At 44.9% G+C, this 80,787-nt stretch carries 86 protein-coding genes (1 of these 86 cut by a window edge); 47 read left to right on the forward strand and 39 right to left on the reverse strand.

What is annotated here, in order from left to right; all coding sequences use genetic code 11:
• Nucleotides 1-48, forward strand: the 3' portion of a protein-coding gene (locus R7Z47_RS11905) for a sodium-dependent transporter (protein ID WP_005391763.1). The gene continues 1,317 nt to the left of window position 1, outside the view; the window shows 48 of its 1,365 coding nt (coding positions 1,318-1,365); the start codon falls outside the window, past its left edge; its stop codon occupies nt 46-48.
• A 104-nt stretch (nt 49-152) separates the two neighbouring features.
• Here the strand turns inward: R7Z47_RS11905 and R7Z47_RS11910 are convergent, their stop codons facing one another.
• The 5 genes from R7Z47_RS11910 to tsaA all read right to left on the reverse strand — a co-directional run bounded on the left by R7Z47_RS11910 (nt 153) and on the right by tsaA (nt 4,031).
• On the reverse strand, nt 153-344 hold the full coding sequence (locus tag R7Z47_RS11910; protein WP_005380289.1) for a DUF4250 domain-containing protein: 192 nt from the start codon (nt 342-344) through the stop codon (nt 153-155).
• Nucleotides 344-550 (reverse strand): YaeP family protein, encoded by a 207-nt coding sequence (locus R7Z47_RS11915; protein ID WP_005391765.1) that lies wholly within the window; start codon nt 548-550, stop codon nt 344-346. Before R7Z47_RS11915 ends, R7Z47_RS11910 begins: the two co-directional genes overlap by 1 nt.
• A 111-nt stretch (nt 551-661) precedes the next feature.
• Nucleotides 662-1,330 carry a tellurite resistance TerB family protein gene (locus R7Z47_RS11920; protein ID WP_017820764.1) on the reverse strand — a complete coding sequence of 223 codons (669 nt, stop codon included), beginning with the start codon at nt 1,328-1,330 and terminating at the stop codon, nt 662-664.
• 178 nt (nt 1,331-1,508) lie between these two features.
• A complete protein-coding gene (locus R7Z47_RS11925; protein WP_017820763.1) occupies nt 1,509-3,224 on the reverse strand; it encodes a proline--tRNA ligase in 1,716 nt (571 codons plus the stop codon).
• Nucleotides 3,225-3,335: 111 nt separating this feature from the next.
• Nucleotides 3,336-4,031, reverse strand: a complete 696-nt coding sequence (gene tsaA / locus R7Z47_RS11930; protein WP_005380294.1) for a tRNA (N6-threonylcarbamoyladenosine(37)-N6)-methyltransferase TrmO — start codon at nt 4,029-4,031, stop codon at nt 3,336-3,338.
• 123 nt (nt 4,032-4,154) lie between these two features.
• Here tsaA and R7Z47_RS11935 point away from each other — a divergent pair, with 123 nt between their 5' ends.
• From R7Z47_RS11935 to R7Z47_RS11945, 3 genes are all read left to right on the forward strand, one after another.
• Nucleotides 4,155-4,415: a type B 50S ribosomal protein L31 gene (locus R7Z47_RS11935; RefSeq protein WP_005380295.1), complete on the forward strand. Its 261-nt coding sequence runs from the start codon at nt 4,155-4,157 to the stop codon at nt 4,413-4,415.
• Nucleotides 4,416-4,418: 3 nt separating this feature from the next.
• A complete protein-coding gene (ykgO, locus tag R7Z47_RS11940; RefSeq protein ID WP_005380299.1) occupies nt 4,419-4,544 on the forward strand; it encodes a type B 50S ribosomal protein L36 in 126 nt (41 codons plus the stop codon).
• 229 nt (nt 4,545-4,773) lie between these two features.
• Nucleotides 4,774-6,360, forward strand: a complete 1,587-nt coding sequence (locus R7Z47_RS11945; RefSeq protein ID WP_005380301.1) for an AbgT family transporter — start codon at nt 4,774-4,776, stop codon at nt 6,358-6,360.
• Nucleotides 6,361-6,466: 106 nt separating this feature from the next.
• Here R7Z47_RS11945 and R7Z47_RS11950 read toward each other — a convergent pair whose 3' ends face one another.
• The 8 genes from R7Z47_RS11950 to R7Z47_RS11985 form a co-directional block, all read right to left on the reverse strand.
• A complete protein-coding gene (locus R7Z47_RS11950) occupies nt 6,467-7,540 on the reverse strand; it encodes a hypothetical protein (protein WP_167415394.1) in 1,074 nt (357 codons plus the stop codon).
• On the reverse strand, nt 7,537-8,649 hold the full coding sequence (locus R7Z47_RS11955; protein WP_262607094.1) for an ATP-grasp domain-containing protein: 1,113 nt from the start codon (nt 8,647-8,649) through the stop codon (nt 7,537-7,539). Before R7Z47_RS11955 ends, R7Z47_RS11950 begins: the two co-directional genes overlap by 4 nt.
• Nucleotides 8,637-9,905, reverse strand: a complete 1,269-nt coding sequence (locus tag R7Z47_RS11960) for a F390 synthetase-related protein (protein ID WP_174844521.1) — start codon at nt 9,903-9,905, stop codon at nt 8,637-8,639. The genes R7Z47_RS11955 and R7Z47_RS11960 overlap by 13 nt, the downstream gene beginning before the upstream one ends.
• Nucleotides 9,893-10,756 carry an MBL fold metallo-hydrolase gene (locus R7Z47_RS11965; protein WP_137282315.1) on the reverse strand — a complete coding sequence of 288 codons (864 nt, stop codon included), beginning with the start codon at nt 10,754-10,756 and terminating at the stop codon, nt 9,893-9,895. The genes R7Z47_RS11960 and R7Z47_RS11965 overlap by 13 nt, the downstream gene beginning before the upstream one ends.
• On the reverse strand, nt 10,725-11,711 hold the full coding sequence (locus tag R7Z47_RS11970) for an NAD-dependent epimerase/dehydratase family protein (protein ID WP_137282314.1): 987 nt from the start codon (nt 11,709-11,711) through the stop codon (nt 10,725-10,727). Before R7Z47_RS11970 ends, R7Z47_RS11965 begins: the two co-directional genes overlap by 32 nt.
• A complete protein-coding gene (locus R7Z47_RS11975) occupies nt 11,708-12,697 on the reverse strand; it encodes a ketoacyl-ACP synthase III (protein ID WP_017636033.1) in 990 nt (329 codons plus the stop codon). Before R7Z47_RS11975 ends, R7Z47_RS11970 begins: the two co-directional genes overlap by 4 nt.
• 194 nt (nt 12,698-12,891) lie before the next feature.
• Nucleotides 12,892-13,341, reverse strand: a complete 450-nt coding sequence (locus R7Z47_RS11980) for a YaiI/YqxD family protein (RefSeq protein WP_005380310.1) — start codon at nt 13,339-13,341, stop codon at nt 12,892-12,894.
• Nucleotides 13,338-13,631: a hypothetical protein gene (locus tag R7Z47_RS11985; RefSeq protein ID WP_005391777.1), complete on the reverse strand. Its 294-nt coding sequence runs from the start codon at nt 13,629-13,631 to the stop codon at nt 13,338-13,340. The genes R7Z47_RS11980 and R7Z47_RS11985 overlap by 4 nt, the downstream gene beginning before the upstream one ends.
• 932 nt (nt 13,632-14,563) lie before the next feature.
• On the opposite strand from R7Z47_RS11985, the gene R7Z47_RS11990 reads away from it, so the two are divergent.
• Nucleotides 14,564-15,049 carry a GNAT family N-acetyltransferase gene (locus R7Z47_RS11990; protein WP_025768243.1) on the forward strand — a complete coding sequence of 162 codons (486 nt, stop codon included), beginning with the start codon at nt 14,564-14,566 and terminating at the stop codon, nt 15,047-15,049.
• Here R7Z47_RS11990 and R7Z47_RS11995 read toward each other — a convergent pair.
• Together R7Z47_RS11995 and R7Z47_RS12000 are read right to left on the reverse strand one after the other, a co-directional pair.
• Nucleotides 15,009-15,308: a DUF3301 domain-containing protein gene (locus tag R7Z47_RS11995; RefSeq protein WP_005380315.1), complete on the reverse strand. Its 300-nt coding sequence runs from the start codon at nt 15,306-15,308 to the stop codon at nt 15,009-15,011. The genes R7Z47_RS11990 and R7Z47_RS11995 overlap by 41 nt on opposite strands.
• Nucleotides 15,309-15,321: 13 nt before the next feature.
• Complete coding sequence (locus tag R7Z47_RS12000) at nt 15,322-16,359, reverse strand: DUF3549 family protein (protein ID WP_262607095.1); 1,038 nt, start codon at nt 16,357-16,359, stop codon at nt 15,322-15,324.
• 76 nt (nt 16,360-16,435) lie between these two features.
• On the opposite strand from R7Z47_RS12000, the gene R7Z47_RS12005 reads away from it, so the two are divergent.
• On the forward strand, nt 16,436-16,750 hold the full coding sequence (locus R7Z47_RS12005) for a YqcC family protein (RefSeq protein ID WP_005380318.1): 315 nt from the start codon (nt 16,436-16,438) through the stop codon (nt 16,748-16,750).
• A 4-nt stretch (nt 16,751-16,754) separates the two neighbouring features.
• The gene (truC, locus tag R7Z47_RS12010; RefSeq protein WP_005380319.1) at nt 16,755-17,525 is read left to right on the forward strand and encodes a tRNA pseudouridine(65) synthase TruC; all 771 of its coding nucleotides are present in this window, start codon (nt 16,755-16,757) and stop codon (nt 17,523-17,525) included.
• A 90-nt stretch (nt 17,526-17,615) separates the two neighbouring features.
• Here truC and R7Z47_RS12015 read toward each other — a convergent pair whose 3' ends face one another.
• The 3 genes from R7Z47_RS12015 to map all read right to left on the reverse strand — a co-directional run bounded on the left by R7Z47_RS12015 (nt 17,616) and on the right by map (nt 21,753).
• Nucleotides 17,616-17,999, reverse strand: a complete 384-nt coding sequence (locus R7Z47_RS12015) for a DUF3461 family protein (RefSeq protein WP_005380322.1) — start codon at nt 17,997-17,999, stop codon at nt 17,616-17,618.
• 142 nt (nt 18,000-18,141) lie between these two features.
• On the reverse strand, nt 18,142-20,766 hold the full coding sequence (gene glnD / locus R7Z47_RS12020) for a bifunctional uridylyltransferase/uridylyl-removing protein GlnD (RefSeq protein WP_005380324.1): 2,625 nt from the start codon (nt 20,764-20,766) through the stop codon (nt 18,142-18,144).
• Between the two features lie 108 nt (nt 20,767-20,874).
• The gene (gene map, locus R7Z47_RS12025; protein ID WP_005380326.1) at nt 20,875-21,753 is read right to left on the reverse strand and encodes a type I methionyl aminopeptidase; all 879 of its coding nucleotides are present in this window, start codon (nt 21,751-21,753) and stop codon (nt 20,875-20,877) included.
• Nucleotides 21,754-22,137: 384 nt separating this feature from the next.
• Between map and rpsB the strand changes: the two genes are divergently transcribed.
• From rpsB to R7Z47_RS12130, 21 genes are all read left to right on the forward strand, one after another.
• Entirely contained in the window at nt 22,138-22,866 is a 729-nt protein-coding gene (gene rpsB / locus R7Z47_RS12030) for a 30S ribosomal protein S2 (protein ID WP_005380327.1), read from the forward strand.
• Nucleotides 22,867-22,998: 132 nt separating this feature from the next.
• On the forward strand, nt 22,999-23,844 hold the full coding sequence (tsf, locus tag R7Z47_RS12035; protein WP_005380328.1) for a translation elongation factor Ts: 846 nt from the start codon (nt 22,999-23,001) through the stop codon (nt 23,842-23,844).
• A 147-nt stretch (nt 23,845-23,991) separates the two neighbouring features.
• Nucleotides 23,992-24,717 carry a UMP kinase gene (pyrH, locus tag R7Z47_RS12040; protein ID WP_005380329.1) on the forward strand — a complete coding sequence of 242 codons (726 nt, stop codon included), beginning with the start codon at nt 23,992-23,994 and terminating at the stop codon, nt 24,715-24,717.
• A 100-nt stretch (nt 24,718-24,817) separates the two neighbouring features.
• Nucleotides 24,818-25,375 (forward strand): ribosome recycling factor, encoded by a 558-nt coding sequence (gene frr / locus R7Z47_RS12045; RefSeq protein ID WP_005380330.1) that lies wholly within the window; start codon nt 24,818-24,820, stop codon nt 25,373-25,375.
• 96 nt (nt 25,376-25,471) lie between these two features.
• Nucleotides 25,472-26,227: an isoprenyl transferase gene (locus tag R7Z47_RS12050; RefSeq protein ID WP_005380331.1), complete on the forward strand. Its 756-nt coding sequence runs from the start codon at nt 25,472-25,474 to the stop codon at nt 26,225-26,227.
• 12 nt (nt 26,228-26,239) lie between these two features.
• Complete coding sequence (locus R7Z47_RS12055) at nt 26,240-27,082, forward strand: phosphatidate cytidylyltransferase (RefSeq protein ID WP_005385351.1); 843 nt, start codon at nt 26,240-26,242, stop codon at nt 27,080-27,082.
• A gap of 50 nt (nt 27,083-27,132) precedes the next feature.
• On the forward strand, nt 27,133-28,338 hold the full coding sequence (gene ispC / locus R7Z47_RS12060) for a 1-deoxy-D-xylulose-5-phosphate reductoisomerase (protein WP_005385353.1): 1,206 nt from the start codon (nt 27,133-27,135) through the stop codon (nt 28,336-28,338).
• Nucleotides 28,338-29,696, forward strand: coding sequence for a sigma E protease regulator RseP (gene rseP / locus R7Z47_RS12065; protein WP_005380334.1), 1,359 nt, complete (start codon nt 28,338-28,340; stop codon nt 29,694-29,696). The genes ispC and rseP overlap by 1 nt, the downstream gene beginning before the upstream one ends.
• A gap of 44 nt (nt 29,697-29,740) precedes the next feature.
• Nucleotides 29,741-32,155, forward strand: coding sequence for an outer membrane protein assembly factor BamA (gene bamA / locus R7Z47_RS12070; protein ID WP_262607096.1), 2,415 nt, complete (start codon nt 29,741-29,743; stop codon nt 32,153-32,155).
• 13 nt (nt 32,156-32,168) lie between these two features.
• Nucleotides 32,169-32,678: an OmpH family outer membrane protein gene (locus tag R7Z47_RS12075; RefSeq protein WP_005391804.1), complete on the forward strand. Its 510-nt coding sequence runs from the start codon at nt 32,169-32,171 to the stop codon at nt 32,676-32,678.
• A gap of 6 nt (nt 32,679-32,684) precedes the next feature.
• Complete coding sequence (lpxD, locus tag R7Z47_RS12080) at nt 32,685-33,716, forward strand: UDP-3-O-(3-hydroxymyristoyl)glucosamine N-acyltransferase (RefSeq protein WP_262607097.1); 1,032 nt, start codon at nt 32,685-32,687, stop codon at nt 33,714-33,716.
• 232 nt (nt 33,717-33,948) lie between these two features.
• A complete protein-coding gene (gene fabZ / locus R7Z47_RS12085; protein ID WP_005380349.1) occupies nt 33,949-34,401 on the forward strand; it encodes a 3-hydroxyacyl-ACP dehydratase FabZ in 453 nt (150 codons plus the stop codon).
• A gap of 1 nt (nt 34,402) precedes the next feature.
• Nucleotides 34,403-35,191, forward strand: coding sequence for an acyl-ACP--UDP-N-acetylglucosamine O-acyltransferase (gene lpxA / locus R7Z47_RS12090; RefSeq protein ID WP_005380357.1), 789 nt, complete (start codon nt 34,403-34,405; stop codon nt 35,189-35,191).
• A gap of 119 nt (nt 35,192-35,310) precedes the next feature.
• Nucleotides 35,311-36,450, forward strand: coding sequence for a lipid-A-disaccharide synthase (gene lpxB / locus R7Z47_RS12095; RefSeq protein ID WP_017636041.1), 1,140 nt, complete (start codon nt 35,311-35,313; stop codon nt 36,448-36,450).
• Nucleotides 36,451-36,459: 9 nt separating this feature from the next.
• Complete coding sequence (rnhB, locus tag R7Z47_RS12100) at nt 36,460-37,095, forward strand: ribonuclease HII (RefSeq protein ID WP_262607098.1); 636 nt, start codon at nt 36,460-36,462, stop codon at nt 37,093-37,095.
• 81 nt (nt 37,096-37,176) lie between these two features.
• Complete coding sequence (dnaE, locus tag R7Z47_RS12105) at nt 37,177-40,656, forward strand: DNA polymerase III subunit alpha (RefSeq protein WP_005385364.1); 3,480 nt, start codon at nt 37,177-37,179, stop codon at nt 40,654-40,656.
• A gap of 46 nt (nt 40,657-40,702) precedes the next feature.
• Entirely contained in the window at nt 40,703-41,662 is a 960-nt protein-coding gene (gene accA, locus R7Z47_RS12110; protein ID WP_005380365.1) for an acetyl-CoA carboxylase carboxyl transferase subunit alpha, read from the forward strand.
• A 106-nt stretch (nt 41,663-41,768) separates the two neighbouring features.
• The gene (gene tilS, locus R7Z47_RS12115) at nt 41,769-43,079 is read left to right on the forward strand and encodes a tRNA lysidine(34) synthetase TilS (protein ID WP_262607099.1); all 1,311 of its coding nucleotides are present in this window, start codon (nt 41,769-41,771) and stop codon (nt 43,077-43,079) included.
• A 70-nt stretch (nt 43,080-43,149) separates the two neighbouring features.
• On the forward strand, nt 43,150-43,464 hold the full coding sequence (locus R7Z47_RS12120) for a c-type cytochrome (RefSeq protein WP_017636043.1): 315 nt from the start codon (nt 43,150-43,152) through the stop codon (nt 43,462-43,464).
• Nucleotides 43,465-43,652: 188 nt separating this feature from the next.
• Complete coding sequence (glnB, locus tag R7Z47_RS12125) at nt 43,653-43,991, forward strand: nitrogen regulatory protein P-II (protein ID WP_005380372.1); 339 nt, start codon at nt 43,653-43,655, stop codon at nt 43,989-43,991.
• A 140-nt stretch (nt 43,992-44,131) separates the two neighbouring features.
• Complete coding sequence (locus R7Z47_RS12130; RefSeq protein WP_025768251.1) at nt 44,132-44,977, forward strand: endonuclease/exonuclease/phosphatase family protein; 846 nt, start codon at nt 44,132-44,134, stop codon at nt 44,975-44,977.
• A gap of 1 nt (nt 44,978) precedes the next feature.
• Here the strand turns inward: R7Z47_RS12130 and R7Z47_RS12135 are convergent, their stop codons facing one another.
• From R7Z47_RS12135 to gloB, 3 genes are all read right to left on the reverse strand, one after another.
• A complete protein-coding gene (locus R7Z47_RS12135) occupies nt 44,979-45,665 on the reverse strand; it encodes a YIP1 family protein (protein WP_213876261.1) in 687 nt (228 codons plus the stop codon).
• Nucleotides 45,662-47,245 (reverse strand): LysM peptidoglycan-binding domain-containing protein, encoded by a 1,584-nt coding sequence (locus tag R7Z47_RS12140; RefSeq protein ID WP_054574850.1) that lies wholly within the window; start codon nt 47,243-47,245, stop codon nt 45,662-45,664. The genes R7Z47_RS12135 and R7Z47_RS12140 overlap by 4 nt, the downstream gene beginning before the upstream one ends.
• A gap of 254 nt (nt 47,246-47,499) precedes the next feature.
• A complete protein-coding gene (gloB, locus tag R7Z47_RS12145; RefSeq protein ID WP_005380380.1) occupies nt 47,500-48,258 on the reverse strand; it encodes a hydroxyacylglutathione hydrolase in 759 nt (252 codons plus the stop codon).
• Nucleotides 48,259-48,295: 37 nt separating this feature from the next.
• Between gloB and R7Z47_RS12150 the strand changes: the two genes are divergently transcribed.
• Nucleotides 48,296-49,042, forward strand: a complete 747-nt coding sequence (locus tag R7Z47_RS12150; RefSeq protein ID WP_017636046.1) for a class I SAM-dependent methyltransferase — start codon at nt 48,296-48,298, stop codon at nt 49,040-49,042.
• Here R7Z47_RS12150 and rnhA read toward each other — a convergent pair.
• Nucleotides 49,039-49,503 (reverse strand): ribonuclease HI, encoded by a 465-nt coding sequence (gene rnhA / locus R7Z47_RS12155; protein WP_005380384.1) that lies wholly within the window; start codon nt 49,501-49,503, stop codon nt 49,039-49,041. The genes R7Z47_RS12150 and rnhA overlap by 4 nt on opposite strands.
• Before the next feature lie 59 nt (nt 49,504-49,562).
• Here rnhA and dnaQ point away from each other — a divergent pair, with 59 nt between their 5' ends.
• The 5 genes from dnaQ to R7Z47_RS12180 all read left to right on the forward strand — a co-directional run bounded on the left by dnaQ (nt 49,563) and on the right by R7Z47_RS12180 (nt 53,376).
• Complete coding sequence (gene dnaQ / locus R7Z47_RS12160) at nt 49,563-50,285, forward strand: DNA polymerase III subunit epsilon (RefSeq protein WP_005380385.1); 723 nt, start codon at nt 49,563-49,565, stop codon at nt 50,283-50,285.
• 8 nt (nt 50,286-50,293) lie between these two features.
• Nucleotides 50,294-51,544: a TIGR03503 family protein gene (locus tag R7Z47_RS12165; RefSeq protein WP_031779044.1), complete on the forward strand. Its 1,251-nt coding sequence runs from the start codon at nt 50,294-50,296 to the stop codon at nt 51,542-51,544.
• A 180-nt stretch (nt 51,545-51,724) separates the two neighbouring features.
• Nucleotides 51,725-52,297, forward strand: coding sequence for a hypothetical protein (locus tag R7Z47_RS12170; RefSeq protein WP_137282305.1), 573 nt, complete (start codon nt 51,725-51,727; stop codon nt 52,295-52,297).
• A gap of 191 nt (nt 52,298-52,488) precedes the next feature.
• The gene (locus R7Z47_RS12175; protein WP_137282304.1) at nt 52,489-52,881 is read left to right on the forward strand and encodes a DUF1353 domain-containing protein; all 393 of its coding nucleotides are present in this window, start codon (nt 52,489-52,491) and stop codon (nt 52,879-52,881) included.
• Between the two features lie 84 nt (nt 52,882-52,965).
• Complete coding sequence (locus R7Z47_RS12180) at nt 52,966-53,376, forward strand: GNAT family N-acetyltransferase (RefSeq protein ID WP_005391824.1); 411 nt, start codon at nt 52,966-52,968, stop codon at nt 53,374-53,376.
• Between the two features lie 73 nt (nt 53,377-53,449).
• On the opposite strand, the gene R7Z47_RS12185 is transcribed toward R7Z47_RS12180, so the two are convergent.
• Both R7Z47_RS12185 and fadE read right to left on the reverse strand, forming a co-directional pair.
• Entirely contained in the window at nt 53,450-55,225 is a 1,776-nt protein-coding gene (locus R7Z47_RS12185; protein WP_005380390.1) for a SulP family inorganic anion transporter, read from the reverse strand.
• A 204-nt stretch (nt 55,226-55,429) separates the two neighbouring features.
• Nucleotides 55,430-57,874 carry an acyl-CoA dehydrogenase FadE gene (gene fadE, locus R7Z47_RS12190; RefSeq protein ID WP_258480736.1) on the reverse strand — a complete coding sequence of 815 codons (2,445 nt, stop codon included), beginning with the start codon at nt 57,872-57,874 and terminating at the stop codon, nt 55,430-55,432.
• A gap of 376 nt (nt 57,875-58,250) precedes the next feature.
• Here fadE and lpcA point away from each other — a divergent pair, with 376 nt between their 5' ends.
• A complete protein-coding gene (lpcA, locus tag R7Z47_RS12195) occupies nt 58,251-58,826 on the forward strand; it encodes a D-sedoheptulose 7-phosphate isomerase (RefSeq protein WP_033905501.1) in 576 nt (191 codons plus the stop codon).
• 51 nt (nt 58,827-58,877) lie between these two features.
• On the forward strand, nt 58,878-59,723 hold the full coding sequence (locus tag R7Z47_RS12200) for a class II glutamine amidotransferase (RefSeq protein ID WP_005385395.1): 846 nt from the start codon (nt 58,878-58,880) through the stop codon (nt 59,721-59,723).
• A 389-nt stretch (nt 59,724-60,112) separates the two neighbouring features.
• Here R7Z47_RS12200 and purN read toward each other — a convergent pair whose 3' ends face one another.
• Both purN and purM read right to left on the reverse strand, forming a co-directional pair.
• Nucleotides 60,113-60,769 carry a phosphoribosylglycinamide formyltransferase gene (purN, locus tag R7Z47_RS12205; RefSeq protein ID WP_258480734.1) on the reverse strand — a complete coding sequence of 219 codons (657 nt, stop codon included), beginning with the start codon at nt 60,767-60,769 and terminating at the stop codon, nt 60,113-60,115.
• A 151-nt stretch (nt 60,770-60,920) separates the two neighbouring features.
• Nucleotides 60,921-61,961 (reverse strand): phosphoribosylformylglycinamidine cyclo-ligase, encoded by a 1,041-nt coding sequence (gene purM / locus R7Z47_RS12210; RefSeq protein WP_053349811.1) that lies wholly within the window; start codon nt 61,959-61,961, stop codon nt 60,921-60,923.
• A 179-nt stretch (nt 61,962-62,140) separates the two neighbouring features.
• On the opposite strand from purM, the gene upp reads away from it, so the two are divergent.
• Nucleotides 62,141-62,767, forward strand: a complete 627-nt coding sequence (gene upp, locus R7Z47_RS12215) for a uracil phosphoribosyltransferase (protein WP_005380401.1) — start codon at nt 62,141-62,143, stop codon at nt 62,765-62,767.
• 116 nt (nt 62,768-62,883) lie between these two features.
• On the opposite strand, the gene R7Z47_RS12220 is transcribed toward upp, so the two are convergent.
• Nucleotides 62,884-64,137 (reverse strand): uracil-xanthine permease family protein, encoded by a 1,254-nt coding sequence (locus R7Z47_RS12220; protein ID WP_005389855.1) that lies wholly within the window; start codon nt 64,135-64,137, stop codon nt 62,884-62,886.
• A gap of 365 nt (nt 64,138-64,502) precedes the next feature.
• Between R7Z47_RS12220 and R7Z47_RS12225 the strand changes: the two genes are divergently transcribed.
• Nucleotides 64,503-65,711, forward strand: coding sequence for a DUF2066 domain-containing protein (locus tag R7Z47_RS12225; protein ID WP_213868594.1), 1,209 nt, complete (start codon nt 64,503-64,505; stop codon nt 65,709-65,711).
• A 140-nt stretch (nt 65,712-65,851) separates the two neighbouring features.
• On the opposite strand, the gene R7Z47_RS12230 is transcribed toward R7Z47_RS12225, so the two are convergent.
• From R7Z47_RS12230 to R7Z47_RS12245, 4 genes are read right to left on the reverse strand one after another with little or no spacing between them, the layout of a single operon-like run.
• A complete protein-coding gene (locus R7Z47_RS12230; RefSeq protein WP_005380407.1) occupies nt 65,852-66,292 on the reverse strand; it encodes a DUF2069 domain-containing protein in 441 nt (146 codons plus the stop codon).
• Nucleotides 66,293-66,314: 22 nt separating this feature from the next.
• Complete coding sequence (gene wrbA, locus R7Z47_RS12235) at nt 66,315-66,884, reverse strand: NAD(P)H:quinone oxidoreductase (protein WP_114323535.1); 570 nt, start codon at nt 66,882-66,884, stop codon at nt 66,315-66,317.
• Entirely contained in the window at nt 66,885-67,235 is a 351-nt protein-coding gene (gene arsC, locus R7Z47_RS12240; protein ID WP_005380410.1) for an arsenate reductase (glutaredoxin), read from the reverse strand.
• A 16-nt stretch (nt 67,236-67,251) separates the two neighbouring features.
• Complete coding sequence (locus R7Z47_RS12245) at nt 67,252-68,703, reverse strand: M48 family metallopeptidase (RefSeq protein ID WP_262607100.1); 1,452 nt, start codon at nt 68,701-68,703, stop codon at nt 67,252-67,254.
• A 257-nt stretch (nt 68,704-68,960) separates the two neighbouring features.
• Here R7Z47_RS12245 and R7Z47_RS12250 point away from each other — a divergent pair, with 257 nt between their 5' ends.
• A complete protein-coding gene (locus R7Z47_RS12250; RefSeq protein ID WP_005380414.1) occupies nt 68,961-69,197 on the forward strand; it encodes a sulfurtransferase TusA family protein in 237 nt (78 codons plus the stop codon).
• A gap of 1 nt (nt 69,198) precedes the next feature.
• Nucleotides 69,199-70,272 (forward strand): AI-2E family transporter, encoded by a 1,074-nt coding sequence (locus R7Z47_RS12255; protein WP_005389843.1) that lies wholly within the window; start codon nt 69,199-69,201, stop codon nt 70,270-70,272.
• 77 nt (nt 70,273-70,349) lie between these two features.
• Here the strand turns inward: R7Z47_RS12255 and bcp are convergent, their stop codons facing one another.
• Nucleotides 70,350-70,820, reverse strand: coding sequence for a thioredoxin-dependent thiol peroxidase (bcp, locus tag R7Z47_RS12260; protein WP_005380418.1), 471 nt, complete (start codon nt 70,818-70,820; stop codon nt 70,350-70,352).
• A 16-nt stretch (nt 70,821-70,836) separates the two neighbouring features.
• Nucleotides 70,837-71,379 carry a glycine cleavage system protein R gene (locus R7Z47_RS12265; protein ID WP_005380420.1) on the reverse strand — a complete coding sequence of 181 codons (543 nt, stop codon included), beginning with the start codon at nt 71,377-71,379 and terminating at the stop codon, nt 70,837-70,839.
• A gap of 476 nt (nt 71,380-71,855) precedes the next feature.
• Between R7Z47_RS12265 and dapA the strand changes: the two genes are divergently transcribed.
• Complete coding sequence (gene dapA, locus R7Z47_RS12270; protein WP_005380422.1) at nt 71,856-72,734, forward strand: 4-hydroxy-tetrahydrodipicolinate synthase; 879 nt, start codon at nt 71,856-71,858, stop codon at nt 72,732-72,734.
• A gap of 80 nt (nt 72,735-72,814) precedes the next feature.
• A complete protein-coding gene (bamC, locus tag R7Z47_RS12275) occupies nt 72,815-73,834 on the forward strand; it encodes an outer membrane protein assembly factor BamC (RefSeq protein ID WP_005380424.1) in 1,020 nt (339 codons plus the stop codon).
• A 106-nt stretch (nt 73,835-73,940) separates the two neighbouring features.
• Here bamC and R7Z47_RS12280 read toward each other — a convergent pair whose 3' ends face one another.
• From R7Z47_RS12280 to R7Z47_RS12295, 4 genes are read right to left on the reverse strand one after another with little or no spacing between them, the layout of a single operon-like run.
• A complete protein-coding gene (locus tag R7Z47_RS12280) occupies nt 73,941-74,144 on the reverse strand; it encodes a DUF2897 family protein (RefSeq protein ID WP_005380425.1) in 204 nt (67 codons plus the stop codon).
• Nucleotides 74,141-74,839, reverse strand: coding sequence for a M15 family metallopeptidase (locus tag R7Z47_RS12285; RefSeq protein WP_262607101.1), 699 nt, complete (start codon nt 74,837-74,839; stop codon nt 74,141-74,143). The genes R7Z47_RS12280 and R7Z47_RS12285 overlap by 4 nt, the downstream gene beginning before the upstream one ends.
• Nucleotides 74,840-74,853: 14 nt before the next feature.
• A complete protein-coding gene (gene dapE / locus R7Z47_RS12290; protein ID WP_262607102.1) occupies nt 74,854-75,990 on the reverse strand; it encodes a succinyl-diaminopimelate desuccinylase in 1,137 nt (378 codons plus the stop codon).
• An 18-nt stretch (nt 75,991-76,008) separates the two neighbouring features.
• Entirely contained in the window at nt 76,009-76,359 is a 351-nt protein-coding gene (locus tag R7Z47_RS12295) for an ArsC family reductase (RefSeq protein ID WP_048625863.1), read from the reverse strand.
• A 292-nt stretch (nt 76,360-76,651) separates the two neighbouring features.
• Between R7Z47_RS12295 and R7Z47_RS12300 the strand changes: the two genes are divergently transcribed.
• Nucleotides 76,652-76,939 (forward strand): helix-turn-helix domain-containing protein, encoded by a 288-nt coding sequence (locus R7Z47_RS12300; RefSeq protein WP_005380433.1) that lies wholly within the window; start codon nt 76,652-76,654, stop codon nt 76,937-76,939.
• Between the two features lie 34 nt (nt 76,940-76,973).
• On the opposite strand, the gene R7Z47_RS12305 is transcribed toward R7Z47_RS12300, so the two are convergent.
• On the reverse strand, nt 76,974-77,306 hold the full coding sequence (locus R7Z47_RS12305) for a DUF4156 domain-containing protein (protein ID WP_081441201.1): 333 nt from the start codon (nt 77,304-77,306) through the stop codon (nt 76,974-76,976).
• A 3-nt stretch (nt 77,307-77,309) separates the two neighbouring features.
• Complete coding sequence (locus R7Z47_RS12310; protein ID WP_182034634.1) at nt 77,310-77,663, reverse strand: DUF2956 domain-containing protein; 354 nt, start codon at nt 77,661-77,663, stop codon at nt 77,310-77,312.
• Between the two features lie 143 nt (nt 77,664-77,806).
• Between R7Z47_RS12310 and R7Z47_RS12315 the strand changes: the two genes are divergently transcribed.
• From R7Z47_RS12315 to R7Z47_RS12330, 4 genes are all read left to right on the forward strand, one after another.
• Nucleotides 77,807-78,292: a DUF2919 domain-containing protein gene (locus tag R7Z47_RS12315; protein WP_012841521.1), complete on the forward strand. Its 486-nt coding sequence runs from the start codon at nt 77,807-77,809 to the stop codon at nt 78,290-78,292.
• A gap of 45 nt (nt 78,293-78,337) precedes the next feature.
• Complete coding sequence (locus R7Z47_RS12320) at nt 78,338-79,240, forward strand: Dyp-type peroxidase (protein WP_048625862.1); 903 nt, start codon at nt 78,338-78,340, stop codon at nt 79,238-79,240.
• 143 nt (nt 79,241-79,383) lie between these two features.
• A complete protein-coding gene (locus tag R7Z47_RS12325; RefSeq protein WP_042521439.1) occupies nt 79,384-80,523 on the forward strand; it encodes a flagellin in 1,140 nt (379 codons plus the stop codon).
• Nucleotides 80,516-80,787, forward strand: a 272-nt coding sequence (locus R7Z47_RS12330; RefSeq protein ID WP_225474167.1) for a hypothetical protein, incomplete at its 3' end; no start/stop codon positions are given. The genes R7Z47_RS12325 and R7Z47_RS12330, both read left to right, overlap by 8 nt.

The raw sequence follows: 80,787 nt of genomic DNA on the forward strand, positions 1-80,787 counted from the left end.
GTATGTCCAATTCTTGTGGCGACAGTCATCTGGGCTTCATTTGGCTAACCGAGACGCCTATCGAATAAAAGAAAAGGGCTTGATGGTAACTCATCAAGCCCTTTTTGATATTGGTTATTCTCGTTTCGGTTATCCGCCAAGAATGGTGTTGATTAACGGAATTGTCCTGCTTCTGGAAGAAAGTCAAAACCAGCAGAAGCCAGTTTTGTCTCCAGTGCTGTGCGTTCGATATCGAAGAAAGCCACCAGTTTATCTAAGTCACCACCGAAGTCGTCGCGTAGCTTCATATTCACAATGCTCATCAGCATGACAGGATCCATGGATTCAAAGTTCGCTAGATTCATTACTTATCCTCAAAATCTGAAATCAGTAGGTTTGCCGCAGCAAATGCCGCTTTTTCACGCACTTCTTTTGGTAGCGATTCATCCGCTGCAACATCGTTCAGTGCTTTAACTGCACATGAAATTGCTTGGGGAATATAAGCTTGATCGCCACTACCAATCTGAGCATAAAGCTCACGAACCAGTTCACAACAGCCGTATACTTGCATGTTTTCTTTCCACTAAATGATAACTTATCTCAATATACACACAGCGGATTTGAAACTCAAAGTACAGAGTTGTTTTGGCTCAAGTTAAAGGTTTGCTTGAGCGAGATTTAATCACTGCATTTGTGCTTCTAACTGCTGAGTGACTTCTGGTGAAAGTTGAAGTTGTTTTGCTAGTTCTTGCAGATACGCTTTTTCCATAAAGTTTTGTTCATCAGCGACGATCAAAGACGCTAGGTAAATTTCTGACGCTTGTTGAGGAGAGGTCGCCTGATTAGCAATTTCAGCAGGATCAAGCGGTTTGTTTAACTCTTGCTGAACGAGGTGACGAACGTGCTCATCTGCGCCCATATCCGCGAGAGCTTGTTCAATGCGCGCCATTTCCTCTTCATCAACGTGACCATCAGCTTTTGCAGCTCCAATCATTGCTTTTAAAATTAAGACACTGTGTTTACTGTCATCGGGGTCAAAGGTTTCTTGAACACCTTGACCGGATTGCTTGGCTTGCCAGTCGTTATACACTTTGTAGGCCAAGGCTCCAAGCGCAGCTGCGCCACCGACTTTTAATGCGCTTGACCCTACTTTTTTAGTCATTTTTTTACTTTTCTTTGAGCCCATCAGCATACCGATGAGGCCTCCGCCTACAGCACCTGCTCCTAGCGTTTTTAGGCTACTTGAATTTGATGAGGATTTGATGTTGTTGGTTTGTTTGCCCAATGCATCTGCACCTTGCTTAAGTAAGTCTGATTTGAGTGCTTGGTTTAGAAGACTTTTTAAATCCATAACTGACCTCCTTTAGATGATGAAATCAGTCTAATAGCAAGAAGCTGAACCAAAGATTAACAAAGTGAATAGTTCGAAAAAGGTGGAGGGAGGATGTTGAGCTGTAATAAAAAGGGCTGACCGAAGCCAACCCTTTTTAACTATTTGAAACTACTTCAAATGCGAACTCGTCGAGTGCTTACTTTAGTTGAGCTTTTACGTGCTCAACAATGTCAGTCATTGCGACTGCTGTTTTCTCACCAGTAGCACGGTTCTTGTATTCGAAGTTGCCTTCTTTCATTGAGCGGTCACCGATAATAATTGTATGCGGTACACCAATAAGCTCCATGTCAGAGAACATTACGCCTGGGCGTTCTTTACGGTCGTCAAATAGCACTTCGATGCCCATTGCCGTTAGCTCAGCGTACAATTTCTCAGCGGCTTCTTTTACTTCTTCTGACTTGTGCATGTTCATTGGAACGATCGCAACCTGGAATGGTGCGATTGCATCTGGCCAGATGATGCCGTATTTGTCATGGTTTTGCTCAATAGCAGCCGCTACTACGCGAGTGATACCGATACCGTAACAACCCATTTCTAGGATGACGTTCTTACCATCAGGACCCAGTACACCACAGTTCATCGCTGCGGAGTAAGCGTTACCTAGTTGGAAGATATGGCCAACTTCGATACCACGCTTAAGCTGGATAATGCCCTTGCCACATGGGCTTGGGTCACCTTCCACAACGTTACGTAGGTCTTCAACTTGACCAAGCTCTACATCACGACCCCAGTTAATACCGAAGTAGTGTTTGCCATCGATGTTCGCGCCCGCACCGAAGTCGCTCATTACCGCAACGCTGCGGTCAACAATGAACGGCAGTTTAAGGCCAACAGGGCCTAGTGAACCAGGGCCTGCACCGATAAGCTCACGAATTTCTTCTTCAGATGCCATTTCCAATGGAGCTGCAACCTGAGGAAGGTTTTCTGCTTTCACTTCGTTCAGTTCATGATCACCACGAATAATAAGCGCGATGATTGGCGTATCAACTTCGTCAGATGCTTTCACAAACAGTGTTTTCACTGTTTTTTCAATTGGTAGTTCGAACTGCTCAACCAATTCAGCGATTGTTTTCGCGTTTGGCGTATCAACCAACGTCATTTCTTGTGTTGGTGCCGCAGCCTCAGAGGCTGGAGCTAGTGCTTCTGCTTTTTCAATGTTTGCCGCGTAATCTGACTCGCTAGAAAATGCGATGATATCTTCGCCGCTTTCAGCCAGTACGTGGAACTCTTGAGAGCCGCTACCACCGATAGCACCGCTATCTGCAAGTACAGGACGGTAATCCAGACCCATGCGATCGAATGCTTTACAGTAAGCATCGTGCATTGCGTCGTATGACTTTTGTAGTCCGTCTTTATCAATGTCAAAGCTGTACGCATCCATCATTGAGAATTCACGTGAACGCATTACGCCAAAACGTGGGCGTCGTTCGTCACGAAATTTAGTTTGGATTTGGTACAGGTTTAGCGGAAGCTGTTTGTAAGAGCTCACTTCATTGCGAACAAGGCTAGTGATCACTTCTTCAGCGGTTGGGCTAAGTACAAACGGACGAACATGACGGTCAGTAAAGCGAAGTAGCTCAGGGCCCATCTTTTCGCTGCGGCCTGTCTCTTCCCATAGTTCAAACGGCTGAACAACGGGCATCAAAGTTTCGACTGCGCCTGCATTGTCGATTTCTTGACGAACGATGTTTTCGACTTTACGCAGTACACGTAGACCAGTAGGTAGCCAGGTGTATAAACCTGAAGCCAGCTTACGGATCATACCTGCACGTAGCATGAGCTGGTGGCTCACTACTTCTGCGTCGTTTGGAGTCTCCTTCAGAGTAGAAAGAAGATAATTACTGGTACGCATTAAATTTATCCGTTTATTTAAGTTAGATACTCAAGCTTGAATAAGCAGGAGTATGGGAGTTCCCGAAAGGGAAATTTGTTAGCCGTCTATAATATCAGCCAATTGCGTTTGTCAAAAGCTTTCAATAGCGGTAACCGTTATTAAGTTGCTTGTTGCTGTGAACTTTACGTTCAAGTCGAACAAATTTACCGCATATTCTTTGTCGTCCGGCTTGTTTTTCTTATATGCAGGGCGAGGATCTTGTGCCAGAACTTGTTCAATGACTGATCTTACATAGTCAGTATCGGATCGATTTTCTATCGTTGCTAATGCTTGAGCAGAAAAGGTGACTTGTGACTTTTCTGGCTCTTGGTCTGCGTATCCGCCTTGTGCTTCCGAAATAGAATCCGAATAGGGGATATAAGGCTTAATATCCACAATCGGTGTCCCATCCACGAGATCTACACTGCCTAAATCAAGATAGATTTGATCGCCTTGCTTAGTGACTCCTTTCACTTCAACGGCTGACATTCCGATTCCGTTTGGACGGAAAGTCGAGCGCGAGGCAAAGACACCAATTCGTTCATTGCCGCCTAATCGTGGCGGGCGTACAGTTGGTTTCCAACCAGCTTCCAGGTTCTGATCAAATAGAAACAACAACCAAACGTGAGAGAACTGTTCTAGCCCACGCACTGCTTCAGGGCTATTTGCTGCACCTAACAGTTTTACGCGTGCTTTAGCCTCTGGTACTAAGCGTGGTTGGCGCGGAACTGCAAACTTTTCTTTGTACGGTGTCTCAATGACGCCGATGGGTTCGATGGAATACATGGTGGACATCTTTAAGAATTCATTGAGATGAAAAGTATCACAAATTTCTCTTGCTTTTATTGTTGATAATGATTATTAATTAAAATGTTATAACATAACAATTTAATTGAAAGGAAAAGTATTATGAAACCAGGAATCCACCCTGAATATCGTCCTGTGGTGTTCCACGACACCAGTGTAGATAAGTACTTTGTCGTTGGTTCTACATTGAAAACGGAGAGAACCATCGAATGGAAAGATGGCAAAACTTACCCTTACTTTACGTTAGATGTGTCGTCAGCTTCTCACCCGTATTACACCGGTAAACAGCGCGTTGTACAAACCGAAGGTCGAATTGCGAACTTCAACCGTCGTTTTGGTCAATTTAAGAGCGAAAAGGAATAAATCATGAAGGTAGTAAAATCATTAAAAAGTGCAAAAAGTCGTCATCCGGATTGTCAGATTGTAAAACGGAGAGGGCGTCTTTATGTCATTTGTAAAACGAACCCGAGATTCAAAGCTGTGCAAAAGTAATCAGCCAGCATATATCTAACTTATGGTTTTGTTTAATTGATAATGTTGAGTTAATTATCTTACATGGATGAAATATCTACATTTTTATTCAATGTTGGTTATAAATGCCTCTGTTCGTCACAGTTTGTAACATTTAGGGCTTTTATTTGACCTTCTACTCAAGTACCCTTCGCACGCTTTTTGACATTTTTGTCACATTTGCATAGGAATAAAAACAAGGAGGGAACAGATGAGTTCATCTGATTCAATTAAACAAAACTCGCCTAAGAAGCCGCTGTTTACGCGCTTTTTGGATACTGTCGAATATTTGGGGAACTTATTACCCCACCCGATCACACTATTTGCCATTTTCTGTTTAGCCATTCTGGTGATGTCGGGTATTGCAGGATACTTCGAAGTTTCCGTAGTTGATCCTCGTCCTGAGGGTGCAAAAGGTCGTGCCGCGGATGGCATGATTCATGTCGTTAGCTTGCTTAACGCTGATGGCCTTGAACTAATCGTTACCAATCTAGTGAAAAACTTTGTCGGCTTTGCACCTTTGGGTACGGTATTGGTTGCGATGTTGGGTGTTGCTATTGCTGAATACTCAGGCTTGCTATCTGCAGCAATGCGTGGCTTAGTCATGGGTGCATCTCAACGCATGGTAACAGTGACGGTCGTTTTCGCGGGTATCATTTCAAATACGGCATCAGAGCTTGGCTATGTGGTACTTATTCCACTGGCTGCAATGCTGTTCCATTCTTTAGGTCGTCATCCACTTGCCGGTCTTGCTGCGGCGTTCGCTGGTGTATCTGGTGGTTACTCAGCAAACCTACTTATTGGTACGGTTGACCCGCTGTTGTCAGGCATTACTGAAACGGCGGCGCAAATGATTGACCCAACTTACACTGTTGGTCCAGAAGTTAACTGGTACTTCATGTTTGTGTCGACATTCTTCATTGCAATCACAGGTGCGTTTGTTACTGAAAAAATTGTTGAGCCAAAGCTTGGCAAATACAGTGAAGAAGAAGCATCAGAAGATTTGTCGAACGACAAAATGGGTGGCTTAACAGACATTGAGAAGAAAGGCCTAAAACTAGCAGGTGTTGCTGTACTGGTTGTTTCAGCGCTGCTTGCTTGGACGGTTGTTCCAGAAGACGGCATTCTACGTTCTGATGCAGGTACAATTGCAGGTTCACCATTCCTGAAAAGTATCGTGGCATTCATCTTTGTGTTCTTTGCTATTCCAGGCTTTGTGTTTGGTAAAGTTGTTGGCACGATGAAGACGGATCGCGATGTAATTGATGCAATGGCGAAATCTATGTCTTCTATGGGCATGTACATTGTATTAGTTTTCTTTGCGGCTCAGTTCGTTGCTTTCTTTAAATGGACTAACTTCGGTCAGGTATTCGCGGTTGCTGGCGCTAGCTTCCTGCAAGAAATTGGCTTAACTGGTCCAATGTTGTTCTTTGCCTTCATCCTGATGTGTGGCTTTATCAACCTAATGATTGGTTCGGCATCGGCACAGTGGGCAGTAACGGCTCCGATTTTTGTTCCTATGTTGATGCTTGTTGGTTATGCACCGGAAACGATTCAGGCTGCTTACCGAATTGGTGACTCGACGACAAACATCATTACTCCAATGATGAGCTACTTTGGTTTGATTCTTGCCGTAGCGACTCGTTACATGAAGAACTTAGGTATCGGTACGCTGATCGCGACCATGCTACCTTACTCAATCTGCTTCATTGTAGGTTGGAGTGTGCTGTTCTACCTATGGGTATTCGTATTTGGTTTACCAGTAGGCCCTGGCGCAGCAACATACTACACACCGTAGAAAACGGTTACCTCACACAGCTCCATTATAAAAAGCCTGCGAACGTCGCAGGCTTTTTTATCGATTGAGACTGTGTACGCAGGCTTACCTGATTATAGATGTCGGTTTATAGCTGAAAACGTATCAACAAAGGGCGATAAAAGTGCTGAGTGAGCCAGCACAAGCTTTTCCAAATTATGCGTTTGTACCAAGGTAAGTGCGCAATATAAACATAGCTAAATTCAATTTCTGGCCGGGCTTTTCTGTTGCGTTTAAAAGCCGGAGCGCCTGAGCTCATATTAAAGCGACGCTGGTATATCATTGCATGGCGGATGGTATAGGCCGATATTCGACGATACAATGCGAGGCGTTGTGGCTTATTGGTATCGTAGCCAAAAACTGGGCAAGTCATATCATAATCAATTTCTACAATGCCTAACGTAGCCAGCATCTCTTCTTGATAAAACAGTCCCACTAACTGTACTAATTTGTTCTGGCTCGCCTGTTTTAAATATTGGGTTGAAAACTGGATGTTATTGAGGCTGTATTTATCAAGGTAAAGCATGTCATATAACTCTTTGGCACGCTGAAACTCTTCATCAGTGGTCAGTGGCCTAAACTGCCAATCTTTATCATTAAGCAGTTTGAAGTCTTTCGTTAAATCTCGGTTGAAGCTGAACGCTTGCCAATCATCAAGTAAATACACTTGTCGTGTTACCAAGCTTTGCCATTTTGGCTGCTTCAATCGCTGAATTAAGTGTGAATGCTGACGCTGGTTGAGGGAGCGAAGCACCAAGGGAAAGGTGGGGTATTGATCGAGTGCGACGCGACGCAGTTCATCGAGATTTAAGGCTGCCCATTGTTCGCTATACATATTGGTGGACAAGCACTGATTGTTGAGCGTTTGGACTTGATCCAATCCAGCCAATGATAAGATTGGTTTAGTCATATTAATAAGTAACTTACATACCCATCGAACAGCCACATTTTTTACTTTGTGAAGCTCTTCTTCGGCGTAGCCACTAAGCAGTGTCATAGGGGAGACTGCATAACAGTTGTTTGGTATTTTTGGTGTTACGGAGTAAGGAATGGCAACATCATCGATATAGTAGCAACCAAAGCTTGCTGTGCATTCATCAATAGGATTTGACTGCATAAGAGTGATAAAGGTTTGATGCCATTCTTGAGAGGAAAGTGTCATGAGTTCAATGCCTCTCCATTCCACTCAATATCAACGGTAGAAGCGTCGCTCCACTTCGTCTTGTTCTGCCTAGCTAACCGGAGTAATTCAAACATACTCCGGATTTGGCTCCCGACCGGTAAGTTATGCTGTTGCATCACATTCACTCCAGACCACCAATCTTGCCAAGTTCGAGCCTTGAACAGGGATAACCCACCTTCAGCGATGAGTGTTATTGGCCCTAAATGATGCAGTCGCTGTTTGGAAGGGGCAGTAAATGCCATATTAGGGAGCAGTTGACTGCATCTAGACGAGAGTAGGTGCAAACCACTGGTGGCTCTTGGGTTACATTCAATCACGTAGAGTTCATCTTGTGATTTGATGAAGTCAAACGACACTTGCCCATGATAAGTATGACGTTTACCAAAAGCTGCGATAAATGTATCTAGTCGTTTGCATGAGATCGGCTGAAAAGCACTGGCGGCCGAGCCGTTTACACAGTATTTCGGCACATAAGCTTGGTGTGCTTTAAGGTCACCATGTTCAAAAATGGCATAGTTACACACCGGAGTCCCATGGATTTTTTGTTGCTGAACCCAAGGGTAAAGGGGCGATATCGTGGCGGCAGAAATAGACTGAGTCGTCACATCTCTTATGACTTGCCCGCCAAACCGAGAGTAAACGGGCTTTAGAACGGTTCTCTTATTAATTTCAATCTCACTTTTATCAGCGACCAAACGAGTTTTTGGAAGTGTGATTTCTGGCAAACCTTGAAGCTGTTCAAAGACGGTCAACTTGTTGTGCAGGGCATTGAGTAGTCCTACATTGGGCAGAAAAAAATCTACTTCTGGGCATTGTTTGGCAACATGAGCCAAGTAATACACTTCTTCACAAGTGGGTATCACTATATCAATACGCATCTGAGTAATGATTTTTAGGATCTGCTGTTGATAGGTGGGAAACGCAAATCGAGGTGAAGCGGTGGGTATATAAGACTCGATACCTCGCAAAAACGATCCCAGAGGCTTTTTTAGCGAATCGGTGAGAATTACTTCATGCCCATGATGCATACACATGGTTGCCCACTCTAGTGCAACTGGTGCTCGGGCTCCGGTGATTAAGACCCGCATATGTTCACCACACGTCGTTGTTTATTCATTGGCGTCCAAATAGGCGCAGGGCGGTAACTAAATCTGACAGGATCAAGCCGCAATTGGTCAAACAACTTTATCAAGGCTTGGTGTATAACCCGATGGTGGTGAACATCCGCTTCAATTTGAATGGCTTGTGACCCTGTTTGGGTGATTCGGTAATCCACGCGACCTTTGGCAGATAGTGTTATAGCGCGGTAGATGAGATCTGGTAACACCGTAACTGGGACGTGGTTTGCGTTTAGCGTGAGGCGATCACCACATCGTCCGGCAATCGTGCCAAGAGGTTCAAATACGCCATTATCCTGTTTATTCTCAATAATATCGTCGAGCTGATAACGAATAATGGGCTGAGTTTTACGACGAAAATCGGTGATAATTGGGCTGTAATGAGTACGTTCGGTATTCAGCCAATGTTTTTCGATGTAAACAACATCTTGATTCCAGCGCATTTGTCCATGCTGATCAGTACATGCAAGAAAACCTTCGGTACATTGATAGACTTCATGGAGTTCGCTGTCGAACCGTTGAGAAATAAAGTGACGGTCACTCTCAGTTAGGACTTCTGCACCAGAAATGATCCGCTGTGGTTGAATTTCGGGTTGACCAAATTGACCGCTGAACTGGGCGCAGAGCTGAAGAGCTTGCGCACTACCAACCAAAAGCGTGGGTTGGAACTCATCTAGCTCTTTTATCCATTCTTGGTAAGGTTTAGTTAAATCTGCATAAAAGAATGTGACAGGGCCTTTCGCGACGGATTTATACAGTGGGCTGTTGGCGCGCAAGGCTAGCGCAATTCGGTGCTTTTGCCATAGGTTGGGCAACAGGCGAGCCAATATATTGCCAGCCCACAGTTGCGTTTCCTGTTTGTCAGCAAGAAACAACCCGCGCATGCCTGATGTGCCCGAAGAAAGCCCAACAGTAACATCGCCAACTTTCGAAGCGGCGAAGTTGCGTGACTGTTCTGCTTCGAGTGCTTGTTGCATTAGGTGTTCAGCATCTAAGCCTTTCGTATTCAACTCCGAGAGGTTCTCCATCATGGTTTGCTTATTCATGATAGGGAAATCACTGAGTGGTGCACCTTGAAGTGAGCGGTAATACGGTGAATGACGGCATACCCAATCCAAGTGTTGCGTTAAGTGTTGTTGCTGCCATGTTTCGACTTGTTCCCTTGAGCCGAAGGGGCGGTAGCGGGTTCGCCAGAATTCTGAGATAAGCGTTCTCACTTCATCCATCCTTCTTTGATTAGCTGCTGGATAGTTTCCTGACAATGTGAAGGCACGAAGCGAACAAAGTGGTGGGTTTGTTGGTAGCAACTTCTCAACTCGGAGAGGGTGTTTTTATAGGCTTTTGTATCATCGCAAAGCATGTTCGCCAGCCAATGTTGATCGATATTTTCACTCAAGCTCTCGATTAACCAGCATGCATCGGCGAGTAAGAACAGCCAACTTTGGTCTCTTTTAACTAGCAAGCCCACTTGGCCAGCTGCATGGCCTGGCAAGCTAACCATATAAATAAATCCATCGTCGAACATGTCTTTACAGAGCAAATTAACACCTTGGCACTGAGGAAGAATTTGGCTGATTGGTACAGAAAAATCACTATGAATGAATAAGTTAGGTTCAAGCTGTGGAGGAAGTAGAGCTTTTAGGTATCCTTTTCTTACGCCTACAATTCGACCACTTTTAGTAATTGCATCTACCCCTTTTTGTTGGCAATGCAATTGAGAGTGGGAAAACTCAGACACGGCAGCAATGTGATCAGCATGGAAGTGGGAGAGTACTAAGTGTTCAATATCATGAGGTTTGAGACTTTCTTTTGCTAACTGCGCAACAATTCCGTGTTCTTTTTTATAGCGACAAGGTGTTGTCCAAGCATAAAAACGTTCAGGGAAGGGGCGAGTCGCGCTAAAAAAATGCTCGTGATATCCCGTGTCAAACAGGATGTTGCCTTGTGTTGGGTGCTGAATTAACGCAACGGCTGCCGGAAATGCTCTAGGCTTGATACCAGAACCTGGTTTGACAACAAAGCCTGGGTGTACGCAGTGTCCAGCCTCAAAGATTTTTATTTTTAGACCAGTTTGCATACTGCTGTATTCCTTCTTGAATTGAAAAAAGCGGTTGGTAATTCAGTGTTTGTTTCGCCTTGCTGATATCCAGAGTTTGATGGTAGTTAAACAATCCTGCGCTGTATGAGGTGAGCCTTGGTTCTGGCTGATGTGGTAAGTGCCTTCGTATTTGCTCACTGAGCTTTAATAATGGTGATACAACGCCGTATGGTAATGATTGTAACGTTACTTTTAGGTTTAACCCCTCACATAAAGCTTGCAGAACAGTCTCAATTGGCATTGGTTCGTTGTTGGAAATGTTGAACACATCACCATGCTGAAGTTGGTCTGCCTGAGTGCAAGCGAGCATCGCTGCATGGGCAACGTTGTCGACATAGGTCAGATCAACCACAGGATTTCTACCCGATGGCAGAAGCAGAGTGTTGTTTTTTATCGCCTTAAGCACTCTTGGGATAATCGCGCGATCATTGGGTCCAAAAATGCCACGTGGTCTTAAAATGATCGCTTTGCTTTGGCCTTTTACGGCTTCAATTTCCGATAGGTATTTTGTGTGTGCGTAATCATTACACCAGTATGAAGCTATGGCGTCGGTTTCTCGAATATTCCAACGGTCTTGATGGTCAAAGTAGACGCTGGTGGAGGAAATATGGATAAAACGCGAGATTTGATAGGTATTAGCCGCATTGACGAGGTTTTTGGTGGCATCTACATTGGCTTGATAAAACGCCTGCCACTTTCCCCATGGGCTTGAGAGAGCGGCACAATGGATGATTGCATCCATACCTTGGCATACCGCATGAACTGCTGAGTGGTCTCTTAAATCGACTATATGTGGGATAACATCGAATTGCTCGGCGAGTTGTTTAGCGATGACTGTATTTCGTGCTATAAAATGCAGTTCATGCTGCTGGTGAAACATTCTCAGAATTGCGCTACCCAACATCCCGCTGCCACCAGTGACCAATATCTTCATAGTTTTAGCACTCCCATCCCTAGCGACAACCCTGCGGCGGTGCCAGCTAATAACACATGTTTTCCTGCGGTTTCTGGCTGATTACGCAGCCAGTGTAAGTTAATTGGGAGTGAGGCGGCGACTTGGTTTCCCAAAGTCGAAAAGTGATTAACGGTTTTCTCTGTTGGTAGCCCGGTGAGTGAAGGCAGTTTTTTTAATCCATGCGCGCTGGCTTGATGAGGAAGAAAATAATCAATATCGCCGAGTGTTACCGGAGAGGCGTCAAACCCTTTTTTTAGAAACGCTGGTAAGGCTTTACGCACATGTTTAAAGAGTGCTTTGCCCTCCATCTCAAACTGGCAACTTTTTAAATAGGCTTGATGCTCGGAGGTATGCGGATTGATATGACTACCTCCGCCCTTAATTTGACAAAATGAATACCCGGTATGATGCGTTTCAAAGTGACTGGTGAGCAATCCATCATCGTCGTGTTCTTCGAGCAAAAATGCGGCGGCACCGTCCGCGAATAAGGTTGCAACTTCTGGTTTGAGCGTAAAATTTCGATTCAGTGTGATGCCAGTGGCGAGTTCGCTGGTGACAATAAGAATCCGACGGTACCGTTTTGCTAAGAATAGACTCTGAGCAAGATCAAGCGCAGAGAGAAAGGATAAACAGGTGCTGTTCAAATCAAAGCTTTCTAGCCATGTTGGAGCGTCTAACGCGGCGAGAACCGCTGAGGCGTCGTAGGGTAGAGACTGGTGGTGTGTGCCGCTAGCGTAGATAAGAAGATCAACGGAGCTTAAGGTATGTGTGTTTCCTAAACACTGCTCTATTGCCTGCATTGCCATGTAAATAGCGGTCTCTTTTGTATTGGCTACATGACGATATTCAACGTCGAATTTATTTCGGCAGGTCCCTGGCGCTAATTTTAGGAAGCGATCCATCTCTCGATCAGACCATTGATTCGTTGGCAGGTAGCTTCCACTGGAAACGATGTTAAAGCCCATTATTCTCTATACACTTATTAAAAACGTCGTTCAAAATAAACCACGTTGCATATTGAAGCTATGGCGAGCAAGATGAAAAATAAACAGAACAAAACAAATGGGAGTAAGAGCACGCTTTGGGTGCAATGCTGAGAATGAATTTTCAGGAATGAGCCAGGCTTTTATTTGCTGGCTCAATTTGAATAGAGTGAGGGTTACTTCTTAAATTTCGCCAAAATACGATCCAAATGGTTTGCAAATTCGCGTCGATCGGTTTGAGAAAGCGCGGCGGGCCCACCTGTCTGAATTCCGCTTGAACGCATGGTTTCCATAAAGTCGCGGATATTTAGGCGAGCTTTGATGGTGTCTTTTGTATAGAGCTCGCCACGAGAACTGAGGGCTTGAGCGCCTTTAGAGATAACCTCATCTGCAAGCGGAATATCTGACGTGATCACCAAATCGTTGGCTTCCACACGCTTGACGATTTCGTTGTCTGCGATGTCAAATCCCGCAGGGACTTGTAGCGAGTGGATGTTGTCTCTTTTCGGCACAGGGACAACGTGGTTAGCGACAAACGTACATTCAATCCCCGTACGCTCGGCGGCACGCACAATGGTTTCGCGAATAACTTTCGGACACGCGTCTGCATCTACCCATAACTTCATGATGATTTCTCACTGAGTTTCGCTTCTAACTCTTCAATACGAATGGCTAGCATTTTTACGGTGCGTTCTAGGGCTTCAAGACGATCATTATCGGTGTGGTGCTGTGCTGCGATTTCAACCTTGGGTACGCGTTGAGCACTCTTCCAACTTTTTATTGCGGTGATTAACGCTGGCATTGGAACTGGCGTTTTCAATCGTGCTTTCACTAACGCTACGGTTGGCTCTTTTCCTTGTTGTTGCAACTGTTCCATTGCCGCTTCTAATTCTTTAGTAACGTCTTGAGTTAACATTTTTAATCCTTAACAACGATATATCTATCATCATACGTTGAGTGCGCTGATTTGGCGAATGGCATTTTGGAGAGTGTAGTGTGAGAGATCTCTTACATAGGTTGTGAGAGAAAACGATTTCGTAAGCGGAAAAAGAGAAGATAAAGAGCTTAAGTTTATGATAAATAATGATTTAACAACTTGTTAACCAATGTGAGGGCCAAATATTTATCTTGGATAGATTGTCTATTTTTGGAAAAGGCGTAAATTAAGAGTTGTCAGCAGGAAGCAGACATGGAACAGGAAAGCACCAAGGATTTGGTTATCGTCAGGAAGACGATTTGGTTGGTCAGGATGATTAATCAAGCATGGAGCGTAGGACATTGTAAGGATACGATCATCAATAGGATGTTGATGACTAAGGATAGACAATGGACCCCTCTAGGATTGAGGTTACGGACAGCATCAGGAAGATGCAAGGGACACCGCTCAAGGAACAAGTGACGTGTGCTAACGAGGAATGTTAGCAGTCAGGATGATAAGGACACCGCTAGGACGGCGACGTAAGGAATAAGCTGACGGAATCAGCCACTATTATGGATGATGCATGGAGCACTTTTAGTAGCCGGACTGCTGCGAGTAAGACCATGACCCCGATACTTATGTGTCGGGGTCTTTCTTATATAAAAACGATATCCAGTGCTCTCATTGAATTAAGCATCTCGATGTTACTTGGGGATATCAATATCACAAAATATATAAATTCCTAATAACACTTAATAAAAAACAACTCAGATCAATATCCTTTCCAACCAGTTGGTTTAACTTTCGGCTTCTCTACAAGGTGTTATGCCCGCAATCATTGAGCATGTTCAGCTCATCGAGTTTGTGATCTGCGGATAGATTAAGTTTGTTGTAATCAAGGAACAGATGTGGCCATAGTAACCAGAAGAATGCTTCTTCTACCCTACAATGAGTCGTTGCAACTAGAATTCGTCATGCTGAATTGCTGTGCGAAAAACCGTGCTGAATTGAATGGTCCGTATACAGTTGCGTCTGCCAAACAGATGTTTGAGAAAATACTGGATGATGAGAACATTTATAGTATGGCAGTGCTAGAGAGCACCAGTCGTGACTATATGGGGCACGTGTTCATTGCTAATCTCGATTCCGAACCTGAATTAGGGTTTATTTTTGATAAATCATATTGGGGTAAAGGGTTAGCAACAGAAGCACTAAAAGCATTTTTCCCCAAAGCGTGCCGTGAGTTGGGCTTGAATAAGGTGAAAGCTAACGTGAATAGCAATCATCAAGCTTCTATGGCGGTACTGAAAAAGCTGGGATTTGTTAAAACAAAAGAAAGTAAGGATGTATATGGTCCTTACTTTGAAATGGAATTTACAAGCGATGCGGTGGTAGGTGAAAGTTCTGCGGCCTGAAACCGACCATGGTTAACTCTCCTTGGTAGCAATCGTCACCAAGAGATGAAAACTCAAATTGATACACCGTATGCCAACGCCAGACTCCGTCTGGCGTTTTTAGTTTATGGGCACCAAAGGCGATGCTGATTAATTGGAGATCCAATTGCTCACATTTACGCGTGATGGCCGCTTTTGCGAGTTCGGCTTGGCGACGCTGTTGCCAAAACAGGTAACAGAAAAAGCAGAGCCCTAAAATTGCTAAAAGATCACCAATCATTCCTGAACCTTTCTTAGCTTTTTGTTGCTTGTTGTAAGCTTACTAGCGCATTTGCTAGTTCCTCTGATGGGTTTGAATGCAGCAAAGGCAATAACACCATTCTTAACTCTGGCAGCATCACTAAATCGGCAAATAACTGATTAAATAGGGATTGATTACCGGTTTGAGCTAAACGCAGCAAAAACTGTTCCGCTACCTTTTCATTGGCGAGTAAGTGCCAAGCGCGGCCCGCCACACCAATCAATACCTCCTGATGGCTTAAACGAGGGCTATGCAATATCGCATCTAATACTGGAGAGGCGACTTCTGTTGGTGCACCAGCAAGGGCTCGGATAAGTGCTGAAAGTAGGAAGAGATCAGGTTCGCTACTTGCGATTTCTTGCTGTGCCTTTTCTGCGATACGTTCTGCTAAACGCTCTTGTAGCTCTACATGCTCAAGCGCACCTAATAGGGCATAAAGTGGCTCATTTGGTAGGTGGTTCAACGCTTTGCGTATCATTACTCCGTTTTGCTCTTTGTTCAGGCGAGCGGCTATGTCTGTGATACCTTGCAGACCTACAGTTTGCCAATTATCCCAGCCTAAACCTCCAGAGAAGTAATGCTGGGTATGCTCGTAATATTGGCTGGTAGGAAGATTGAGGTTTGCGCGGACCTGGCTATGAAACACGGCCATTTTATCTTCGGAAGGTTTGAAAGTGTATGGGTTGTTAGACAGCTTTTGCTGTTGCTCTTCAGTGATATCATCATTGAGGCGTGTTCCCATAGCCTCCACTACGTATTTAATGAAATTGCCGATATCCGCTTGCTTTAACAAACCGCGCTCGTCCAATTCAAACTTTAGAAGCCAAATCCAAGGTTGCTTTTGTTCATTCCAGTACGCGATGGCAAGGTGTGCTTTACGTTGCATTGGAAATGGGTAAGGTGCTTGACCTTTTTCTACATCGGTAAACTCTTTCTTAGCGATGGTTTTGATACGGCGACCAAGATCGAAGATTTGATAATCACAGTGGCTGTTGTTCAACAGTTGAGTGAGGGTTTGAATGTTTTCCATTAAATACGACGTCCTAACGTTCTTTTCACAAGAAATGGTATCATTCTCGGCTAATTCAAGGTTCGAGATAGAATTAATGGTAACAAATACTCAATTGGTCGACTTACTTCACCAACTTGAAGCGCAGCTTAGAGAGCATAACTTATGGCAATATACTATGCCTTCAGAGCAAGCCTTACAAAGTACAGAGCCATTTGCGATTGATACATTGCACCCTCATGAGTGGTTGCAGTGGATCTTTATAGCCAGAATGCACTCACTAGTGAAAAACAATCAACCACTGCCAAGAGGGTTTTCTCTCGAGCCCTATTTTTCAGAAGCGTGGAAGCAGGAACCGCAGTTCGCCGAGCTGCTTGTTACAATCCGAACCATTGACGAACTGTGTAAGTAAACGAATGCTAGAACAAGAACTAACGCGATCTTCAGAACCAGTTGAGCTGGAGATCGTTTATCAGGATGAATATTTTGTAGCGGTCAATAAGCCTGCAGGCATGTTAGTGCATCGCAGTTGGTTAGATAAACACGAAACTCAGTTTGTCATGCAAACTTTGCGCGACCAAATTGGTCAGCATGTGTTCCCATTGCATCGTCTGGATCGTCCAACATCTGGTGTGCTTGTGTTTGCGTTGTCGAGTGAAGTCGCATCACAAGTCATGCCGATGTTTGCTGAACATAAAATGGAAAAGACATACCACGCAATAGTACGCGGTTGGATTGAGGAAGAGGGCGTCTTGGATTACGCGCTCAAAGTCGAGTTAGACAAGATTGCGGATAAGTTCGCTTCACAAGAAAAAGAAGCGCAAGAAGCGGTGACGGAATATAAACCGTTGGCTAAAGTGGAAGTTCCCTATTCGACGGGTAAATTTCCTACAACGCGTTATTGCTTAGTTGAGATGAAACCTAAAACGGGGCGTAAGCACCAACTTCGTCGTCATATGGCACATCTACGCCATCCGATCGTGGGTGATACAACGCACGGGGATGGAAAGCACAACAAGCTGTATCGCACAGAGTTTGAATCTCATCGTCTGCTACTGCATGCTTCAGAGTTACGGTTCGTCCATCCATTTACCGATCAAGAGATTGTCATGACGGCCAATCTTGATGAAACTTGGCAGCAATTGTTCACTCGATTTGAGTGGGATGAATCGATGATTAACCGATAATCGGTGCAGTTAGATCTAGATAATGATTGGGTACAAATAAAAAGGGTTAGCATCAATGCTAACCCTTTTTAATATTTAAGACTTAACGTTTTACTTTAGTTTTTCAAGATCCGCTTCGATCTCTGCGATTTTACTCGAAACGACTTTTTCTAAATGACGAAGGTCTGAAAGAATTTTCTCTTTTACATCAACCTCAGGTTGTTTCGTTGGCTTAGTGATTTTATTCAGTTCATCAATGACTAATGTGAGGTTTCGGTTGATTTCCGTTACTTCTTTATATTTGTGACTGCCACTATCAACAAGAACATTTTTGATTTGGCGTGGATATTTGAATTTAACGCTTTTAGCGAATAGTTCGCCTTTTTGCTTGTGGAAATATATCTTGAGCACATCTTTGTGTGCTTCTTGGCGTAGGGAATAACGTTCAATCTGCTTAGGGTCGTGAATACCCAAACCAGTGAGGTGGGGATACATAGGCTACCTCTATTACATCTAATTGATATTGATATAACTGTAGCAGCCTATGTATGAGCTAGATAGCTGATATTTAGCCAAAATGCTTAACTTGTGGGCAAGATCGCTCTCGCCCTGAACCGAAAAGATTGGCAGGTTTGATCTAAGCTGCGACCTCATCAGATAACTTTTCGATCAATCTCTCTCTTAGCTCATCTTGCTGTTCTTCACTTAATCTTCCTCCTGCATCACTGGTTAAAATAAACAAGTCTTCTGCTCGCTCACCAATGGTGGTGATTTTGGCACCGTGAAGGTTGATATTTAAATCAGCAAACGTACGGCCTACTTTGGCCAACAGCCCTGGTGTGTCTAGCGCGACAAACTCCATTAAAGTGTGTTTTTTACCTTTGGTTGGTAAGAAGTCGACTTTGGTTTTCACATTAAAGTGCTGAAGTTTGTTCGGAGTACGGCGCGTTTTAATCTTGGTTGGTCGGCCCGCCTCCAGTACATGGGTGAGGTGTTTAATCACCGCCGCGTGACGAGACTCATCGATCGCTTCGCCATGTTGATCGAGTACCATAAAGGTATCAATCACGTGCCCATCTTTGCTGGTCATGATTTGCGCGTCGTGTACATTAAAATTACGCCTATCTAACTCCGCCACGACCGTCGCAAATAAAGCAGGCTGGTCTTTCGTATATACAAACACCTCAGTGCCGCCACGAGTGGCTTTTTTACTGATCAATACCAAAGGCTTAGTCGGATCTTCCATGCGAAGTAAGTGTTCGCAGTGCCACGCGATTTGCGTATGAGTATGACGAAGGAAGTAGTCAGCTTTGAAGCGTTGCCACAATACTTCAATTTCGCGCGCGGCAAACCCCTCTTTGCGCAGCATTGCGGAGGCCATTTGTTGATTGTGGCGAATTCGCTCACGCACATCGACAGGGTTCTCTAGGCCTCTACGTAAAGCACGTTGTGTGGAGTAATACAGCTCCGCAAGTAAAGTTCGTTTCCAAGCATTCCAAAGTTCTGGGTTGGTTGCACAAATATCTGCAACTGTCAGGCATACAAGATAATCGAGAGATTCTTCGTCTCTGACTTTTTTGGCAAACTCGGTAATGACATCAGGATCATAAATATCTCGGCGCTGTGCGGTGACAGACATTAATAGATGATGTCTTACCAACCAAGCGACAAGTTTCGCTTCGGGCTTCGATAAACCATGCTCAATGCAGAAGTCGTACGCTTCTCCTTCACCGATAATCGAGTGATCGCCGCCACGACCTTTCCCGATATCATGGAAAATAGCGGCAATAATCAGCAGCTCTTTCTTTTGCATCCGAGGGTAGACGTCACAGCAAATAGGGTGCTTCGCATGATTTTCTGGGTCACTAAAAGTGTTGATGTGTTTAAGTAAGCGAATACTGTGTTCATCAACGGTGTAGGCATGGAATAAGTCAAACTGCATTTGACCAACAATCTGACTCCATTGCGGTAAATAGGCCGCCATAACCCCTAATCGGTGCATGAGACTGAATGCTTTGTGCAGAGCATTAGGGTGACGACATAACGCCATGAACTTTTCACGCGCAGCAGGAATGGTGTGCAAAAACTTGTTGAGCCGACGGCGAGCGGTGCGCAGTTGACGCAGCGTTGGTGGGCTCACCCCTTCAATAGTCGAGTCGTTAGCAATATGTAAGAACATATCCAGAATAGTTTCTGGGCGAGCTTGGAACAATGCGGGTTTCCGCGCTTCAATTAAAGAACCGCGACGTTGAAAGTCTGTATCGAGAATCTCGGCACTTTCTGTTGCCCCACCATTAATGATCGCTTGGTCAAAGAGTTTGAGTAGCATTTTATTGAGCTCTGCCACACGACGAAGCGTGCGGTAGAACTCTTTCATCATCATTTCTACGCCTCGATTGCCTTCTCCGACGTAGCCTAGATTTTCCGCAACTTGTGCTTGATGAGCAAAGGTCAAGCGGTTGTCATAGCGGCGAAGCTCCATGTGCAGAGCGAAACGTACTCGCCAAAGGAAGTCCTGACATTCAACCAATTCTCGGTATTCTGCGTCAGTTAAAAATCCGTATCGGCTCATTTCCAACAATGAAGTCGCACCAAAGTGACGTCGAGCGACCCAGCTTAATGTATGAATATCGCGTAGCCCGCCAGGGGTTGATTTAATGTCCGGTTCTAAGTTGTAGGTCGTGTCGTGGTAACGTGCATGGCGTTCGCGCTGCTCTTGAATTTTAGCGCGGTAAAACGTCTCACTTGGCCAGAAGGAGTCTGATAACACGACTTTCTTCAGTGCCTGAAAGGTGTCCTCGCTTCCACACAGCAGTCGCGCTTCTTGCAGGTTTGTCGCGACCGTTAGATCGGCTTTACCAATTTCAGCACATTCAGTAACGGTGCGAACAGCGTGTCCGACCTCGAGTTTTAAATCCCACAACAGCGTAATGAATTCGCTGATTTTTGCTTCTAACGCGGTTGGCAGTTTATTGTTCGACAGAATCAAAATATCGATATCGGAGAGTGGATGCAGCTCACCGCGTCCGTAGCCACCAACGGCAACCAGGGAAATGTTGTAAATATCCTTGAAACCAAAATGTTGCCACAAACGATTGAGAAGCAGATCCATATATTCAGCTCTGGCTAAAACCAAGCTTGTTACCGGATGATGATTGAGAAACTCTTGGTTTTGATTAGAGCTAAACTTCTCTAATTCTCGTTTGAGTTCACCGATATTGATTTGTTCATCGGAAAAGGAAAGAGGGGACTGAAGTGTCATATTTGCCATCCGTGCAAGCTAATCTAATAACAATCTAACAAATTTGCGGCAGATAAAAAATATCCCCGCCGAAGCAGGGATATAGTAAACAACGAGTGGTCGTCAGCTTTACGCGTTTTTCATTAGGCGAGGAATCGTATCGTCGCTACGAAGCGTTAGTACTTCACAACCTTCTTTTGTTACTACAATGGTATGTTCCCATTGCGCAGAGTTCTTGCCGTCGCCCGTGTAAACAGTCCAGTCATCTTGTGCATCAACAGAGCAACCAAATTTACCAGCGTTAATCATCGGCTCAATAGTAAAGCACATGCCTTCTTTTAATACGCGGCGGTCTTTGTTCTTGTAATGAACCACTTGTGGTTCTTCATGGAACTCATCGCCGATACCGTGACCACAGAAGTCTTTCACAATAGAAAACTTGTTGCGAGGATTGTTCTTGTTGTTCTCTTTGATGTACTTCTCGATAGCTGTACCGATGTCACCAACCGTTGAACCTGGCTTAACGGTACGCATACCAACATACAGTGCTTCTTGAGCTACCATGCACAGACGTTTGTTTGCAGGCGAAACATCACCGACTAGGAACATCTTAGAAGTGTCACCATGGTACCCCTGAGGACGCACGCTCAGATCGGCATTCTCATCATTTGGAACGATTACGGTAATATCAACGTTCAAGATGTCACCATCTTTTAGTACCGCCGGCTTCATTTGGCCGTTGCTACCGATTTCGTCTTTTTCCGCTGGAATACCGTGGCATACGATATGGTTGATTGAAGTACAGATCGACTTAGGGAAACCATGGTAATCAAGTGGAGCAGAGTATGCACCTTTTTCTAGAGCGTACTCATGACAGATTTTGTTTAACTCTTCTGTCGTCACACCAACTTTGATGTGTGGTTCGATCATTTCTAGAATCTCTGCGGCTAGCTTGCCCGCAATGCGCATGCGTTCTATTTCTTCAGCAGTTTTAATCTTGATTGACATTGGCTTTCTCTACTTATTCCTAAGCACGTAAACGTGCGAATGGCCGCATTCTATCAGACATCGGGGCGTTAACCCAAGTTAGATAGGAATATGCATCATTCTTAATTCGATCATATGTTTAAAGTTTTGCTTATAAATAGGAGAAAGTGGCTCGGTGAAGAAATAATTTTTACTAGCCACAGTGAGCTAAAATATGGTATAAAGCGCGCCGGAATAGAGGACTGTTCTCTTCGTTTAGCAAAGTTAAGCGGCGAAGCAAGCTTCATCCGAATAACCTTTTATCTTTAAATCACACACATTCCGTCACATATTCCGGGGTGCTGAGCAGAAGCTTGGTCGGAGTTATGGGGAATGTGGAGGCCTAACCCCATAGAGGATTTTAAAATGGCAACTGTATCAATGCGCGATATGCTAAAAGCTGGTGTTCACTTCGGTCACCAGACTCGTTACTGGAACCCAAAAATGAAGCCATTCATCTTTGGCGCTCGTAACAAAGTTCATATCATCAACCTAGAAAAAACTGTACCAATGTTCAACGACGCTCTAGCTGAACTAGCTAAAGTTGGCGAGAAGAAAGGTAAGGTTCTATTCGTAGGTACTAAGCGCGCTGCATCTGAAGCTGTTAAAGAAGCTGCAATCGCAAGCAACCAGTTTTACGTAAACAACCGCTGGTTAGGCGGTATGCTTACAAACTACAAAACAGTTCGTCAGTCTATCAAGCGTCTAAAAGAACTAGAGACTCAATCTCAAGACGGTACTTTTGACAAACTAACTAAGAAAGAAGCTCTAATGCGTACTCGCGAAATGGAGAAGCTAGAGAAATCTCTTGGTGGTATCAAAGACATGGGCGGCCTACCAGACGCTCTATTCGTAATCGACGCTGATCACGAACACATTGCAATTAAAGAAGCTAACAACCTAGGTATTCCAGTATACGCTGTGGTAGATACTAACTCTAACCCAGACGGCGTTGACTACGTAATCCCAGGTAACGACGACGCGATCCGCGCTGTACAGCTATACCTGAACGCTGCTGCTTCAGCAGTATCTGAAGGTCGTAACAAAGACGTAGCTGCAGTTGCTGAAAAAGACGGTTTCGTAGAAGCTGAATAATAGCGGCTCTGTGTCACACTTGGTCTATGTGAAACCTTTGTGTAGCATAAACTAAGTTATAGTTAGCAATGGGGGCCGACAATGTTAGGCCCCTGTTTTTTACCTTATTTCGAATCAAACGAGGAAGACAGAATGGCAACTGTAACTGCTGCTCTAGTTAAAGAACTTCGCGAGCGTACTGGCGCTGGCATGATGGAATGTAAGAAAGCGCTTGTAGAAGCAAACGCTGACATCGAACTAGCAATTGAAAACATGCGTAAATCTGGCGCAGCGAAAGCAGCTAAGAAAGCTGGTAACGTTGCAGCTGAAGGCGCAATCATCATCAAAGAAGAAAACGGCGTTGCTGTTCTTCTTGAAGTTAACTGCCAAACTGACTTCGTTGCTAAAGACGGTAACTTCACTGCATTCGCAGAAGAAGTTGCAGCTGCAGCTCTAGCTTCAAAAGCTTCTGTTGAAGAACTACAAGCACAATTCGAAGACGCACGTGTAGCTCTAGTAGCTAAAATCGGTGAAAACATCACTATCCGTCGCGTAGAATACGTTCAAGGCACTGCAATCGCTTCTTACCGTCACGGTGAGAAAATCGGTGTTGTTGTTGCTGGTGAAGGCGACGCAGAAACTCTTAAGCACGTTGCAATGCACGTTGCTGCTTCTAAGCCTGAGTTCGTTAACCCAGAAGACGTACCAGCTGACGTAGTAGAAAAAGAGAAAGCGGTTCAAGTTGAAATCGCAATGAACGAAGGCAAGCCTGCTGAAATCGCTGAGAAGATGGTTGTTGGCCGCATGAAGAAATTCACTGGCGAGATCTCTCTAACAGGTCAAGCTTTCATCATGGAGCCTAAGAAAACTGTAGGCGAAATGCTGAAAGAAAAAGGCGCTTCAGTTTCTACGTTCGTTCGCCTAGAAGTAGGTGAAGGTATCGAGAAGAAAGAAGAAATGAGCTTCGCTGAAGAAGTTGCAGCAGCTCAAAAAGGTTAATCCTTAGAGACTGTATAAAGATTAGACCGTAGCCAAGGCTGCGGTCTTTTTATGAGCAGTGAACGATTAGCCGTGATGAATAGCCATAACTGAAGTTGTGTCTATTCATGACTGTTAATCAACAACTCTCTTTGGAAGGTAAACTCCATGACTACGAACCCTAAACCAGCGTATCAACGTATTCTATTAAAACTGAGTGGTGAAGCTCTTCAAGGTGAAGACGGTTTTGGTATTGATCCTGCGGTCCTTGATCGTATGGCACAAGAAGTTAAAGAACTGGTTGAACTGGGTGTTCAGGTTGGTGTAGTTATCGGTGGCGGTAACTTGTTCCGTGGTGCAGGCCTAGCTGAAGCTGGTATGAACCGCGTAGTTGGTGACCACATGGGTATGCTTGCTACAGTAATGAATGGCCTAGCGATGCGCGATGCTCTTCACCGTGCATACGTGAATGCGCGCGTTATGTCTGCCATTCCTCTAAAAGGCGTATGTGACGACTATAATTGGGCTGATGCGATCCGTGAGCTTCGCCAAGGCCGTGTTGTCATCTTCTCTGCTGGTACGGGTAACCCGTTCTTTACAACGGATTCTGCTGCTTGTTTACGTGGTATCGAAATTGAAGCGGATGTCGTACTAAAAGCGACGAAAGTTGATGGTGTATTTACTGCTGACCCTGTAGCAAACCCAGACGCAGAGCTGTATGATAAGCTATCTTATGCAGAAGTTCTGGATAAAGAGCTGAAAGTTATGGACTTGGCGGCGTTTACGCTAGCTCGTGACCACAAAATGCCAATCCGCGTATTTAATATGAACAAGCCAGGCGCACTACGTCGCGTGGTAATGGGCGAAGCAGAAGGCACGCTCATCAACGAATAAGCTTGGCTTAAGGTGCCACTCCAAAGTGTTAGGGTGGTGCTTGCTTTGCTCAACCGTTTTAGGCTTTCTTCAGGAAAGATGACATTTTTAAGGTGAAACTGTGATTAACGAAATCAAAAAAGACGCGCAAGAGCGCATGGATAAAAGCGTTGAAGCGCTTAAGAACAACCTTTCTAAAATTCGTACAGGTCGTGCACACCCAAGCCTACTATCTGGTATTTCTGTAGAATACTACGGTGCAGCAACACCTCTAAACCAAGTAGCAAACGTTATTGCTGAAGATGCACGTACACTTGCAATCACGGTTTTTGATAAAGAGCTGACGCCGAAAGTAGAAAAAGCGATCATGACGTCTGACCTTGGTCTAAACCCTATGTCAGCTGGCACTATCATCCGCGTTCCACTTCCACCGCTAACGGAAGAACGTCGTAAAGACCTAGTTAAGATCGTCCGTGGTGAAGCTGAAGGTGGTCGTGTTGCTGTTCGTAACATCCGTCGTGACGCAAACAACGATCTTAAAGCGCTTCTAAAAGATAAAGAAATCTCTGAAGATGAAGACCGTAAAGCACAAGACGAAATTCAAAAGCTAACTGACGTTGCAGTTAAGAAGATCGATGAAGTTCTTGCTGCAAAAGAAAAAGAGTTGATGGAAGTTTAATACTCCCACACACATCACTGTTGGAAAACGCTGTGCTCACAGCTCAGCGTTTTTTTATGTTAGTCTATCCAACTGATGGAACTCAATTAACTCCCTATGCAAAATTCTCAAGCCTTCTCTGATTCCCTTCCTAAGCATATTGCCATCATTATGGACGGTAATGGCCGTTGGGCTAAGTCCAAAGGAAAACCTCGCGTATTTGGTCATAAAAAAGGCGTTAGTGCCGTTCGTAAGACCGTGGCTGCTGCTTCAAAACTAGGCATTAGAGCCATGACGCTGTTTGCTTTTAGTAGTGAAAACTGGCGTCGTCCGGAGGAAGAAGTGGGTCTTTTGATGGAACTGTTTATCACGGTCCTGTCTAGTGAAGTAAAAAAACTACACAAAAATAACTTACGGTTGCGCGTGATCGGTGATACCAGTCGATTTAGTGAGCGTCTACAAAAGAAAATTGTAGAAGCAGAAAACCTAACGGCAGATAACACGGGTATGGTGATCAACATTGCAGCCAACTATGGTGGTAAATGGGACATCACAGAAGCTGCTAAAACGTTAGCGCTAAAAGCACGTAACGGTGAAATTCGTGTAGAGGATATCAATGAGCAGCTAATCACTGAGCATTTGACCATGGCAGACCTACCGGAAGTGGATCTTTTAATTCGCACCAGTGGAGAGTGCCGCATCAGCAACTTTATGTTGTGGCAAATGGCTTATGCAGAAATGTACTTTACACCAGAGTACTGGCCAGAATTCGATGAAGACAGTTTGGTAGAAGCTGTAACTTGGTTTATCAACCGAGAACGTCGTTTTGGCTGTACAGGTGAACAAATAAAGGCATTGATGGCAGCTCAATAAGGACTAGTTAGTTTGAAACAGAGAATAATAACAGCACTAATTTTAGCTCCCCTGGTTATTTTAGGCATTTTTAAATTACCGCTAATGGGCTTTATTGCCGCTTTAACTGCAATAACGCTATTAGGTTTTTGGGAGTGGACTCAGTTTACAGGAAGCAACTCTCGCATTGCTGCCCTTGTGCCGGCAATCATTATTACCGGACTTAGTTTTCTATACATCTCGCCTGATGCATATAGCCTCAATCACTTAACGACACCTCATTATGTCGTCTTGGGTATTGGTTTTGTTTGGTGGATTATTGCTAGCTTAATGGCGATTACTTACCCCAAAACGACGAAATCTTGGCAAAGTAATTTTGTTTTACGTCATGTATTTGGTTTTCTGACATTAATCCCATTCCTTTGGAGTGTGATTATTCTCAGAGCGTATGACATCACTGTAGATCCATACCACGGCGCAAAGCTTGTGTTGTACGTTTGTTTCTTGGTATGGGCTGCAGATAGCGGCGCCTACTTTGCAGGCAAAAGCTTAGGCAAACGTAAGATGGCTCCTCATGTAAGCCCCAATAAAACCATTGAAGGGCTAATTGGTGGCATTATCACGGCATTAATCGTAGCGTGGGCATTTGCTGATTGGTTCGATATCCAGTTCACTAGCCCTGTCCATATGGTGCTGATTACGCTGGTTACTGTCGTTATTTCAGTGCTTGGTGATCTGGTTGAAAGTATGTTCAAACGTGTCTCAGGCATTAAAGACAGCAGTAACATTATCCCAGGGCACGGTGGTGTGCTAGATCGTATCGACAGCCTAACCGCAGCATTCCCAGTTTTTGCTCTTCTTTACTACGTATTCTAATTTATCAGGAGCGGCGTCGTCGCTCCTGAGCTTTCTAACGGTCTTACAACATGCAAAAGTTAACGATTCTTGGTGCTACTGGATCAATTGGTGCAAGCACGCTTAAAGTGGTCGAACAAAACCCAGATCTGTTTTCTGTCGTTGCCTTAGCGGCAAGCACTAACGTTGAAAAGATGATCGGTCTATGTCGTCAGTGGCAACCTAAGTATGCGGTCATGGCAGATAAAGCTGCGGCGTCTCAACTTCAAGCTGAGCTACACTCGGTTTCGCCAGGTACCGAAGTGCTAGGTGGTGTTGATGCGCTATGCCATATTGCTTCGCTGGACGAGGTCGACAGTGTAATGGCTGCTATTGTAGGAGCAGCTGGCTTATTGCCTACCATGGCTGCCGTGAAAGCAGGTAAGCGAGTCTTGTTGGCAAATAAAGAAGCACTTGTAATGTCAGGCCAGCTATTTATTGATGCTGTAGAAGAATTTGGCGCAGAGCTACTTCCCGTCGACAGTGAACACAACGCCATTTTCCAATGTTTACCACAGCAAGTACAAACCAATCTAGGTCGTTGCAATTTACAAGAACATGGCATTTCTCATATTTTGTTGACTGGATCTGGTGGTCCTTTCCGTTACACTGACATCGCAGAACTGGAACAGGTGACACCCGCTCAGGCGATTGCTCATCCAAACTGGTCGATGGGGCCAAAAATTTCTGTTGACTCTGCCACGATGATGAATAAAGGCCTTGAGTATATCGAAGCTAAGTGGCTATTTAATGCTGCTCGCGAACAACTGAAGGTGGTTATTCATCCTCAATCGGTAATTCATTCTATGGTTCAGTATCGTGATGGTTCGGTCTTGGCACAAATGGGAGAAGCGGATATGGCGACGCCAATTGCGCTCACCATGTCATACCCGTCAAGAGTGGAAGCTGGGGTTAAGCCGCTAGACTTCACGAAAGTTGGTGAGCTGACGTTTTTGCAGCCTGATTTTGCTCGTTACCCATGTTTAAAACTCGCAATTGATGCCTGTTATGAAGGTCAACACGCAACAACAGCATTGAACGCAGCTAATGAAGTCGCTGTTGATGCATTTTTAAATAACAGACTAGGTTTTACCGATATTGCTCGCATCAATGAGTCTGTGTTGAATAAAATCAACGCAAGCTGCAAAGCTGAGAATGCGAATAGCTTGGAAAGCTTGCTCGAGCTAGATAGAATGGCACGAACTATTGCCCTAGAAACCATACGCGAGCGTAGCTGATGACTGGTATATTGTGGAATCTCATTTCTTTTATCGTCGCACTGGGCATTCTTGTTGCCGTGCACGAATTTGGGCATTTTTGGGTTGCTCGCCGTTGCGGCGTTAAAGTTGAAAAGTTTTCAATCGGTTTCGGCAAGTCTATTTGGAGTAAAGTAGGCAAAGACGGAACGGAGTACAGCATCTCAATGATCCCTCTCGGCGGCTATGTGAAAATGGTTGATAGCCGTGTCGATGAGGTGCCAGAACATGAGAAGCACCTAGCGTTTGATAAGAAGCCGTTATGGAAGCGAACCTCTATTGTTGCGGCTGGCCCCATCTTTAATTTTCTTTTCGCAATTTTTGCCTATTGGCTGGTATTTCTAATTGGTATCCCGGCTGTTAAGCCTGTAATTGGTGAAGTTACGCCCAATTCGATTGTTGCGGAAGCTGGAATTGAATCTGGAATGGAACTTAAATCGATATCTGGTATCAAAACTCCGGATTGGGAATCAGTAAATATGGGATTGATTTCTCATATTGGCGATGATTTGATGACGGTAACACTAACGTCAGCGAATGAAGTTGGTTCAGAAGTAACGAAAACGCTCGATTTACGTGAGTGGAAGTTCGACCCAGAAACTCAGTCAGCGATGCAGTCGTTAGGTTTTGCTCCGTATACACCGGAGGTGTATCGAGTTATCGAGCAGGTCTCGCAAGGTGGAGCGGCGGAAAAAGCCGGTGTGCTTCCAGGTGATGAGGTTGTCGCAATTGGTCAACAACGCGTAACCGAATGGAAGCAAGTGGTTGAAGCGGTTCGTTCTAATCCTGATACACCGCTTGAATTGACGGTGTTACGTCAGGGTTATGAGCAAACATTGACGCTGACGCCCGGTAGCCGTGAGCTAGCTAACAAAGAAGTCGTTGGTTTTGCAGGTATTGCACCTAAAGTCGCAGAATGGCCAGAAAGTTATCGCTTCGATCTTCAGTTTGGTGTATTCGAGTCAATAGGTAAAGCAGTAGACAAAACTGGCCAAGTCATTGGTTTGACAATCAGCATGCTTAAGAAGCTGATTGTTGGAGACGTTGGTCTGAATAATCTGAGTGGACCAATATCAATAGCCAAAGGCGCAGGCGCGACAGCAGATTATGGTTTGGTCTACTTTTTAGGTTTTCTCGCTCTAATTAGTGTTAACCTAGGTATTATTAACCTCGTTCCTTTACCAATGTTGGATGGCGGTCATTTGTTGTTTTTTGCAATTGAAGCAGTCATTCGACGTCCTGTTCCTGAGAAAGTGCAGGAAATGGGCTTTAGAATTGGTGGTGCGATCATCTTCTCGCTCATGGCGTTAGCGCTATTTAATGATTTTACTCGTCTGTGATAGTTCAGAGACAAAAGCAGTAGCAAGGAATAATTAGAACAAGTATGGCGATTAAGCGAATTCTATTTGCAAGTTTACTGGCGACCAGTGTATCTGCAAATGGAGCAGAGAACTTCGTAGTTCAAGATATTGAAATCGATGGATTGCAGCGTGTAGCACTGGGTGCTGCATTGTTGAAAATGCCTGTACGTGTCGGTGATACCATTGGCCAAGGCGATGTTGCAGAAATTATCCGCGCCCTGTATGCATCTGGTAACTTTGAAGATGTGAAAGTGTTGCGTGACGGTGGTGTTCTGATGGTTCAAGTCAAAGAACGTCCTACCATTGCAAGCATCTCTTTTTCAGGTAACAAAGCAATCAAGGACGAGCAGCTACAAGAAAACCTGAACGCGTCTGGCGTTCGTGAAGGTGAAGCGCTTGACCGCACCACGCTAAGCAACATTGAAAAAGGCTTAGAAGACTTTTACTACAGCGTAGGTAAATACAACGCAACAGTAAAAGCGGTGGTTACTCCACTACCACGTAATCGTTCTGACCTTAAGTTTGTCTTTACTGAAGGTGTGTCGGCAAAAATTCAGCAAATCAACTTTATCGGTAATGAAGTGTTCAGTGATGAAGAACTGCTTTCGCGCTTTAACTTAAATGTTGATGTGCCGTGGTGGAATTTCCTTTCTGATGAAAAGTATCAAAAGCAAGTCCTTGCAGGTGATATTGAAGCACTCAAATCATTCTACCTGGATCGTGGTTACTTAAAATTTAACGTTGATTCGACACAAGTTGCAATCTCTCCTGACAAGAAAGGGGTATACATTACTCTTGGTCTAGAAGAGGGCGAGGTTTACACCGTTAAGGACGTGAAGTTCCGTGGTGATTTGATTGGTGAGGAAGCGACGTTCGAAAGACTTGTGCCATTTGAAGACAATGAGATATACAACGGCTCGTTGGTGACTTCAATGGAAGAAGGGATTAAGCGTGTGCTTGGTGAGTCCGGTTATGCTTATCCTCAAGTGAATACCATTCCAGAGTTTGACGACGAGAATCAAGAAGTTTCTTTGGTCGTTAACGTAGACCCGGGTAACCGAATTTATGTTCGTGATATTCGCTTCACGGGTAATAACTCAACCAAAGATGAAGTCCTTCGTCGTGAAATGCGTCAGATGGAAGGCAGTTGGTTGAACTCGAAATCGATTGAAACGGGTAAAACTCGTCTAAATCGTTTGGGCTACTTTGAAAATGTTGAAGTACAGACGGTTCGAGTTCCTGGTAGTGATGATCAAGTTGACCTAGTTTATTCTGTCAAAGAAGCGAACTCTGGTAGCGTTAACTTCGGTGTTGGCTACGGTACAGAATCGGGTGTGAGCTTCCAGGTTGGCCTGCAACAAGATAACTTTATTGGTAGCGGTAACCGTGTTGGTATCAACGCGATGATGAATGACTACCAGAAAAACATCAGTCTTGATTACCGTGATCCGTACTGGAACTTAGACGGTGTAAGCTTGGGTGGTAAGGTTTTCTATAACGAATTTGAAGCGAAAGAAGCCAATATCGTTGACTATACCAACGAAAGCTATGGCGCGAGCTTAACGTGGGGCTTCCCATTCGATGAGTTGAACCGTTTTGAATTCGGTGTCGGTTATACGCACAACAAGATCGGTAACTTATCGCCTTACTTGCAGGTAGAGCAGTTCTTACGAGCACAAGCAGACAACATTGATTCTAGTGGAGCGTTGAACACAAACGACTTCGACTTCAATATCTCTTGGACACGTAATAACTTAAACCGTGGCTACTTCCCTACGGCAGGTAACCATCAGCGTGCATTCTATAAAATGACCGTACCTGGCTCTGACGTTCAATACTTCAAAATGCAGTACGATGTTCGTCAGTATGTGCCATTGACTAAAAAGCATGAGTTTACCCTCTTGTTCCGTGGCCGCTTAGGTTACGGTAATGGTTACGGTCAAACGGATGGCAACGATAACTTGTTCCCATTCTACGAAAACTACTACGCAGGTGGCTTTACATCGCTTCGTGGCTTTGGCTCAAACTCTGTTGGTCCTAAAGCGGTTTACCGTGATACATCTGGTTCAAACAATGGCGCAGATACAGCAACAGATGACTCTGTTGGTGGTAACGCCGTAGCGCTAGCAAGTGTTGAGTTGATTGTCCCAACACCATTTGCATCAGAAGAAGTACAAAACCAAATTCGTACCAGTATCTTCTTTGATATGGCAAGTGTTTGGGATACGGAGTTTGACTACCGCGATTCAGGTGCGGAATATGGTGACCGTTACTACTACGATTACTCAGATCCAACCAACTACCGCTCTTCTTACGGTGCGGCGTTGCAGTGGATGTCTCCAATGGGGCCACTAGTCTTCTCACTAGCGAAACCAATTAAGAAATTTGATGGCGATGATGAAGAGTTCTTCACATTCACTATCGGTAGAACTTTCTAAAGAGGAAAATATTTTGAATAAAATGATCAAAGCGGCTGGGATTGGCCTTCTTGTACTGAGCTCTTCAATGTTTGCAAATGCGGCAGAAGCTGCACAGAAAATTGCTTACGTAAATACAGCTCAAGTTTTTCAAGCTCTTCCTCAACGTGAAGTTGTACTACAAAAAATGCAGAAAGACTTCAAAAGCAAAGCTGATGAACTGAAGTCAATCCAAGCACAAGCTAAAACAAAGATTGAGAAGCTACAACGTGACGGCGAGCTTTTGGGTCAAGACGAAGTTGAAAAGCTACGTATCGATATCGCGAAGCTAGACAGCGAGTACAAAGTGAAAGCACAAGCACTTGAAAAAGCAAGTGCGCGTCGTGAAGCTGAAGAAAAAGCGAAGCTTTTCAAAACGATTCAAGATGCAGTTAAGAAAGTCGCAGACAAAAATGGTTACGATCTTGTGATTGATATCTCTGCTTTGCAGTACGGCAAGCCAGAATACAATATCTCTGAAGACGTAATTAAAGCTCTAAAATAAGAAGTTATGAAGACATTAACATTAGCCGAATTGGCGACAATTACCGGGGGTGAGCTGTTTGGTGACGAGTCTCTCGTTGTAAGCCGTGTTGCCCCAATGGATAAAGCACAAGAAGGTGACGTAACCTTCTTGTCTAACCCAAAATACGCAAAACACCTTTCTGAGTGCCAAGCTACCGTTGTTATGGTAAAGGCTGAGCATAAAGATCAATGCGTTGGAAGTGCGCTAGTGGTTTCAGACCCTTATGTCGCATTTGCTCGTGTGGTCCAAGCGATGGATACCACACCAACACCGGCAGACGATATTGCAACAAGTGCTGTGATTGCCGGCGACGTTAAGATGGGTGAGAACGTTACAATCGGCGCTAACGCTGTGATTGAAACGGGCGTAGAACTCGGCGATAACGTAAGCGTTGGCGCTGGTTGTTTTATCGGTAAGAACGCCAAGCTAGGGAATAACACTAAGCTTTGGGCTAATGTCACTATCTATCATGAAGTGTCATTGGGTGATGACTGTCTCGTTCAATCGGGTACCGTCATTGGCTCTGATGGCTTCGGTTATGCGAATGACAAAGGCGAGTGGATCAAAATTCCTCAGCTTGGTTCAGTGCGTATCGGTAACCGCGTTGAGATTGGTGCTTGTACTACGATTGACCGCGGTGCACTCGAAGATACTATCATTGAAGACAATGTCATTCTGGATAACCAACTTCAAATCGCGCACAACGTGCAGATCGGATATGGTACCGTGATGCCTGGTGGTACTATTGTCGCAGGCAGTACAAAAATTGGTAAGTACTGCCAGATTGGCGGCGCGTCTGTTCTGAATGGCCATATCACTATCGCAGATGGTGTGGCGATTACAGGTATGGGCATGGTAATGCGCAGTATCGAAGAAAAAGGCCTTTACTCATCAGGTATTCCACTACAAACGAACAGAGAGTGGCGTAAAACTGCAACTCGAGTTCACCGTATTGATGAGATGAATAAGCGCCTAAAAGCGGTTGAAAAACAGCTGGAACAGAAAGAAGAAATTTAGAACAAGTTATCTTTCGCTCTGTATTTAACGTGAAAGCTAACAGGCTCTAGTTCCATATTCTGTACGAAGACTCGCGAAATGCGGGTCTTTTTCTTCTATAATGACGCGCTCTAAGTAGATTTAACTCCAAGATGGTGCGTATTTTGCTAGTATATTGCAAAGCGATTCGGCTTTACGACCTGTTGCCACGTTTGCCATCTTGGCGGCAAAAAATTGATATAGGAAGACGACTTTGACTACTGAAAAGAAAACGATGAACATCTCTGAAATTCAAGAGCTACTACCTCATCGCTACCCATTCTTATTGATCGACCGAGTGATAGACTTCCAAGAAGAGAAGTACCTTCACGCGATTAAAAACGTGTCGGTTAACGAACCTCAGTTCACAGGTCACTTTCCTCAACTACCAGTATTCCCAGGTGTTTTGATTTTAGAAGCAATGGCTCAGGCAACAGGCTTACTTGCATTTAAATCATTTGGTGCACCAACAGAAAATGAACTGTACTACTTTGCAAGCGTAGACGGCGCGAAATTCCGTAAACCAGTGGTTCCGGGCGACCAATTGGTTATTGAGGTAGAATTTCTGAAAGAACGTCGCGGCATTGCTGCATTTAGCGGTGTAGCAAAAGTTGACGGCGAAGTGGTATGTTCTGCAGAACTGAAGTGTGCTCGTCGAGAGTTTTAATATGATTCATGAAACCGCTAAAATCCACCCGGCAGCGGTGGTAGAAGAGGGCGCCAAAATTGGTGCTAACGTAACAGTAGGTCCTTTTACGTACATCACCTCTACGGTTGAAATTGGTGAAGGCACAGAAGTGATGTCTCACGTTGTGATCAAAGGTCACACGACTATTGGCAAAGATAACCGTATTTTCCCACATGCTGTCATCGGCGAAGAAAACCAAGACAAAAAATACGGTGGTGAAGACACAACTGTGGTTATCGGTGACCGTAACGTCATTCGTGAAGCGGTCCAAGTTCACCGCGGCACAGTGCAGGACAAAGCAACCACGATCATTGGTGATGACAACTTATTGTGTGTGAATGCACACGTTGCGCATGATGTTGTTATTGGTAACCACACTCATATCGGTAATAACTCGATTCTTGGTGGTCACGTTACTGTTGATGATTATGCTGGTGTGATGGCACTGTCTGCGATTCACCCGTTTTGTACAGTGGGCGCTTACGCGTACATTGGCGGCTGCTCAGCAGTGGTGCAAGATGTCCCAGCTTACGTACTCGCGCAAGGTAACCACGCCACACCTTTCGGCTTGAACCTTGTTGGCTTGAAGCGTAATGGCTTTGAGAAACCAGAGATTCGTGCGCTACAAAAAGCGTATAAAGAAATCTACCGTTCAGGTAAGACGCTAGAAGAAGTGAAGCCTATTCTAGCTGAAATGGCTCAAGAGTGGCCAGCAGTGAAGCGTTTCTCAGATATTCTGGAAACGACGGAACGTGGCATTATTCGTTAATTGGCGAATGAACCAATAAATAAAAAGATCGTGACCGAATTTGAGGTTACGATCTTTTTGTGTTTTATGGATAAGGCAAACCGTTATCCATAGCGCACAGGAAAAATAGCGAAGTAGATATGGAAAGACCATTACGTATTGGCATCATTGCCGGAGAATTGTCTGGCGATACGCTAGGTGAAGGCTTTATCAAAGCAGTAAAGCAACAATATCCAGACGCAGAGTTCGTAGGCATTGGTGGTCCGAAAATGATAGCCCAAGGTTGCGAGTCTCTGTTTGATATGGAAGAGCTTGCGGTGATGGGATTAGTCGAGGTTTTAGGCCGCTTACCGAGACTTCTTAAAGTGAAAGCTGAGCTCGTTCAGTATTTTACTCAGAATCCGCCTGATGTTTTCATCGGGATCGATGCTCCTGACTTCAACTTACGCCTGGAGCTTGACCTCAAGCAAGCGGGCATTAAAACCGTTCATTACGTGAGTCCGTCTGTTTGGGCTTGGCGTCAGAAGCGCATCTTTAAAATAGAAGCGGCAACGAACTTGGTGCTAGCATTTCTTCCGTTTGAGAAAGCGTTCTACGACAAATTTAATGTACCTTGCGAGTTCATTGGTCATACCTTGGCTGATGCCATCCCACTAGAATCAGAACAAGCGCCTGCACGTGAGTTGCTTGGTTTAGAACAAGATAAAAAGTGGCTTGCTGTCCTGCCAGGCAGTCGTGGTAGCGAGTTAAAAATGCTCTCAGAGCCGTTTATTGAAACCTGCAAGTTACTCCATAAAAAATTTCCAGAACTGGGGTTTGTTGTCGCGCTTGTTAATCAAAAACGCCGTGAGCAGTTTGAACAAGCATGGAAAGAGCTAGCGCCAGAGTTGGACTTCAAGTTAGTTGATGACACCGCACGCAACGTCATCACCGCATCCGATGCTGTGATGTTGGCCTCCGGTACCGTAGCGTTGGAGTGTATGCTTCTCAAGCGTCCAATGGTGGTGGGTTATCGTGTGAATGCATTTACTGCTTTCTTAGCTAAACGTCTATTGAAAACGAAGTATGTGTCATTGCCGAATATCTTGGCGGATGATGAGCTCGTCAAAGAATATCTACAAGATGAGTGCACACCAGACAATTTGTTTACTGAGGTTTCTCGCTTATTGGAAAGCGACAATAAACCGATGTTAGATAAGTTTACGGAAATGCATCATTGGATCCGTAAAGATGCGGATCAACAAGCCGCAAACGCGGTTCTAAAACTGATTGAAAAATAGAGATTTATCATGGCTGTTAAACCAAAAGCGACCAAAACCAAAGTTGAACTCCCTCCGTTTGAATATCCGCAAGGTTATCAGCTTGTGGCCGGAGTCGACGAGGTCGGACGTGGCCCTTTGGTGGGAGACGTCGTCACCGCTGCGGTTATCCTTGATCCTAACAATCCTATTGAAGGGTTGAACGATTCGAAAAAATTGACCGAAAAGAAACGCATGGCGTTGCTTCCTGAAATCAAAGAAAAAGCATTGGTGTGGGCGGTCGGGCGTTGTTCTCCTGAAGAAATCGATCAACTGAATATTTTGCAGGCGACTATGGTTGCGATGCAGCGTGCAGTGGCGGGGTTACAGGTTCAACCTGATTTGGTGTTGATTGATGGTAACCGTTGTCCGGAGCTGCCAATGGATGCTCAAGCTGTAGTAAAAGGCGATCTACGTGTTGCCGAAATCAGTGCGGCTTCAATTATTGCCAAAGTCGTGCGTGACCAAGAGATGGAAGAGTTGGATAAACTTCATCCACAATTTGGCTTCGCGAAGCACAAAGGTTACCCAACTAAAGCGCACTTTGAAGCGATTGAGCAACACGGAGTGATCAGTGAACACCGCAAGAGTTTCAAGCCAGTAAAAAAAGCGTTAGGCATAGAATAATCAAACGATCTAATTGGTGTTATAAACCCAACCTCTTTAGGTTAGAATCCCCAACAAAATAGAGTTACACGGTACCTGTTAATGTCAGATCCCAAATTCATCCACCTGCGTGTTCATAGTGACTTCTCGATGGTGGATGGCCTCAACAAAGTTCCGCCAATCGTAAAGAAAGTTGCTGAGCTCGGTATGCCCGCAATGGCGTTGACCGACTTTACCAACCTATGTGGTTTGGTGAAGTTTTACGGTACGGCGCATGGCAGCGGTGTTAAACCGATCATTGGTGCTGACTTTAAAATGCAGTCGGACGAGTTTGGTGAAGAGCTGACACAAGTGACTTTGCTTGCGGCGGATAATGTAGGTTATAAGAACCTGACGTTATTGATATCAAAAGCGTACTTACGTGGACATGTTCAACACCACCCAGTGATTGACAAAGCCTGGTTGGCTGAAATGTCTGAAGGCCTGATTGTATTATCCGGCGGTAAAAGCGGGGAAATTGGTCGCGGCCTTTTGAAAGGCAACCGTCAAATAGTGCAAGGGTGTGTTGATTTCTATAAACAGCATTTTCCAGATCGCTTTTATCTTGAGCTACTTCGTACCGGTCGTCCAGATGAAGAAACTTATCTTCACTTTGCGGTTGAATTGGCAGAGCAGCAGGACTTGCCAGTAGTGGCGACCAATGAAGTTGTATTCCTGAGTCCAGACCTATTTGATGCTCATGAAATACGCGTAGCGATTCACGATGGTTACACATTAGAAGATCCGCGTAGGCCAAAAAACTACAGTCCGCAGCAATATCTTCGTACAGAAGAAGAAATGTGTGAGCTGTTTGCTGATATTCCTGAAGCGTTAGAAAACAGTGTCGAGATAGCGAAGCGTTGTAACGTGACTGTGCGCTTAGGTGAGTACTTCCTACCTGCTTTCCCAACCGAAGGGATGAAAGAGACTGAGTTCCTAGTCATGAAATCCCGAGAGGGGTTGGAAGAGCGTTTAGAGTTCCTATTTCCAGATGAGGAAGAGAGAAAACGTCGCCGCCCTGAATATGATGAACGTCTTCAGATAGAGCTAGATGTTATCAACCAAATGGGATTTCCTGGTTACTTCTTGATCGTAATGGAGTTCATCCAGTGGTCAAAAGATAATGGAATTCCTGTCGGTCCTGGACGTGGTTCCGGTGCTGGTTCTTTGGTGGCTTACGCACTAAAAATCACCGATCTGGATCCACTAGAATATGACTTGCTGTTCGAACGTTTCTTGAACCCAGAACGTGTTTCGATGCCCGATTTCGACGTCGATTTCTGTATGGATAAACGTGACCAGGTTATTGACCACGTTGCGGAAATGTACGGTCGCGACGCGGTATCTCAGATCATCACGTTTGGTACCATGGCGGCAAAAGCGGTAATCCGTGACGTTGGCCGCGTATTGGGCCACCCATTTGGTTTTGTTGATCGTATTTCAAAGCTGATCCCGCCCGATCCAGGCATGACGCTAGATAAAGCGTTTAAAGCTGAACCTGCACTACCTGAATTGTATGAGGCCGATGAGGAAGTTAAAGAACTCATCGACATGTGTCATATTTTGGAAGGCTGTACGCGAAACGCCGGTAAACACGCTGGTGGTGTTGTAATTTCACCTACAACAATTACCGATTTTGCGCCAATTTATGCAGACGCTGAAGGTCACTTTCCGGTTACTCAATTTGATAAAAACGATGTTGAGACCGCTGGCCTAGTTAAGTTTGACTTCTTGGGTTTACGTACCTTAACCATTATTGACTGGGCGTTAGGGCTGATTAACCCACGCCTAGAGCGAGAAGGGAAAGAACCGGTTCAAATTGAATCCATACCGTTAGAAGACCCTGCCTCTTTCCGTTTGTTGCAAAACTCTGAAACGACAGCAGTATTCCAGCTTGAATCTCGAGGCATGAAAGAGCTGATCAAACGACTTCAGCCAGACTGTTTCGAAGACATTATCGCATTGGTAGCACTCTTCCGTCCGGGTCCTTTGCAATCGGGCATGGTAGATAACTTTATCGACCGTAAACATGGTCGAGAAGCGATCTCTTATCCAGATGAAAAGTGGCAACACGAGTCGCTAAAAGAGACGCTTGATCCAACCTACGGCATCATCCTGTACCAAGAGCAGGTAATGCAGATTGCGCAGATCTTAGCAGGTTACACGCTAGGTGGTGCGGACATGCTTCGTCGTGCAATGGGTAAGAAAAAGCCAGAAGAGATGGCAAAACAACGTGCTATCTTTGAAGAAGGTGCGATAAAGAACGGTATCGATGGCGAGTTGGCGATGAAAATCTTCGACTTGGTAGAGAAGTTCGCCGGTTATGGTTTTAACAAATCGCACTCTGCTGCTTATGCATTGGTTTCTTATCAGACTCTTTGGCTGAAAACACATTACCCTGCCGAATTTATGGCTGCGGTAATGACAGCCGATATGGATAACACGGAAAAAGTCGTTGGCTTGGTCGATGAGTGTTTCCGTATGAAGCTCACCGTGCTGCCACCAGACATCAACTCTGGCTTATATCGCTTTAATGTTGATGAAAATGGCGCAATTGTTTACGGTATTGGTGCGATAAAAGGGGTAGGTGAGGGTCCTATCGATGCGATTCTTGAGGCGAGAAATAAAGGTGGTCACTTTAAAGACCTATTTGATTTCTGTGCTCGAGTTGATCTAAAACGCGTCAATAAACGAGTGATAGAGAAGCTGATTTACGCGGGCGCGTTGGATCGACTAGGCCCACACCGCGCGGCGATGATGGCGTCACTCAATGACGCGGTAAAAGCAGCAAGTCAACATCACCAAGCTGAGGCGTTTGGTCAAACAGATATGTTTGGTGTGTTAACGGATGCACCTGAAGAAGTAGAGCATAAGTATACGCAGGTTCCGCCTTGGCCAGAAAAAGTGTGGTTAGAGGGCGAGCGTGATACCCTAGGTCTATATTTGACAGGGCACCCAATTAACGCCTACGTAAAGGAACTAAACAAATACACCAGTTGTCGACTAAAAGACGCAACGCCCACTCGCCGCGATCAATCTGTCACGGTAGCCGGCCTGGTTATTGCCGCTCGTGTAATGACGACCAAGCGTGGTACACGAATTGGTATTATGACACTGGATGACCGAAGTGGTCGCATGGAAGTGATGTTGTTCTCAGATGCGCTGGATCGATACGCTGAACTTCTCGAAAAAGACAGAATTTTGGTCGTTTCTGGACAGGTCAGCTTTGATGACTTCAACGGTGGCCTTAAAATGTCGGCGCGTGAAGTTATGGATCTCGGCAGTGCGCGCGAGAAATACGCTCGTGGTTTGTCGGTATCGATAGATGCAAATCAGATCAACGATCAGTTTTTTGAGCAGTTCAGCCGTATTTTAGAACCGCACAAAGCCGGAACCGTACCCGTCAATGTATACTACCAGCGTGCCGACGCCAGAGCGCGGTTAACATTGGGCACCGAGTGGCGAGTAACGCCAAGTGATACATTACTCGACGATTTAAAACAGTTGCTTGGCAAAAGCCAGGTAGAACTCGAATTTAACTAAAAATTCAGCGCAATATGTTAGACGCTGAGTAAACAAGGATTCATAGATGAGCCTAAACTTTCTTGAATTTGAAAAGCCAATTGCAGAACTAGAAGCGAAAATTGAAGCATTACGTGATGTCTCTCGTCACGGTGGTGATTCTGCGATTGACCTAGATAAAGAAATCGAACAGCTTGAGAAGAAAAGCTTAGAGCTGAAGAAAAAAACCTTCAGCGACCTAGGCGCATGGGAAACAGCTCAACTGGCTCGTCACCCACTACGTCCTTACACGCTGGATTACATCCAACACGCTTTTGAGGAGTTTGATGAATTAGCGGGTGACCGCGCGTTTGCAGACGACAAAGCGATTGTGGGTGGCATGGCTCGCCTTGAAGGCCGCCCTGTGATGATCATTGGTCACCAAAAAGGTCGTGAAACCAAAGAGAAAGTGAAACGTAACTTTGGTATGCCAAAACCAGAAGGTTACCGTAAAGCGCTACGTTTGATGGAAATGGCAGAGCGTTTCAACATGCCGATCATCACATTTATTGACACGGCTGGCGCATACCCAGGTGTGGGCGCAGAAGAGCGTGGTCAATCTGAAGCTATCGCGAAAAACCTAAAAGTGATGTCTGGTCTTAAAGTGCCAGTAATCTGTAACGTTGTTGGTGAAGGCGGTTCTGGTGGTGCACTAGCAATCGGTGTAGGCGACTACGTGAACATGCTTCAGTACTCTACGTACTCAGTAATTTCTCCTGAGGGTTGTGCTTCAATCTTATGGCGTGATTCAGACAAAGCGCCACAAGCGGCAGAGGCAATGGGCCTAACTGCTCCGCGTCTTAAAGAGCTTGAACTGATCGACGAAATCATCGAAGAGCCACTAGGCGGCGCTCATCGCGATCATGTTCAAATGGCAGCGAATATGAAAGCGACACTACTTCGTCAGCTAGAAGATCTAGAACAATTGGATGAAGAGACGCTACGTGAACGTCGTTACCAGCGCCTAATGAGCTACGGTTACTGTTAATTTCGGTGATTGCTATTAAGCGTTAGCTGATATCTCAATTGATAACAGTTAAAATAGAAAGGGTTGGATGAGAGTCCAGCCCTTTTTTGCACCTATCGGATCGTTTATGGAATCGCTTTACCTGCATTTTGCTCAAGTTCTCGGCCGCTACTATCAATCAGGCACTAAGGTTGTCTTGGCGTTTAGCGGAGGAGTGGATTCACGTCTTTTACTCGAATTACTCAGTCGCTACCAACAAGCGCACTCTGTAGAGTGTCACGCTGTGTATGTGCACCATGGTTTAAGCTCGAATGCCGATAATTGGGCCGATAAATGCTTACTTTGGGCACAACAAGTGGGGATATCGTGCTCGACCGAGCGAGTGAGCTTAGACATCAGCAATGGTGAAAGTATTGAACTTCTTGCTCGTGAAGCTCGCTACCAAGCCTTAACTAAGTACATTCAAGAAGGCGATATACTGTTGACTGGTCAACATGCCGACGATCAAATAGAGACTTTTCTCCTTGCGCTTAAGCGCGGCAGCGGGCCTAAAGGGTTATCTTCGATGGCGGAGAGTATGCCGTTTTCTTGCGGATCTCTAGTTCGACCATTGCTTACTATCAAGCGGAATACCATCGAAGAAGCCGCTACTAAATTAGGCTTGGAGTGGGTGGAAGACGAAAGCAATCAAGATACCCGTTATGATCGTAACTTTCTTCGTCATTGTGTTATTCCTGAATTGTCTGGTCGCTGGCCGAGTATCCATCAAGCGGTTCAGCGCAGTGCAAGTTTATGTGCTCAACAAGAAGCGCTATTGGATGAACTATTGAGCGCGGTGTTTGAACGCGCTTTACAAACGGATCTAAGTTTGAGTATTGAAGAACTGGCTAAGCACAGTGGATTAGCGCGTGCGCGCTTGATTCGTATGTGGCTGGCTAAGCTTAATACTAGTATGCCGACTCAGGTACAACTCAATCTTATCTGGAATGAAGTCGCATTAGCTCAGCAAGATGCCAACCCCAAACTACAACTTAAACAAGGTGAAGTGCGCCGTTTTCGAAATCGTCTCTATTGGGTAACGGAAATCGCTGACGTCACTGAGTGGCAAAGTACGATTCAAGTCGATACCGTTTTATTGCTTCCAGAGCGGCTAGGGGAGCTGACCTTAACGACGAGTTCTAGCAACGCAACGATTGCGCTTCCGAGTCAGCCAGAATTGCTTCGCGTGACCTTTAATCCGGAAGGCTTATCAGCGCATCCAACCACGCGTAATCACAGTCGAAAACTGAAGAAGTTGTTCCAAGAATACAATGTGCCAAGCTGGCTGCGTCGTCAAATTCCGATTTTGATGTATCAAGACCGAGTCGTTGCTGTGGCAGATCTGTTCGTTGATCAGGCGTTTAATGGTCAAGATTGTGAACTTATTTGGCGCAGGTAATGAAAATTCATGCCACAATGTCGATTATAAAATATAAAAATCCTTAAATAATAATTGATTAGGTGAAGCAATGAAGAAAACAATCATGGGCGCAATGGTGGCGCTAACCATGTTCAGTGGGCAAGCTCTAGCTGCGGGAGATGCTGCAGCAGGTCAAGCAAAGTCGGGAGTATGCGCGGCGTGTCATGGCGCTGATGGTATTGCTGTCATTCCGGGTTACCCAAATCTGAAAGGGCAAAATGAGCAATATATTATCAGTTCAATTAAAGCTTATAAAAATAAAGAGCGAACAGGTGGACTTGCTGCTGTGATGCAAGCTCAAGCTTCATTGTTGTCTGATGAAGACATCGCTAACCTAGCGGCTTACTACGCAAGTTTGAAGTAAACGTGAGTCTGAAGTAAAGCTTGGACGATCGGGCATTGAGCTGTCCTCATTGGGTTTTATCAACTTATGATATTCGCCATGTTAATTTGCTCAGCCTGGATTTTCGCTGGTGGATCAGAGACAAACATTGAATGTTGTGAAACGCTAAACGATAATAAGCGCAATCGATTGAAGCTTAAGGGATGAACATGAAAAAAATTGAAGCGATTATCAAGCCATTTAAACTGGATGATGTTCGAGAAGCGCTAGCTGAAGTTGGCATTACAGGGATGACTGTCTCTGAAGTGAAAGGCTTTGGTCGCCAAAAAGGTCACACCGAGCTTTACCGTGGTGCAGAGTACATGGTGGACTTTCTACCTAAAGTGAAGCTCGAAATCGTTGTAACGGAAGATGTGGCTGATAAATGCGTAGAGACAATCATTGAAACCGCGCAAACTGGTAAGATTGGTGATGGTAAAATATTCGTCACTGATATTGAGCGTGTGGTTCGTATTCGTACTGGTGAAGAAGACGAAGACGCGATCTAAGGTTTCTTGTCACTTGTTTCGTATTTATTATGCTAAAAGGGAGCCAAATGGCTCCTTTTTTGTTGTTTGCTTATTAGTGAAATCATTTAACCCGAGATTTGTTGTTCTAGATTTCGGGTGCCTACATTCAGGTTTGTCGTATGTTTAAGCGTTTTTTTCTGGCGTTAGCTTTTCTCGTAATGGCGGTATTGGTTGGCTTCCAGGTTATTTTCACCGTACCAGATCAGCCGCAAATTATTACTCAAACAGGTACCGAGCTGACACAAGATATCAGGTGCATCGAATTTAGCGATTCAAAAGCTCTCGATCATGACGGCAAAATCAATGTGCTTGTCTGGAATATCTACAAACAGAACCGGGCTAACTGGCAACGTGCACTCGATGAGTTTTCTGCTGATAAGCAGTTACTGTTATTGCAAGAAGCCAGCATGACACCATCATTTAAACAGTGGTTGGTGGATGGTCGCTGGGTTAGTAATCAAGTGAGTGCTTTTAAGGCGCTGGGTAGCGGTGCCGGTGTAATTAGTATTGCTCAAGGGCAACCAGAAAAAGCCTGCGCTTACACCTCTAAAGAGCCGTGGCTTCGCTTACCTAAGTCTGCATTATATAGCCAGTATCACTTGAGTAATGGCGAGAAACTCGCAGTGGTGAATGTACATGCGATTAACTTCACCGTAGGTACAAAAGAGTATGTATCGCAGTTAACGGCGCTTGAAATGCTTTTAAAGCATCATGTGGGGCCAATTCTATTTGCTGGAGACTTCAATAGCTGGAGTGAATCTCGCGTTAATGCGATGAGGCAGGCCTTAAAGGCTGCGGACTTACAAGAGGTGACGTTCTTGCCGGATCATCGAGTCCAATTTATAACAGGGTTACCACTGGACCATGTGTTTTACCGAGGTCTGACGCTTAAGTACGCAAAAGCGCCGCAGAGCGACGCTTCCGATCATAACCCATTGTTATTGTCATTTACGTTAAATAACTAGCTTAGGTTACCACAATATAAAGTGCCCAAATAACGTAGAAGAATACCCATGGCAGGCTTGCAATCACCAAAGCTTGGCCACGTTCAAACTCCGTCCACGTCAGTACAACGCCGTAGCCGAGCACAATGTACCAAGGCAGAAGCAAAGGTAACGAGCTAGCGAAATGAGACCATTCGTTAGTAAGAGGCAGCTTTAATAGACCATTGAGGCTATTTAAATCGGCAGCGTAAGTCATTACCTGACCATGCTTGAGTAGCAAGCTCGCGTAGCTTGCTACATCGCCCAATACTGCTGGGAATAAGATAGAACACGATGCGGCAAACCATTTCCAGTAACCGTATTGTTGTTTGCTTGCCTTTGTTGCAAGAAAGAACCAAAGCGCGAGCAATAGTAAGGTGGCAAAGCGGTTGAATACATCATTGATGATCGCGCTTGCCATTAGCGTGTTTGGTTCTAATAGCTCAATCTGCTTCGGGTCGATTTGCTGAAATTGCGCAGCAAGTTGGTCACTGAGCCACGTGAAATCGACATTCGAAAAGTAAGCACCCCAGAATAAAAACGGACTAAGCATCAGGAAGATGAACGGTTGCCATCCCCATCCACCGCGTTGATAAAGCGCAAGAAAACAAGATGTTGGAGAACGAAAAATGTCCAACAGCATCACAAGTGGATTGCTTGATGGGTTCATACACTTACCTTCGTTACGTCAACGTACAACTTAAGCTTTTGACCTGGTTGTAAGTATTTTTTCTTGTGTAGCGAGTTCCATTTCACGATGTCGTTCGTTTTTACTTTGAACTTGCTTGCAATGCCGCTAATGGTGTCGCCAGAGCGAACGTTGTAGAAAACGGTACGGATCACAGAACCTTTGTCTGAGTCTTTCCAAATCACTAGCTTTTGACCCACACGCAATGGATCTTTAGGGCCCATACCATTCCATTTAGCTAACGATTTATACGACACTTTATTGTTACGTGCGATTGACCACAAACTTTCTCCAGACTGAACGACATGGGTGAGTTTGAGTTGACCACGAGCACGAGATTGAGTCTTGCTTAATCGGTTTTGTGCCGTTAATGCGTATTTTGCATCGTCTTTTGTTGATGTCGGAATCAACAGGTATTGACCAATACGAATGTTGTTGTTCGATAGGCCGTTGGCACGTCGAATGACTTTCGTGGTTGTGCCGTATTTATTAGCTAGCACGCTTAAAGAGTCACCAGATTTCACCTTGTAGCGAGCGACCTTCATCCCTTTACCGCGATTTTTCTCCACCTTGGTGAGAAAAGTCTCTTTTTTCTCTACGGGAATCAAAAGTTGGTGCGGCCCCTCAGGCGCTGTCGACCACTGGTTGTATGCAGGGTTGTAACTCTGCAACTCTTTTACGCTAATGCCGGCATAATCTGCGGCAATAGCCAGATCTAACTGCTCTTCTGGATCAACAAGCGTTAGAACAGGCTTGTTTGGAATTGCAGGAATATTAAGTCCGTACTTGTCTTGGTTTGCGATAACGTCAGCCAAGGCCAATAGCTTAGGAACGTAACTGCTGGTCTCTTTTGGTAAGTCTAATGAGAAGAAATCGATAGGTTTACCGAGCTTTTTATTCTTACGAATTGCGCTAGAAACACGGCCACCACCGCTGTTATAAGCGGCGATTGCATGTTCCCAGTTACCATCAAAACGCTCGTTTAGTTGTACTAGGTAGTCCAGCGCTGCATCCGTTGCTGCTGCCACATCTCTGCGACCGTCATACCAGTAGTTTTGCTCTAGTCCCATCATTTTTCCGGTGCCAGGGACAAATTGCCACAACCCAGCCGCACTACCGTGTGAGTATGCAAAGGCATCGAATGAACTTTCCACTACAGGAAGTAAAGCAAGCTCCATTGGGAGTCCGCGCTCTTCGATACGTTTTGTGATCATGTATAGAAAAGGAGTCGCACGCTTAGATACCGTGTAAAGGTGATTTGGGTGCTTTAAATACCACGTACGGTAGTAGTCCACTTTCTTGTGGTTTGGGATATCCATGTCCAGCTGCATGGCGATACGTTGCCACACATCTTCTTGTTCTTGGGGGGAGAGAACTTTAGGCGCGTCGTTAGCGGATTTTTTTGCTAGTGACGATTTATTGCCCGGTTGAGCTTTTACTGCATTTTGCTTTGCAGTCTGCTCAGATTTATTGGTTTCTGGTGTAGAAGACGTTGAATCTGACTGAGTCAATTGACAGCCAGATAATAACAACGCCAACGCCCAAGTATACTTCAAACGCATGGATTCAGCCTATTTAGGGCCTGTTTATCTTCACCTGCCTGTCGCGCAACGTAATGTGCGTGGCAGTCGCAAGATAATAGACATCTTTTAAACACTAACTAATTTATAGAGGCAAAGAGCTTCTAATTATGCAATGGGGAGAAATTCAAATAGATTTATATCAACCCCAAACGTAAGAGAAGCGCCAGTGGCGCTTCTCGAAAAATCAGTCCCTGATAATACTGGGGTCTTGCAAACTTACAAGCAGAAAATGGTTAAAATTCGTTCTTCCACTCGCGTAAAGCAGTAAAAACCGAGCATGGATCGCTATTTTTAATGCGACTAGCAACAGATTGAACCACGTCAGGGTTAGAGGTTCGCAAGAACGGATTAATCCACTTTTCTTTGCGTATTGTTGTTGGAAGTGTCGGAATGTTGAGTGCTCGCAGTCGGTTTACATCGTCGCGATATTGGCGAAGTTGCTCATTGTCAGGTTCAACCGCTAGAGCAAACGCCACGTTACTCGCCGTGTATTCATGTGCGCAGAAGACTTGAGTTTCTTCTGGTAGAGACGTTAGTTTGCTCAGTGATTCAAACATTTGCTCAGGCGTACCTTCAAAAATACGACCGCAGCCAGCAGAAAAGAGCACATCACCGCAAAACAGTTTTCCGTCCCCAACGTAACCGATATGGCCCAAAGTATGACCGGGTAACCCAAGTACTAAGAAAATCTCACCAAACAACTCTAGCTTGTCGCCTTCTTCCATTGGTGTCGTTAGGGTTGGAATTGGTTCTGATTTTGGGCCCACAACGGCGACGTTAGGAAATGCACGCACTAAGTCTGGAACGCCACCAATGTGATCGTTGTGGTGGTGCGTAATTAAAATCGCTTCTAAAGTTAATTCGTTAGCCTGCAGAAATTCTAATACTGGCTTCGCATCGCCCGGATCAACGACTGCGCAGCGCTTATCGCTATTTTGTATCAGCCAGATGTAATTATCATTAAATGCGGGTATGCTTTTGATCTCTAACACGATTCGTTCTCCGTCACCCATTTTAGTCAGGTGGTTAATGAAACCAGCACTCAGCAACAAAACTATACCACACCCGTCGACTTGGTCAGCAATGAACAACGGTCCGTGGGTGCTTGAGTCAATCCAGACCCGACTTGATGAATGGTGCCCGAAACTCTTCGGCTACCATATGCTCAAACTGGGCGGGTTGAGCTGTGAGCTAACCAGCTGTAATTGTAACATTCAACACCAAGTCAACGTAGATATCCAGAACCCGTTGCATAATGTGATTGCGGATGGTTACGAATTACCCTTTTTGGAAAAAAGCTTTGATGTTGTGATACTCGCTCATCAGCTCGACTATGCAAGCGATCCACACCGTTTGTTGCGTGAAGTCGATAGAGTGATGATGGATGATGGCTATGTAATTATTACTGGATTCAACCCATTAAGCTTGACTGGATTAGCGAGTTTGCTTCCATGGCGTAAACATAATTTGCCTTGGAGTGGACGAATGTTTACGTCGAACCGCATCAAAGATTGGTTAGGGTTACTTAATTATCAAGTGATTCATTGTGATCGTTATGCGCTGTTTCCGATGAAACGTTACCGTACGATGTGGACATGGTTGGAAAATAGTCTTGGTGATTGGGCATCACCCGCTGGGAGTTTGTATTACATAGTCGCGCGGAAACGGACATACCCTCTCAAGCCTATCAAACCGCATTGGCGCTTGAAGAAAAAGCTCACACCACTTGGGGTGATGAATCGAGAGGGTAACACTATGAGGAAAGAATCTCGCTAAGAGGGTTGGTAACCTGTATCTTCCTCAGTTGGGTTTTCTGCAGCAGTCCGGGCTAGCTCGTCACACATTTCGTTCTCACGATGGCCCGCGTGGCCTTTTACCCAATGCCATTCAACTTGATGGCGTGCGGTTTCTTTGTCTAGAGCTTGCCATAAATCGGCATTCTTCACGGGTTTTTTATCCGCTGTTTTCCAACCACGCTTCTTCCAGTTATGGATCCACTGAGTAATACCTTGGCGCACATATTGGCTGTCAGTCGTTAAAGTGACTTTGCAAGGTTGTTTTAGCGTCTGCAGCGCGACGACAGCCGCCAACATTTCCATGCGGTTGTTGGTAGTTAACGTATAGCCTTTGGAAAGTGTCTTTTCTACGTCTTTGTAACGCAATACTATGCCGTAACCACCTGGTCCTGGGTTACCTAAACAAGAACCGTCAGTGAAAATCTCAACGTGTTTGGTCATATTTTTTGGTACTATTAGCCGAAACATTTAATAAAGCATAGTCTGACATACATAACCTTATGAATACCAGCAGCAATTCTGAATATAACCGCATTGTCGTTCTCGATACCGAAACCACAGGTATGAACCGCGAGGGTGGTCCTCACTACATGGGACACCGCATTATTGAAATCGGTGCCGTGGAGATCATCAACCGTAAGCTGACTGGTCGTCACTTCCACGTTTATTTAAAACCCGATCGTGAAATCCAACCAGAAGCGGTGGAAGTTCACGGTATTACGGATGAATTCTTGGTTGATAAACCGGAATACGCGAGCGTGCACCAAGAGTTTCTTGAGTTTATTAAAGGCGCAGAACTTGTTGCCCACAACGCGCCCTTCGATACCGGCTTTATGGATTACGAGTTTGGCATGCTCGATCCTAACATCGGCAAAACGGACGACTACTGCAAGGTGACCGATACCCTTGCTATGGCGAAGAAAATCTTCCCTGGTAAGCGAAACAACCTTGATATCTTATGTGAACGTTACGGTATTGATAACTCGCACCGTACACTCCACGGAGCTTTGCTCGATGCGGAGATTCTAGCCGACGTTTACCTCTTTATGACGGGTGGTCAAACGAGTCTAGAATTTAACGCGAATAAACAAGAGGGTGGGGTAGAAACCATTCGTCGTATTGAAGGAAGAAAAGCGCTAAAGGTTTTGCGCGCAAGTGCCGATGAACTAGAAGCTCACCAAAAAAGATTAGAGTTGGTGAACGACTGTATTTGGCATCAATAGGAGAAGCTATGTTGAGGGCTTTGTTGGTCGCGTTTTTAGCGATATGGAGTAGTCTCTCGAGTGCTGCGAGTGAATCTACAATGTCTTTGTTAGACAATCGCTTTCGAGTTGATCCAACCATCGAGCAGATCACGTTTTTGGTTTATCGTGAGCAAAGTTCTCAGCCAGTTGTTTTAGTCCGTCCTGACGGTAAAAAATACTATGCTTGGGGCTCTTACGACAATGTACGTTGGTATCAAGAAGCCTCACTCGATATTATTTCCGTTGATAACCCGATGCCAGGTCCATGGCAGGCTGTGGGGAAAGTTACGCCTAAAAATAACATCCGCTTAATTTCTCACCTAAAGCTCAGTACGGATCTGTTCCCAAACCGATTATATAATGGGGAAGCGCTTAAGTTTACAGCTCGTCTGACCTCCGACGGCAAACCTCTTGTATTGCGCGACTTCCTTGATCGCGTGAATCTGCGCGTGACATTTACCAAGTTTGTCGAAAATGAAGATGAGCTGATCAAAGAAGCTCGTCCAGTGCCGATGGTTGTGGGTGAGTTTTCTGATGACGGCCGCGGCTTGGATGAAAAAGCAGGGGATGGTGTGTTTACGGTTCAGCTCCCGATAGACGTTGAGCCTGGTAAGTACCGCGCGCGCATCACGTCTGGCAATGGCGTATTCTTACGAGCGCAAGAACAAGTCATCTTGGTTTATCCGAACCCAATCTCTCGTACTTTTATTCAGGCTCGTAATTCCGATAAGCCACACCAATTAGTGGTGAGTGGCGAGCAAGGTATGATTGCACCAGGCTCTATAGCAGTCACAGTGAAAAAGGACGCACCCGATGGTTTCATTAGTTACAGCCAAGGACAGGTCTCTAAAGATGGAATGAGAGTTACGTTGAACCTCAATAACGATGCTGAGCTTGGTAAGTACGCATGGCGCGGCGAGATCTTTGCCACTGATTTTGCAACCCAGCGCTCGTTGGTGTTTCCTATCCCAGAGCAAACCTTCAGTGTTGTTGATGAAGTTGATCTAGAAGCTGCTCGAATTGCAAAAGAAGCTGAATTAGCCGAACAGCGCCGTATTGAAATGGAAAAGCAAATTATCGCTGAGCGAGAGGCTGAGCGTAAGCGCAGCATGATTATTATCGCGGTGGGTAATTTGATAATGCTGCTGATTGTGATCATTGCATGGATAGTCTGGCGCAAAATTAAAGCGAAGCGCGATGCCATGCCAGAGATGCAATTAGAAGTACCAAAGAAATAGTAGTAACACATAAAGCGAGAAACGGAGCCAATCGGCTCCGTTTTTTTATCAAGTTACCAAGTTGGAAGAAGAAAAATGGATAAATTATGAATATTTAAGTTTACTGTATTCAAATATATGTTTGGGATTTTATATAAATAATATATCATTTTTACTTTCTAAATTGGTTGCATTTTTAATGTGACTAACTTTCAAAACAATCAATTAAAGATAAAAGAAATAATGAATAAAATTTTAGCTTTTTTTTGTGCAGTGATAATTGTAGGTTGTTCTTCTATTGATAATGGTGTTAATAATCCAGATTCGGGAAGTAATAATTTAAAATCACTTGATACCTTCACTTTCGATCCCTTAAGTAAAATCCAAAAAGTAGAAATACCAACTTATTATGATGGCTTGTTTGATACAGCAAGACCCTATTTAGATGAAAAGTACCCTTACACTTATGTCAGTAAACCTCAAGCATACATAATTGATGACGAGATTATTTCTTTTGCTCCCTGGTTTCCTGTCGAAGGAAGGTTTACGGTTTTTCCAACCGCTCACTATATAGTTATAACTCAAGAAACCGAGAGTGGCTTAGTCTCCGCACGATTTAATCATGAACAAGTAATTAAGCTGTTAAGTGAAGAGTATAAAATTACTGAGCATACAAGTCCGTTTTTTCATTATGTTCTAGAGGTTTCTCCAAGTGAACAAGCCAATTTTGTAGAAGATATCCATAAAAAATTGAGTAGACTTCCTTCAGAATAAGGGTTTCTGGTTGAATTTTGATCAATAAAGTCAGGGGTTCTGGCTTTATTGATTGCATGGAGTTCTATTCATATTGATTTGGGCTTTGTAATAGGTAGTACGCCATAATAACAAGAGCCGATCTTGTAGGGTTTCTGGATAAATATTCAGCTGTGCGTGATAAATAAGAATAAGTAAACGCGAGGTCTCTGATGAAATACAAAAAGCGTCAGAAGTACAAATACACTCTCCATTCTGAAGAAAAGATTGAGACTCACATTTCAGTGAGTCAGGCGTATGACAGCCCTTTTCTTAGTTTGTCCAAACAAGGCGTGTTAACGATTAAAAAGGGCTATGCATGGGATGGAGCGAGTGGGCCAGCGTTAGACACAAAAAACATTATGAAAGCTTCTTTAGTGCATGATGCTCTTTACCAACTCATGAGGGAAGAGGTGTTGCCTCAAAGTGCTCGAAAGCATGCGGATACGTTGTTGAGAGAAACATGTTTAGAAAAAGGAATGTCTAGCTTCAGAGCAACTTATATCTATTATGGCGTCAGAGTTGTCGGCGGGTTCTTTTCTAGACCCGATACTTTGTGTGCTTAATGGGAACATCTTTCCAACGTTTAACTGTTTATTTATACAGTTTAGTTATGTAAGCTCCAAGGTGATACAAAGGAGTAGTACATAATGACAATAAGATATGAAGAGCATGTGCCAAGCCCGAAAGAATACTGTGATATGCGTATCAAAGCCGGGCTATCACCCAAATCGTTGAAAGCTGCTGAAATTGGTCTACCCAATTCGTTATATGGCGTATCTGTTCGGGATGAAGGAAAGCTCATTGCAATGGGTCGGGTTGTTGGTGACGGGGCGTGTAACTTCGAAATTGTCGACGTTGCCGTTGATTCTGATTATCAAGGCAACGGTTTAGGTAGAAAAGTCATGGAATACATCGACGGTTATCTTTCTTCTGTTGCACTTGAAGGCTCTTACGTTTCTATGATTGCTGATGAACCGGTCTTTTACGAAAAGCTTGGTTATAGGCTGGTGGCTCCTAAAAGCCAAGGGATGACAAAAAAGTTTAAGCCAAAGGCGTAACACGTATTCAGCTGTGAAGATAAGCACTAGAAAACAGGAGTTTAATTTCCTGTTTTCTATATTAAATTTGTATTTAAGCCACTTCTGGAATAGGTTTGGGTGGCTGCTCTAAATCAGGCTCTTTTTGAACAGTAGGAATTTGTCCCTCACCCACAGCACTGATGTAACAGCCACTAAGTTTAATGGCAAGGTACATATCAGCTCGCAGTAAGATGCCTCCTTCACTGGTGCTGATACCAGTAAGCTCACACCATTGACGAAGACGTCGTTTCCTTCCTGCGAGGATTAAGCGTACACCTCTCTTTTTCAAAGTATTGTGAATATCTGCCAGTGTTGCCATCACACTGAGATCCAAGTGAGTAAAGCTCGATACGGCGTCGATGACAACGCAACTTGCGTCTTTGTGATGCTCTGCCTGCTCTAACACTCTACGTTTAAAGTAAGGAGCATTGAAGTAAGTTAGCGGTGAGTTAAAGCGGTAAATCACCATTCCAGGAATAGGCGAAGCTTTTCCTGAGTCGTCGATGGTCCGAATGGTACCTTTTTCATCCAAGCCAAGTAGCTGATCACTCGGTCGCATGACAATCCGTAAAAATTGAAACAGCCCTAACAGTACCGCCAAAGTGATCCCCGGTATTACACCCACGATCAACACAGAAATAAAAGTAATGATGGCCAGATAAAATGCATCTTTGTCACGAGATTTTAATTTCCAAATTGCTTTAAGATCGAGCAGCGATAGGGACGCAATGATCAATACAACACCAAGTGAAGCGATAGGGATGAACTGTAAAGGCTCGTAAATAAATACCGCAATAATGGCAATGGTGATTGCGGCGACAATCGAAACTAATTGAGATTTACCGCCATTTGCATCATTGACGGCTGTGCGTGAGTCAGCGCCGCTTATCGCGAAACCTTGCGAAAACGCTGAGGCAATGTTGGCAAAACCCAACGCCTGAAACTCTTTATTAGCATCAATATCATAACCGTTTTTAGCAGCGAAACTGCGGGCGGTGAGCATCATGCTAACAAAACTGACAATCGCAAGGTTGAGCGCCGGGACCACTAGTTCACGGACTTCACCTAGCTCAAACTCCGGTGTTTGAAACTGAGGGAAGCCACCTTGAGTGAGTCCGACAACCGATACGCCCATCTCTTGTAAATGGAAAAACCAAACTGACGCAGTAGTTACGAGGATCGCCAGCATGGCAGCAGGCCAAGTTGGTCGGTAGCGTTTGGTGAGCAAATAAACGACAACTGTCACGATACTCAGAGTTACAGTAGGCCAATGAAGATCGGTTAATCGTTGTGGAGCTTCCCATAAACGTTCCAGTAAATAACGTTGCTCGTATTTCAAACCGACTACTTTCGCAAACTGACCAACGATAATTGTGAGAGCAACACCGTTGAGTAGACCCAAAAGAATCGGACGAGAAAGGAAATCTGCAAATACCCCTAGCTTGAAACGACTTGCCAGTACACACCAAATTCCCGTCATCGCTGTCATGGTCATAACCAACTGCCAATGTTTTGTGGGGTCACCTGCGGCAAGTGGTGTCACAACAGCAGCAATCACTGCACAGGTTGCTGCATCGGGTCCGACAATGAGTTGCCGAGATGTGCCCATCATGGCGTAAACCAACATTGGCAGTACACACGAATACAGACCGACAATTGCGGATACACCAGTTAATTGTGCGTAAGCTATGGCAACTGGCAGTGCAACCGCGACAACAGAAAAGGCGGCTCTAAAGTCGTTAACAAACCATTCTTTTTGATAATGCTTAAGCTGAACAAGCCCTGGGAACCACTGTGCGAGTAATATTTTAGCCAACGGATTTACCATATATGTAAGTGAGTTACTTAAAGTATACACCGCTTAGTTGGAACGTCTGTGAGTTAGTTATCACTGGAAATCGGGGGAAAGATTGGAGTGCGAGGATTTTATTGCGCAGGGGGGAGCTTTGTAGTGTGAGGTGTTATGAATCCGATTCTGGAAGCAATAAAAAACGGGAGCTGATACTCCCGTTTGTGGTCTCAGATTCTAGAGTTACGCGACACTATCCATCTGAGGGTATAGCGGCTTTGCGGCAAGCAGTTCCGGCTCAAAATCGTCAACGTTGATTGTATCTAGACGATGCTGTTCCGCTTCTCTGAGTAGATCGGCTTCTTCTTGCGTGATAAAGCCTTGCTCTAGCCCTTCCTGAGCAATCATATCCAAACGTAAGAATGGGCGACGCTTACCTTGCGCTTTACATACTTTGTCAAACACAGGTTCAGCTTGAAGAATGACTGACAGCGCAAGCTCAATCTTACCTGCTGCGTTGTGCTCGGTTGGTTCAAGGTATTGACCGCGACCAATGCGTGAGCGCGTTGCACTTGGCGTTTGTAGAATGCGCGCCACTTTACTGTCTAGTTTATCGCTTGGCGCTTTGCGTACACGACCGAATGGCATGATTAACACGCGCAGTGCACGACCAATCACTTTGTTCGGGAAGTTTGCTAAGAATTCGTCTACCGCCACTTCCGCTTGTTTCAAACTGTCTTGTAGACCCCAGTGTACTAATGGTAAATCTTCGACTGGGCGGCCATCTTGCTCAAAACGTTTCAACGTCGCAGAGCTCAAATATAGCTGGCTTAGAATGTCACCAAGACGTGCTGATAGACGCTCTTTACGCTTCAAAGAGCCACCTAGCACTGCCATCGAGATATCCGATAGTAAGGCAAGGTTTGCACTGTAGCGGTTCAATTGTTGGTAGTAACGCTTGGTTGCATCTTTGGTTGGCGATGAAGAGCCCAGACCGTCGCTCAAACCAAACCAGATACTGCGCACTAGGTTACTCATTGTAAAGCTCACGTGACCAGCAAGCGCTTTATCAAATTTCTCGACAGCATTACTTGCTTCAGAATACGCCGCGTTCATTTCTTCAAGAACGTACGGATGGCAACGGATTGCGCCTTGGCCAAAGATGATCATTGAGCGTGTTAGAATGTTAGCACCCTCAACCGTTACTGCGATTGGCGCACCTTGGTAACCACGAGCTAGGAAGTTAGAAGGTCCCATACAGATACCTTTACCGCCTACGATGTCCATTGCATCGATGATGCTTTGCTGGCCGCGGTGCGTACAGTGATACTTCACGATAGCTGAGATAACTGAAGGTTTTTCACCTAAGTCGATACCCGCAACGGTTAAGTTGCTTGCTGCATCCATCACGTAAGCATTACCACCCAAGCGTGCTAATGGTTCTTCAACTCCTTCCATATGGCCGATCGGCTGTTTGAACTGACGGCGAATACGTGAGTAAGCACCGGTTGCCATTGCCGCAGTTTTGATGCCACCTGTTGAGTTTGAAGGTAGCGTGATACCACGTCCAACCGACAGACACTCAACCAGCATACGCCAACCTTGGCCCGCCATTTTTTCACCACCGATAATGAAATCGATAGGAACAAAGATGTCTTTACCGCGCGTTGGACCATTTTGGAATGGTACATTGAGCGGGAAGTGTCGGTTACCAATCTCAACACCTTTGACATCAGTTGGGATAAGCGCACAAGTGATGCCAAGATCTTCTTTGTCGCCTAGCAAACCTTCAGGATCGCGAAGTTTAAATGCTAAGCCTAGTACCGTTGCGACTGGCGCTAGGGTGATGTAGCGCTTGTTCCAAGTCAGGCGCATACCCAGTACTTCTTTTCCTTCCCATTCGCCTTTACAGACCACACCGTAATCTGGAATAGATCCAGCGTCAGAACCCGCTTCTGGACTTGTTAGGGCGAAACAAGGGATTTCCTTACCTTCAGCTAGACGCGGTAAGTAATGATTTTTTTGATCTTCAGTACCGTAGTGTTGCAGTAGCTCACCTGGGCCCAAAGAGTTAGGAACACCAACGGTAGACGATAGAACGCCAGAAACACCCGTTAATTTTTGTAGCACCAAAGATTGCGCGTATGCTGAGAATTCCAGACCACCGTACTTTTTCTTAATGATCATGGCGAAGAACTTATGATCTTTCAGGTATTGCCAAACTTCTGGCGGTAAGTCCGCGAGTTCATGGGTCACTTGGAAATCACTCACCATGGCGCACACTTCATTCACAGGGCCGTCTAAAAAGGCTTGTTCTTCCGCACTTAACTTAGGTGCTTGAATTGCGTGTAGCTTTTGCCACTCTGGTTTGCCTTTAAATAGTTCGGCTTCCCACCAGACGGTACCTGCGTCTAACGCTTCTTTTTCGGTTTGAGACATAGCTGGCAGCACTTTCTTGAAAAGCACTAACGCTTTGCGGCTAATTAAAGACTGACGTACGCCAGGAACCGCGAGCACAGCTGCGGCGAGAACGTAAATAACCCAACCAATAACGCCGACAGTACCAGCTACTGTAAGAGCCAGCATGGCTGCGGTGAGTAAGCTAATAGATTTCACGAGAGACATGCGGTGGTAGAGCGTAATGCCTAGCACGATCGCCATCGTGATGATTGAGAGCAAGATGTCCATATGTATTTTCCTTTTCAGACTTTATAAGTTTTGTACGTCTGTATGTTAGGTAAGAGGTCTAACCAGTTGGTTTAAGTGTAATCAAAATATTAAGGAAATGTAAAACATAAGATTGGATAAAAAGTGATCTAAGTAGAGTTAAAATTCTAAAGTTGAGATTTGAGTGATGGTTTCATGAGCAAGTTGACAAGTTTATTACCATCACTAATCTAAATCTGTTGGTTCACTATCGACACTAATTCTCGTTTGTGGGTAAACTCAGAGTAATCAAACCCGAGTTCAGGTTTATGAAATGTCCGATACCAAATTGGTATCAGAACAATTTGCTCAGTGAGTCAAGAGCTGACTGAAGCCGAAATAATAAAGAGAACGTCTTATGTACCATGATCTGATTAGAAGTGAATTAAACGAAGCTGCTGAAGTGCTCAACAAATTTTTAAGCGATGACCATAACATTGCGCAAATCGAAGCAGCGGCGAAAATGATTGCTGACTCATTCAAGCAAGATGGTAAAGTATTGTCATGTGGTAACGGTGGTTCTCACTGTGATTCAATGCACTTTGCCGAAGAGCTAACAGGCCGTTACCGAGAAAATCGTCCTGGCTATGCTGGTATTGCTATTTCAGATCCAAGCCACCTTTCTTGTGTGAGTAATGACTTTGGTTATGACTTCGTGTTTTCACGTTATGTAGAAGCGGTTGGTCGAAAAGGTGACGTACTGTTTGGTCTGTCGACGTCAGGTAACTCAGGTAACATCCTGAAAGCGATTGAGGCAGCGCAAGCTAAAGGCATGAAGACGATTGCGCTAACAGGCAAAGATGGCGGCAAAATGGCAGGCCTTGCAGATATTGAAATCCGCGTGCCACACTTTGGTTATGCAGACCGCATTCAGGAAGTTCATATTAAGATTATTCATATCATCATCCAGTTGATTGAAAAAGAGATGGAATAACCGTTTTACGGCCACCGTTTCGAGCTGTGTTGTTAGGGAGTTTTTTAAGCCATGTGTGAATTGCTCGGTATGAGCGCTAATGTTCCAACGGATATTTGTTTCAGTTTTACTGGGCTCATGCAGCGTGGAGGTCGAACCGGCCCACACCGTGACGGATGGGGGATCACCTTCTACGAAGGGAAGGGCTTTCGAACCTTCAAAGATCCCAAGCCAAGTTGTGAGTCTAAAATAGCAGAGTTGGTACAAAATTATCCCATCAAAAGTCGTGCGGTCGTTAGTCATATCCGACAGGCGAATCGTGGTGGTGTTAATTTAGAAAATACTCATCCCTTTACACGTGAGCTGTGGGGTAGGTATTGGACGTTTGCGCATAACGGTCAGCTCTCTGGCTATCAAGACTTGCATACAGGTCGACATCGACCTGTCGGTGAGACAGATAGTGAACTGGCATTTTGCTGGTTGTTGAAGCAAATGGAAGATCGATATCCTGAGCCACCAAAGGATATGGAGTCGGTATTCTTATATGTTGCTAAATGTTGTGATGAGCTAAAAGAGAAGGGTGTATTTAACATGCTTCTGAGTGATGGTGAGTATGTAATGACGTATTGCACCAATCATTTGTATTGGATCACAAGACGCGCACCGTTTGGAAAAGCCGCGTTGCTTGATGAAGATGTGGAAATTAACTTCCAAGAAGAAACAACGCCACACGACATCGTTTCTGTGATCGCAACTCAACCTTTGACGGGCAACGAAGCTTGGCAGCGTATGAAACCTGGCGAATACGGCTTGTTTCACCTAGGTGAACTAGTCAAAAATAATGCCTCTGAACTGGTAAATGTGCCGTTTGCGGCGGCTAAGCCAGGCAATCAAGCGCCAACCGAACCGTTAGAGTGATGGTCTCTTACTCTGAATATAAAAATAAAGCTCGCTCAATCGCGAGCTTTATTTTTATGCGTTTTAAACCGAGGGCGGATACGGATGAGCATTCTTACTTTCTAGAGTGCTGGTAGTAGAGTCCTAGTCTCGCTAAGGCTTGCTGTAAAGACGTAACTGATAGAAATTTCTCATAAAACACCTCGTCAGTCTGAACGGTGAAGAACGAACCAGATTCAGAATCTACTTTCCGAGTGTTATGTTACTCAAGTGGTTATGGGATTTTTTAGAATGTTGGGTTTTAGGTTTCTAGTCTCACTACGGCTTTTTTGAATCAAGTTTATAAGTATTAAAACAACCAAGAGCAGCCCTCAGGCTGCTCTTTTGTGCTTGGAGTTTATTATTCAGGGCTACTCATCTGAGGCGTACCCATGTACGCCAAGCTCTGCGCCATCTAAATAGGCTTTACCATCCTTCATGCTCAACCGCTCGTCTACCAGCCACTTAGCCACCATAGGGTAGATTCGGTGCTCCTGCGCCTGAACACGTGCCGCAAGTACACTAGCATCATCGTCTTCGAACACAGGAACTTTTGCTTGCAGTATGACAGGGCCACCATCAAGCTCTTCCGTTACAAAGTGCACACTCGTACCATGTTCTTTGTCGCTAGCATCAATTGCTCTCTGGTGTGTGTGTAGCCCAGGATATTTTGGTAGAAGAGAAGGGTGGATATTGATCATCTTACCCATGTAATGAGAAACAAATGCGCTGCTCAGAATGCGCATGTAACCAGCAAGAATAATCACGTCTGGTTGGTATTCATCTATTTGACTCATTAGCTCTGCATCAAAGCTTTCACGCGATCTGAATGCTTTAGGGTCGACAAAGTGACCGTCCACATCAAACTTTTTTGCACGTTCTAAACCAAAAGCATCTGCTTTGTTAGAGAACACGGCTGCCACTCGTGCGTTTGGCATGCTGTCTTCGCAAGCTTCCAAGATAGCTTGCAGGTTACTTCCGTTACCCGAGATGAGGACCACAATGTTTTTTAGGGTATGGTTTTTCATGATGTCGAGAGCGCCTTGGTATTGTAGGTTGGAGTTATGTAGCTTCTAAACTACCTACTAATAGAATGGTTTTTAGTGTTCTAGATAGCAAAATGAGGACCTAGTCATCTAGTGTCCTCATTCTTCTTATCTTTTGAGCTCGATTTGCAAATTATTGGATTTCAACTTGCTCTTCGTTCGCGTTTGCTTGTGCGATTTGACCAATCACCCACGCGTTTTCGCCTTCTTCTTTAAGAAGAGCAACTGCTGCATCTGCCTGGTCTTTCGGTAGTGCGACGATTAGACCTACACCACAGTTGAATGTGCGGTACATTTCGTGTGTGTCGACGTTGCCTTTCTCTTGTAGCCACTTGAAGATAACTGGCCATTCCCAACTGTTACCATCGATAACTGCTTTCGTGCCTTCAGGCAGTACGCGTGGGATGTTTTCCCAGAAACCACCACCAGTGATATGAGAAATCGCATGGATGTCGTGTTTCTCAATCATCTTAAGTGCTGACTTGATGTAAATTTTTGTTGGTTCCAGTAGGTGCTCACCAATAGTGCGTCCTGCTAGCTCTTCGCTCTTATCTGCACCAGATACTTCTAGAATCTTACGGATAAGGGAGTAACCATTTGAGTGTGGGCCGCTTGAACCAACAGCGATAAGTGCATCACCAGCAGCGACTTTCGTGCCATCAATCACGTCTTCTTTTTCTACTACGCCAACACAGAAACCAGCTACGTCGTAGTCTTCGCCTTCATACATGCCCGGCATCTCCGCAGTTTCGCCACCAATTAGGGCACAACCTGCTTGAACACACCCTTCTGCGATACCTGAAACAACATCCGCTGCGGTATCAACGTCTAGTTTGCCTGTTGCATAGTAATCTAGGAAAAACAGTGGCTCTGCCCCTTGCACGATAAGATCATTTACACACATTGCCACTAGGTCGATGCCGATCGTGTCGTGCTTATTCATATCCAGTGCTAGGCGAAGTTTGGTGCCAACGCCATCAGTACCAGAAACCAGTACAGGTTGTTTGTATTTAGTTGGCAATTCGCATAGCGCGCCAAAACCACCGATACCACCCATAACTTCAGGGCGACGAGTACGTTTTACCGCACCCTTAATACGATCCACAAGCGCGTTGCCTGCATCAATATCTACACCAGCGTCTTTATAGCTAAGAGAAGAGTTGTTACCACTCACAGGGAAGTCCTCGGTATTAAGTTGGATATGAAAACGGCGCTATTCTAACAGTGCTTAAACATAGATAGCAAACGTTTGCGTCTGTTTTTTTCTTTAGTGATTTATCCTGATATCCCTGTGAAAATCATGTATAATCTGAAGGTTTGTTTAAATATTGCCAACTATAGCCGGAGATGGACATGAAAGTTGTTGAAGTAAAGCACCCTCTAGTAAAACATAAAATTGGTCTAATGAGAGAAGGTGACATCAGCACAAAACGTTTTCGTGAGTTAGCGACTGAGGTCGGTAGCCTACTTACTTACGAAGCAACGTCAGACTTTGAAACAGAAAAAGTGACCATTGATGGTTGGAACGGTCCGGTAGAAGTAGACCAGATTAAAGGTAAAAAAGTAACCGTAGTGCCAATCCTACGTGCAGGTCTAGGCATGATGGATGGAGTTCTTGAGCACATGCCAAGCGCACGTATCAGTGTTGTGGGTATTTATCGTGATGAAGAAACGCTTGAGCCAGTTCCTTACTTCAACAAGCTTGCTTCAAACATCGAGGAGCGTATTGCGCTTGTTGTTGACCCAATGCTTGCAACAGGTGGTTCTATGATTGCTACGATCGATCTCCTAAAAGAGAAAGGTTGTAACCAAATCAAAGTGCTGGTACTTGTTGCTGCACCAGAAGGTATTGAAGCGCTAGAAAAAGCACACCCAGATGTTGAGCTATACACTGCGGCAATCGATGAGAAGCTTAATGACAAAGGCTACATCGTTCCGGGTCTAGGCGATGCAGGTGATAAGATCTTCGGTACTAAGTAATTCTTTGATGTATTACTATGACTGAACAGAAAAAGGCTTGGTGAAAACCAAGCCTTTTTTGTATCTACAAGAGGAGAAGAGTAAGACACGCCAACTAATAAAGCGGCGCAAACGAACTATTTCGCGCTTTCTTCTTCCATTTGTGCGTTATCCACAACGTGGTTTTCACCTAAATCGTTTGGTAGCACAAGGTTAAGAATAATTGCCACGATACCGCATAGGCTCACACCTTGTAGACTGAACTCACCAATACCGAAAGCCATACCACCAATGCCAAACACAAGTGTTACGGCAACAATCACTAGGTTACGAGACTTATGTAAATCAACGTTATTCTTGATCAGTGTGTTGAGGCCTACCGTTGCGATGGAGCCGAACAGCAGAATCATGATGCCGCCCATAACAGGAACTGGAATCGTTTGAAGAACCGCACCTAGCTTACCTACCAATGCAAGTACGATTGCGGTGATTGCTGCCCAAGTCATGATCACAGGGTTAAATGCTTTGGTTAGCATTACCGCTCCTGTTACTTCACTGTAAGTGGTGTTTGGTGGAGCACCCACCATCGAAGCTGCGATAGTTGCCACCCCGTCACCTGCGATTGTGCGGTGAAGGCCTGGTTTTTTCAGGTAGTTTTTACCTGTAACGTTTGAGATAGCAAGCATGTCACCTACGTGCTCAACCGCAGGTGCGATAGCGACAGGAATCATGAACAAAATTGCGTTGATATTGAACTCTGGCGCGGTGAAGTTTGGCATGGCTAGCCAAGCCGCTTGTTCTACGGGAGTGAAATCAACCACACCGTAGAATAGAGAAACAGAGTAACCAGCAAGAATACCACCAACAATAGGAACGAGCTTCAAAAAGCCTTTTGCAAAAACGCTAAGTACAATGGTTGTGAGCAGTGAGACCGCCGAGATAATGATCGCAGCATCACCATTAACTAGCTGTGCAGCTCCATCACCAGTTTTACCTACCGCCATGTTCACTGCTGTTGGGGCAAGGCCAAGGCCGATAACCATGATCACAGGGCCAACGACAACAGGCGGGAGAATTTTATGGATAAATCCAACACCGCGCACTTTGATCATCGCCCCTAGAGCCACATAAACTAAGCCCGCTGCCATCAAGCCGCCCATCGTTGCACCGATACCCCAAGTTTGGATACCGAACATAATAGGAGCAATAAACGCAAAAGAAGAGGCAAGGAAGATGGGAACAGAACGTTTAGTCATTAATTGGAAGAGGAGAGTACCGACACCGGCACCAAAGAGGGCTACGTTTGGATCAAGGCCAGTTAGGAGCGGCACAAGCACCAAAGCACCAAAAGCGACAAAGAGCATTTGAGCGCCTTGTAACGCGTTTTTCATAATAATTCCCTATTTTCAAGATACGCAGACAAATCCGGCGAATACTATCATCCTGCAATCGTTTGCAATGTTGCATAGATCAAACTTTCGATTGAATTTTTCTCATAAATAGCACTTTTGAGAGTTGCTTGCTTGCAAATTGTCCTCTTTTACGTGTCTTGCGTGAAGATGAAAAATGGACAGCCTAACTTGTTGAGATAGCTTAATAAGCAATGAGTTTATTATAAAAAATAGCACTGAAGCGCTGGTTGAGGCCCGAGTTAACAAAGCTGGTCATAATACAGACAATTTACTCAGTACTTGCCTTGCTCAAGATTTGATAGTTGCTTATTATTCGGGTTCTTGTTCAGAGGATTATAAAAACTATGCGCTATTTAGCTCTCTTACTGATAGGTTGGTTGTCCCTACCAGTATATGCATTAACTCAGGTGGATATCTATCGTGCCGAAGTGGTTATCGACAGTGAGCAGAACGACGGTGAGTCTTTGGCTCGTCAACAAGGTATGCAGGATGTGATTGTTCGAGCGACCGGTTCTCAATCCTCTTTAAGCAATCCAGTGATTAAAAAGGCACTCAGCTCAAGTGCGCGTTACATTTCTCAACTGAGCTATGGGCAGGTTGATGGAAAAGCGAGCCTAAAAATGTTGTTTAACAACGACCAAATCAGCTCTCTTTTAACACAAGCACAATTGCCATCTTGGTCGCCAAATCGTGCCAATATTTTAGTTTGGATGGTTGAAGAACGGGGTTACGATCGTAACATTGCGTGGGAACATTCTGAATCTTCAAATGTTGCAGCACTTCGTAGCGCAGCGAAATTAAGAGGCCTACCAATCACTATCCCGGTTGGGGATTTTGATGATGTGACCGGTGTTAATGTCTCTGATCTTTGGGGCGGCTTTATTGAGCCAATTGGTCAAGCCAGCCAGCGCTACCCAGCTGACGCCGTTTTGGTTGTACGATCTCAAGGTGAACAAATTCGTTGGACACTCTACGACCAGTCGCCAACGAGAATTGTAGAAGCGCAACGTTCTCCGCGTAGCGGGTCTGCATCAGGTGCTAATGCTATTGCAGAAATGGTGGATGGCATCGCAGACTACTATGCAAGTAAGAGTGCAGTTGTGGTTTCAGGAAAGTCTTCAAAAGCGCTAGCAGTGAAAGTCCTTAATGTAACCTCTGCCACGGACTTCTTCCGTTTAGAGAATGCGTTAAAACAACTTAATTCGGTTGCGGGTACAGAGATTAAGCGTGTTCAAGGGGACGAGTTAACGCTCAACATTCACCTTTTGGCATCACAACAAGCTTTTGAGAAAGAAGCTGCTTCTATTTCTCAATTAATGGTTTTTGAAGATCCTTTAGGTGAAGTTGATGCCCCAGCTTCAACTCAAGAAGAAGAGCCATTGGTTCAGAGTAATGAAGCAAAAGACGCCGCGACGCCAAAAGAAGCACAGCCTGAAGTACCAGTAGATATTGTGGCAGAAGCAAGTGACGAAACACAGCCAACTCAGCCGATGATTGTGGAGCCTGTCCGAGAACAGTATGACTTGATCTACGAGTGGCGCTCGGCATCGTAATCGCCTTGGTAGCGTTCCAGGCGTGAAACGCAAGGATCAAAGACCAATGTGGTAAGCATAAAAAAGAGTCGCAATAGCGACTCTTTTTGTTTTCTAAATTCGTATTCGAACCAATGATCAGTGATTGACTGCGATTGGCGTTATTTATTGAATTTCGCTTTTTCTTCTTTTTCTACTTGAGAGAGGCGTTTCAACTTAAGACCTAGCTCTTTGCCTCTCGCTCTAGCAAACAAAATATTGCCAGCGAAACCAAGTGAAGTCAGTATCAGTTCCACTGCCGCAAGCCAGCGTTCACCCCCATCCACATAAAGGATGGTCAGAGCATGCAAGAAATACAGCATAAGAACAAAGTTAGCCCAAGCATGAGTGTAAGGCTTACCAGCCAAAATACCAGGCAACGGAAGTAGTAGCGGAATACACCAAGCAATAGCAAGTGTTGTGCTGCTGAGGTGAGGATGAGGGGATAACGCAAGCTGCCAAATAGCGACCCAAGCTAATAATGCTAAGTTGCCAAATAAAGCCAGGTAACGATAGGTTTTAGCCTGTGTACCGAGTGGTGTTTGGTCTAAAGAGTCAGACATCGATTAACTATCCTTGATTTTACTAACAGACTTTTAGTTTTAACGCTGCAGTTGCCAGCCTTTTGCCTAATTGTTGTGCCAGGCGAATCTCTTCACCGCTTAGGGTTGCCTCATGGCCTACACTGCTGGCGCCATACGGAGTGCCTCCGGACTGCGTAGTGTGTAACTCTGGCTCGGAATAAGGAATGCCCAAAACCATCATCCCGTGATGCAATAAAGGGGTCATCATGCTTTGTAACGTTGTTTCTTGACCACCATGCATCGAGGACGAAGAGGTAAAGACACAAGCAGGCTTATCGATTAAGTCACCACTGACCCATAAAGATGTAGTCTGATCCCAGAAGTGCTTTAAAGGCGCAGCCATGTTGCCAAACCAGACGGGACTGCCAAACGCTAGACCGTCGCACGTTTTCAGTTCCTCTAGAGTAACAATTGGATCAGAAGGGGAGTGTGAGTGAGGTGACAATTCTTCAACTGTACGCAAAATTGCTTGGCATTGAGGAGTCGATTCGACTCCTCTTGCTATTTGTCTTGCCAGTTGTTTTGTCGAGCCATGACGGCTGAAATACAAAATAAGGATCTGGCAATCCATTTATAAAATATCCAACACTTGCTCTGGTGGGCGACCAATTTTTGCTTTGCCGTTAGCAACGACTACCGGACGCTCAAACAACTTTGGATTTTTCGCCATTGCTTCGAATAATTGCTCATCGCTGACGGAGTCTTCGCCTAAGCCAAGCTCTTTATATTCACTTTCTTTAGTGCGCATCATTTCACGTACAGATGAAAAGCCAAGCTGGGCGTACAGCGCTTTTAGTTCATCCACGTTAAGTGGTGTGTCTAGGTATTTGACGACTTCCGGTGTAACACCATTTTGCTCAAGCAGTTCAAGTGTTTGACGGCTCTTTGAGCAACGAGGGTTGTGATAAATCACGACTGACATGGTTTTCTCCATTTCGTTATTGTAATGCCATGAATCGATCTCTTTGGATCATGAGTTGGTCGATACGGGCATCGTATCGTGCTTGCTCTAAGCTGCCCAACTTGGCCATTTTACTTGCTTCACTATAATATTGAATCGCTTTATTCCAATTTGCTCGCAATGCCAAAATTTCTGCTCGAGCAGCCAACTCTTCATCGCTACGCCCCAGCGCGTGGTAGCTCTTCGATATTAGGTGCCAGCCATTTGTATCTTCAGGATAGTCATGAGTGTATCTTTGAAGAACTCGCGTGGCTTGATCGTTTTTATTGTCCTCAAGTAGCGCATTGGCGTAGTTAATGGTCAATACTTTATTTTGAGGGTTACGAGATAACGCTTTGCGGAGCATCTCGGTTGCTTTTTCTGGCTGCTTCTTCTCGATGTATAAATCCGTCATAGCGTCCAAGTAAAACGGGTTACTTGGGTCTTGTTCCAGTAACTTTTTCAAAATTGGTTCCGCTTGAGATAAGCGTTTATTGTCTAAATGCACGAGTGCTCGACCATAATCAAAAGCAGGTGTAATGTCCGCAGAGGCTTTCTTTTGGGTTCTCTCAAACCAGCTCAGGGACGCTTGTCCATCAATGCCAGCGTAACGAGCCACAATGCGCGCGCGAGCTAGATGATAGTCTATTGAAGGCACAACACGCATTGGAGGATAGGTTCTTGCTCGCGCACGGCTATCGGTAATTCGATCTTCAGGCAGAGGGTGAGTCAGGAGCATTGGTGGCGGTTTACTCGCATAACGATACTCATCAGCAAGACGGCCAAAAAACCTTGGCATTGCTTGAACATCAAAACCGGCTTTTGCTAGTGTCGAAATACCAAAGCGATCCGCTTCTTTTTCGTTTGCACGAGTGTAGTTGATTTGACTTTGCATGTTGCCCGCGGTTGCTGCTGTAATTGCAGCCATCCCCGCTTCGGGTGAGGCAATTGAAAGCAGTAGTGCCCCCGCAAGTGCGGCTAATGTGGCCGGAGAGCGGCGTGCTTGTTCTTCCATACTCCGAGCAAGATGACGTTGTGTGACGTGCGCTATCTCGTGAGCGACAACAGAGGCCAGCTCACTTTCTGAACGAGCATGAAGAAACAACCCAGAATGCAGCGCTACATAGCCACCAAAAAACGCGAACGCGTTGATATTACGGTCGCGAATCATAAAGAAGTGGAACGGCGTTTTTACATCATTCGCATTGGCCACTAATTTGTGCCCAAGAGAGTCAATATATTCATTGATGACAGGGTCATTAACGATAGGTTTACTGGCTCTGAGCATACGCATATAGGCGTCGCCATAAATCAACTCTTGGTCTATTGAAAGCGTACCACCAGCAGCTGTGCCAATGTCTGGCAAGTCAATGCTATTGGCATAAGTTGTCGGCGAACTGATGGCAGCAGTAAGACATAAGCAAACTAGCGAGCGAGTGCGTTTTAACATACGTTTAAAAGGTTCTCCAAAATACATAAGCATGTGGTTACAGGTCGAGAGCCTATTAACAGCGCCACATACGTTTTGGTTATCCGTGAGGATATAAGCTAACAGTAAGACCGGAAATAAATGAATTGGTTTCGTAAATTATTTTATATCCGAGCTATTTCAGCATGTGGTTAAATCATGTCAGAAGTGCTAGCACCAGCTCAAAAAGCCGTTACAATACAACCCTATCATAAGTGCAGAGCAATACAATGGAATCCATGTTACTTGATTTGCGTGAGCAACGTTGTCCTATGGCACTGTTACTTGCAAAGCGTCATGCTGCTGAGGTCTTTCAAGGAGAAGCAAAGCAGTATCATCAACTTGTCATTCAAGTGGTGGACAACAGCTCTAAACGAGACATTGTGAACTATCTTAGTGCCCAAGGGTACTCGGTTGATTGCCAATCTACATCAGAGCACTACACATTGACTGTCTTCAATAAGGAATCCGCATAAGATGTTTGAAATGGTTAGTCGTTGGTATAAACGACGTTTCTCTGACCCTCACGCAGTAAGTCTCGTCGCGATCTTGCTGTTTGGCTTTATCACCATTTACTTCTTTGGACACTTGATTGCGCCATTACTTGTCGCGATCGTTTTGGCTTATCTACTTGAATGGCCAGTTGTCAAAATGTGTCGTATGGGCGTGCCGCGCACTTTGTCGGTTATTATCGTGATCTTGGTCTTTGTCGGGTTAATGTTAATTGCGTTGTTTGGCTTGGTTCCGACGATTTGGACTCAGGTCGGTAATCTAATTAACGATATTCCGAACATGTACAACGGGCTACAAAAGTTTATTGTCACATTGCCAGAGCGCCACCCTGAACTAGCCAATTTAGAAATAGTAGAAACCGTGGTGACGAACGCCAAAAACCAAGCATTGGGGCTGGGTGAAAGTGTCGTCAAAGGGTCGCTTGCTTCATTAGTTAGCATTGCAACGCTAGCGGTATATTTGATCTTAGTGCCACTTCTGATCTTCTTTTTGCTTAAAGACAAAGAAGAAATGCTGCGAATCGCAAGCGGTATTCTGCCGAAAAACCGTAAATTGGCGAATAAAGTTTGGCATGAAATGAACGAGCAGATATCAAATTACATTCGCGGTAAAGTGTTAGAGATTTTAATCGTGGGCGGTGTGAGCTACGTGACTTTTGCCCTTTTAGATCTTCGTTACTCGGCGTTGCTTGCCGTAGCCGTTGGTCTGTCGGTTTTGATTCCTTATATCGGTGCGGCGGCTGTTACTGTACCTGTTGCCATCGTTGGTTTGTTCCAATGGGGTTTAACGCCTCCGTTTTATTGGTTGTTGCTTGCTTACGGTATTATCCAGGCGCTTGATGGTAACGTCTTGGTTCCTGTTCTGTTTTCCGAGGCAGTAAACTTACACCCAGTTGCTATCATTGTGGCTGTATTAGTCTTTGGTGGGCTATGGGGTTTTTGGGGGGTGTTCTTCGCCATTCCTTTAGCGACATTAGTCAAAGCCGTATGGCATGCCTTACCAAGCACGGAAGAAAACGAACCTGTCGAACAAGAGTAGTTGTTACCAAAGGTACAATGGTTAAAAGAAAGCCCAGCAGTTTGCTGGGCTTTTTGTTTGTAGAAAAACAATAGCGTTTAAGCGTTTTCGTTTAAGTAGTTTAATACGACTTCGTGGTGATCTTTGGTTTTGAACTTGTTGAACACATGTTCGATCACGCCTTCTTCATTGATCAGAAAGCTAATGCGGTGAAGACCGTCGTATACTTTGCCCATGAATTTCTTTTCGCCCCAAACGCCGAACTGGTCAGCAACGGCATGGTCTTCATCAGAAAGCAGAGTGAAGTTTAAATCATCGCGCTCGATGAACTTGCCTAGACGCTTTACAGGGTCGATGCTTACGCCGAGTACCACCACGTTATGTGCATCGAGTTCAGCTTTGATGTCACGAAGGCCTTTTGCTTGTGTAGTACAACCCGGCGTCATCGCCTTAGGGTAAAAGTAGAAAAGTACTTTCTTGCCTTTAAAGTCTTCAAGAGAAACGGTATTTCCGTCTTGGTCGAGCAAAGAGAAGGCTGGCGCTGGCGAGCCTGCTGTCAGCGTATTCATTTTGATTTCCTTTACTTTATAGTGTGTTTTTAATGAAATTCAGAGAACCTTGTACGTTGAGCGACTTACAAAGTTCATCGAAGTCTTCTTGTAACTGCATCAAATTAAAATCCGCGCTTACAGATGCAGTAATCGCAATGTGAAACTGGTCAGAATCGAGTTGAATTTTCGACTTGCTGATGGTTTGCGCGCTAAGAGAGTCTAAACCAATCTGCTGATCAGCGAAGAACTTAGTAAATTTTTCAGTTAACCCAGGGCGGTCTTCAGACTCAATAAACACTTCCATGGTGTAGCTGTTATCGAGCAGTTCGTGCGCCGCTGTGCGTTTCATGATCGTAATAAGGTCATGTTCTTGGCCAAGCAGGGGCAATTGTGTTTCAACTCGAGTCACGCTGCTGGCGTTCCCAGTCAGGAGCATGATCAGCGTAAATTCGCTGCCAAAGATAGCGATACGGCTATCGACTATGTTACAACCAGCTTGAGTAACGAGCTGTACGACTTGGTTACAAATGCCTGGACGGTCCGTTCCAACTGCTGTAAGTACCAGATGTTGCTTCATAAATGAGCTTCTTGTCCTTTCTTCAATAGAGAGATGTTAGCACAGATATTGCGAAGAAATATCGAGCCAGTTCTTTTTTAGTCCATAAAAAAGCAGTCGGAGCTTGAGGGGAGTGGTGGGAAATAAACAGTAAATGCAGGCTATAGGATAAACAAAACGTTTGCATGATGTGCTTGCCTATTGTCTGGCCGTTTTATTCACTTAGATCTGACTTGGCTAACAAGACCAAAGAGTATATTTTCCTTGCTTGTGCTCTTCAGTATTTTCCAAATCACTGATAGATTCTAAAGTCACTCGAAAGCCCAACACGATTATCAATATTGCCGTTAATCAAACCAAATAGAGCAATTAAGTTGCTAGACCTCTAACAACTGGTAATTATTCATTCATTTGTACTTTGTAAGCGAGTTTACGCTCTTGTGTTTTTCAATCGCATTACAGTACCATGCAGAAAGAGTTAAATGAGGGAGATAAACATGTTTTCAGGAAGTATCGTAGCGCTGATTACGCCATTCAAAGCAGATGGCGAAGTAGACTTTGACGGTCTGCAAAAGCTAGTAGAGTACCACGTTGAAGCGGGTACAGACGGTATTGTGGCAGTAGGCACAACAGGTGAGTCAGCGACACTGACCATTGAAGAGCATGTAAAGGTCGTTAATAAAACTGTTGAGTTTGCCGACGGTCGCATCCCTGTGATTGCTGGCACGGGTGCAAATGCAACCCATGAGGCAGTAACATTTAGCAAATTACTGGCTGATTCTGGTATTGCTGGCTTCCTGAGTGTGACACCGTATTACAACAAACCAACTCAAGAGGGTTTGTTTCTACATTACAAGGCAATTGCCGAAGCGAGTGATGTGCCTCTAATTTTGTACAACGTACCAGGCCGCACTGCTGTTGATATGCAGCCAGAAACAGTGGCACGCTTGTCAAAGCTTGATAATATCGTAGCTCTAAAAGATGCAACGGGCGATTTGGAACGAATTGCAATTCATCGTGAACTTTGTGGCGAAGATTTTATCTTACTAAGTGGCGATGATGCGACAGGGCTGGATTTTGTGAAACTTGGCGGCAATGGTGTTATCTCGGTAACGAACAATATTGCAGCTAAAGACATGGCAGACATGTTCCATTTGGCAAGTGAAGGTAAGTACGAAGAAGCAGAAGCGATTAACCAACGCTTGATGACTCTACACAAAAACCTTTTCATCGAAGCAAGCCCTATCCCAGTAAAATGGGCAGCGCAAAAGCTTGGTTTGATTGAAGAAGGTGGTTTGCGTCTTCCTTTAACTACGCTTTCTGAAAAATCGCAGCCGATCGTCGAGCAGGCGCTAACAGACGCCCATATTTATTAAGATTGAGCTATTAAGATTGAGTTACTAGGATTGAAGTTCATACTGGGGGCCAAAGCGCCCTCGGTGTTTTAGGAGTATAGATGAAGCTTTCAAGCCAGTTAGTGTTAAGTTCATTAGCTGTATTCGTATTGACTGCCTGTTCAGGTGGTGCCAATCAACGTCGTCAAGCAAAAGATGACTTCGAGTATTTGAACTCCCCAAATTTGGGTGAGTGGAATGTCCCACAGGGTGCACAGCCTCAGTTTTACCCTAACTACGAGATCCCTCAGGGTAACTACGCTGGTGGTGTCGGTAAAGATGTCGACATTCGTCCACCTCAACAAGTCCTAGAGCTTATTCCCGGTGCACGTCTAGACCGCAGCAGTGATGGTGAAGTGACACTTTGGCTACTTCGTAAAGATGAACTAGATAAAGTTTGGCAAACGGTGCAAAACATGGTCGCGGCTAACGAGATTCCAGTTGAAAGCCAAACAGACTCTCGCATCGAGACAGGGTGGGTGACTTGGGATTCGCCAGATGAAGAGCTAGAAATTGGCAGCCGATATGAAATCGTACGCGCTGAAGCAAACGGTCGACACGGCTTTAAGGTGAGCCTTATTGACTGGCGTGAAGGCAATCAAGTGAAAGAAGTAACGGCGACCAACCGTGAGCGCTACAATGTGTTCATGACGAACTTGGTCACCGCTCGCTACGATCAAGAAGTGCGTGAAGAAGCACAGCGTAAAGCGCAAGAGTTGGTTAAACAGATCCCAATCACAATGGGTAAAGACCGCAGCGGACTTCCAGTGATTATCGCGCGTGCGCAATACAACATGCTTTGGCAACGTCTGCCTAATATTCTACCTAAGATGGGCTTTAAGATTGAAGAGCGTAGCCAGTCTCAGGGCACAATCACTGCGAAATATGCATCTCCGGATGATGAATTCTGGAACGATATCGGCGTTAAACCAGTGGAGTTAGCCGCTGGTAAGTACACATTCTTACTTGGTGATTTAGGCAACCGTACGTCTATCAATATCACCGACTCCTCTGGCAAGCCAGTAGAAGAAGAGTTTTTGAAATCACTAGCGCCTGTATTGGCTGCAACAGTGAAGCAGTAAACAAAGCGAGCTTAACGCGGCGTGTTTACTTAATGATAGAAAAGGGACCTAGTGGTCCCTTTTTTGATGTTTAGATTAAATGTGTCGAGATGAAGCTGGTGAGTAACTAACGAGGCTCGTTTTTGTTTTTATCTTCTTCAGCGTAGCGCTGTTTATCCAATGTGTTCAGCTTATCTAAATCGTTCTTACGGCTTTTATCCATCTGACCAAACTTCATTTTTGCGGTATATTTGAGTGCGGCAATATTACCAATGACCACGCTCAACACTACAATAATAATGACCCAAGGATTGGTTAGTATTTCTATCATAGAACCTCCGGCGGCGTGATATTGTGAATAAATTTGGCAACGACGTTATCCAAATTATTCAGTATGACGTCAATCCCTGCAATGTTGTCGGTCTGATTTTGTTTAATCAACTGGCTTCTGAGTACATCAAGCGTCAACTGCTCGAGGCATTGCTGCCCGACAGCGCGGTGACTAATGTGCCAAGGCTCAATCGAAACGCCACCTAAATCATGCTGATAAGGGAAGAAGAAACCAAACCGACCAAGGTTGGCTTTTAACCATTGGTAGAACGCCTGCTGGTGGCCTTCAAGATACTCCCAAGGTTCCAACTTGAGTTTTGTGTCAGCAGGCAATAAATTGCGCGCATAGACATCAAAATCACACCCCCAATGATGACGACTTCCTCCGGGCAATGCCGACCAGCGCAAAATGGCCATCAATTTCTCTTCGTCATTTAACTCTGCTTTATTCAAAGGGCGGGAGTTGATGTCGAGAATTGGCAACTCACCAGAAAACTTCCCGTTCCAGATGGCTTTTTGGCGATTAAAGTCACGAAAACCACTGGCGATTTCCATTTTAAAACCTGCTTCTGTTGCCGCTTCAATCATCTTTAGCAGATCGTCAGCCACTTCAGGGTGGAGTAGAAACGCTTTTTGACCCACTAAAGTGGATTCCAGATGAGAATCTGTGGTGCCGGTGAGTTGCTCTGGTGTCATGGTGCTCTCGCTGATTACTTCGCTAACAGGTGTTTCAACGTGTTCTCGTACATGTCAGTCAACTTTTCTAGATCGTCCACTTTCACGCATTCGTTCACTTTATGAATCGTAGCATTAGCAGGGCCTAACTCTACGACTTGACCACCCATTCGAGCGATAAAGCGACCATCAGACGTACCGCCAGTTGTAAGTAGGGCTGGCTTCGTATCATTCACGTCGGCAACAGCAGCAACAACTGCATCTAGCAGCGCGCCTGTATCGGTCAGGAATGGGTCGCCGTTGAATGTCCATTTTAGATCGTAGTCCAGCTCATGCTTGTCCAATGTTTCGGTAACACGCTGAACAATTGCGTCATTGTTAAGCTCAGTACTAAAACGTAGGTTGAACTGAACATGGAACTCGCCAGGAATGACGTTAGACGCACCAGTGCCAGCCGATACGTTCGGGATCTGGAAGCTGGTTGGTGGGAAATAATCATTTCCTTTGTCCCACTCTGTTGTTGCGAGTTCATGAATCGCGAGTAGAGACTCGTGCACAGGGTTATTGGCTAGGTGAGGATAGGCCACGTGGCCTTGTGTTCCTTTTACCGTTAAATCGCCCGTGATAGAACCGCGACGTCCATTTTTCACCACATCGCCAACCACTTCGGTGCTGGATGGTTCACCGACGATACACATGTCGATATTTTCGCCACGTGCCATCAACGTTTCTACAACACGAACGGTACCATTGATAAATGGTCCTTCTTCATCCGACGTAATTAGAAAGCCGATTGAGCCTTTGTGGTCTGGGTTTTCTTCAATGAAGCGTTCGACAGCAACGACCATAGCAGCTAGCGACCCTTTCATGTCCGCTGCACCGCGACCGTGTAGGTAACCATCAATAATAGTTGGTTCAAACGGATGTGTATCCCAGTGCTCCAGTTTGCCAGCAGGTACCACATCGGTGTGGCCAGCGAACGCAAATAGTGGCGCTTCTGAACCACGGCGAGCCCAGAAGTTCGTGGTGTCTTCAAATACCATCACTTCAATTTCAAACCCGAGTGCTTTTAAGCGCTCGATCATCAAATCCTGACAACCTGCGTCTTCCGGCGTTACAGATTGTCTACTGATCAGATCTTTAGCAAGTGCCAATACTGGACTGTCTGTCATCCTTGAGTATTCCTTTATTTAAGAGTTGAAAATGGTAGCGTATTGATCAGCTTTAAAACCGATATGAAGTTGATCATTCACTTTTAAAATTGGGCGCTTGATCATCGCCGGATTTTCTACCAAAAGAGCGATCGCGTTTTCTTCGTTAAGCGTGTCTTTTTGTTCTTGTGTCAGTTGGCGGTAGGTCGTGCCACGTTTGTTGAGCACCTGTTCCCAACCTAAAGCGCGACAAAATTCGCTTACCATAGCTACATCAACGCCTTGCTTACGGTAGTCATGGAAGTCGTAAGTAATATCCTCAGCTTCTAACCATTTTTTGGCTTTTTTGATCGTATCGCAGTTGGGAATACCAAACATGGTAATCGACATAGTGTTTCCTTTTTTCTTTGTTCTATTTTTCACTGGCGCGGTTAAGACGCACTTAAGTGATTTGGGCTGCTATAGCATCCTATCAAGAAGCAATCAAACTGACAAAATGCGGTGGAAAATATTTTCAGATAGATTGAGATAACTGATGTTACGTAACTTATTTACGATGAATGCACTATAAATCGAATAAAAAATCGTCTAAATCAAATGGAAAAGTCGAGTTATTGATCAAACGCAACATCTCGCTGAGCAAAAACGAAATAATGAATCAGCACAATTTTAGGAGGTGTCAATGGAATTGAGTCCTGTTTTTGCAAGGCGGCTATATTTGGCCTTGTTGGTGGAAAACCTAGAAAGGCCGAATGTGCCAAAGTTGATCGAAAAAACGGGGTGGCCTCGTCGTACAATTCAAGATGTACTCAAGGCGTTACCTGGGATCGGCATTGAACTCATATTCGTTCAAGATGGCCGACGTCATAATGACGGCTATTATCAACTTTCAGATTGGGGGCCTTTTGATAGCCAATGGGTTCTAGAGCGGGAGAGAGATATCGCTAGCAGTCTTGGATTTCGTGCATAAGCCAGCAATTGCTGGCTTTTTTCATATTCAGGCGTCATCCATTGCAGCGGTAAGCGGAGCCCAGCACGCTAAATGAGGTGATAAAATCTTGTGGGGAGACCATAAAAACGGTGTCCGCATCGATAGCCGCGGCATTGTTTTTTAAATCATTCATTGCGCCTTGCATCATCGCGTCATTGGTCATGAAAATGTAGTTATACCAATGACCCTCGCTTCCGGTGACTTCGCCTTTGTATTCGCATCGATCAGGGTTGAACTGAGCGTCAATGCGAATATGAACATCTTGGCTTTGAGCATGAGTAAGGTGAGAAGGCATCGTGCAACCAGAGAGAAGTACGACAAAAAGTCCAAGTAACAGGCGTCTCATCAGCTATTTCCCCAATACTATGTAAGCAGCAAAGCCAATCCAGCTCAGAGCGAGCAGTATCCAAGGCAGTTTGCTTGATACATGGTTTGGCGCATCGTCGGTGATGTTGTCTTGTTCGATAGTCTCTTCATGCTGACGTTGCTTTTCACGTTGCTGTTTTTTCTTCGCTTTATCGGCTTGACGATTGCGCTCTTTTTGCTGCTTCTTATATTGAGCGATGCCTTTTTCGATACCTTGAGCGATAAGCTTGGTTTGCTCTTTGGTTTGCCCCGGTTTCTGCGTGGATTTGGCAATTCTCATCGCTTCGGCTTGAGTTTCTTGAGAAGGCGCTGGGGTAGCTGGAGTTCTTTTTTTCATGTTTCTCATCAACGTCATTGTAAATCTTTGTTTAGTTTACCTGTGTAAGATGATGAAATGAACTTTAGTTCTCATCTTTGCTGGCTTGCAACTCTGAAATGATAGGTTAAAGTGGCGTTTTATCACATTAAGAAGAAGATGTTGTGCGCTACTCGTTTGACCAATATGACGCCCATGGATTTTTAAAAGCGCCGATTATTTTATGGTTTGGATGGATGTTTCTTGTACGTTCATGGGTTGTGTTTGCGATGGCAGGCGTAAGTCGTGATAGTGGCAGTAAGCTACTCGCTATTGTTTATCCAGACTCAAGTACGCTGTATTTGGGTTTGGCTATGGGCATTCCAAGCCTGCTTCTCATGTGGTTGATGGGGCTCCGTCACCCCGATAGAGGATGGGTAAACAGAATTACTCGCTATGGTCGAGAGATCACTTTGATCTTGTGCGGTATCCAACTGGCTCAGACCATGTATCATGTGTATCTGGAACATGGTGTATTCAATTGGGCAAACGCCCTTACCATTACCTTATTAGCTTGGTTTATGATCTATCTTCTAAATGGAAGATGGGTAAAAGACTGTTTTCATGTGCCACAATTGGAGCGCAATGAAGAGCAGCCTTCGAAGAATTAAAAACAATAACTTCCCACACCGGGGCAAAGTATAGAGGAAACCTCAATGTCACAAGCTCAAACGGCGATCGTGCCAGAAGCAGGGCCATTTGCACTGTACACTCAACTTAAAGTGAACCAAAACCGTGAAAACGTATTGGATAAGCTGAAAGCACTACCAAAGTTAGTGGAAGAGTTAAATATTACCCAGCCAGGCGCGGCGCTGACCCTTTCTATCGCATTCACAAAATCGTTTTGGCAACACCTCAATGTAGACGCGCCAGAAGAGCTTATTGATTTTACTCAACTTGGCGAAGGAGACATCGTAGCGCCTGCAACGGATGTTGATGTGCTGATTCACTGTCACTCTACTCGTCACGACTTGCACTTTTATGTTCTGCGTAAGTTTCTAGAAGAGACGGCAGAAGATGTCACCATTGTGGACGAAACGTATGGGTACCGTTACCTTGATGCTCGTGATATGACAGACTTTATTGATGGGACAGAAAACCCGAAAGGGGAGGCTCGCGCTGATGTGGCTCTAGTAAAAGAGGGCCCATTTGCTGGAGGTAGTTATGTCATGGCTCAACGCTTCGAACATAACCTTGCCGCTTGGAATCGCTTGAATGTCAAAGCGCAAGAAAAAGTGATTGGTCGTACCAAACCAGACTCTATCGAGCTAGAAGACGTTCCTGCTGCATCACACGTTGGTCGCGTTGATATTAAAGAAGAAGGAAAAGGTCTCAAGATTGTTCGTCATAGCTTGCCATACGGGACGGTAACAGGGCCTCATGGCCTGCTGTTTATTTCTTACTGCAATACACTTCATAACATTAAAGTGATGCTAGAAAGTATGTACGGCGTGACCGATGGTAAAACAGACCAAATGCTTCGTTTCACAAAAGCGGTAACTGGTGCGTACTTCTTCGCTCCTTCACAAGAAATGCTCGCAGAGCTAGCCATCAAGTAAGTTCTCAGACTTTATTTCTTAAGCCCTCCAATTGGAGGGCTTTTGTTTTCTATTTCTATTCCAATCTCTTTTCAAAAAACACTAAACTTTTCTGTTACTTGGTCGATAAGTACTCAAAGCCTTAATTTTAGGACTCTTTATTCGTGGCGATCACCGTTAATACCAATGTAGCAGCACTTGTCGCACAGCGTCATTTGACCAGTGCAACGGATATGCTGAACCAATCCATGGAGCGTTTGTCTTCAGGGAAGCGTATTAATAGCGCAAAGGATGACGCTGCGGGTCTGCAAATCTCCAACCGCTTGCAATCACAAATGCGTGGTTTGGATGTCGCGGTACGTAACGCGAATGACGGCATTTCCATCATGCAAACTGCGGAAGGCGCGATGAATGAGGTGACCAATATCATGCAACGTATGCGTGATTTGTCGCTACAGTCAGCCAATGGTTCAAACAGCAAAGCGGAGCGCAATGCACTGCAAGAAGAAGTCTCTGCTTTAAATGATGAGTTAAGTCGTATTGCAGAAACGACCTCCTTTGGCGGACGTAAATTGCTGAATGGCACATTCGGTACATCGTCTTTTCAAATCGGTGCAACGGCTGGTGAAGCGGTACAAATTGGCCTGCGGACCATGCAGCCGGAATCTTTAGGTAGCTTTTCAATGAGCTCATATCAAAGAGTCAGTTCAGATTGGACGGTTCAAAACGGAAATAATGAAATTGTTATCAGCTACCGTGATAACAATTTTGAAGAGCAGGAGATCCGTATTGAAGCTAAAGCTGGCGATGATATAGAAGAACTCGCGACTTACATTAATGGGCAAACCGATAAAGTGAAAGCGTCTGTTAATGAAGAGGGGCAACTGCAGTTACTCATGTCCCACAAGGACGCCATAAAATACCCTGGACCAACCTTCAGTGGTGGCCTGGCTGATGAGTTAGAACTTGGCAAGTATGTCACCGTAAATAGAACGGTAGATAGTATTGATATTAGCACGGTCGGTGGCGCTCAGATGGCGGTCGGTATTTTAGATGATGCTTTGAAAACGGTAGATGGCAGTCGTGCGGAGTTAGGCGCGTATCAAAACCGCTTTAATCACGCGATCAATAATCTAGATAATATCCACGAAAACTTAGCCGCTTCCAACAGTCGTATCCAAGACACTGACTATGCCAAAGAAACTACGCAAATGGTGAAGCAACAGATTTTACAACAGGTCAGTACTTCTATTCTGGCACAAGCAAAACAAGCGCCAAACCTAGCATTGACCTTGCTTGGCTGATGAACGGCCTTGCCCGAATTTAACGCAAAACCTGCCTGTATCGACAATTCGAAAAGAAGCTTTAGCGAAAAATGAAAGTTTTTTTGCTTTTTTATCCGCTTTGTCACGATTACCCCTCCAAACGAATTATTTTCAAAAAAATCTAAAATTTTCTCTAAAGAAAACAGGGCATGCGCCGTTAATAAAAGTAACTTTGAGAGAACTACTTGGTTTTCCGAGACGTCGGAAACCGCTACACCGGAAAATCAATTGGAGAAATCACCA

Origin of the sequence: Vibrio sp. 1641 (genome assembly GCF_033339995.1) — a bacterium.
Classification (GTDB): Bacteria; Pseudomonadota; Gammaproteobacteria; order Enterobacterales; family Vibrionaceae; genus Vibrio; species Vibrio alginolyticus.

Coding starts and splice junctions, on each gene's coding strand:
- R7Z47_RS11990 (WP_025768243.1), top strand. CDS start 14,564: ATGCTTCTTCTACCCTACAATGAGTCGTTGCAACTAGAATTCGTCATG.
- R7Z47_RS12280 (WP_005380425.1), bottom strand. CDS start 74,144: ATGATAGAAATACTAACCAATCCTTGGGTCATTATTATTGTAGTGTTG.
- R7Z47_RS12295 (WP_048625863.1), bottom strand. CDS start 76,359: ATGTCGATTACCATGTTTGGTATTCCCAACTGCGATACGATCAAAAAA.
- R7Z47_RS12320 (WP_048625862.1), top strand. CDS start 78,338: ATGTCACAAGCTCAAACGGCGATCGTGCCAGAAGCAGGGCCATTTGCA.
- R7Z47_RS11950 (WP_167415394.1), bottom strand. CDS start 7,540: ATGACACTTTCCTCTCAAGAATGGCATCAAACCTTTATCACTCTTATG.
- R7Z47_RS12135 (WP_213876261.1), bottom strand. CDS start 45,665: ATGAACCCATCAAGCAATCCACTTGTGATGCTGTTGGACATTTTTCGT.
- rseP (WP_005380334.1), top strand. CDS start 28,338: ATGACTGGTATATTGTGGAATCTCATTTCTTTTATCGTCGCACTGGGC.
- dapA (WP_005380422.1), top strand. CDS start 71,856: ATGTTTTCAGGAAGTATCGTAGCGCTGATTACGCCATTCAAAGCAGAT.
- dnaQ (WP_005380385.1), top strand. CDS start 49,563: ATGAATACCAGCAGCAATTCTGAATATAACCGCATTGTCGTTCTCGAT.
- lpxB (WP_017636041.1), top strand. CDS start 35,311: ATGGAAAGACCATTACGTATTGGCATCATTGCCGGAGAATTGTCTGGC.
- bcp (WP_005380418.1), bottom strand. CDS start 70,820: ATGAATACGCTGACAGCAGGCTCGCCAGCGCCAGCCTTCTCTTTGCTC.
- R7Z47_RS11980 (WP_005380310.1), bottom strand. CDS start 13,341: ATGAAGTTATGGGTAGATGCAGACGCGTGTCCGAAAGTTATTCGCGAA.
- R7Z47_RS12120 (WP_017636043.1), top strand. CDS start 43,150: ATGAAGAAAACAATCATGGGCGCAATGGTGGCGCTAACCATGTTCAGT.
- R7Z47_RS12180 (WP_005391824.1), top strand. CDS start 52,966: ATGACAATAAGATATGAAGAGCATGTGCCAAGCCCGAAAGAATACTGT.
- R7Z47_RS11935 (WP_005380295.1), top strand. CDS start 4,155: ATGAAACCAGGAATCCACCCTGAATATCGTCCTGTGGTGTTCCACGAC.
- truC (WP_005380319.1), top strand. CDS start 16,755: ATGCTAGAACAAGAACTAACGCGATCTTCAGAACCAGTTGAGCTGGAG.
- R7Z47_RS12140 (WP_054574850.1), bottom strand. CDS start 47,245: ATGCGTTTGAAGTATACTTGGGCGTTGGCGTTGTTATTATCTGGCTGT.
- R7Z47_RS12250 (WP_005380414.1), top strand. CDS start 68,961: ATGTTACTTGATTTGCGTGAGCAACGTTGTCCTATGGCACTGTTACTT.
- tsaA (WP_005380294.1), bottom strand. CDS start 4,031: ATGTATTCCATCGAACCCATCGGCGTCATTGAGACACCGTACAAAGAA.
- wrbA (WP_114323535.1), bottom strand. CDS start 66,884: ATGGATTGCCAGATCCTTATTTTGTATTTCAGCCGTCATGGCTCGACA.
- lpxA (WP_005380357.1), top strand. CDS start 34,403: ATGATTCATGAAACCGCTAAAATCCACCCGGCAGCGGTGGTAGAAGAG.
- R7Z47_RS12300 (WP_005380433.1), top strand. CDS start 76,652: ATGGAATTGAGTCCTGTTTTTGCAAGGCGGCTATATTTGGCCTTGTTG.
- arsC (WP_005380410.1), bottom strand. CDS start 67,235: ATGTCAGTCGTGATTTATCACAACCCTCGTTGCTCAAAGAGCCGTCAA.
- R7Z47_RS11920 (WP_017820764.1), bottom strand. CDS start 1,330: ATGGATTTAAAAAGTCTTCTAAACCAAGCACTCAAATCAGACTTACTT.
- R7Z47_RS12130 (WP_025768251.1), top strand. CDS start 44,132: ATGTTTAAGCGTTTTTTTCTGGCGTTAGCTTTTCTCGTAATGGCGGTA.
- R7Z47_RS12230 (WP_005380407.1), bottom strand. CDS start 66,292: ATGTCTGACTCTTTAGACCAAACACCACTCGGTACACAGGCTAAAACC.
- R7Z47_RS11960 (WP_174844521.1), bottom strand. CDS start 9,905: ATGGATGAAGTGAGAACGCTTATCTCAGAATTCTGGCGAACCCGCTAC.
- accA (WP_005380365.1), top strand. CDS start 40,703: ATGAGCCTAAACTTTCTTGAATTTGAAAAGCCAATTGCAGAACTAGAA.
- dnaE (WP_005385364.1), top strand. CDS start 37,177: ATGTCAGATCCCAAATTCATCCACCTGCGTGTTCATAGTGACTTCTCG.
- R7Z47_RS11945 (WP_005380301.1), top strand. CDS start 4,774: ATGAGTTCATCTGATTCAATTAAACAAAACTCGCCTAAGAAGCCGCTG.
- purN (WP_258480734.1), bottom strand. CDS start 60,769: ATGAAAAACCATACCCTAAAAAACATTGTGGTCCTCATCTCGGGTAAC.
- lpxD (WP_262607097.1), top strand. CDS start 32,685: ATGAAGACATTAACATTAGCCGAATTGGCGACAATTACCGGGGGTGAG.
- tsf (WP_005380328.1), top strand. CDS start 22,999: ATGGCAACTGTAACTGCTGCTCTAGTTAAAGAACTTCGCGAGCGTACT.
- R7Z47_RS12185 (WP_005380390.1), bottom strand. CDS start 55,225: ATGGTAAATCCGTTGGCTAAAATATTACTCGCACAGTGGTTCCCAGGG.
- lpcA (WP_033905501.1), top strand. CDS start 58,251: ATGTACCATGATCTGATTAGAAGTGAATTAAACGAAGCTGCTGAAGTG.
- R7Z47_RS12225 (WP_213868594.1), top strand. CDS start 64,503: ATGCGCTATTTAGCTCTCTTACTGATAGGTTGGTTGTCCCTACCAGTA.
- rpsB (WP_005380327.1), top strand. CDS start 22,138: ATGGCAACTGTATCAATGCGCGATATGCTAAAAGCTGGTGTTCACTTC.
- R7Z47_RS12200 (WP_005385395.1), top strand. CDS start 58,878: ATGTGTGAATTGCTCGGTATGAGCGCTAATGTTCCAACGGATATTTGT.
- R7Z47_RS11985 (WP_005391777.1), bottom strand. CDS start 13,631: ATGTTAACTCAAGACGTTACTAAAGAATTAGAAGCGGCAATGGAACAG.
- pyrH (WP_005380329.1), top strand. CDS start 23,992: ATGACTACGAACCCTAAACCAGCGTATCAACGTATTCTATTAAAACTG.
- R7Z47_RS12000 (WP_262607095.1), bottom strand. CDS start 16,359: ATGGAAAACATTCAAACCCTCACTCAACTGTTGAACAACAGCCACTGT.
- R7Z47_RS12220 (WP_005389855.1), bottom strand. CDS start 64,137: ATGAAAAACGCGTTACAAGGCGCTCAAATGCTCTTTGTCGCTTTTGGT.
- R7Z47_RS12245 (WP_262607100.1), bottom strand. CDS start 68,703: ATGTTAAAACGCACTCGCTCGCTAGTTTGCTTATGTCTTACTGCTGCC.
- R7Z47_RS12015 (WP_005380322.1), bottom strand. CDS start 17,999: ATGTATCCCCACCTCACTGGTTTGGGTATTCACGACCCTAAGCAGATT.
- R7Z47_RS12050 (WP_005380331.1), top strand. CDS start 25,472: ATGCAAAATTCTCAAGCCTTCTCTGATTCCCTTCCTAAGCATATTGCC.
- ykgO (WP_005380299.1), top strand. CDS start 4,419: ATGAAGGTAGTAAAATCATTAAAAAGTGCAAAAAGTCGTCATCCGGAT.
- R7Z47_RS12175 (WP_137282304.1), top strand. CDS start 52,489: ATGAAATACAAAAAGCGTCAGAAGTACAAATACACTCTCCATTCTGAA.
- ispC (WP_005385353.1), top strand. CDS start 27,133: ATGCAAAAGTTAACGATTCTTGGTGCTACTGGATCAATTGGTGCAAGC.
- R7Z47_RS11965 (WP_137282315.1), bottom strand. CDS start 10,756: ATGCAAACTGGTCTAAAAATAAAAATCTTTGAGGCTGGACACTGCGTA.
- R7Z47_RS12265 (WP_005380420.1), bottom strand. CDS start 71,379: ATGAAGCAACATCTGGTACTTACAGCAGTTGGAACGGACCGTCCAGGC.
- dapE (WP_262607102.1), bottom strand. CDS start 75,990: ATGACAGACAGTCCAGTATTGGCACTTGCTAAAGATCTGATCAGTAGA.
- R7Z47_RS12165 (WP_031779044.1), top strand. CDS start 50,294: ATGTTGAGGGCTTTGTTGGTCGCGTTTTTAGCGATATGGAGTAGTCTC.
- R7Z47_RS12305 (WP_081441201.1), bottom strand. CDS start 77,306: ATGAGACGCCTGTTACTTGGACTTTTTGTCGTACTTCTCTCTGGTTGC.
- R7Z47_RS11975 (WP_017636033.1), bottom strand. CDS start 12,697: ATGGGCTTTAACATCGTTTCCAGTGGAAGCTACCTGCCAACGAATCAA.
- R7Z47_RS11925 (WP_017820763.1), bottom strand. CDS start 3,224: ATGCGTACCAGTAATTATCTTCTTTCTACTCTGAAGGAGACTCCAAAC.
- glnB (WP_005380372.1), top strand. CDS start 43,653: ATGAAAAAAATTGAAGCGATTATCAAGCCATTTAAACTGGATGATGTT.
- R7Z47_RS11995 (WP_005380315.1), bottom strand. CDS start 15,308: ATGATTGGTGATCTTTTAGCAATTTTAGGGCTCTGCTTTTTCTGTTAC.
- rnhB (WP_262607098.1), top strand. CDS start 36,460: ATGGCTGTTAAACCAAAAGCGACCAAAACCAAAGTTGAACTCCCTCCG.
- R7Z47_RS12255 (WP_005389843.1), top strand. CDS start 69,199: ATGTTTGAAATGGTTAGTCGTTGGTATAAACGACGTTTCTCTGACCCT.
- R7Z47_RS11970 (WP_137282314.1), bottom strand. CDS start 11,711: ATGAAGATATTGGTCACTGGTGGCAGCGGGATGTTGGGTAGCGCAATT.
- fadE (WP_258480736.1), bottom strand. CDS start 57,874: ATGGACATCTTGCTCTCAATCATCACGATGGCGATCGTGCTAGGCATT.
- R7Z47_RS12285 (WP_262607101.1), bottom strand. CDS start 74,839: ATGACACCAGAGCAACTCACCGGCACCACAGATTCTCATCTGGAATCC.
- R7Z47_RS12310 (WP_182034634.1), bottom strand. CDS start 77,663: ATGAAAAAAAGAACTCCAGCTACCCCAGCGCCTTCTCAAGAAACTCAA.
- upp (WP_005380401.1), top strand. CDS start 62,141: ATGAAAGTTGTTGAAGTAAAGCACCCTCTAGTAAAACATAAAATTGGT.
- bamA (WP_262607096.1), top strand. CDS start 29,741: ATGGCGATTAAGCGAATTCTATTTGCAAGTTTACTGGCGACCAGTGTA.
- glnD (WP_005380324.1), bottom strand. CDS start 20,766: ATGACACTTCAGTCCCCTCTTTCCTTTTCCGATGAACAAATCAATATC.
- map (WP_005380326.1), bottom strand. CDS start 21,753: ATGTCAATCAAGATTAAAACTGCTGAAGAAATAGAACGCATGCGCATT.
- R7Z47_RS11915 (WP_005391765.1), bottom strand. CDS start 550: ATGCAAGTATACGGCTGTTGTGAACTGGTTCGTGAGCTTTATGCTCAG.
- R7Z47_RS12150 (WP_017636046.1), top strand. CDS start 48,296: ATGAAACCAGCACTCAGCAACAAAACTATACCACACCCGTCGACTTGG.
- R7Z47_RS11955 (WP_262607094.1), bottom strand. CDS start 8,649: ATGCGGGTCTTAATCACCGGAGCCCGAGCACCAGTTGCACTAGAGTGG.
- bamC (WP_005380424.1), top strand. CDS start 72,815: ATGAAGCTTTCAAGCCAGTTAGTGTTAAGTTCATTAGCTGTATTCGTA.
- tilS (WP_262607099.1), top strand. CDS start 41,769: ATGGAATCGCTTTACCTGCATTTTGCTCAAGTTCTCGGCCGCTACTAT.
- R7Z47_RS11910 (WP_005380289.1), bottom strand. CDS start 344: ATGAATCTAGCGAACTTTGAATCCATGGATCCTGTCATGCTGATGAGC.
- R7Z47_RS12005 (WP_005380318.1), top strand. CDS start 16,436: ATGGTAACAAATACTCAATTGGTCGACTTACTTCACCAACTTGAAGCG.
- rnhA (WP_005380384.1), bottom strand. CDS start 49,503: ATGACCAAACACGTTGAGATTTTCACTGACGGTTCTTGTTTAGGTAAC.